This window comes from uncultured Bradyrhizobium sp. (assembly GCF_936928535.1).
Lineage (GTDB): Bacteria > Pseudomonadota > Alphaproteobacteria > Rhizobiales > Xanthobacteraceae > Bradyrhizobium.
On the sequence record NZ_CAKZHY010000098.1, the window covers coordinates 56712 to 166274 of the forward strand.

At 63.5% G+C, this 109563-nt stretch carries 115 protein-coding genes and 1 pseudogene (2 of these 116 running past the window's edge); 60 read left to right on the plus strand and 56 right to left on the minus strand.

All coding sequences use genetic code 11. The annotated features are described in order from the left end of the window. Positions 1 to 1658 carry the 3' portion of an aspartate--tRNA ligase gene (gene aspS, locus Q0687_RS20405; protein WP_298880403.1) on the plus strand. It extends 112 nt beyond the left edge of the window, so 1658 of the gene's 1770 nt are visible here — the last part of the coding sequence; the start codon falls outside the window, past its left edge; it ends in the stop codon at positions 1656 to 1658. Between the two features lie 91 nt (positions 1659 to 1749). On the opposite strand, the gene Q0687_RS20410 is transcribed toward aspS, so the two are convergent. Next, positions 1750 to 3714, minus strand: coding sequence for a hypothetical protein (locus tag Q0687_RS20410; protein ID WP_298880405.1), 1965 nt, complete (start codon positions 3712 to 3714; stop codon positions 1750 to 1752). A 245-nt stretch (positions 3715 to 3959) separates the two neighbouring features. Here Q0687_RS20410 and Q0687_RS20415 point away from each other — a divergent pair, with 245 nt between their 5' ends. Then, a complete protein-coding gene (locus Q0687_RS20415; RefSeq protein ID WP_298880408.1) occupies positions 3960 to 6272 on the plus strand; it encodes an NADP-dependent malic enzyme in 2313 nt (770 codons plus the stop codon). Positions 6273 to 6537: 265 nt separating this feature from the next. Then, on the plus strand, positions 6538 to 6990 hold the full coding sequence (locus tag Q0687_RS20420) for a DoxX family membrane protein (RefSeq protein WP_298880411.1): 453 nt from the start codon (positions 6538 to 6540) through the stop codon (positions 6988 to 6990). 3 nt (positions 6991 to 6993) lie between these two features. Here the strand turns inward: Q0687_RS20420 and Q0687_RS20425 are convergent, their stop codons facing one another. From Q0687_RS20425 to Q0687_RS20440, 4 genes are all read right to left on the minus strand, one after another. Continuing rightward, complete coding sequence (locus tag Q0687_RS20425; RefSeq protein WP_298880725.1) at positions 6994 to 7503, minus strand: dihydrofolate reductase; 510 nt, start codon at positions 7501 to 7503, stop codon at positions 6994 to 6996. Between the two features lie 52 nt (positions 7504 to 7555). Beyond that, positions 7556 to 8575, minus strand: a complete 1020-nt coding sequence (locus Q0687_RS20430) for a polysaccharide deacetylase family protein (protein ID WP_298880413.1) — start codon at positions 8573 to 8575, stop codon at positions 7556 to 7558. A 175-nt stretch (positions 8576 to 8750) separates the two neighbouring features. After that, positions 8751 to 9311 (minus strand): glutathione peroxidase, encoded by a 561-nt coding sequence (locus tag Q0687_RS20435; protein ID WP_298880416.1) that lies wholly within the window; start codon positions 9309 to 9311, stop codon positions 8751 to 8753. A 92-nt stretch (positions 9312 to 9403) separates the two neighbouring features. After that, positions 9404 to 11056: a L,D-transpeptidase family protein gene (locus Q0687_RS20440; protein WP_298880417.1), complete on the minus strand. Its 1653-nt coding sequence runs from the start codon at positions 11054 to 11056 to the stop codon at positions 9404 to 9406. A gap of 208 nt (positions 11057 to 11264) precedes the next feature. On the opposite strand from Q0687_RS20440, the gene Q0687_RS20445 reads away from it, so the two are divergent. Continuing rightward, a complete protein-coding gene (locus Q0687_RS20445; protein ID WP_298880418.1) occupies positions 11265 to 11813 on the plus strand; it encodes a CreA family protein in 549 nt (182 codons plus the stop codon). A gap of 11 nt (positions 11814 to 11824) precedes the next feature. On the opposite strand, the gene Q0687_RS20450 is transcribed toward Q0687_RS20445, so the two are convergent. After that, complete coding sequence (locus Q0687_RS20450; RefSeq protein ID WP_298880421.1) at positions 11825 to 12025, minus strand: hypothetical protein; 201 nt, start codon at positions 12023 to 12025, stop codon at positions 11825 to 11827. Positions 12026 to 12259: 234 nt separating this feature from the next. On the opposite strand from Q0687_RS20450, the gene Q0687_RS20455 reads away from it, so the two are divergent. After that, on the plus strand, positions 12260 to 12598 hold the full coding sequence (locus tag Q0687_RS20455; RefSeq protein WP_298880422.1) for a hypothetical protein: 339 nt from the start codon (positions 12260 to 12262) through the stop codon (positions 12596 to 12598). Positions 12599 to 12626: 28 nt separating this feature from the next. Then, a complete protein-coding gene (locus tag Q0687_RS20460) occupies positions 12627 to 12992 on the plus strand; it encodes a hypothetical protein (RefSeq protein WP_298880424.1) in 366 nt (121 codons plus the stop codon). A gap of 48 nt (positions 12993 to 13040) precedes the next feature. Here the strand turns inward: Q0687_RS20460 and Q0687_RS20465 are convergent, their stop codons facing one another. Both Q0687_RS20465 and Q0687_RS20470 read right to left on the minus strand, forming a co-directional pair. Next, a complete protein-coding gene (locus Q0687_RS20465) occupies positions 13041 to 13298 on the minus strand; it encodes a DUF6719 family protein (RefSeq protein ID WP_298880426.1) in 258 nt (85 codons plus the stop codon). Between the two features lie 68 nt (positions 13299 to 13366). Then, positions 13367 to 14836 carry a PLP-dependent aminotransferase family protein gene (locus tag Q0687_RS20470; protein ID WP_298880428.1) on the minus strand — a complete coding sequence of 490 codons (1470 nt, stop codon included), beginning with the start codon at positions 14834 to 14836 and terminating at the stop codon, positions 13367 to 13369. Positions 14837 to 14910: 74 nt separating this feature from the next. Here Q0687_RS20470 and Q0687_RS20475 point away from each other — a divergent pair, with 74 nt between their 5' ends. The 7 genes from Q0687_RS20475 (at position 14911) to Q0687_RS20505 (ending at position 21553) form a co-directional block, all read left to right on the plus strand. Then, the gene (locus Q0687_RS20475; protein ID WP_298880430.1) at positions 14911 to 15636 is read left to right on the plus strand and encodes a pyridoxamine 5'-phosphate oxidase family protein; all 726 of its coding nucleotides are present in this window, start codon (positions 14911 to 14913) and stop codon (positions 15634 to 15636) included. 53 nt (positions 15637 to 15689) lie between these two features. Beyond that, positions 15690 to 16967 carry an ArgE/DapE family deacylase gene (locus Q0687_RS20480; protein WP_298880433.1) on the plus strand — a complete coding sequence of 426 codons (1278 nt, stop codon included), beginning with the start codon at positions 15690 to 15692 and terminating at the stop codon, positions 16965 to 16967. A gap of 250 nt (positions 16968 to 17217) precedes the next feature. Further along, positions 17218 to 18027: an alpha/beta hydrolase gene (locus tag Q0687_RS20485; protein ID WP_298880436.1), complete on the plus strand. Its 810-nt coding sequence runs from the start codon at positions 17218 to 17220 to the stop codon at positions 18025 to 18027. 32 nt (positions 18028 to 18059) lie between these two features. Continuing rightward, entirely contained in the window at positions 18060 to 18899 is an 840-nt protein-coding gene (gene kynA / locus Q0687_RS20490; protein ID WP_298880438.1) for a tryptophan 2,3-dioxygenase, read from the plus strand. An 8-nt stretch (positions 18900 to 18907) separates the two neighbouring features. Then, positions 18908 to 20110, plus strand: a complete 1203-nt coding sequence (kynU, locus tag Q0687_RS20495; protein ID WP_298880441.1) for a kynureninase — start codon at positions 18908 to 18910, stop codon at positions 20108 to 20110. A 281-nt stretch (positions 20111 to 20391) separates the two neighbouring features. Further along, entirely contained in the window at positions 20392 to 20790 is a 399-nt protein-coding gene (locus tag Q0687_RS20500) for a PaaI family thioesterase (RefSeq protein WP_298880444.1), read from the plus strand. 151 nt (positions 20791 to 20941) lie between these two features. Next, on the plus strand, positions 20942 to 21553 hold the full coding sequence (locus Q0687_RS20505) for a GNAT family N-acetyltransferase (RefSeq protein ID WP_298880446.1): 612 nt from the start codon (positions 20942 to 20944) through the stop codon (positions 21551 to 21553). A gap of 73 nt (positions 21554 to 21626) precedes the next feature. Here the strand turns inward: Q0687_RS20505 and Q0687_RS20510 are convergent, their stop codons facing one another. Both Q0687_RS20510 and Q0687_RS20515 read right to left on the minus strand, forming a co-directional pair. Then, positions 21627 to 21932 (minus strand): hypothetical protein, encoded by a 306-nt coding sequence (locus tag Q0687_RS20510; protein WP_298880448.1) that lies wholly within the window; start codon positions 21930 to 21932, stop codon positions 21627 to 21629. 95 nt (positions 21933 to 22027) lie between these two features. After that, entirely contained in the window at positions 22028 to 22708 is a 681-nt protein-coding gene (locus Q0687_RS20515) for a DUF2161 family putative PD-(D/E)XK-type phosphodiesterase (protein ID WP_298880451.1), read from the minus strand. A 129-nt stretch (positions 22709 to 22837) separates the two neighbouring features. Between Q0687_RS20515 and Q0687_RS20520 the strand changes: the two genes are divergently transcribed. Next, entirely contained in the window at positions 22838 to 23185 is a 348-nt protein-coding gene (locus tag Q0687_RS20520) for a GrlR family regulatory protein (RefSeq protein ID WP_298880452.1), read from the plus strand. Here Q0687_RS20520 and Q0687_RS20525 read toward each other — a convergent pair whose 3' ends face one another. Beyond that, on the minus strand, positions 23186 to 23866 hold the full coding sequence (locus Q0687_RS20525; protein WP_298880455.1) for an SDR family oxidoreductase: 681 nt from the start codon (positions 23864 to 23866) through the stop codon (positions 23186 to 23188). A 120-nt stretch (positions 23867 to 23986) separates the two neighbouring features. On the opposite strand from Q0687_RS20525, the gene Q0687_RS20530 reads away from it, so the two are divergent. Beyond that, positions 23987 to 24706 carry an SGNH/GDSL hydrolase family protein gene (locus Q0687_RS20530; RefSeq protein WP_298880457.1) on the plus strand — a complete coding sequence of 240 codons (720 nt, stop codon included), beginning with the start codon at positions 23987 to 23989 and terminating at the stop codon, positions 24704 to 24706. A 16-nt stretch (positions 24707 to 24722) separates the two neighbouring features. Here Q0687_RS20530 and Q0687_RS20535 read toward each other — a convergent pair whose 3' ends face one another. Then, entirely contained in the window at positions 24723 to 25481 is a 759-nt protein-coding gene (locus tag Q0687_RS20535; RefSeq protein WP_298880460.1) for a tyrosine-protein phosphatase, read from the minus strand. Positions 25482 to 25552: 71 nt separating this feature from the next. Here Q0687_RS20535 and Q0687_RS20540 point away from each other — a divergent pair, with 71 nt between their 5' ends. Continuing rightward, entirely contained in the window at positions 25553 to 25864 is a 312-nt protein-coding gene (locus tag Q0687_RS20540) for an MliC family protein (protein WP_298880462.1), read from the plus strand. 110 nt (positions 25865 to 25974) lie between these two features. Here Q0687_RS20540 and Q0687_RS20545 read toward each other — a convergent pair whose 3' ends face one another. Further along, positions 25975 to 26178: a DUF2735 domain-containing protein gene (locus Q0687_RS20545; RefSeq protein WP_298880464.1), complete on the minus strand. Its 204-nt coding sequence runs from the start codon at positions 26176 to 26178 to the stop codon at positions 25975 to 25977. A 534-nt stretch (positions 26179 to 26712) separates the two neighbouring features. On the opposite strand from Q0687_RS20545, the gene Q0687_RS20550 reads away from it, so the two are divergent. The 6 genes from Q0687_RS20550 to Q0687_RS20575 all read left to right on the plus strand — a co-directional run bounded on the left by Q0687_RS20550 (position 26713) and on the right by Q0687_RS20575 (position 30962). Beyond that, positions 26713 to 27747: a glutamine synthetase beta-grasp domain-containing protein gene (locus tag Q0687_RS20550; protein ID WP_298880466.1), complete on the plus strand. Its 1035-nt coding sequence runs from the start codon at positions 26713 to 26715 to the stop codon at positions 27745 to 27747. Positions 27748 to 27946: 199 nt separating this feature from the next. Then, a complete protein-coding gene (locus tag Q0687_RS20555) occupies positions 27947 to 28648 on the plus strand; it encodes a GrlR family regulatory protein (RefSeq protein ID WP_298880469.1) in 702 nt (233 codons plus the stop codon). Positions 28649 to 28666: 18 nt separating this feature from the next. Then, positions 28667 to 29350, plus strand: a complete 684-nt coding sequence (locus Q0687_RS20560; protein ID WP_298880472.1) for a substrate-binding domain-containing protein — start codon at positions 28667 to 28669, stop codon at positions 29348 to 29350. Between the two features lie 32 nt (positions 29351 to 29382). Then, entirely contained in the window at positions 29383 to 30204 is an 822-nt protein-coding gene (locus Q0687_RS20565; RefSeq protein WP_298880475.1) for a tetratricopeptide repeat protein, read from the plus strand. Between the two features lie 82 nt (positions 30205 to 30286). Further along, a complete protein-coding gene (locus Q0687_RS20570) occupies positions 30287 to 30754 on the plus strand; it encodes a hypothetical protein (RefSeq protein ID WP_298880478.1) in 468 nt (155 codons plus the stop codon). A gap of 58 nt (positions 30755 to 30812) precedes the next feature. Then, entirely contained in the window at positions 30813 to 30962 is a 150-nt protein-coding gene (locus Q0687_RS20575) for a hypothetical protein (protein ID WP_084292415.1), read from the plus strand. 221 nt (positions 30963 to 31183) lie between these two features. On the opposite strand, the gene Q0687_RS20580 is transcribed toward Q0687_RS20575, so the two are convergent. Beyond that, a complete protein-coding gene (locus tag Q0687_RS20580; RefSeq protein WP_298880494.1) occupies positions 31184 to 33595 on the minus strand; it encodes a tetratricopeptide repeat protein in 2412 nt (803 codons plus the stop codon). Positions 33596 to 33895: 300 nt separating this feature from the next. After that, positions 33896 to 36364 carry an arylsulfatase gene (locus Q0687_RS20585; protein WP_298880726.1) on the minus strand — a complete coding sequence of 823 codons (2469 nt, stop codon included), beginning with the start codon at positions 36362 to 36364 and terminating at the stop codon, positions 33896 to 33898. 881 nt (positions 36365 to 37245) lie between these two features. Between Q0687_RS20585 and Q0687_RS20590 the strand changes: the two genes are divergently transcribed. Together Q0687_RS20590 and Q0687_RS20595 are read left to right on the plus strand one after the other, a co-directional pair. Continuing rightward, entirely contained in the window at positions 37246 to 37956 is a 711-nt protein-coding gene (locus Q0687_RS20590) for an outer membrane beta-barrel protein (RefSeq protein WP_298880496.1), read from the plus strand. Positions 37957 to 38164: 208 nt separating this feature from the next. Then, positions 38165 to 38536, plus strand: coding sequence for a hypothetical protein (locus Q0687_RS20595; RefSeq protein WP_298880499.1), 372 nt, complete (start codon positions 38165 to 38167; stop codon positions 38534 to 38536). 301 nt (positions 38537 to 38837) lie between these two features. On the opposite strand, the gene Q0687_RS20600 is transcribed toward Q0687_RS20595, so the two are convergent. Then, a complete protein-coding gene (locus Q0687_RS20600) occupies positions 38838 to 39812 on the minus strand; it encodes a hypothetical protein (protein ID WP_298880501.1) in 975 nt (324 codons plus the stop codon). 272 nt (positions 39813 to 40084) lie between these two features. Here Q0687_RS20600 and Q0687_RS20605 point away from each other — a divergent pair, with 272 nt between their 5' ends. Beyond that, the gene (locus Q0687_RS20605) at positions 40085 to 40843 is read left to right on the plus strand and encodes a hypothetical protein (protein ID WP_298880504.1); all 759 of its coding nucleotides are present in this window, start codon (positions 40085 to 40087) and stop codon (positions 40841 to 40843) included. 402 nt (positions 40844 to 41245) lie between these two features. Further along, positions 41246 to 42868, plus strand: coding sequence for an ABC-F family ATP-binding cassette domain-containing protein (locus Q0687_RS20610; RefSeq protein ID WP_298880507.1), 1623 nt, complete (start codon positions 41246 to 41248; stop codon positions 42866 to 42868). An 89-nt stretch (positions 42869 to 42957) separates the two neighbouring features. Here Q0687_RS20610 and Q0687_RS20615 read toward each other — a convergent pair whose 3' ends face one another. Next, on the minus strand, positions 42958 to 43914 hold the full coding sequence (locus Q0687_RS20615; protein ID WP_298880510.1) for a hypothetical protein: 957 nt from the start codon (positions 43912 to 43914) through the stop codon (positions 42958 to 42960). Positions 43915 to 44066: 152 nt separating this feature from the next. On the opposite strand from Q0687_RS20615, the gene Q0687_RS20620 reads away from it, so the two are divergent. Then, entirely contained in the window at positions 44067 to 44942 is an 876-nt protein-coding gene (locus tag Q0687_RS20620) for an MBL fold metallo-hydrolase (protein WP_298880512.1), read from the plus strand. An 11-nt stretch (positions 44943 to 44953) separates the two neighbouring features. On the opposite strand, the gene Q0687_RS20625 is transcribed toward Q0687_RS20620, so the two are convergent. From Q0687_RS20625 to Q0687_RS20635, 3 genes are all read right to left on the minus strand, one after another. Continuing rightward, positions 44954 to 46045 carry a type II asparaginase gene (locus Q0687_RS20625; protein WP_298880515.1) on the minus strand — a complete coding sequence of 364 codons (1092 nt, stop codon included), beginning with the start codon at positions 46043 to 46045 and terminating at the stop codon, positions 44954 to 44956. Positions 46046 to 46294: 249 nt separating this feature from the next. Then, positions 46295 to 46543, minus strand: a complete 249-nt coding sequence (locus tag Q0687_RS20630; protein WP_298880517.1) for a hypothetical protein — start codon at positions 46541 to 46543, stop codon at positions 46295 to 46297. A 92-nt stretch (positions 46544 to 46635) separates the two neighbouring features. After that, positions 46636 to 47523, minus strand: coding sequence for a dienelactone hydrolase family protein (locus tag Q0687_RS20635; RefSeq protein WP_298880520.1), 888 nt, complete (start codon positions 47521 to 47523; stop codon positions 46636 to 46638). Between the two features lie 160 nt (positions 47524 to 47683). On the opposite strand from Q0687_RS20635, the gene Q0687_RS20640 reads away from it, so the two are divergent. Together Q0687_RS20640 and Q0687_RS20645 are read left to right on the plus strand one after the other, a co-directional pair. Next, on the plus strand, positions 47684 to 47848 hold the full coding sequence (locus tag Q0687_RS20640) for a hypothetical protein (RefSeq protein ID WP_298880523.1): 165 nt from the start codon (positions 47684 to 47686) through the stop codon (positions 47846 to 47848). Positions 47849 to 47982: 134 nt separating this feature from the next. Continuing rightward, positions 47983 to 48186, plus strand: a complete 204-nt coding sequence (locus Q0687_RS20645) for a hypothetical protein (protein WP_298880526.1) — start codon at positions 47983 to 47985, stop codon at positions 48184 to 48186. Positions 48187 to 48233: 47 nt separating this feature from the next. Here Q0687_RS20645 and Q0687_RS20650 read toward each other — a convergent pair whose 3' ends face one another. Genes Q0687_RS20650 through Q0687_RS20660 form a run of 3 tightly spaced genes read right to left on the minus strand, consistent with a single transcriptional unit; the run spans position 48234 to position 50834 of the window. Next, positions 48234 to 49352, minus strand: coding sequence for an HD domain-containing phosphohydrolase (locus Q0687_RS20650; protein WP_298880529.1), 1119 nt, complete (start codon positions 49350 to 49352; stop codon positions 48234 to 48236). Between the two features lie 58 nt (positions 49353 to 49410). Next, positions 49411 to 49731 carry a PilZ domain-containing protein gene (locus Q0687_RS20655; protein ID WP_298880530.1) on the minus strand — a complete coding sequence of 107 codons (321 nt, stop codon included), beginning with the start codon at positions 49729 to 49731 and terminating at the stop codon, positions 49411 to 49413. Beyond that, entirely contained in the window at positions 49728 to 50834 is a 1107-nt protein-coding gene (locus Q0687_RS20660; protein ID WP_298880532.1) for a DUF2336 domain-containing protein, read from the minus strand. Before Q0687_RS20660 ends, Q0687_RS20655 begins: the two co-directional genes overlap by 4 nt. Positions 50835 to 51133: 299 nt before the next feature. Between Q0687_RS20660 and Q0687_RS20665 the strand changes: the two genes are divergently transcribed. Together Q0687_RS20665 and Q0687_RS20670 are read left to right on the plus strand one after the other, a co-directional pair. Then, positions 51134 to 52081, plus strand: a complete 948-nt coding sequence (locus Q0687_RS20665) for an AraC family transcriptional regulator (RefSeq protein WP_298880534.1) — start codon at positions 51134 to 51136, stop codon at positions 52079 to 52081. Between the two features lie 51 nt (positions 52082 to 52132). Further along, positions 52133 to 52723 (plus strand): NAD(P)H-dependent oxidoreductase, encoded by a 591-nt coding sequence (locus tag Q0687_RS20670; RefSeq protein ID WP_298880536.1) that lies wholly within the window; start codon positions 52133 to 52135, stop codon positions 52721 to 52723. 6 nt (positions 52724 to 52729) lie between these two features. On the opposite strand, the gene Q0687_RS20675 is transcribed toward Q0687_RS20670, so the two are convergent. After that, positions 52730 to 54811, minus strand: a complete 2082-nt coding sequence (locus Q0687_RS20675) for a HAMP domain-containing methyl-accepting chemotaxis protein (protein ID WP_298880539.1) — start codon at positions 54809 to 54811, stop codon at positions 52730 to 52732. Positions 54812 to 54904: 93 nt separating this feature from the next. Beyond that, positions 54905 to 55342 carry a DUF1810 domain-containing protein gene (locus Q0687_RS20680; RefSeq protein ID WP_298880542.1) on the minus strand — a complete coding sequence of 146 codons (438 nt, stop codon included), beginning with the start codon at positions 55340 to 55342 and terminating at the stop codon, positions 54905 to 54907. A 204-nt stretch (positions 55343 to 55546) separates the two neighbouring features. Between Q0687_RS20680 and Q0687_RS20685 the strand changes: the two genes are divergently transcribed. From Q0687_RS20685 to Q0687_RS20695, 3 genes are all read left to right on the plus strand, one after another. Next, on the plus strand, positions 55547 to 56509 hold the full coding sequence (locus Q0687_RS20685) for a DUF2778 domain-containing protein (RefSeq protein WP_298880728.1): 963 nt from the start codon (positions 55547 to 55549) through the stop codon (positions 56507 to 56509). Positions 56510 to 56575: 66 nt separating this feature from the next. Beyond that, positions 56576 to 56833, plus strand: coding sequence for a hypothetical protein (locus tag Q0687_RS20690; protein WP_071914482.1), 258 nt, complete (start codon positions 56576 to 56578; stop codon positions 56831 to 56833). Between the two features lie 69 nt (positions 56834 to 56902). Then, a complete protein-coding gene (locus tag Q0687_RS20695) occupies positions 56903 to 57400 on the plus strand; it encodes an SMI1/KNR4 family protein (RefSeq protein WP_298880549.1) in 498 nt (165 codons plus the stop codon). A gap of 86 nt (positions 57401 to 57486) precedes the next feature. Here Q0687_RS20695 and Q0687_RS20700 read toward each other — a convergent pair whose 3' ends face one another. Beyond that, positions 57487 to 59346, minus strand: coding sequence for a tannase/feruloyl esterase family alpha/beta hydrolase (locus Q0687_RS20700; RefSeq protein ID WP_298880552.1), 1860 nt, complete (start codon positions 59344 to 59346; stop codon positions 57487 to 57489). 510 nt (positions 59347 to 59856) lie between these two features. Between Q0687_RS20700 and Q0687_RS20705 the strand changes: the two genes are divergently transcribed. Beyond that, on the plus strand, positions 59857 to 60348 hold the full coding sequence (locus Q0687_RS20705; protein WP_298880555.1) for a MarR family transcriptional regulator: 492 nt from the start codon (positions 59857 to 59859) through the stop codon (positions 60346 to 60348). A gap of 77 nt (positions 60349 to 60425) precedes the next feature. On the opposite strand, the gene Q0687_RS20710 is transcribed toward Q0687_RS20705, so the two are convergent. From Q0687_RS20710 to Q0687_RS20735, 6 genes are all read right to left on the minus strand, one after another. Then, the gene (locus tag Q0687_RS20710; RefSeq protein WP_298880557.1) at positions 60426 to 61208 is read right to left on the minus strand and encodes an ABC transporter ATP-binding protein; all 783 of its coding nucleotides are present in this window, start codon (positions 61206 to 61208) and stop codon (positions 60426 to 60428) included. Further along, positions 61196 to 62251, minus strand: coding sequence for a dihydrodipicolinate synthase family protein (locus tag Q0687_RS20715; RefSeq protein ID WP_298880559.1), 1056 nt, complete (start codon positions 62249 to 62251; stop codon positions 61196 to 61198). Before Q0687_RS20715 ends, Q0687_RS20710 begins: the two co-directional genes overlap by 13 nt. Positions 62252 to 62257: 6 nt before the next feature. Next, positions 62258 to 63079: a GNAT family N-acetyltransferase gene (locus Q0687_RS20720; RefSeq protein ID WP_298880563.1), complete on the minus strand. Its 822-nt coding sequence runs from the start codon at positions 63077 to 63079 to the stop codon at positions 62258 to 62260. Next, positions 63066 to 64103, minus strand: coding sequence for an NAD(P)-dependent oxidoreductase (locus Q0687_RS20725; RefSeq protein ID WP_298880565.1), 1038 nt, complete (start codon positions 64101 to 64103; stop codon positions 63066 to 63068). The genes Q0687_RS20720 and Q0687_RS20725 overlap by 14 nt, the downstream gene beginning before the upstream one ends. Beyond that, positions 64063 to 64878 (minus strand): ABC transporter permease, encoded by an 816-nt coding sequence (locus tag Q0687_RS20730; RefSeq protein ID WP_298880566.1) that lies wholly within the window; start codon positions 64876 to 64878, stop codon positions 64063 to 64065. The genes Q0687_RS20725 and Q0687_RS20730 overlap by 41 nt, the downstream gene beginning before the upstream one ends. Before the next feature lie 81 nt (positions 64879 to 64959). After that, positions 64960 to 65607, minus strand: a complete 648-nt coding sequence (locus tag Q0687_RS20735) for a TetR/AcrR family transcriptional regulator (protein WP_298880569.1) — start codon at positions 65605 to 65607, stop codon at positions 64960 to 64962. Between the two features lie 99 nt (positions 65608 to 65706). Between Q0687_RS20735 and Q0687_RS20740 the strand changes: the two genes are divergently transcribed. The 5 genes from Q0687_RS20740 to Q0687_RS20760 all read left to right on the plus strand — a co-directional run bounded on the left by Q0687_RS20740 (position 65707) and on the right by Q0687_RS20760 (position 69209). Further along, positions 65707 to 66711 (plus strand): ABC transporter substrate-binding protein, encoded by a 1005-nt coding sequence (locus Q0687_RS20740; RefSeq protein ID WP_298880573.1) that lies wholly within the window; start codon positions 65707 to 65709, stop codon positions 66709 to 66711. A 320-nt stretch (positions 66712 to 67031) separates the two neighbouring features. Continuing rightward, positions 67032 to 67730 carry a septum site-determining protein MinC gene (gene minC / locus Q0687_RS20745; protein ID WP_298880576.1) on the plus strand — a complete coding sequence of 233 codons (699 nt, stop codon included), beginning with the start codon at positions 67032 to 67034 and terminating at the stop codon, positions 67728 to 67730. 19 nt (positions 67731 to 67749) lie between these two features. Then, positions 67750 to 68565, plus strand: a complete 816-nt coding sequence (gene minD, locus Q0687_RS20750; protein ID WP_298880579.1) for a septum site-determining protein MinD — start codon at positions 67750 to 67752, stop codon at positions 68563 to 68565. Further along, complete coding sequence (gene minE, locus Q0687_RS20755) at positions 68562 to 68843, plus strand: cell division topological specificity factor MinE (protein ID WP_128952114.1); 282 nt, start codon at positions 68562 to 68564, stop codon at positions 68841 to 68843. Before minD ends, minE begins: the two co-directional genes overlap by 4 nt. Before the next feature lie 180 nt (positions 68844 to 69023). Beyond that, complete coding sequence (locus tag Q0687_RS20760) at positions 69024 to 69209, plus strand: hypothetical protein (protein ID WP_298880584.1); 186 nt, start codon at positions 69024 to 69026, stop codon at positions 69207 to 69209. A 6-nt stretch (positions 69210 to 69215) separates the two neighbouring features. On the opposite strand, the gene Q0687_RS20765 is transcribed toward Q0687_RS20760, so the two are convergent. From Q0687_RS20765 to Q0687_RS20785, 5 genes are all read right to left on the minus strand, one after another. Then, entirely contained in the window at positions 69216 to 71327 is a 2112-nt protein-coding gene (locus Q0687_RS20765; protein WP_298880586.1) for a PAS domain-containing protein, read from the minus strand. Positions 71328 to 71458: 131 nt separating this feature from the next. Further along, the gene (locus tag Q0687_RS20770) at positions 71459 to 71704 is read right to left on the minus strand and encodes a hypothetical protein (protein ID WP_298880588.1); all 246 of its coding nucleotides are present in this window, start codon (positions 71702 to 71704) and stop codon (positions 71459 to 71461) included. A gap of 102 nt (positions 71705 to 71806) precedes the next feature. Then, positions 71807 to 72199: a hypothetical protein gene (locus Q0687_RS20775; protein WP_128952110.1), complete on the minus strand. Its 393-nt coding sequence runs from the start codon at positions 72197 to 72199 to the stop codon at positions 71807 to 71809. Between the two features lie 99 nt (positions 72200 to 72298). Beyond that, complete coding sequence (locus tag Q0687_RS20780; RefSeq protein WP_298880593.1) at positions 72299 to 72529, minus strand: hypothetical protein; 231 nt, start codon at positions 72527 to 72529, stop codon at positions 72299 to 72301. A 367-nt stretch (positions 72530 to 72896) separates the two neighbouring features. Next, on the minus strand, positions 72897 to 73937 hold the full coding sequence (locus tag Q0687_RS20785; RefSeq protein WP_298880595.1) for a hypothetical protein: 1041 nt from the start codon (positions 73935 to 73937) through the stop codon (positions 72897 to 72899). Positions 73938 to 74202: 265 nt separating this feature from the next. Between Q0687_RS20785 and Q0687_RS20790 the strand changes: the two genes are divergently transcribed. Together Q0687_RS20790 and Q0687_RS20795 are read left to right on the plus strand one after the other, a co-directional pair. Next, positions 74203 to 74856: a L,D-transpeptidase gene (locus Q0687_RS20790; protein WP_298880596.1), complete on the plus strand. Its 654-nt coding sequence runs from the start codon at positions 74203 to 74205 to the stop codon at positions 74854 to 74856. A gap of 146 nt (positions 74857 to 75002) precedes the next feature. Then, on the plus strand, positions 75003 to 75224 hold the full coding sequence (locus Q0687_RS20795; protein WP_298880599.1) for a hypothetical protein: 222 nt from the start codon (positions 75003 to 75005) through the stop codon (positions 75222 to 75224). Here Q0687_RS20795 and Q0687_RS20800 read toward each other — a convergent pair. Both Q0687_RS20800 and Q0687_RS20805 read right to left on the minus strand, forming a co-directional pair. After that, positions 75221 to 75652 (minus strand): hypothetical protein, encoded by a 432-nt coding sequence (locus Q0687_RS20800; RefSeq protein ID WP_298880600.1) that lies wholly within the window; start codon positions 75650 to 75652, stop codon positions 75221 to 75223. The genes Q0687_RS20795 and Q0687_RS20800 overlap by 4 nt on opposite strands. A gap of 120 nt (positions 75653 to 75772) precedes the next feature. Beyond that, complete coding sequence (locus tag Q0687_RS20805) at positions 75773 to 76237, minus strand: MarR family transcriptional regulator (RefSeq protein ID WP_298880602.1); 465 nt, start codon at positions 76235 to 76237, stop codon at positions 75773 to 75775. A 103-nt stretch (positions 76238 to 76340) separates the two neighbouring features. Between Q0687_RS20805 and Q0687_RS20810 the strand changes: the two genes are divergently transcribed. The 5 genes from Q0687_RS20810 (at position 76341) to Q0687_RS20830 (ending at position 80724) form a co-directional block, all read left to right on the plus strand. Beyond that, on the plus strand, positions 76341 to 78263 hold the full coding sequence (locus tag Q0687_RS20810) for an FAD-binding monooxygenase (RefSeq protein WP_298880605.1): 1923 nt from the start codon (positions 76341 to 76343) through the stop codon (positions 78261 to 78263). Positions 78264 to 78403: 140 nt separating this feature from the next. Then, positions 78404 to 79408 (plus strand): SH3 domain-containing protein, encoded by a 1005-nt coding sequence (locus tag Q0687_RS20815; RefSeq protein WP_298880608.1) that lies wholly within the window; start codon positions 78404 to 78406, stop codon positions 79406 to 79408. A 220-nt stretch (positions 79409 to 79628) separates the two neighbouring features. Further along, the gene (locus Q0687_RS20820; RefSeq protein WP_298880610.1) at positions 79629 to 79856 is read left to right on the plus strand and encodes a hypothetical protein; all 228 of its coding nucleotides are present in this window, start codon (positions 79629 to 79631) and stop codon (positions 79854 to 79856) included. Positions 79857 to 80111: 255 nt separating this feature from the next. Next, a complete protein-coding gene (locus tag Q0687_RS20825) occupies positions 80112 to 80318 on the plus strand; it encodes a hypothetical protein (protein ID WP_298880613.1) in 207 nt (68 codons plus the stop codon). A 25-nt stretch (positions 80319 to 80343) separates the two neighbouring features. Continuing rightward, the gene (locus tag Q0687_RS20830) at positions 80344 to 80724 is read left to right on the plus strand and encodes a hypothetical protein (protein ID WP_298880616.1); all 381 of its coding nucleotides are present in this window, start codon (positions 80344 to 80346) and stop codon (positions 80722 to 80724) included. Between the two features lie 8 nt (positions 80725 to 80732). On the opposite strand, the gene Q0687_RS20835 is transcribed toward Q0687_RS20830, so the two are convergent. From Q0687_RS20835 to Q0687_RS20845, 3 genes and pseudogenes are all read right to left on the minus strand, one after another. Then, the gene (locus tag Q0687_RS20835; protein WP_298880619.1) at positions 80733 to 81302 is read right to left on the minus strand and encodes a TetR/AcrR family transcriptional regulator; all 570 of its coding nucleotides are present in this window, start codon (positions 81300 to 81302) and stop codon (positions 80733 to 80735) included. Then, positions 81302 to 81646, minus strand: coding sequence for a multidrug efflux SMR transporter (locus Q0687_RS20840; RefSeq protein ID WP_298880622.1), 345 nt, complete (start codon positions 81644 to 81646; stop codon positions 81302 to 81304). The genes Q0687_RS20835 and Q0687_RS20840 overlap by 1 nt, the downstream gene beginning before the upstream one ends. 207 nt (positions 81647 to 81853) lie before the next feature. After that, a pseudogene (locus Q0687_RS20845) lies at positions 81854 to 82518 on the minus strand (class I SAM-dependent methyltransferase). 98 nt (positions 82519 to 82616) lie between these two features. Between Q0687_RS20845 and Q0687_RS20850 the strand changes: the two are divergent. The 3 genes from Q0687_RS20850 (at position 82617) to pdxY (ending at position 84862) form a co-directional block, all read left to right on the plus strand. Further along, positions 82617 to 83261: a TetR family transcriptional regulator gene (locus Q0687_RS20850; RefSeq protein WP_298880625.1), complete on the plus strand. Its 645-nt coding sequence runs from the start codon at positions 82617 to 82619 to the stop codon at positions 83259 to 83261. Between the two features lie 86 nt (positions 83262 to 83347). Continuing rightward, on the plus strand, positions 83348 to 83989 hold the full coding sequence (locus Q0687_RS20855) for an FMN-binding negative transcriptional regulator (protein WP_298880628.1): 642 nt from the start codon (positions 83348 to 83350) through the stop codon (positions 83987 to 83989). 48 nt (positions 83990 to 84037) lie between these two features. Further along, the gene (pdxY, locus tag Q0687_RS20860; protein WP_298880630.1) at positions 84038 to 84862 is read left to right on the plus strand and encodes a pyridoxal kinase; all 825 of its coding nucleotides are present in this window, start codon (positions 84038 to 84040) and stop codon (positions 84860 to 84862) included. Here the strand turns inward: pdxY and Q0687_RS20865 are convergent. Further along, positions 84859 to 86196, minus strand: coding sequence for a hypothetical protein (locus tag Q0687_RS20865; RefSeq protein ID WP_298880632.1), 1338 nt, complete (start codon positions 86194 to 86196; stop codon positions 84859 to 84861). The two genes, pdxY and Q0687_RS20865, sit on opposite strands and share 4 nt — an antisense overlap. Positions 86197 to 86549: 353 nt before the next feature. On the opposite strand from Q0687_RS20865, the gene Q0687_RS20870 reads away from it, so the two are divergent. Continuing rightward, entirely contained in the window at positions 86550 to 86804 is a 255-nt protein-coding gene (locus tag Q0687_RS20870) for a hypothetical protein (protein ID WP_298880634.1), read from the plus strand. Positions 86805 to 87117: 313 nt separating this feature from the next. Then, a complete protein-coding gene (locus Q0687_RS20875) occupies positions 87118 to 87264 on the plus strand; it encodes a hypothetical protein (protein ID WP_298880636.1) in 147 nt (48 codons plus the stop codon). A gap of 4 nt (positions 87265 to 87268) precedes the next feature. Here Q0687_RS20875 and Q0687_RS20880 read toward each other — a convergent pair whose 3' ends face one another. Then, a complete protein-coding gene (locus Q0687_RS20880; protein WP_298880638.1) occupies positions 87269 to 87832 on the minus strand; it encodes an Ada metal-binding domain-containing protein in 564 nt (187 codons plus the stop codon). Positions 87833 to 87963: 131 nt separating this feature from the next. Here Q0687_RS20880 and Q0687_RS20885 point away from each other — a divergent pair, with 131 nt between their 5' ends. Together Q0687_RS20885 and Q0687_RS20890 are read left to right on the plus strand one after the other, a co-directional pair. After that, complete coding sequence (locus Q0687_RS20885) at positions 87964 to 88380, plus strand: nuclear transport factor 2 family protein (RefSeq protein ID WP_298880640.1); 417 nt, start codon at positions 87964 to 87966, stop codon at positions 88378 to 88380. Positions 88381 to 88464: 84 nt separating this feature from the next. Further along, the gene (locus Q0687_RS20890; RefSeq protein ID WP_298880643.1) at positions 88465 to 89385 is read left to right on the plus strand and encodes a DMT family transporter; all 921 of its coding nucleotides are present in this window, start codon (positions 88465 to 88467) and stop codon (positions 89383 to 89385) included. Between the two features lie 11 nt (positions 89386 to 89396). Here Q0687_RS20890 and Q0687_RS20895 read toward each other — a convergent pair whose 3' ends face one another. The 3 genes from Q0687_RS20895 to Q0687_RS20905 all read right to left on the minus strand — a co-directional run bounded on the left by Q0687_RS20895 (position 89397) and on the right by Q0687_RS20905 (position 90481). Further along, positions 89397 to 89681 carry a hypothetical protein gene (locus tag Q0687_RS20895; RefSeq protein ID WP_298880646.1) on the minus strand — a complete coding sequence of 95 codons (285 nt, stop codon included), beginning with the start codon at positions 89679 to 89681 and terminating at the stop codon, positions 89397 to 89399. 99 nt (positions 89682 to 89780) lie between these two features. After that, positions 89781 to 90050 carry a hypothetical protein gene (locus Q0687_RS20900; protein ID WP_298880649.1) on the minus strand — a complete coding sequence of 90 codons (270 nt, stop codon included), beginning with the start codon at positions 90048 to 90050 and terminating at the stop codon, positions 89781 to 89783. 80 nt (positions 90051 to 90130) lie between these two features. Continuing rightward, the gene (locus Q0687_RS20905; RefSeq protein WP_298880652.1) at positions 90131 to 90481 is read right to left on the minus strand and encodes a zinc ribbon domain-containing protein YjdM; all 351 of its coding nucleotides are present in this window, start codon (positions 90479 to 90481) and stop codon (positions 90131 to 90133) included. Between the two features lie 250 nt (positions 90482 to 90731). Between Q0687_RS20905 and Q0687_RS20910 the strand changes: the two genes are divergently transcribed. Beyond that, positions 90732 to 91091, plus strand: a complete 360-nt coding sequence (locus Q0687_RS20910; RefSeq protein WP_298880655.1) for a cytochrome c — start codon at positions 90732 to 90734, stop codon at positions 91089 to 91091. 27 nt (positions 91092 to 91118) lie between these two features. Here Q0687_RS20910 and Q0687_RS20915 read toward each other — a convergent pair whose 3' ends face one another. Continuing rightward, positions 91119 to 91952 carry a PhzF family phenazine biosynthesis protein gene (locus Q0687_RS20915; RefSeq protein WP_298880658.1) on the minus strand — a complete coding sequence of 278 codons (834 nt, stop codon included), beginning with the start codon at positions 91950 to 91952 and terminating at the stop codon, positions 91119 to 91121. A gap of 207 nt (positions 91953 to 92159) precedes the next feature. Here Q0687_RS20915 and Q0687_RS20920 point away from each other — a divergent pair, with 207 nt between their 5' ends. Further along, positions 92160 to 92972, plus strand: a complete 813-nt coding sequence (locus Q0687_RS20920) for an FkbM family methyltransferase (protein ID WP_298880661.1) — start codon at positions 92160 to 92162, stop codon at positions 92970 to 92972. A 130-nt stretch (positions 92973 to 93102) separates the two neighbouring features. On the opposite strand, the gene Q0687_RS20925 is transcribed toward Q0687_RS20920, so the two are convergent. Next, complete coding sequence (locus Q0687_RS20925) at positions 93103 to 93315, minus strand: hypothetical protein (protein WP_298880664.1); 213 nt, start codon at positions 93313 to 93315, stop codon at positions 93103 to 93105. Between the two features lie 115 nt (positions 93316 to 93430). Here Q0687_RS20925 and Q0687_RS20930 point away from each other — a divergent pair, with 115 nt between their 5' ends. Together Q0687_RS20930 and Q0687_RS20935 are read left to right on the plus strand one after the other, a co-directional pair. Next, complete coding sequence (locus tag Q0687_RS20930; RefSeq protein ID WP_298880668.1) at positions 93431 to 93706, plus strand: hypothetical protein; 276 nt, start codon at positions 93431 to 93433, stop codon at positions 93704 to 93706. 245 nt (positions 93707 to 93951) lie between these two features. After that, on the plus strand, positions 93952 to 94911 hold the full coding sequence (locus Q0687_RS20935; RefSeq protein ID WP_298880670.1) for an acyl-CoA desaturase: 960 nt from the start codon (positions 93952 to 93954) through the stop codon (positions 94909 to 94911). A 278-nt stretch (positions 94912 to 95189) separates the two neighbouring features. Here the strand turns inward: Q0687_RS20935 and Q0687_RS20940 are convergent, their stop codons facing one another. The 3 genes from Q0687_RS20940 to Q0687_RS20950 form a co-directional block, all read right to left on the minus strand. After that, a complete protein-coding gene (locus Q0687_RS20940; RefSeq protein WP_298880672.1) occupies positions 95190 to 96389 on the minus strand; it encodes a hypothetical protein in 1200 nt (399 codons plus the stop codon). Positions 96390 to 96672: 283 nt separating this feature from the next. Then, a complete protein-coding gene (locus Q0687_RS20945) occupies positions 96673 to 97188 on the minus strand; it encodes a ParB N-terminal domain-containing protein (protein WP_298880674.1) in 516 nt (171 codons plus the stop codon). A gap of 168 nt (positions 97189 to 97356) precedes the next feature. Then, the gene (locus Q0687_RS20950) at positions 97357 to 99588 is read right to left on the minus strand and encodes a hybrid sensor histidine kinase/response regulator (RefSeq protein ID WP_298880675.1); all 2232 of its coding nucleotides are present in this window, start codon (positions 99586 to 99588) and stop codon (positions 97357 to 97359) included. Between the two features lie 305 nt (positions 99589 to 99893). Here Q0687_RS20950 and Q0687_RS20955 point away from each other — a divergent pair, with 305 nt between their 5' ends. Continuing rightward, positions 99894 to 100415, plus strand: a complete 522-nt coding sequence (locus Q0687_RS20955; RefSeq protein WP_298880677.1) for a hypothetical protein — start codon at positions 99894 to 99896, stop codon at positions 100413 to 100415. A gap of 554 nt (positions 100416 to 100969) precedes the next feature. On the opposite strand, the gene Q0687_RS20960 is transcribed toward Q0687_RS20955, so the two are convergent. Further along, a complete protein-coding gene (locus Q0687_RS20960; protein WP_298880678.1) occupies positions 100970 to 104734 on the minus strand; it encodes a vitamin B12-dependent ribonucleotide reductase in 3765 nt (1254 codons plus the stop codon). A gap of 770 nt (positions 104735 to 105504) precedes the next feature. Here Q0687_RS20960 and Q0687_RS20965 point away from each other — a divergent pair. Next, on the plus strand, positions 105505 to 106401 hold the full coding sequence (locus Q0687_RS20965) for a DMT family transporter (protein ID WP_298880680.1): 897 nt from the start codon (positions 105505 to 105507) through the stop codon (positions 106399 to 106401). Here the strand turns inward: Q0687_RS20965 and Q0687_RS20970 are convergent. The 3 genes from Q0687_RS20970 to Q0687_RS20980 form a co-directional block, all read right to left on the minus strand. Then, positions 106367 to 108643 carry a CHASE3 domain-containing protein gene (locus Q0687_RS20970; RefSeq protein WP_298880681.1) on the minus strand — a complete coding sequence of 759 codons (2277 nt, stop codon included), beginning with the start codon at positions 108641 to 108643 and terminating at the stop codon, positions 106367 to 106369. The two genes, Q0687_RS20965 and Q0687_RS20970, sit on opposite strands and share 35 nt — an antisense overlap. Beyond that, positions 108640 to 109053 carry a response regulator gene (locus Q0687_RS20975; protein WP_298880682.1) on the minus strand — a complete coding sequence of 138 codons (414 nt, stop codon included), beginning with the start codon at positions 109051 to 109053 and terminating at the stop codon, positions 108640 to 108642. Before Q0687_RS20975 ends, Q0687_RS20970 begins: the two co-directional genes overlap by 4 nt. A gap of 333 nt (positions 109054 to 109386) precedes the next feature. Further along, on the minus strand, positions 109387 to 109563 hold the final stretch of the coding sequence (locus Q0687_RS20980) for a BA14K family protein (RefSeq protein WP_298880683.1). 408 nt of this gene lie beyond the right edge of the window; only the last 177 of its 585 coding nucleotides appear in the window; the start codon falls outside the window, past its right edge; its stop codon occupies positions 109387 to 109389.

Sequence of the window (109563 nt, forward strand, 5' to 3'; positions counted from 1 at the left end):
TCATCGATTTGCGTGACCATTACGGCCTGACCCAGTGCGTGGTCGATCCGGACTCGCCGGCGTTCGCGCAGGCCGAAAAGCTGCGTTCGGAATTCGTGGTCAAGATGGACGGCAAGGTCCGCCGCCGCCCCGAAGGCACCGACAATGACGAACTGCCGACCGGCAAGGTCGAAGTTTACGTCAGCGAGATCGAGGTGCTGGGCCCGGCCGGCGACCTGCCGCTGCCCGTGTTCGGCGACCAGGAATACCCCGAGGACATCCGGCTCAAGTACCGCTTCCTCGATCTGCGCCGTGAGAAGCTGCACCAGAACATCATGACGCGCGGCGCGGTGGTCGATTCTCTGCGCAAGAGAATGAAGGAGCAGGGCTTCTTCGAATTCCAGACCCCGATCCTGACGGCCTCCTCGCCGGAAGGCGCGCGTGACTTCGTCGTGCCGTCGCGCATCCATCCCGGCAAGTTCTATGCGCTGCCGCAGGCGCCGCAGCAGTACAAGCAGTTGCTGATGATGTCGGGCTTCGATCGCTACTTCCAGATCGCGCCGTGCTTTCGCGACGAGGACCCGCGCGCTGACCGTCTGCCGGAGTTCTACCAACTCGACGTCGAGATGAGCTTCGTCACGCAGGACGACGTGTTTGCCGCGATGGAGCCGGTCATCACCGGCGTGTTCGAGGAGTTCGCCAACGGCAAACGTGTCACGAGAAACTGGCCTCGGATTCCGTTTGCCGAGGCGCTGCGCAAATACGGCACCGACAAGCCGGACCTGCGCAACCCGATCGAGATGCAGGACGTCTCCGAGCACTTCCGCGGCTCCGGCTTCAAGGTGTTCGCGCGCATGCTCGAGGACCCGAAGAACCAGGTCTGGGCAATCCCGGGCAAGGGCGGCGGTAGCCGTGCCTTCTGCGACCGCATGAACTCGTGGGCGCAGGGCGAAGGTCAGCCCGGCCTCGGCTACATCATGTGGCGCGAGGGCGGCGAGGGTGCCGGTCCCCTCGCCAACAATATTGGCCCGGACCGCACGGCCGCGATCCGCGAACAGCTCCATCTCAAGGAGGGCGATGCCGCGTTCTTCGTGGCCGGAGATCCGGAAAAATTCTGGAAGTTCGCTGGCATGGCGCGCACAAAGGTCGGCGAGGAATTGAACCTGATCGACAAGGATCAATTCGCGTTCGCCTGGATCGTCGACTTCCCGATGTATGAGTATGACGAGGAGAACAAGAAGGTCGACTTCTCGCACAACCCGTTCTCGATGCCGCAGGGCGGCCTCGACGCGCTTAAGTCGCAGGATCCGCTGACCATTAAGGCGTTCCAGTACGACATCGCTTGCAACGGTTACGAGATGGCGTCGGGCGGCATCCGCAACCATGTGCCCGAGGCGATGGTGAAGGCATTCGAGATCGCCGGCTATGGCGAGCAGGAAGTGGTCGACCGCTTCGGCGGCATGTATCGCGCGTTCCAGTACGGCGCGCCGCCGCATGGCGGCATGGCCGCCGGCCTCGAGCGCATTGTCATGTTGCTGTGCGGCACCAACAATTTGCGCGAGATATCGCTGTTCCCGATGAACCAGCAATACGCCGACCTCCTGATGGGCGCGCCGTCGGAAGCCACCACCAAGCAGCTCCGCGAGCTGCATGTGCGGGTGAACCTGCCGCAGAAGTGAGGGTCTTTGCCTCTCTCCGCATTCGCTAAAGGCGGATGCGGAGGAGGCTACCTCCACATCGCAATGACGGGGAGAGAGTTGTGTTTCCCTCCTACAGCCCCGTCGATGCCTCGATCCTGAACTGCGCCAGCGCGCTTCCCGGATCGGTTTGCAACAGCTGCATCATCTGCATCAGCGGCACCTTGGCGCGGGGCGTGAGCTTGATGACGAGCGTCTGGCCCGGCGTCTCGACAAAGCTCGCGATGGCATCCACGGCCGCGCCCGCCTCTGGATTGGCCGCGGCGATTTCCTCCCGGTGCGCCCTGACGCTGTCGGCAAACGCCTGGCGAGCGGCGTCGCGGCTGACATTTTGGGAGCGTGCGTATTGCGTTGCTGCGGCCTCGACGCCGCCATTGTCGCGCAGAGAGAATTCGAGCGCGCCGGCCTCAACCCGGGCCGCGTGGCCCATGAACTGCGCGGGATCCGATGAGAACACCTCGCGCGGCACGTTGCCGAGCGCGACGTGCAATTGCGCTCTTGCGATGCCTCCGATGTCGAGGGTCGCCGGCGTCAGAGCAAAGCTGCTGGCCTGTTCGGTCCAGGCCGCGCCGAGATCGAGGTCGATCGCCAGTCTGTCGATGCCGGCGGCGAGCAACGGAAGCTGCTTCGGATCGGATGGATCGGTGGGCGTGACAAGTTTCGCGACCACGTGCGCCTTGCTCGGGATCGAGCCGATCAGTTGCCCCCAGTCCAGGCTCACGGTGTCGACGATGACCTGCTTCTTGGTATTCTTGAAGGGTGCAACCACGCCCTTGATCTCCGCGCCGGCGAGTACGCCGAACAGGCCGAGCATCTGATCCGGCGAGGGGGCTCGCCCTGACGTGGTGAGGCTGGCGGCCCAGCGCATCAGGTTCGGCACGCTGAAGGACTTCAGCGCGAACCGCTCCATCTTGAACTGGCCCTGCGGGGTCGGGGCATCGAGACCTTCGACCGCGAACTCGCCTTCAGAATATCTGATGGCGTTGAACTTGCCGGTCCCCTGCGGCGTTTCCATCGACAAATCGGCGAGTGTCACCTTGCCGACCCGCGCGCCCTCATAGAGGTTTGCGACCTTCTCCATCAATTCGCGCATCTGGGCCGGGTTTTGGGCTGCAGACGGATCCTTCGACAGAACAGCCAGCAGTTCTCCAGGACGAAACTTCGACGGCTGGTAGGCGATGTCCTCGACCAGGATGCGGCCGATTTTCGCTCCGATGCCTGATGTCGAAGTCATCGCATACGCAGTTGATATCTGCCTGTAGACCCGATGATAGCTATCGTCGTTTGGCTTGTTCGGACTGAGCGCGGCGATCACGACGTTCGCGTCGAAATCTTCGATCGTCGCGTCGGAGAACCCCGAGGTGATTTTATCCGGGCGCGGCTGTTGCACATTGATGGCAACGTCGGCGCGATCCACCCTTATTGTATCGATCTTGCCGCTGGTGATGTTGCGGAACGTCAGCCCCGAATAGGTAATCTCACCCGATCCTCCTCCGGTGATCCCACTCATTGCGGCGCTGATCGTTGGGACGTTGAGCGAACTGGCTGTCATTCTCGCAAATTGCTCGAGCCCGAAACGATAGGCGTCGAGCAGGGAATCCGAGGCCGGCGCGCCTTGCATGTTTGCGGGCCCGGAATAGTTGGCCAAGGTGATCTGGGGGATCTTGTAGGTCAGCTTCATGCTCGCCGGACCTGCGGCGCCGTCGAGCGCCAACTCAGCGCCTGATATCTCGACATTGTCAGCCGCAATGCGGGTCTCGTTGACTTGGCGCAGGCCGACAGCCTTGAAGCTCGCAGCCTTGATGGCAGCCAGGGGAGCCCGTCCCGGCTCGACGTCGATATTCTCGATCGTCAGCGTCCGGCTCGACAGCTCGAAGGCGACCTTGCCGTGGCTCGCCTTGCCGCCTTGGCTGCGGATATGCTCGAACGCCGCCTCGACCTCGGCCATCACGCGGTGCTGGGCATAGAGGTTGAAGCCGAACCATCCGCCCGCGGCGAGCACGGCTGCCGCGATCAGGCCGATCAGGATGCGCTTCATTCCCAGCTCCGGTTGCTCGTTGTGCGCTGCGCAAGCGGCATATTCGGGAAATGTCGCTAGGTCCAGGGAAAGCTAGCGCTTTCAAATATTTGACGGAGGGCCCTGTTGATGGGGGCGCAATCGGATGTTGCCACCGGGCCTGTGGCCGTGCTTCATCCCGTTTCCACGACCCGGAAATAGCGTCCGCTTGGATGGCAGCTCCGGATGATGCATTTTGAGGCCGGTAACGCGAGGCGAGAGACCGCATGTCGTCCTATTCTGATGATCTCCACCAGGCGGCTCTGGCCTATCACCGTCTGCCGCGCCCCGGAAAGCTCGAGATCCAGGCAAGCAAGCCGCTTGCGAACCAGCGCGACCTCGCGCTTGCCTATTCTCCGGGCGTTGCCGCCGCCTGCACCGAGATCGCCAAGAACCCGGCGGAAGCCGCGACCCTGACCACCCGCGCCAATCTGGTCGCCGTGGTCTCGAACGGCACCGCGGTGCTCGGCCTCGGCAATATCGGTCCGCTGGCGTCCAAGCCGGTGATGGAAGGCAAGGCGGTCCTGTTCAAGAAGTTCGCCGGCATCGACGTGTTCGACATCGAGATCGCCGCCGACACCATCGACCGCGTGGTCGAGACGGTGGCCGCGCTCGAGCCGACCTTCGGCGGCATCAACCTGGAAGACATCCGTGGTCCGGAATGCTTCGAGATCGAGGCGCGACTGAAGGAGCGCATGAAGATCCCGGTCTTCCATGACGATCAGCACGGCACCGCGATCATCGTTGCCGCCGCGATCACCAATGGACTGAGGCTGAACGGCAAGAAGCTGTCGGACGTCAAGATCGTCGCGTCGGGGGCGGGGGCCGCTGCGATCGCCACGCTCAACCTGCTGGTGTCGATGGGCGCGCAGCGCAAGAACATCTGGGTCTGCGACATCGACGGCCTCGTGCATGAGGGCCGCAACACCTCGATGGACCGCTGGAAGGCGGTCTACGCGCAGAAGACCGACAAGCGCACGCTGGGTGACGTCATCGGCGGCGCCGACATCTTCATCGGGCTTTCGGCCCCTGGCGTGCTCAAGCCCGAGATGGCCAAGGCAATGGGCGACAAGCCCCTGATCATGGCGCTGGCCAACCCGACGCCTGAGATCATGCCGGAAGAAGCGCGTAAAGTGCGTCCGGACGCCATGATCTGCACCGGGCGCTCGGACTATCCGAACCAAGTCAACAACGTCCTCTGCTTCCCCTTCATCTTCCGCGGCGCGCTCGATGTCGGCGCCAGCGCGATCAACGAGGAGATGAAGCACGCCGCCGTCGAGGCCATCGCGCAGCTCGCGCGCGAGGCGCCGTCGGACGCGGTCTCCCAGGGCAGCCTCGACACCGGTGAAGCGGGTGGCTTCGGGCCGGGCTCGCTGATCCCGAGTCCGTTTGATCCCAGGCTCATTCTGCGCATCGCGCCGGCTGTGGCCAAGGCGGCGATGGAATCGGGCGTCGCGACGCGCCCCATCACCAATTTCGACGAATACACCGCGCTGCTCGAGCGCTTCGCCTTCCGTTCCGGCCTCGTCATGAAGCCGATGTTCGCCAAGGCCAAGACCCAGCCGGTGCGCGTGATCTACGCCGAAGGCGAGGACGAGCGCGTGCTCCGCGCCACGCAGGTGGTGCTGGAGGAGAAGCTGGCGACGCCGATCCTGGTCGGCCGCCCCTCAGTGGTCGAGGCGCGCATCGAGCGGTTCGGCCTGTCGATCAAGGCGGGCAGGGATTTCGATCTCGTCAATCCCGAGGACGATCCGCGCTACCGCTCCTACGTGCAGTCCTATGTCGAGGTCGCCGGTCGCCGCGGCGTGACGCCGGATGCGGCACGCACAGTGGTACGCACCAACAACACCGTCATCGCCGCGCTCGCGGTGACGCGCGGGGAGGCGGATGCGATGCTCTGCGGCGTCGAAGGCCGCTATATGAGCCATCTGCGTCATGTCCGCGAGATCGTCGGCTTCTCGCCCGGCATCAGCGACTATGCGGCGCTGGCGCTGCTGATCACCAGCAAGGGCGCGTTCTTCATTGCCGACACGCAAGTCAGGCCCAATCCGAGCGCGGAAGAACTTGCCGAGATCGCCTCGCTCGCCGCGGTCCACGTCCAACGCTTCAACATCAAGCCCAAGATCGCTTTCGTCTCGCACTCGGATTTCGGCAGCTACGATACCGATTCCTCGCGCAAGATGCGCCGGGCGACCCAGCTCTTGAAGGACAAGCATCCCGAGATCGAGGCCGACGGCGAGATGCAGGGCGACACCGCGCTTTCCGCCGCCGCCCGAAAAATGGTGCTGCCGCACTCCAAGCTGGAGGGCGAGGCCAACATCATGATCATGCCGAACCTGGATACTGCCAACGTCGCCTATCAGATGATCAAGTCGCTGGCCGATGCGCTGCCTGTCGGCCCGATCCTGATCGGCCCGGCGCGGACCGCGCATATCCTCACCCCCTCGGTGACCGCGCGCGGCATCCTGAACATGACCGCGGTCGCCGTGGTCGAAGCACAGGAGCGTGCGGCCCGGCAGCAGCCGACGTTGTTTACCTAAGGCGGTCTTCGCCTCTCCCCGCGTGCGGGAGAGGCCGGAATTTGCGAGAGCAAATTCGGGGTGAGGGGGAATCTCCGCGAGTACAACTCGCAACGCAATTGCTGAGGCAGCCCCTCACCCCGACCCTCTCCCCGTAAGAACGGGGAGAGGGAGCAGCTGCCCACCGCTTTTGAATAACTTCCACTTTTCCATTTCCCCGTTTGAAAACCGCAGGCGGACTCTTCATAATCCTCCGGCGCGTTTGCGTTTTGCCAAGAGGCCGACCATGCCAGCGTTCGTGACTTTCGGGCGAATCCTGTTCGCCGTGCTGTTCATCTACACGGGCGCGACCAAGCTCATCGCCATCCAGGCGACGGCCGATTTCATCGCCGGCAAGATCGTGGTGCCCGAAATGGTCGCGCCCTACGCCAAGCAGGTCGAGACGGCGACCGCGATGACCACGCCGCAGCTGCTGGCGATCGCGATCGGCGGGCTCGAGGTCATCGCGGGCCTGATGATCGCCCTGAATTTCGGGGCGCGCTTCTTCGCGATGCTGATGGTGATCTACATCGCGATCTCGACCGTGCTGTTCTCCGATTTCTGGAACCAGGCGGCGCCCGAGAACGCGGCGGTAGTGGTCGATGCGCTGAAGAATCTGTCGATCATCGGCGCGCTGTTCATGATCATGGGCTATGGCCGCGCCACGCGCTCGGCCGAGACCGCCTACGGGGATGTGTAAGCGCTAATCCGACCGTCGCCACGGCGTAACCGTGACGTCGTAGGCTGCGTCGAGCATGTAAGGCGTGCCCGGCGCCATTCCGTGTGAGGCCAGCACCTCGTGCGGCGTCCGCCGGGGCACATCGACGAAGCAGCCTTCGCCGCCGGGCAGCCGCACATGAGGGGCCTCCGACAGCCAGAACGTGTCGTAGCGGTCCATGAACATGTCGAACACATCAGGGCCGCCGATGATTGCGACCCGCCCCGAGGCGACATCGGCAAACGCGCAGGCCTCCTCGAAGCTCGCATGCTCCGGATTCCACAGCGTCGCGTTCGGCATCTCGGGATCGACGGTGAGGGCCTTGATCTTGCGGGTCAGGATCAGGCGCTTGCGCTTTGGCGAGTTCGGCTGGCCCTCGTGGGAGTTGCGGCCGTGCACGATCAGCGCGGTGCCGTCGAGCGCCTGCTCGAAGAACAGCTTGTCGCCCTTAAACTTCAGGCTGTCAGGCATCACATGGCTGGCGTCGGCAAGCATGCCGTCCGCCGAGACGATGACGTAGCCTTCGAAATGCAACGGCAAGTGACGACTATTCGGAGACGGTCGTCACCACGGAATTGACCGGGCGCGTGCTGACCGTCGGCAGCTTCACGTCCTTCATCAGCTCCTGGTCGTATTCGGGGAGCGAAGCGACCGGCGCCTTGGCGCGCATCGCCACGATCTTGTAGCCGCCAGCCTTGAGGCGGTTCAGCAGCTCGGGCAGCGCTTCCGCCGTGTGCTTCTGGAAGTCGTGCATCAGGATGATGCCTTTGCCCTTGCTTTCGAGCTTCTTCATCACGGTCTCGATCACCTTCTCGGGCTTGGAGGCCTTGAAGTCGAAGGAGTCGATGTCGCAGGAGAAGATCGCAACGTTGCGGTTGCCGAGATAGGTGACCATTTCCGGCGGATGCTGCAACGCCGGGAAGCGGAAGAACGCGGCCGGCGAGATGCCGCCGAGCGCCCACTTCACGGCGCTGATGCCCTTCTCGATCTCGTCCTTGCGCTGCGCTTCGCTCAGCTTCTTGTCGTTGAGGTTGGCGTGCGACCAGGTGTGGGTGCCGATGGTGTGACCGGCTGCGTAGACCTGCTTCAGGAGCTCCGGCTCGTAGGTGGCGTGCTTGCCGATCGAGAAGAAGATGCCGGTGGTGCACTGGTCGGCGAGCGCCTTCAGCACGGCTGGCGTGTTGTGCGGCCACGGACCGTCGTCGAAGGTCAGCACGACCTCCTTGTCGCGGAGGAAGTCGAGCTCCTTGAAATGCTCGAAGCCGAAACCGGGACCGCCTGTCGTGTCGATCTCCACGGTGCGGGCGACGCCCAGCGCGTTCGGGTTGTTGCAAGCGGCGCGCGCCGGCTGCGGGGCCTGTTGCGGCGGGGGCGGGAAGGCTGCGCTCGGTTGCGCGGCTGCTGCTGCCGGCGCTGCGGCTGCTGGCGCTGCGGCTGCCGCCGGCGCTGCCGCGGGAGCGGCCTGGGTGGCGGCTACGGGCTTTGCGGCCGGGGTTTGCGACCATGCCGCGCCTGTCAGCGCAACAGACATCGCGCTTGCCAAAATCAGTTTTGCCGCCACACGCATGGTGTTGTCCTCGAGATTGATCCCGTTGTTCCGCCGTGGCTTTTCGCCTCCGGCAAAAACCTTCCTGCCCAAAATATCTTAGCACTCATCCTAGCCTAGATGGTGCTCCATCGCCATTGCAACGGCTGTTTGGCTGTTCGCCTCAATTGTGCCCAAGCGCGTTGCCGCTGAGACCTCAACTATCCGCCAATGCCCGGGCTATCGCGGTTTTGACGCGCGTATCGGCCGGCTCCACGGCTGAAGGAAAGACCTCGGCGATATAGCCGTCGCGGCCAACAAGGTATTTGTGGAAGTTCCACTTCGGAACCTCCCTTGGCCGCGCCTCGGCCGCCCATTTGTAGAAGGGATGGGCCTTCGCCCCCGTCACGACCGCCTTGGCCGCCATCGGGAAGGTAACGTCGTATTGGTGGTGCGCGGTCTCCGAGATCTCGCTGGTGCCTCCGGGCTCCTGGCTGCCGAAATCGTTGGAGGGCACGCCGATCACGGTGAGGCCGCGCTCGCGAAACTCGCTCCAGATCTCCTGCAGCCCTGCATATTGCGGGGTGTAACCGCACAGCGAGGCGGTGTTGACCACCAGCAGCGGCTTACCGGTGAAGGCAGCGAGGCGGATATCCTCGCCTGACAGCGCGGGAAAAGAGAAGGCGTAAGCCGAGATCCGGCTCATGCCGTTATCTGCCCTCGCGCGCGTGGCTGCGGCGAGGAGTGCGCCGGTGAGTACGGTTCTGCGGTTCAACATAGCGGTGTCCCCCGGATGTGATCCGGGACGCAGCTTACTCCGACGATGCGGCCGGCCTGCTCAACACCGCGTTATCTGACGCGGCGGCGCCCTCAGTAGAGGCGGACGATGAAGTCGGTGCCTTCGCCTGTTTCGCCCTGGTTGATGCCCTGGTCGGACACGATGACCGAGCCTCCGGTGGTGAACATCTCGTTGATCTTGGCCATGGCGTCGGCAGGGATCGTGATGCGATCCAGCGCCTCGGCCGGGCTGTCAGGCGTCACCACGGGCTTCGCTGCGACGGGGATCACGGCGGCGCCACGCTGGCGGCGCGACACATGACCATCGTCTTCGCGCGCCGCGGCGCGGACCGTGACGGGCAGCGACACTACCGACCAATGCAACGCATTGGAGTCTGACTTGTCGACCTCGGCCGTGAAGACATGCGTGCCGAGCGGCCGGTCGCTTGCAGCGATCGTGACGGGCACATCGAATAGCGGCGCAAAGTTCTGCCGCACATAGAGCTTGGAGTCCTTGCGGCTGATGAACACCGCGATCTGGCCGGTCCGCTTCGGCACGTCAGGCTTCACTGAGGGCGCGGGATCGGCGAGGCGGGTCTGGTCCTTGGTCGCATCCGGCGAAGCAGCCTGCGCGGGCGCGATTGCGGTCACCGGCGCGTCGGGCTTCGTCTCGGTCGCCGCCGTGTCAGCCTTTGCCGGCTCGGACTGTTCGGGCTTCGCAGCCTCGGATTTGGCGGCCTCAACCTTGTCGGCTGGTTTCTCGTCCGACGTCGCCTTGGGAGCGTCCGCTGCCTCGGTGGGCTTGGCTTCGGTGCTCGCCGCATCATCGGGCTTGGCAGCTTCGTCAGGCTTGGTGTCGGTCGTCGCGGCTTCGTCGTGAACCGGCGCATTGCCGGTGGTCACATCCGACATCACGGTGTGGCCAACCGTGGAGCGCAGCTCGAGCACGCCGTCGGCGCTGGCGGTCTTCGTCTCAAGCGATTTTGTCTCGACGGGTTTCGCGTCGGTGACCTTGGTGTCAGGGGCGCCCTTGTCCGCCTTGTCGCCGACGCTCGTCGTCGGCTCGAGGCTTGCTGCGGGCTGCGGCGGGACGCGCAGCGAGGCGAGCATCGGATGCGAGAAGTTTTGCGGCGCCATCTGGCCGGGCGTGACGATCACGCGCGCGCCCATCTTGGTCCAGTTCCACATCTTCACCGCGAATGCCATCGGCATGCGGATGCAGCCGTGCGAGGCCGGATAGCCCGGCAACACGCCGGCATGCATGGCGACACCGGACCAGGTGATCCGCTGCATGTACGGCATCGGCGCGCCGCTATAGATGTTGGAGTGGTGGAATTTATGCTTCTGGATGACGCTGAACACGCCCATCGGCGTCGAGTGGCCCTTCATGCCTGTCGACACCGGCGATTCCGCGAAGACGCCGTTGGAGTCGTAGATCGTCACCTTCTGCCGCTCGATCGAGACGACGATGACGAGCGGGCCTTGCGGCTTCGCGCCGGTCTCTTTCTCGACGACGGTCTCTTTCTTGTTCTTTGCGGCTGCCGAGCTTCGCTTCTGCGGCCTCAGCCGCGGCTCCTCGATGTAGCGCTGCTGGCGTGTGTAGGATCCGTCCGAGTAATCCGAATAATAGTAGAACGCGGCTTCCGCCTGGCTCGCCGTTCCGATCGCACCCGCCGCCGCCAAAATCGCGACCTGCCACAGCCGAGCCGGCGTGGCCGAAAAAGGGGACCCGTTCACGCTATTCATTCCTCGAATCCACAATCCAAATCAGACGTTAGTGTCGCAGAGGGGATACGCGTTCACCAGCACGGCGGTTCTGCCGTCCGCTACTTTTGTTCAAGACGTAACAAAAAAGCCTCACGGAGCGGTAAACGGCGGTCGCGCCGGCCTGCCGTCACCTTCCTGACGGGGCCCTCCATGCCTACATAGCTGGGACTTTTTACCGGAGAACTTCATGTCATCTCGTTTCCCCGGTCTTTCCAGCATCCGCTTGAAAGGCCTCGCTTTATTCCTTCTGGCTACGGCCGTGCCCGCGACCTGCGCGCAAGCCGCGGACGAGCCGGATCTCATCTTCCGCCGCTCCACCGTGTTCAAATGGATGAGCCCGAATGACAAGCTCGCGACCTACGGCCTCGACGACCCCGAGGTCGAGGGTGTGGCCTGTCATTTCACGGTGCCGGAAAGGGGCGGCTTCAAGGGCTGGCTGGGACTCGCCGAGGAGGTCTCGGACGTCTCGCTCGCCTGCCGCCAGATCGGGCCGATCAAGTTCAAGGACAAGATGGAGCAGGGCGATGACATGTTCCGCAAGCGCCGCTCGCTCTTCTTCAAGAAGATGCAGATCGTGCGCGGCTGCGACGCCAAGCGTAATGTGCTGGTCTACATGGTCTATTCGGACAAGCTGATCGAGGGGTCGCCGAAGAACTCGACCTCGACGGTGCCGATCATGCCTTGGGGACCGACGGACGCGAACGTTCAGAAATGCGGCGACTTCTTCACTCAGTGACGCCCCTGCGTTCACTCAGTGATGCGGCTGACGCGCGGCTTCACGAGGTGCGAGCCGGTCAGCCGCACGAACGCTTGTGGCGCGGCCTCGTAGCCGCGTCCAGACTGCAGCGCCATTGCGCCGGGCGAGCCGGTGCGGTTGCTGATATCCATCTCGGCGCGGTCCGTAGGCTGCGCCGGTTCGCGCACCGTTGCGCGATCTTGCGCCCTCATGATGGCCATCCCTCAACTATGTGCCCGTTGGCGGGCCTCTCGGCTTCGAAGGTTTCGGTCGCGCCCGACCAGTCCTGGGTTCACGGTCGGGACCGAGCCTCGTTGGCCGATCTCTTCAGCAGAAAACCGTAAAATGCATGTGAAGCGCTGACGTCGCTGACATGACCGCCTCGCCTCATCTGGCGTGGACGCTGGCTCCCATGCCGGTTCAAACCATCAAGCGCCCCATCTGAAATGATTGATGTTTTCGAGGATTTGTTTCGTCGCGCCACCAGCGACGAAACAATTCTCGCCAGGAATGAAACCATTTTGGGCTTTGGGCGCATCACGGGAGAAACCGCTGATGGTTATCACGGTGACAACGACGACGGCGGCACCGCCGCACGCAACTCAGGGACAGAATCCATGCGCGCGCTCAGCTTCATCCTTGCTTTCGGTTTCGTGCTCGCCGGTTCCTCGCTCGCCGGCGCGCCGGACGGCAATCTGCCCGGCATCGGGACCTTCCAGTACAGCGGCTCGCCGATCACCACCACGGCGCCGCAGCCGATCGTTTTGGCGGCTGCGCACTTCTGATCCCCCACAAGAAAATCAGCCCGCCATCATGTACCTTCGTTTCTGCGCCGCGGCGTTCCTGTTCCTACTGACCATCGGCTCCGTCCAGGCGCAGGTGCGCTCGCCGAGCCGGTTGCCGGATCCGCGCACGGAGTTCGTGAGGCAATGTGCGCCGCGCATGCTGGGGCGCTGGGAACATCCGGAAGAAGTGTGCGGCTGCCTGCATGATCATGCGGCTGCCGTCGTCGAGGATCGCGACCTGCGAGAGGCGCTGCTGCGCGGCATCAGTGAGACCGGTGTTCCCACGATCGAGACCGATTGGGTGCCGGCGGCAAAGCAAGGCGAGATCGGCGCGACCTTTACCAAGATCGCCAAGCCGACATTGCAGTGCATGTTCGACCCGGCGAAGTCTTAGGGGTCCATTGCTTGAGCATGATCTGGTCGGAAAACCGGATCGTGCTCGCTACCTCGACTTCGGACCGAACCGCGGCACGCAGGATGAAGTTCGCGCCACGCCCTTGTCCGTCATCTTCGAGCCGCGAACTTCCTTGACCTGTCCGGCCGGGCAGGTTCCGTCATCCACCTGCACGCGCTGGCCGAGCTTGAGATCGACGATATCCTGCTCACGCCCAACCGTGGTCGCGTAGGCCGCGGAGGCAAGCGCGGAGGAGATCAAGAGCGCGAGGCAGGCCGCGCGGCCGAATGAGGCGACAGATGACATGATGAGAGATCCCGGAATCGATTCCGTGATGGTAAGCAGCAGCTTCCGATTTTGATAGTGAACCTTTGTCAGGTCCTCCGGGCCTGATGGCCCCTGGTGTGCGATCTGGCACGCGCTTCCTTCGCGAGCCGTTCAGCGGCGATGACGAGCTGGGGAACCGCATGCCCCGAAAATCCCAGGACGAAACCGGGCAGGGGCCGCGCCCGCGCATAGGTCTCGGCGAGCAGCCAGCCTTCCGCAGCGGCCGCCTGCTTCGCCTCGGCTGCGACCGCGGGGGCAACCGATGGATCGAACCGGGCCACGAGGTGCAGGCCCTGTGACGGCACCGGGACCGACAGCGCGCCATCCGAGGCGGCTTCGAGCGTTTCGGCGAGCGCATCGCGCGCTTCGCGATAGAGTTTGCGCACGCGCTTCAGATTCGCCGCGAACGCACCGGAATTGAGCATGTCCGCGACCGCGCCTTCCATCAGCGTAGCAGGAAAGCGGTCGAGCGCGGCGCGCGCGGCTGTGACGTCGCCGATCAGGCGCTCAGGCAGGGCGCAATAGCCGATGCGCAGCCCCGGAAATAGCGTCTTGGCGAAGGTGCCCATGTAGATGACGCGCTGGAGCTGATCGATGCCGGCAAGCGACATCAGCGGCGCGCCGTCGTAGCGGAACTCGCTGTCGTAATCGTCCTCGAACACAAAGGCGCCGGCCTGCTTGGCCCAATCCAGCAGCTCAAGCCGCCGCGGCATCGACATCTGCACACCCAGCGGAAACTGATGCGACGGCGTCACATAGGCCGCGCGTGCGCCTGGCGCGGCGCTGCGGCCCTTTGCGACTTGCACGCCGTGCGCGTCAACGGGAACGGCGACGATGCGGTAGCCGCATTGCGCTATGGTCTTGCGTGCAGTCGGATAGCCGGGATCTTCGCACCAGACTTGATCGTTCGGCTTCAAGAGAGCGCCCAGCACGATCCGCAGCGTATGCAACGTGCCCGACGTGAGCATGATCTGGTCGGGGTCGCAACGCAGCCCGCGCGCCGACAGCAGATGATCGGCGATCGCAATGCGCAGCTCACGGCTGCCGCGCGGGTCGCCGTAATGCAGATGCTCGCTGCCAAAGGCACGCATCCGTCGGCCGACGAAGGCGCGAAAACGTTGCACCGCGCGCTCGTCGATATGGGTGCAGCCCAGCGAAAGTGCGCCTTGCTTCGGCGCCTCGACGATCACCTTCGACTTCTTGGTCGCGGCCGCGCGGGCCGGGACGCGCGCGGCCACGAACGTGCCGGAGCCGACGGTCGCTTGCGCAAATCCGTCGGCGATCAGCCGCTCGTAAGCCGTGACCACCGCATTGCGCCGGAAGCCGGTCTGCTTCGCCAGCGTGCGCGATGGTGGCAACGGTTCGCCTGACTTGACCAGGCCAGAGACGATCATCTCGCACAGCGCCTGGTACAACCGGTGCGACGAGGAGGCACTGGCGGTGATGTGCGGGCCGGTGAGGTCGAGCGGCAATTCGGCCTTGGCCGACGAGAGTGAATTGGTCGGAGTTTTTTGCATGGAATTGGAACTATCGCAGACCAAATGCGCCGCTACAACTGGCCTGGATTGTTCCAGACACGACAGGAGTGGCCGTGAGCCAGACCGAGAGTCCAAATTCCTACCCGACTTCAGCGCGCAACCGGGTGAAGCGCCGACACGACCGCGGCTTCTATGATCACGCCACCGTTCACCGCATCCTGGATTCCTCGATGTTGTGCCACGTCTCCTACGCGATCGACGGCCAGCCCTATTGCACGCCGACCTTCTTCTGGCGCGAGGGGACCAAGCTCTACTGGCACGGCTCGAGCGCCAGCCGCATGCTGCGCAACCAGACCAGGGGCGAGCGGGTCTGCCTGACGGTCGCCCATCTCGACAGCCTGGTGCTGGCGCGCTGCGGCTTCAATCACTCCGCCGACTACCGCGCGGTGATGGCGTTCGGCACCGCCTATCTCGTCACCGATCCCGCGGAGAAGGAGCGGGCGGTGGTCGCGATGGTCGACCGCTTCTTCCCCGATCGCACCGCAAGCCTGCGGGCCAGCAGCGTCCAGGAGATCAAGGCGACGTCGTTCATTGCGATGGAGATCGAGGAGGCCTCCGCAAAGGTCCGCGCCAAGGGTGTCGCCGACGACGATGAGGACTACGAGTTGCCTGTTTATGCCGAGCGCATTCCGGTCCGTACTGTGCTCGGCGCGCCGGAGCCGTGCCCGCGGCTGCTCGCCGGCGTGACACGGCCCACGACGCTGAATGGCTATTCCGAAGGCCGACTGCTCGAAGATGCATTGCGGGATGCGTATTTTGTGGAGTACCCGAGCGGCTGAAATCGGTTAGCTTGCGCGCACCTTTGACCAACTGGATGTGCGGAGCTTGCCCGATGGATGCCGAAACGCAGCAGAGGATTCTTGACGCCGTCGATGCCGGCTTCGAAACCCAGCTTGCGACCACACGCGATTTCGTCGCGATCCCTTCGACCCGCGGGGCGGAGGGGCCGTGCCAGGACATGATCGGTGACCTCCTGCGCGCGCGCGGCTATGAGGTCGACGACTGGCACATCAATGTCGACGATCTCAAGGGGCTGCGCGGCTTCGGGCCGATCGAGCACGATTTCTCCAGGGCACGCACGGTGGTCGGCACGTATCGCCCCGCCACCGAAGCGGGCAAATCGCTGATTCTCCAGGGTCACTGCGACGTGGTGCCCGCGGGCCCGCTGGAATTGTGGGACACGCCGCCGTTCTCGCCTGTCATCAAGGACGGCAAGATGTTCGGCCGCGGCGCCTGCGACATGAAGTCGGGCACCATCGGCGCACTGTATGCGCTGGATGCGCTCAAGGCAGCAGACCTGAAGCCGACGGCGCGGATCCATTTCCAGTCTGTGATCGAAGAGGAAAGCACCGGCGTCGGCGCGCTCTCGACGCTGCAACGGGGCTATCGGGCCGACGCCTGCTTCATTCCCGAGCCGACGGGCGGCAAGATGGTGCGTTCCCAGGTTGGCGTGATCTGGTTTCGCCTCCGCGTGAAGGGCCATCCCGTCCACGTCGCGCATGCGGGCTCGGGTGCCAACGCGATCATGGCGGCCTATCACCTGATCCAGGCGGTGCAGAAGCTCGAGATCGAATGGAACGAGCGTGCCAAGGCCGACCGTCACTTCAAGACGCTCAACCATCCCATCAATTTCAACCCCGGCATCATCAAGGGCGGCGACTGGGCTTCCAGCGTTCCGGCCTGGTGCGACGTCGATTGCCGCATCGCGGTCCTGCCGGGCTGGTCGATCGCCGACCATCAGAAGGAAATTCTGGCGTGCATCGCTGCGGCCTCGCGCAATCACCGCTTCCTCGCCAACAATCCGCCGGAGGTCGAATGGTCCGGCTTCCTCTCGGAGGGCTATGAGCTGACCGATTCAGCCGCGCCGGAAGCCGCCTTCGGCAAGGCCTTCAACAAGGTCTATGGCGGTGAAGTCGAGGATCTCGTCTTCACCGCGCTGACGGACACCCGCTTCTACGGCCTCAACCATGGCATCCCGAGCCTGTGTTTCGGCGCCAGAGGCGGCGAGATGCACGGCTTCAACGAGTTTGTCGATCTGGAGTCGCTGAAGAAGGCGACCAAGGCGATGGCGCTGTTCATCGCGGAATGGTGCGGCGTGGAGAAGGCGTAACTGCCATCTCAATCACAGCTCTCGTAGGGTGGGCAAAGGCGCACCTGCGCCGTGCCCACGAGTTTTCTCCGACATGACGAAGATCGTGGGCACGCTACGCTTTGCCCACCCTACGGCGGCTCCGCTGGAGCGACCACTGCCCGAAACACCGGCTCTCCCAAATCCTTTAAGCTTAAAATAAAGACTAGGATGCGGCCGCGCCTGATGGCAGACTGGCGGGGTTCGCTCAACGAGTCCCCTGGAGTCACGGATGCGCGATTGGGATGATGCTTACGCCAATTCGGCCCATATCCCGGGCTCGGACAAGATGCCGGCGCAATGGGCGGAGCGGGCGGCGGCTTACCGGGCTGCTTTGAAGGGCTTTCGTCCCGATATCGCCTACGGCGCCAGCGAGCGTCAGCGTTTCGACCTGATCCTGCCCGATGGTGACAGCAAGGGCCTCGTCGTGTTTGTGCACGGCGGCTATTGGATGCGCTTCGACAAATCGGCCTGGACGGATCTCGCCGAAGGCGCGCGGCATCATGGCTGGACGGTTTGCTTGCCGAGCTACACGCTGGCGCCGGCCGCGCGCATTTCCGACATGACCGCGGAGATATCAGCCGCGATTGCGAAAGCGGCCTCGATCGTCGCGGGACCGATCCGACTCTCCGGCCATTCGGCGGGCGGTCATCTCGTGACGCGCTTGCTCTGCGATGACAGCCGGCTCGAACCGTCGGTCTTCAACCGCATCGCCGGTACGCTGTCGATCAGCGGGCTGCACGATCTGCGCCCGCTTCTGAAGACGAAGATGAACGAGACGCTGCGCATGACCCCGGAGGAGGCGACGCTCGAAAGCGCAGCTTTGCACGTGCCGCGCGGCCATTCAGCTGTGACCGCCTGGGTCGGTGGCAGCGAGCGGCCTGAATTCATCCGCCAATCCGATCTGCTGGCCAACGTCTGGACCGGCTTTGACGTGCCGACGCGCCTCGTCGTCGATCCCGGGCTCAACCATTTCACCGTGATCGACGCGCTCAAGGATCCGTCCTCGCAGATCACCGCGCGCCTGATCGGGCTCGACTAGCGGGCAGGGAGGATCGACCGAAAGGACCTGTCATGACGTCCAGCGATTACGATCCCTCAAGCGAAGGCGCCGAGACCGACTTCACCCGGCGCATGTCCTATGGCGACTATCTGTCGCTGGAGGCCATTCTCGGCGCGCAGCACCCACTCTCGGAGGCGCATGACGAGATGCTGTTCATCATCCAGCATCAGACCACCGAGCTATGGATGCGGCTCGCCATCCACGAACTCAGTGCCGCGCGCCGTGCGATCGCCAAGGACGAGGTGCAGCCCGCCATGAAGATGCTGGCGCGAATGTCGCGCATCTTCGAGCAGCTCAACAACGCCTGGGACGTGCTGCGCACGATGACGCCGAGCGAATATACCCGCTTCCGCTCCCAGCTCGGCCAGTCCTCAGGCTTCCAGTCGCGGCAGTATCGGCTGATCGAATATCTGCTCGGCAACCGCAACCACGCCATGCTGAAGCCGCACGCGCACGATGTGGAAACGACAAATCTGCTCGAGGCCGAGCTCGCCACGCCAAGCCTCTATGATGAGGTGCTGCGGCTTGCCGACCGCCACGGACTGAAGATGCCGGCCGCCGTGCTGGCGCGCGACGTTCGGGAGACCCACAGCTTCAGCGAGGGTGTGCTGGATGCCTGGCGCGAAGTCTATCAGGCGCCGGAGACGCACTGGATGCTCTATGAGCTTGCCGAGAAGCTGGTCGATTTCGAGGATTATTTCCGGCGCTGGCGCTTCAACCATGTCACCACCGTCGAACGCGTGATCGGCTTCAAGCGCGGCACCGGTGGCACCGGTGGCGTCAGCTATCTCAAGCGGATGCTGGAGGTCGAGCTGTTTCCCGAACTCTGGCGCGTGCGCACGATTTTGTAGAGATCGATATGACCAGGCTTCGCGTCTATGACGATACCAAAGCGCTGTTCCATCTGCCCGAAGGCGTAATCTATCTCGATGGCAATTCGCTCGGCGCATTGCCCCTTGGCGTTGCCGAGCGCGTCAACCATGTCATCACCACCGAGTGGGGCAACGAGCTGATCCGCGCCTGGAACACCGCAGGCTGGTACGCCCAGCCGCGCCATGTCGGCGACCGCATCGCGCGGCTGATCGGTGCGGAGGCAGGTTCGGTGATGGTTGGCGATACCTTGTCGCTGAAGGTCTACCAGGCGCTTGCCGCTGCGCTCGACATGAACGCATCACGCAAAACCGTCCTGTCAGACACCGGCAATTTTCCGACCGACCTCTATATGGCCGAAGGCCTGATCGCGACGCTCGGCCGGGGTCATCAACTGCGGCTGGTTGCGCCGGAGGCGATCGAGGCTTCGCTGTCGGAAGAGATCGCCGTCCTCTACATCACCGAGGTCGACTACCGCACCGGTCGTCGTCACGACATGGCGAAGCTGACTGCAAAGGCGCATGCGCTCGGCATCGTCACGGTTTGGGATCTCGCCCATTCGGCCGGCGCGCTGCCGGTCGATCTCGCCGGCTGCGGCGCCGATTTCGCCGCGGGGTGCACCTACAAATACATCAATGCCGGCCCGGGCGCGCCGGCGTTTCTGTACGTCGCGCCGCGCCATGCCGACGGCGCGCGTGCCGCTCTCTCCGGATGGATGGGGCACGCAAAGCCATTTGCGTTCGAGCTTGGCTATGCTGCCGCCGGCGGCGTCGAGCGCATGCGCGTCGGCACACCCCCGGTGCTGGCGATGGCAGCGCTGGAGGCCTCGCTCGACATCTGGGACCGGGTCGACCTCGAGGAGGTCCGTGCGCGCTCGCTGGCGCTCGGCGACCTCCTGATTGCGGAGGTCGAACGCCGCTGTCCGTCTCTGAAGCTCGTGACCCCACGATCGCATGAGCGTCGCGGCTCGCAAGTCTCCTTCGCCTTCGAGGGCGGTTATGCCGCCATGCAGGCCCTGATCGCTCGCGGCCTGATCGGCGATTTCCGCGCGCCCGACATCATGCGGTTCGGGATCACGCCGCTGTATATTGGCGAGAGCGAGATCATGCGGGCCGCCGAGATCATCGAGGAGGTGATCGCGGGCGAGGTGTGGCGGCGGCCGGAGTACCAGGTCGTGAACGCGGTGACGTGAGGTTGCCAGCCCCGGACGCAGCGCAGCGCTTCTTCAGCGGTGCGGTGCAGAGCCGAGGCCTATGTCGCAGACCGGGTACGTTGCGAGATGGGTCCCGGCCCAGCGCAGCAACGCGAGAGCGTTGCAGCGAGTCCGGGACCGAGAGCTGCGGCCGAGCATCATACTCACTCCGCAACCTCGCCGCGGTGGCTCCAGATGCACGCGGCCATGACCTTCGACGTCATTGCTTTGCCGCCTAAACCAATTCACCTTGAGGCAACAAGGAATTGGGAGGAAATCTGATGACGCCGCTCGAGAAACTTAAAGCGATGAAGATGCCGTTCGCCGAGCTCAAGGGCGTCGAATTCGTCGAAGCGGGGAAGGATCGCGTGGTGGCGCGGATGACGGTCAGGCCCGATCTCTGCACGCTCAACAATACCATCCACGGCGGCGCCGTGATGGCGCTGGCCGATTCCGTCGGGGCGGCGGCGACCGTGATCAATCTGCCGGAGGATGCCAAGGGCACGACGACGCTGGAGAGCAAGACCAACTTCATCGGCGGCGCCAAGGAGGGGGCCACCGTGATCGCGACCGCGACCCCGGTTCACCGGGGGCGCCGGACCCAGGTCTGGACCACCCGGCTGGAGACCGAGGACGGCAAGCTGGTGGCCGTCGTGACCCAGACGCAGCTGGTCCTGTAGGACTACGGGACCTTGATTTTGTTAACGAATTAGTCGTTCCACCGCCTCAAAGTTGAGCAGGTTCCCGTCTTGAAAATTTTGTTGCGACGCACAATATTGGAGGCCTAGGGATTCGAACGCCTCCTCGAGGGACACCAAGAGGAGTTTTGACGTGACACTTGATGAGACCGTTCGCGCGAGGTCCGTTCCGGGCTATGTGCGGACCCTGAGCCAGCAGGAAGAGTTGCCGCTGTTGCGCGATCACTTGCTCAGGCTCGATGCCGAAAGCCGGCACGACCGTTTCAACGGTTTTCTCGACGACAGTTTTATTGAGCGCTATGCGGCTCGCTGCGCCGACGATGGCACCGTGATCGTTGCCTACATCGTCGACGGCGTGGTCCGTGGTGCGGCTGAGCTGCATCCGCCGGAGGGCGATTCGCTGCCCGAAGTCGCCTTCAGCGTGGAAGCTTCAGCCCGCCGCCAGAATGTCGGCACCGTGCTGTTCAGCCGCCTGATCGCGGAAGCCCGCTGGAAGGGCTACAAGAGCCTGCGCATCACCACGGGTGCGGAAAATCACGCCATGCGCGCGCTCGCCAAGAAATTTGGCGCGCATCTGCAATTCCGCCACGGCGAATCCACAGGCACGATCGATCTGACGAAGACACCCGAGGACGAGCTTGCGGATCTCGCTGCGGCACCGTTCAAGGCCGGCCGTGCGCTGCTCAACTTCAACTCGACCTGCTGGAAGCTGATCTCCAGCATGTACGGCAATCGCGCCGCCTGAACCGCTGTACTCCAAACAAAAAACGGACCGGCAAGGCCGGTCCGCTTTTTGATTGAAACCAGGATGTCAGCGCTCAGGTGCCGGTGCGCTTGTCGTTGCCGAAGCGACGAACGACGCGGCGTTCAACCACGACCGAGCGCTGTGCGCCCTGTTCGCCGGCGATCACGCGCGTAGCGGTGATGCGGCTGTTGGTGCGGGCCTGCTTCTTGACCTCGGCCTGAACGATGTCGAGCGGCATGCCCATCAGCGCTGCGGCGATCTCGGCCTGCTGCTCCTGGTCGTCGGTAATGCCGACGGCGGCGAAGATCGCCTCGTCCAGGGTGGGCGGATCGTGGCGGACACGCCGCGTGCCATATTTGGTATTCCAATCTGCGCTCATAACGGCCTCGTTTTGATGCCGGGATACCTAGTGCCGTAGATGTTGCATTGCAATATGAAATCGGTGTGGCATCTCAGCTATGCACCGGTCGGGTGTCATGATGGTGACGAGACACCGATCTCGGTCCGTCGTTGCGGCCAGCGTTTCAACGCCGCATGTCCTGCCTGCGTCAGTCCGTAGATTCCCCGGTCCGCACGCTCGAACCAGCCATACACATTGTTAAGCAAGATCTTGCCCGCATCGGGACAGCGTTCGCGCAAATCGCGCACACGTCGTGGGCCGGCGACAAGTTCGGATGCGCAGGCCAATGCCTGCTGGCGATAGGCCGTCATGATCGGCGCGCGGGTGCTGCCGCCGAGCACGGGATCGCCCTGGCGGCGCTGATGTTCGGCGACGAGCCGTGAGCGCGTCTTCGGCTCGCGGCGCGGGGCTGCCGTCGGCGGCTTCACCAGCACCTCGACCTGGCCTTTGTCGGTTACCCCGAGCATACCGAAGCCGAGGCGACGACACAGATTGCGATAGCGCGCATCGCTCTCGCGGCCCTTGCCGCGCGCCGATATTTTGGCCGCGATCCAGATCTCGTCGCCCGCCGGCGCGCGATCGACCGCCTGCAGGATCAGTTCGAGATTGAAGGCGAGCTTGAGCTCGCCGATCACCACCACCGGCGGATCGCCGGCGCTCAGGCCCACGAGATCGCAGCCGCGGATCTCGCCCTTCACGTCGAAGCCGAGGCCTTCGAGGAATCGTTTGACGGGGAGGTAGAGCGCGGTTTCCAAAGCGAGCTTCCGATCGGAGAATCAGTCGGGGCCAGTCTAGCCCGGATCGGACTCTGGGCTGATCGGCATTTGCCCGGACGCGGCCAAGCCAGCTATATCCTCGCGCGGGGAACAGGGCGCTTTTCGAATATGACGATCAGGAACGGGCTTTATCACATCCGGATCGAGTTCCTGGACAGCGTCCAGGGCGGCAACCAGGGTGTCATGGTGCTGCGCGACGGCACCATGCGCGGCGGCGACTCGTTCTTCTTCGCCTATGGCAGCTACACCTGCGCCGACGGCAAATGGAAGGGCGAGCTGACCAACGAAGAGCATTCGCCGTCATTCGACGAGCGCCCGGTGTGGGGCCGCAAGATCGTAACCATCGGCTTCAGCGGAACCTATACCGACGAGACCGCCTATGGCGAGGGCATGGCGCTCGCCGGCAAGCAGAGCATCCGCTTCAAGGGCAATCTGCGGCTGCTGGTGCCGGATTGATCACACCCGTCCGCTTACCGGAATGAGCGCGCCCGTGACGCCGCTCGCGGCGTCGCTGACGAGGAACAGGATCACCTCGGCAAGCTCTTGCGGTGTCACCCACTTGGCGAAGTCCGCGTTCGGCATGTCGGCGCGGTTGGCCTTGGTGTCGATGATCGACGGCAGCACCGCGTTCACGGTGACCTTGCCCTTCCATTCGTTGGCCAGAGCCTCGGTCAGGCGGTGCACGCCCGCCTTCGATGCCGCGTAGGGGCCCATGCCGGAGTCGGCCTGGAGCGCGCCCATGGCGCCGATATTGACGATGCGGCCGGCCTTCGAGGCGGCCAGGTGCGGCAACGCCGCGTGCGAGGTGTTGAGGGCGGTCAGCAGGTTCAGCGCGTGCATGCGATGCCAGGTCTTGATGTCGCCGTCGCCGACCGTCTCGAAGGCAAAGCCGCCGGCGATGTTGATCAAGGCATCCAGTCTGCCGAAATGCTTTGCGGCGGTCTCGACGGCAGTCTTCGCCTGCGCTGCGTCCGACAGGTCAACGCCGCCGATCTCGATGCGCTCAGTCGTCGCCGGGACCTGCGAGGGCGCATGATCGATGCCCGCGATATACGCGCCGCGTGACTGCGCGGTGTCGGCGACCACCTTGCCAAGCGCGCCGAGCGCGCCTGTTACGACGATGACTTTTCCCTGCACGATACCCTCCGTCGTCTCAATTCACGCTGACTATTGCGCGAGGCCGGATGGAGTTGCAATGGCGCCCGCATCAAGGCTGGGCTATAGATGCAACCTTAGATCGTTCGAGGAGATTGTTTCATGCCGGATCATTTTCCCTCCATCGAATTTCCCTCTGCAATCGTCGATCTGAAATATCCCCTGATGCGGCTCCGGCAAGCCTTCGATGGCAAGGGCGTGGTGCGGATCGTGGCGATGGGCTCGTCGTCAACGGCCGGACGGGGCGATGTCGTGCCTTATCCCTACCGGCTCGAGATGTATCTGCGGCGATACGCTAGGGATGCTCTCCAACGGACGGATCTCCGCATTGACGTGTTGAACCGGGGTATCGGCGGGCAAGAGGCAACCGAAGAGCTAGGGCGGTTCGAGACCGACATTTTCCCAGATGACCCGGCCTTGGTGATCTGGCAGGTGGGAACGAACGCAGTTTTTCACAACGACCAGTACGACGTGGACGTCGTTGCCGGGAACATCAGGAAGGGGCTGGCGCAATTGCGCGCCCGCGGCTTCGAGGTTGTGGTGATGGATCCGCAATATACGACGAAGATGCTGTGGGACGATCGGGCCGACCTGTCGGACAGAATGGTCCGGCTGATCCGCGAGGCTGCCAATGAGGCCGGGGTCAATCTGTTTCAGCGCTGGGCCCTGATGCGGCATTGGCATGTGCAGAACAACGTGCCATTCGAGCAATTGGTCGATGTGACCGATCCCGACCAGCTGCACCAGAGCGATTGGAGCACCATGCAGGTCTCGATCGCTTTCAACGACGTCATCATCAAAGCTGCGGGGCTGACGGCGTGAGACGGCCGTTGCCGGATCACGCTTGCAGGTAACGCTGCTTCAATGCGGTCCGCTCGGCCGCGCCAAGCTTGAGGCCGTCGCGCAAATAGGTTTCGACATCGCCATAGTCGCGGCTAACGGCATCGAAAGCGGCAGCGAGATAGGAGGCGTTGACCGAGCCGATCGCGTCGAGGACGTCGACAGGCAGATCGGAGACACTCGAGGCCTCGCGCTTGTAGTGGCGGTTGGTCAGCAGGTAATCCTCGGCAATGACCTCATCGGGCACGCCGAGGGCGTGCAGGATCAGGGCGCTGGCAAAGCCGGTACGGTCCTTGCCGGCGGTGCAGTGGATCACGAGCGGGGCGCGGTCTTCCAGGAGATGGCCGAACAGCGTGCGGAAGCTGTGCGTGTTGTGGCGGACATAATTGCGATAGGACTCGCGCATGAGCTCGAGCGCAACCGGCGCAGTGAGCGCGCCCCTGGCGAGCTCGGCCCGCAGCGAAGCCACCACTGTCGGCTCGATCGGCAGCGAATACACGGTGATCTCGTTCACGACGCAGACGCCGGCGGTGCGCTCCTCCAGCCCACGGAAGTCGAAGGCGCTCTTGACGCCGAGGGAACGGACGATCTCGATATCTTCGGCGGTGAGCTGGCCGAGATGATTGGAGCGGAAGATATGGCGCCAGCGGGTGGTGCGGCCGTCCGTCGTGGCATAGCCGCCGAGGTCACGAAAATTGCTGGCGCCTTGCAAAGCGAGGTGACGGGCAGGCGAGTCCTTTTGGGAAGAGTCTTGCATGGGCTCAGCTTGGGTTATGGTTCCACTGGACGCACCGAGGGCGTCCTTGGGGTCTATTACAGGGGGCGATCATGGGCCGGCACAAGGCTATTCTTTTGGGGATCACCATGCTGGCGGCGGGGATGACGGGTCCACGGCAGGCCGACGCGCAGACGTTCCGGACCTATCGCTGCGTCGATGGTACGCAGTTCATCGTAGCGTTTTATGACGAGGACAAGCGCGCGTTTCTCCAGATCGACGGCGAGCCGGTGACGCTGGCCAAGCGCCTGGCGGTTTCGGGCGCGCGGTATTCGGGGGCGGGGATCACATTGCGCATCGACAAGACCGGGACGACCACGGTCCAGCATCTGAAGCGGCCGGTCACGGCCTGCGCGGTGATCTGACGCCGTTAGGCTCGGAATCGAAAAGGGTCGAAACTTCGTTGTTTCGACCCTTTTTCAAACTTCCGTCGGGCACTCGAAAGAGCGCGGCGGTCTTGAACCCGAAACTGGCATTAGCGGTCCCATTTGGGCTTCGCTTCGTCGACTGCGTCCTGGTGGTACCAGCTATCGCTACAGATCGATGTGTTCGCGGGAAGCGACGCGTGATCAGAGGGAAGGCGGGTCTCGCCATAGCGGCGCCCGGCGAGAGCCGCGCGGCCGCCGACAGGGAATTGATAGATCTCTGCAGATCCGTGACTTAGACCATTGTTCATCATTGCGATTGCTCCTTGGTCGAAGCGCCTTGGCCTCCATGGTGCGCCCGACTCGTTCTGATGTGGTTACTGGAATCCCCATATCGGCCCGGCGTCCCGAAAAGCAAAGTGATGAAAAGGAGATCAGTTTCCGCCCAATTCTTGAGCAGGCGGCTATCTGCACCCGCCAAGGCACGATGTCGATGACTAACGCCTAGGCCATTCCAAAGGTTGCTAGGCAGGGGTGGCGCGCTTTGCGAAAGTTGCCGGACGTTGATGCGCGTTTGATCGGCAACCTCTGGCAGGCGGCTGCCTGCTCCAGAATCAGGCGTTTTCCGCGGGATTTTTGCAGTGCAGCTTCACGCAAAGGTGCGCGGCTATGACGCACGCTGCCGGGACATTTTTCCGCCGGCTCGCCGGTTCCGTCCGCGGTGGATAACCTCCCGCACTGCGGCCTTTTGGCACGCAAAATGCTTATGAAGTGTCGGCCGATGATGGCCGGGTACAAACGTGCGGGGCTCTCAACCCCACCTTTCGCATCATCTACAGAGAGGCTCAATGACCAAGTATAAGCTCGAGTACATCTGGCTCGACGGATATACGCCGACTCCGAACTTGCGCGGCAAAACCCAGATCAAGGAATTTTCGTCGTTCCCGACGCTCGAGCAGCTTCCGCTGTGGGGCTTCGACGGCTCCTCGACCCAGCAGGCCGAAGGCCACAGCTCCGATTGCGTGCTGAAGCCGGTCGCGGTCTTCCCGGACGGTGCGCGCACCAACGGCGTGCTCGTGATGTGCGAAGTCATGATGCCCGATGGCAAGACCCCGCACGCCTCCAACAAGCGCGCCACCATCCTCGACGACGCCGGCGCCTGGTTCGGCTTCGAGCAGGAATACTTCTTCTACAAGAACGGCCGTCCGCTCGGCTTCCCCGAGGCCGGCTATCCGGCGCCGCAGGGCCCGTACTACACCGGCGTCGGCTATTCGAACGTCGGCGACGTCGCCCGCAAGATCGTCGAAGAGCATCTCGACCTCTGCCTGGCTGCCGGCATCAACCATGAAGGCATCAACGCGGAAGTCGCGAAGGGCCAGTGGGAATTCCAGATCTTCGGCAAGGGCTCCAAGAAGGCCGCTGACGAAATGTGGATGGCCCGCTACCTGATGCTGCGCCTCACCGAGAAGTACGGCATCGACATCGAGTTCCACTGCAAGCCGCTCGGCGACACCGACTGGAACGGCTCGGGCATGCACGCCAACTTCTCCACCGAGTATATGCGTACGGTCGGCGGCAAGGAGTATTTCGAGGCGCTGATGGCTGCCTTCGACAAGAACCTGATGGACCACATCGCCGTCTACGGCCCTGATAACGACAAGCGTCTGACCGGCAAGCACGAGACCGCGCCGTGGAACAAGTTCAGCTACGGCGTGGCTGATCGTGGTGCGTCGATCCGCGTTCCGCACTCCTTCGTCAACAACGGCTATAAGGGCTATCTGGAAGACCGCCGCCCGAACTCGCAGGGCGACCCATACCAGATCGCTTCGCAGATCCTGAAGACGATCGCGTCCGTGCCCGCTGACAAGAAGGCCGCGGCCTAACATCCTCCCGGCCCGGGGGCTGGGGAGCTGGCCCGGGTCGTGTTTCGATCCGCCGGAGCTGGAAGGCTCCGGCGGATTTTTGCGTTCTGCTGACAGTGCTTGTTGTGGGTCTGGCGGCTATGCCGGGGTGAAGCCTGTCCATGTCGGCCGAAACCGGGATAGATTGGTCGCAGGATGTGCGCAGGGCCGGGGACGGCTGGTGTTTGAAGGCTTCTACAAGGTGCGGTTTCAGCTCGGCGACGCCGTCGGCCGAAGCGTGATGCATGCCGGCAATGGCAAGATGCTCGGCGGCAATTCGGCGTTCGCCCATATCGGCACCTACGAGAAGACCGAAGACGGCGTCGACACCATCATCAAGACCGTCCGGCACAACCCCGATCCGAACTACCGCGCCATGGCGGGCACCGACGATGCGACGCTGATCGCGAAAGGATTTGCCGATGGCGATCTCTACCGCTTCAAGGGCGAGCTGAAAGAGCTGCCCGGCGTGCCCTTCCAGTCGCTGATGACACCGATCACGGAGGAGGAGGTGCCGATCGCCGGCGGAGTCGGCGAGTCCGGCATAACCGATGGCCTCTACTCGATTCACCTGCGCATGCTCGATGGCGTCGATGGCGGGCTGACCGGCGTGATGCTGCTCAACCGGGGCCGCATCCTCGGTGGTGATGCTTCGTTCTATTATCTCGGCAGCTACACCGCCGCGAACGGCCGCTGGAAGGGGCAGATCCTCAATCAGGAGCACACGACCGCCAAGGACGACCCGATCTTTGGCGGCCACGAGGTCGGGATCGGCTTTGCCGGTACCTACGATGGCGATCAGGCGATGCTGGAGGCGACTGCACTGGCCGGCAAGCGCAGCCTGCGCCTCACCGCCACGCTCAAGCTGATGCATCGCGCCTGATCGTTACAGGGAAATCACATGGAATATGTTCGCATGCTCTCGACGCTCGGCCTGATGGGCGCAATGCGCAGCCTGTCCGCCGCGTTCGAGACGGCAACGGGCATCCACGTCGATGCCGACTTCGCGCCGACCCTGGCGCTGCTCAAGCGCCTGCGCGCCGGCGAGGCGGCCGATCTCGTCATCCTCACGCGCGAAGGGCTCGACGAGATGATCGGCGAGGACAGGGTGATTGCGGACAGCGCGGCCGACCTCGCGCGCTCCTATGTCGGCCTCGCCGTGCGGGCAGGGCAGCCACATCCCGATATCTCGAGCGAAGCCGTGCTGCGCAAGTCGTTGCTCGCGGCGCGGTCCGTGGCTTATTCGCGGCTCGGTGCGAGCGGCGTGTACTTCGCCGCGCTGATCGTGCGGATGGGCATTGCGGCCGAGATCAATGCCAAGGCCACGATCGTCGAGCAGGGGTTTACGGCGGAGCGGCTCGTCAGCGGCGAGGCGGACCTGGCCGTGCAGCAGATCAGCGAGCTGAAGCAGGTTGGCGGCATCGAGGTGATCGGCCCGGTCCCGCACGACTTGCAGAGTCCGGCCGTGTTCTCCGCAGGCCGCATGACGAATGCGAGGCAGGCCGAAGCGGCCGACCGGCTGCTGCGCTATCTGGCATCGCCCGAGGTCGTGCCCGTGCTGCGCCAGTCCGGACTCGAGCCTTGAATTCGCCGGCAGGCGGACGCAACGTGATGATCATGCGGACTTGTCTCCTGGCCATTCTCGTCACTCTTGCCGCGCCGATCGCCGCGCACGCGCAATCGGCCGATCTGGTCCTGTGCGACCGTGTTGCCGCCGATCCGAGCGACCCGGACAAGCCTGTTGACGTGAAGGGCGTGCCTGAGATCGCTGCCGCCGATGTCGCGACCGCCATCAAATTCTGCAAGCAGGCGGCAGTGTCTTCGCGCCGCGCGATGTTTGCGTTGGGCCGCGCCTATGCCGCCAACCGCCAGACGGCGGACGCGCTCGCCGCCTGGCGCAAGGCGGCCGACAAGGGCTCCAGTGCTGCGATGGTCGAGCTCGGTGTCGCCTATGGCACCGGCTCGGGAGTTGCCAAGGACGAGGCGCAGGCGCGAAAGCTGTTCGAGAAGGCGGCGCAGTCAGGCAATCCCCGTGGCGTCTCCAACCTCGCAGCGCTCGGCGGCGCCGGCGGCGGAGCGCCGGCCGATCCTGCGCAGGCGCGCACGCAGCTCGCCAAGGCGGCCGAGACCAATGCGGAGGCGCAATACCAGCTCGGGCTGATGCTCTCCAATGGCAATGGTGGCGAGAAGGACGACGTCGCTGCGCGCGCACTGTTCGAGAAGGCGGCGGCGCAAAACCATCCCGGTGCGCTGGAGCGGATGGGCGCGTTCGCGCAGGAGGGCCGCGGCGGTCCCAAGGACAAGGACGCCGCGAAGGCCTATTACGAGCGCGCGGCTGCGCTCGGCGACGAGGACGCCAAGAAGGCGTTGGAGCGATTGCGTTGTCCCTACGCGATCAAGGACAAGCAGGGCAAGCTCGTCACCACCTTGTGCTTCTAGCTCGCAATGCTTGATCGAGCGCAAGGCCTGTCGGGACCAGCCCGTCGTAGACTTAGGTCTTCAGATCGACGGGAGACTTGCGATGATGCCTCGAGGATGGATGCTGGCGCTGGCGATAATGGGAGCGGCGACGACCGTAGCGGCGCAGGATCTCAGATCTCCGTCGGCCGACCAGTACGTGCCGCGGCTCGGCGACATCATGAGCGCCGCGCAGACGCGCCATCAGAAGCTCTGGCTGGCCGCCAAGGCGCAGAACTGGGACCTTGCGGCTTTCGAGCTGAGCCAGCTCAAGGCGAGCCTGGTCGAGGCCGCCTTGCTCTATTCCGGCATCCCCGTCAGCAATGTCACGACACTGGAGCCGTCGCTGCAGGCGACGTCCGACGCGATTGCGGCAAAGGACGGCCGCAAATTCGCAAAGGCTCTGGGTGATCTCACCGAGGGCTGCAACGCCTGTCACCGGTCGATGGGACGCAGCTTCGTCGTCATGAAGGTTCCCTCCGATCCGCAGCCGTTCGCCAATCAACTGTTTCCGCCACAGGCAAGGCCCTGACGGAACGGACCGCGCGCAAAGCGGGTTGACGGGCAAGGCCACGACAGGAGGCGCAACCATGATCCGCAAGCTCGCATCCGGCGAATACAGGCTCTATTCGCGCAAGGTGAATCCCAAGACCGGCAAGCGGCGTAATCTCGGCACGTTCAAGAGCCGTGCGGCGGCCGAAAAGCACGAGCGCGACGTGCAGTACTTCAAGCGGCACTGACGGTGCGAGGGGCCGGCAAGACCGAACGTCGAAAACAACCCCATGCACAGTAGCCAGGGCTTTGAAATGACTGGCGCGAGGTGAGACGTGTCGCCGAATGCGGATTTAGCGAAATCTTCTTGACCCGTCGGGCAGAACAGGTGCATGATGGCATCATGGCACGGTCGGCTCGGTGATGTCCCTGCGCGGATAAGCCGGGTTACAAGTCCATTGAATCGTCCTTACTGCCGGAGCTGCTTGATCAGCACATCGATTTCGCGATCGCCGGGCATCAAGCGCGAAAGTCGCTCGGCATAGCTCAACGCGCCTGCGGCATCACCCTTTTCCCGACTCAGGATGATTGCTGCAGAAAGCGCGTCCCGATCATTCGGATGCATTTTCAAGCTGTTCCTCAGGACCGCAAGCGCGTCGTCGCGTCGGCCTGCCGAATGCAGAGCGATGGCATATACGTACGCGTAGCGCGCCTGACCGGGATCGAGGGAAGCCGCTTGACTTAGTTCTTCGAGCGCCGCCTCATTGCGCTTCTCGCGAACGAGCGTCAAACCAAGCGCGTGATGCAGGGAAGCGTCCTTCGCTGCCCCCGCGAGAGTCTCCCGCAGGACGCGCTCGCCATCGATGTCGCGTCCAAGCTGGCGAAATACGTCGGACAAATTGATGGCGGCCGCTGCAAACGAGGGATCAAGCCGGAGCGCAGCCCTATATTCGGTCTCCGCCGCGGTCGTATTGGCCTGTCGCGCAAAGAAACTGCCGAGCGCAGTATGCGCGTCCGGCCGATCGGCGTTCAGCTTCTGCGCCGCCACGAATTCGGCTGCGGCTTGCTCAAACCGGTCGCGATCGACGGCAGGCCGTTGAGAGGCAGGTACAGTCACAAGAAGCTCGGCCGCGCGGATGCGTACGCCGCGAACCGGATCGCTCAATTGCTCGGAGGCGAGCGGCCAGAGTTGACCAGTCGGTGCCCCTTCCGACCCATCGAGCGCTCCCAGCCTGACGAGCGGATCGGGATCTGAAAGTCCGCGGCGGATCAGATTGAGATCAGGGGAGGGCAGTTCAGCGAGCGCACTGGCGCGGGCAATGCCGGCGGCATCGCCTGACGCGGCGACGGCGGTCAGAAGGGTCTGCGCATCGACCGCCTCGTTCCAGGCGGCATGAAAAGCACGGGCATAGGTCTGATAGCCATGCCGCTCCGGCCCGAACCAGGTTTGGATCTGTTGGGCCGCCCAAGCCGCGGGCTTGTCGCGATGGCAGTCGTTGCATGCATTAGGCACGCCTGTTTCGACGGAGAGATCGGGACGCGGAATGCGGAAACCATGGTCGTGGCGGCGGTCGACGACCATGTAGCGGCGCTCGGGCATGTGGCAGGAGGCACAAGCCAGCTGCGGGGAGATGCCCGCGTGATGGCGATGCGCATCGGATTCATACTTGCCCGGCGTATGACACTGCGCGCAGACGCCGTCGCCGGGCGCCTTCAGAGCCGCGCTATGCGGATCGTGGCAGTCGCTGCAGGTCACTCCCTGGGCGTACATCTTGCTCTGCTTGAACGGCGCGTAATTGTAGGTCTCCTCGTCGTCCCGCATCTGGCCGTCGGCATGGAAGCGCTGCTGATCGAGCAGCGACACCCGGTGGGTTTCGGAGAGCGGCCGTCCTGGGATCCAATCCTCGGACAACTGACCGCGGCGGGCATGACATCGGCCGCAGGTCTCGACCTCCTTGCGCAGGCTTGCGGCGGGCGCGCTGCGCTTTGGGCGCAACGTGTCCGACTCGGTGGACCAGATGATCCCCGTTCGCTCATCGAATTTGACGAGCAGCCCGTTGTCCATACCGCGCGCGGCGGGCTTCTGGTGCGCCCACGCAACGTGGCGCGAACCTTCTCCATGACAGCCCTCGCAGCCGACGCTGATCTCGGCAAAGCTCGTCGCGAAGCGGTTGTTCGCGGCATCGTAGTTCTTGTGCACGCCGGTCGAATGACACTCGGAGCACATGAAATTCCAGTTCTGGTTCAGCTTCGTCCAGTGCAGCGGGTCGCTGCTGGCAATGGCTGCATCCGGGTAGAGGTGAAACCAACGCTGGCCGCCGAGGTCCTTTGCTCGTGTGTCCCAGGCGATCGACAGCGCTTGAACACGACCGTCCGGGAATTCGATGAGATATTGCTGCAGCGGCTCGACACCGAAGGTGTACTTGATCTCGAAAATGGCAAGCTTTCCGTCTGGACCGTCGGTCTCGACGAGAAATTTCTTTCCGTCGCGAAAAAAGCGCGAGCGCGTGCCGGCATATTCGAAGGACACGTCGTTGAAATTGCCGCGCACGGACTGTTCGGTTGCATGCTCCATGGCGTGCCGGTGTTGCGAGGTCTGCCAGAGCTTTGCTTCGTTCTGATGGCATCCGCTGCAGGCTTGGCTACCGACGAACCTGAATTCGGCCGCCTTAGAGGGCTCGATCGGGGTATCCGAGCCCTTAAACCAGAACAACGCCCCTGAGATCATGAGAAGCAGAACCAGGCCAGTGCCGATTGCCAGGGCAGGTATGTTCTTACGGCCGACAGTCTGGGTTTGCGGGGGCGCACCGGAAGTAGGAGGATGGTGCGCATCGGCGCGTGGTTTCTGACGTCTGCGATTCTTTCCGGAGCCCTTTGCCACGTCGTTTACCGACCCGAGACTTCACGACCCCTTTGGATTACACGCGCAAATCGTGTTCGTGAAGCGCGATTCTTGTTTCGCGGGCGAGATCGATCAGGGAAACGCAGACCATCAGGAGAGCCGCCATGAACAGCACTGAAAAGCCATGCTCATGGGCCTGGCGGACTTCATGAGCGCTCTCTCTCCATTCCTTGCAGTGGTGGATCAACCACGGTGCTAAGGCGACAGGGAGGTCGGCACCCCAGGCGTTTGAGCTCGATAGAGTAGGGGCGCGTGATTTGATCGCGCCCCAGTCTTGGTTCACTCGCGGGCTGCGGCAGCCTTCTGCTTGGCCTGCTCGAGCTTCTTGATGTCGTCCGGGGTCAGCTTCGGCCGATCGATCGTCAGCGTGATTTTTCTGATCTTGGCGGTCAGATTGAACGGCGGCTGATAGTCAGCGTCGTTCACGCCGGTCAGCGTATCGGAACCGATGTCGAGGCTTTCGTCGAACTGCAGGATGAACGGGAGCGTGTGCTCCATGGTCTGCGTCGCCACGTTCTTCCCGTCCACCATCAGTACACCGGTGCCGCCTTGGCCGAGGCCAGCGTAGCTTCCGAAAGCCATCGTCGCCGCACCCATCCCTTCGTACTTGAAGACGAACTCCAGCGTATGCTTGCCCGCCGCCAGCACATCGGGGCTTTCCCATTGGACATGCTTCAGGCCGACCAGGTTCCAGACGAACTTCGGCTTTCCCTTGAGTAGATAGAAGCCGTAGCCGCCAAATCGCCCGCCCTGCGTGATCAGCATGCCTTCGCCGCCGTCTTGCGGGACATCGATTTCTGCCTTGAAGCTATACGACGAGTTTAGAATAGATGGTGCATCGCCGTTGGGGATGCCGGCGAGCGGCCCCGTCCAGGTGAATACGTCGCGACCCGCCGTGATGCTGGGCTTTGGCACGATTGCGCGCGCGACGAGGGAGTTGTCGAGCGGAAGAACCTGATACTTCTTCGCCTCCTGCTCGAAGACTGCCGTTAGCTCCTTCAATTTCGCGGGGTTCTTCGCCGCGAGATCGTCCGCCTGCGTCCAGTCGTTGCGAAGGTCGTAGAGCTCCCACTGCGTGGTCGCGAGGTTCAGAGGCGGCGCTGTATTTTCCCACGGCTTGCGCCCGACCTTGTTGGCAGCAAACCAACCCTCGTGGTAGATGCCACGGTCGCCCATCATCTCGAAGTACTGAGTCTTGTGCGCCGACGGTGCGTTCGCGCTTTTCGCGTCGAAGGAGTACATCATGCTGACGCCCTCGATCGGGCTCTGCTTGATGCCGTCGACCATGGTCGGCTGCTTGATCTTCGCCGCCTCGAGAATCGTCGGCGTGATGTCGATCATGTGGTGGAACTGATTACGGATGCCACCCTTGTCCTTGATGACCGCCGGCCAGGAGATCGCCATGCCCTGGCGGATCCCGCCGAAGTGGGACGCGATCTGCTTGGTCCACGAGAATGGCGTGTCGAACGCCCAGGCCCACGGCAAGGCCATGTGGTTATAGGTCTTGTCGGTGCCCCAGACATCGTAGAAGTACTTTAGCTGCTCCTCGACGTTGGGGTTGACGCCGTTGAACATTGCGATCTCGTTCGGCGTGCCGATCATGGTACCCTCGGCACTCGTTCCGTTGTCGCCTTCGATATAGATAATCAGCGTGTTGTCGAGCTTGCCCATGTCCTCGACGGCCTGGATCACGCGGCCGATCTCGTGGTCGGTGTAGGCGACGTAGGCGCCGAACACGTCGGCCTGCTTCGTGAACAGCTTCTTCTCATCTGCTGAAAGAGTGTCCCATTCCTTGAGCATGTCGCTGGGCCAGGGAGTGAGCTTGGCATTTTGAGGAATGACGCCGAGCTTCTTTTGGTTTGCGAAGATCTGCTCGCGCAGTTTGTTCCAGCCCTGGTCGAACAGGTGCATGCCACCGATCTTGTCGATCCACTCTTTCGTGGGATGGTGCGGCGCGTGCGTCCCGCCAGGGACATAGTAGACGAAGAACGGTTGCTCCGGCGTGAGCGCGCTCATGCGCTTCATATAGTCGATTGCGTCGTCCGCCATCGCCGTGGTCAGATTCCACGTTCCCGGAGGTTGGCCCTGGAACGGGTAGATCTGCGTCGTGTTACGGAAGAGATTGGGCTGCCACTGGTTGGTATCGCCGCCCACAAAACCGTAGAAGTATTCGAATCCCATGCCGACGGGCCACTGATCGAACGGACCTGCCTGGCTCGCCTGGAATTCCGGCGTATTATGATTTTTGCCGAACCATGATGTGTGATAGCCGTTGTCCCGCAGGATCCGGCCTACCGTCGCTTTGTCACGACTGATGATGCTATTGTAGCCGGGAAAGCCGGTCGCCTGCTCGGACACTACGCCAAACCCCGCCGAGTGGTGGTTGCGGCCAGTGATAAGCGCTGCCCGCGTCGGCGAGCAGAGTGCGGTGGAATTGAAGTTGGTATAGCGCAGGCCATTCTGCGCAATGCGGTCGAGTGCGGGTGTGGGGATCACACCTCCGAACGTGCTCGGCACGCCGAAGCCGGCATCGTCAGTCATGATGAGGAGGACGTTGGGCGCGCCCTTCGGCGGCACAACACGCGCCGGCCAATATGGCTTCGATTGGGGTGCAAGCTCTTCGATCTTGCCGCCGAATTTTTGTGGCGGCGGGGGGAGCTGATCGCCTGGGATCGTGATGGTCGCGGCTGGTGACCCCAGAGGGGGCGCAGTGGGTTGCGCTTGCTGTGCAAGCACGGGAGCAGACATTGCTGCGCTCAAGAACAACACGGAAATAATTGCGCGTGAATTCATTGCAGACCTCCCAAGAGGTGCGCGCAAAAGCGCTAATGTTATCATTTGCAGCCATTCGGTAGCGCGCCGCGTTGATGCAAATCAACGAAGCGATCCCGGCGCGTGATTGCCACCGCAGCCGGTATTCGATTGCCTCGCTCGAATTCGCTGGGAAGATTTTGCGAAATCAGAGCCGAAAAGAGTCTTGATCCGGATCAACGGAAGAAGCTGGTGAGGCGGCAATATAAAAAAGCGGTGTTGGATGATGCGCGCTAGCTCATGTTCGTTCACAAGCTGAATCAACCCATTGCGGGTACCACGCTAGTCATCAGCGTTCTCGTCGTGCTGTCGCTCGTCATTTGGCGACAGCATTCCACAGAGGAAGGCATTGCCGTCAAGAGCGATCGTCTGGAGCAACGCCCAATCGGAATCGAGTCTCGTGATGTAGGTTGCACGCATACTGCTTGGCCCCTTGGATGCGGTTGGCAGCTGCCGGTCGACAATGGGCTGACGAGAAGGCATTCGCCGACAAAAACGCAGCGGCGGCCCTGGTTCTGGCGGCTCCTGTCTTGACGGGCTGCGCTGTTGAGCGCCGCGCTGCAAAGCCATATTCGAGCGATCGTATCGCAAAAGCATTGTGCTGGCCGCGGCGGCACACATGCGTACCTTTGTCGGCAGGTCAGGCAAGCCGTCGGCGTCCTCACTCACGGAACATTTGATTTGCGTCAACGCGCGGTTGCAAGCCGCGTGGCTGGCTACACTCATTCGCCTGTACTGAATGCAGACGCCGGTGCTTGGGGGAGTGTCCGCGTGCACCCGGTCGAGAAAGTCATGGACACGACATTCAGGGGTATAAAATGAAACAGATTCTGAAGTCGCTCGCGATCGGCTTGACGTTGCTCGCTCCATTTGGAGTGAAAGCCGCAGATCTCACGGTGAAGGCGCATCCAGTAGCGCCCGTTGCCGCTGTGTACAATTGGACAGGCTTCTACATCGGTGTGAACGGTGGCTATGGTTGGGGGCAGCAAGATCCGCTCAACCTGATCTCAAGCCGGTTTGACCGTACCAATTTCGACCTCAACGGAGGCTTCATCGGAGGCACGGCCGGCGCGCAAATCCAGCAGGGCAACGTGGTGCTCGGTGTCGAAAGCGATATCGACTGGGCAAACATCAAAGGCTCCGGTGTGGTTATTCCCGCAGTCGCGGGCGTTCCTGCCGGCATCACGCTGAATCTGACGACCAAGACCGACGCCATCATCACCGCACGTGCACGGTTCGGTATGGCCCTGAACAACTTCCTGCTCTACGGGACAGGCGGCGCCGCGTTCCTGCGCGAAACTGCAAATGGCACCAGTATCGCGGGCGTGCCTTGCGGAACGGCCGGCGTCCTGGTCGGCTGCACCGAGTCACATTGGCGCCCCGGGCTCGCCGCTGGCCTTGGAGCGGAATATGCCTTCACGCCGAATTGGACCGTGAAGGGGGAATATCTTTACATCTCCGCCGCCGGCACTGGCGCGAGCAAAGATCAGCTCAACCTGGTTCGCTTCGGTGCGAACTACAAGTTCTGAAACCCGGTAATCAGTCGGAGCTGCTGTCTCACGGCCGCAGCTCCGATAACCAGCTCGCGCAATCCATATTCGCGGTCTGCCGTTGTTCAGGCCAAGCAAAACGTCCTCGTCAGACAACATCTTTTCGATCACGGCAATACCAGCAATTTCAGGTCCGATTGGCCAGCCCCGCCGGCTCAACCGGGACAGTTTTAGAAGGGAGAGACAGATGAAAGCGATATTGTTTTCACTCGCGATGCTCGGAAGCCATTCATTGGTGCCGGTTTCCGATCGCGTTCCCGAATTGAAGGTCGAGGCCCTCTGCACGGCGACGTCCGAAACCGACAAGGCGATGGGGCTCGCGTTGGCTCAGAGCTTCTCGGACTGCATGCGTGACGAGGTCTCGGCACAACAGCAACTAGCCACAGTCTGGTCGTCGACGAAGCCCGCCGTCCGCGACGGTTGCGAGGGTGAGGCGACCTCAGGCGGAATCCAAAGCTACGTCGATCTGCTCACCTGCATCCAGATGACCGATACCGCGAGTACGCTGGCTTCGGCTTCGCCGCTGAGAGGCGCCAGCAAGAACAGAAACAGGAAATAAGAGATTGTTTCCGGGAGCAAGATCATGATCATCAACCGTCTTTCGCTCGTTGCTGCCTTGGCAGCCGCAATCATCGGCTCGGGCGCCTCGGCCCAGACGATCAACCTCACGGGCGTCTACAAATGTATTCAGATGTGCCGGGGGGACCTTCCGGCCTACGTCACCCAGAATGGGACTGAATTGAACCTGTTGACCGAAGCCGGCGTACCATCCCGGGCTTGGCCCGATTGGTATTCGCCGGCTAACCGGATTTGGGTCGATGCGTTCAATCTAAGCGCAGTCTATTCACCGGATGGAATGCTTATCCAGTTTGACAATGGGACGATTTGGCAGCGGGATTTGCCTCCGGCGCCGCCTGTCCGCGGTCGACCTTAGGGGCGGGCGGGGCTCTATCTGACCATTCACGCATCGTGACCAGATTGACCGCATCGGTCAGGTACATCCCGACCGCGAGCCCGCGGTCATAGCTTGCCCAGAAGCGCGGAAGAATCTCGATGTTGCGCCCGCCGCGTCCGACGATCCTGACGAGCCCGGCGGCCTCGGCGGAGATCATCAGGTTGCGGACGTGGGTTCGCGAAACGCCGAAGCGGTCGGTGGCCTCGATATAGGGCACGGCGGCGCTCGGGTCGCCCAAATCCATCGCAGCCTTCAACACTGCATTCTGGATCAAGGGTCCGGCGGCATGTCCAAAGAACAGCAACGTGTCCGGCAGCGTCATCATCAGGCGGGCCGCGGCAGGATTGAAGGGCACCGATCGGCTGCAGTGAAGGAGGTAGAAGTCCCGGTCGCGCGCAAATATCGGGCCGTAATCATGATCCGGATACAGCGTCGCAAGGGGCACGAAATGCGCAACCAGCCATTCGATGTGATGCGCGCGCAGCTTCTCAGTAGTCGCCAGCAATCGGACGCGGCCGTCACTGGGGGCTCTGCGCAAGTCGAGAAACCCGACCTCCCGCAATCGCGCGATCAGATGATCCGCCTGCCGGTCGCTCGCGTAGCCGAACAGGGCAAGCTGCTGCTTGAGGGCGCCGACGGTGAACCAGGTCTCACGTCGGGAAGGGTCCTGGGCGGCCTCGAGGACGGCCGCGCAATGGAAGACGAAAAACCGGCCCGCCTCCAGCAAAAGCCGAACCAGGAATGGTTCGCCCTCATACACGTTCAGGAAGCTTGCCAGATATTCGCGCCGCGCCTCGGACAGGCGAGGGTGCTGCACGATCTCATCGAGTGTTAGCCGCAGCCGGTCTCCAACGAGACGCTCCAGTTCGTCCTGCTCCAAATCCGCCCCCATCCTGACGCGCGGAGACTATACGAGACGCGAGACGATACACGCAATCTTTTCCACTCAATCTTGAGTAGAAGCGACTAGATTGTTCGCGATTGCTCGGCGCTGGCGCGGCTTAGGATGGTTTCATCGAAGCAGCGACCAGCTCCGTGCGGCAGCGCAGGATTTTGCGTGAAGCCGGCAGCGATCTTCTTGAACTGACGAACCTGAATATTTCGATAACCGCGATTACTACTTAAAATAGTATTTCAACGATCATTCCTGTCATGGAGTTCATCAAGATGCTTGATACAACCACGAATTATCCTGTTGTCCCCGAACTCGCAAACGTCAACAGCCAGCCGCCCGATCGATCCGACTATGTCGAGCTCGAAAGCGTGGAGCGGCACCTGGTCATGTGGGCCAATTCCGACAACTCGGGCAAGGAAGCCTATGTCTGCGACAAGCCCAACACGACGCTGCCAAACACCACCGCGATCATCGAGAATTACTGGGACGGCGGCGGCGCGCCGGACTATCAGTTGGTCTTGCGGCAGTTCTGGCGCCCCGTCGGAAAGTCGTACCATCGGATTCCGGTGGGCAATACCCTGACGATCAGTGTCTCGAAAACCCAGGGCGTATCTTCGACCGTTTCACAGTCGATCACGGCATCGCTGGGCATCTCGTATGGCGCGCTGAGCGCCGAGATCTCTGCGACGTTCTCGACCTCAGTGACGACCAGCGAGGAAAGTACCTACACGGAGACGGTCCAGATCGAGCCGCCGGCGAATGGAATGGTCCGAGTCTGGATGCTGTGGCAACTGGTGCACGAGATCGTTGCGATCCGCAGTGACGGCACGGTGCTTCCGAAGGGAGACCGTCAGCACGCAAATCGCAAGGCCGATGTTGCGTGGAACGGGCCCGGTCACTACAGCAGCGGGGCGTGGGTCAGCTACGATGAAACATCCTGGTTGTTCCCATCCGAAACATTCGTGGCCTACCAGAAGGACTTCCCCGCACGCGCGGCTCACGGCAGGTTGCGCTAGGCTCCAGCAAGCGCAGCGCGGATCAGCGGTGCATCCGTGACGGGATTTTCCCGCCACGGCATGCGCCGCGACGTCCTGATGAGGCTTGTCAGAGGATAGGATCGATCAGCGCCGCGTGACGATTACGCGTATCTCTCAACCAAGGAGATCATCCACTTCCGCGAAACAGAATGCCGGCTCGGCCAACAGCCAGGAGAGCGGATCGCGGCAGTAGCGGTTGCGAGCCCGTAAGAGGGGAACCGTCAAGACAGGGGGCGGTGGGGCCGTCTTGATGCGGCCCGCGGCGCCGAGCGGCGATTCCAGGCGAACCAACGGGGCCAAAATCCGTACGCCGCCGGGCTTCCCTTGGGCGAGGGCATGGCCTATTACGCTGCAACGCAAAAATTCCCCCAAAAAGACCCCATGATCCGCCTCGACAACGTCAGCAAGCAAGCCGGCCACCAGATCCTGTTCATCGAAGCCTCCGCCGCCCTCAACAAGGGCGAGAAGATCGGGCTCGTCGGCCCGAACGGCGCGGGCAAGACCACCCTGTTCCGGATGATCGCGGGTGAGGAACTGCCCGACGAGGGCCAGGTCTCGACCGATCGCGGCATCACCATCGGCTATTTCAACCAGGATGTCGGCGAGATGTCTGGCCACAGCGCCGTCGCCGAGGTGATGAATGGCGCCGGTCCCGTCAGCGAGGTCGCGGCTGAGTTGCGCGAGCTCGAAGCCGCCATGGCCGACCCTGACAAGGCCGACCAGATGGACGAGATCATCGCTAGATATGGAGAGGTGCAGCACGCTTTCGAGGAGCTCGACGGCTACGCGCTCGACGGTCGCGCGCGCGAAGCGCTGTCCGGCCTCGGCTTCAGCCAGGAGATGATGGACGGCGACGTCGGCAAGCTCTCGGGCGGCTGGAAGATGCGCGTGGCGCTGGCCCGCATTCTGCTGATGCGCCCCGATGTGATGCTGCTCGACGAGCCGAGCAACCATCTCGATCTCGAGAGCCTGATCTGGCTGGAGAAGTTTTTGCACGATTACGAAGGCACGCTCTTGATGACCTCGCATGACCGCGAGTTCATCAACCGCGTCATCTCCAAGGTGATCGAGATCGATTCCGGCTCGCTCACAACCTACACCGGCGACTACGAGTTCTACGAGCAGCAGCGGGCGATGGCCGAGAAGCAGCAGCAGGCGCAGTTCGAGCGCCAGCAGGCGATGCTCGCCAAGGAGATCAAGTTCATCGAGCGTTTCAAGGCGCGCGCCTCGCATGCCGCGCAGGTGCAGAGCCGGGTCAAGAAGCTCGACAAGATCGAGCGGGTCGAGCCGCCGCGCCGGCGCCAGACGGTGGCGTTCGACTTCCCGCCGGCGCCGCGCTCGGGCGAGGACGTCGTCGCCTTGAAGAACGTCTACAAGGGCTACGGCAACAAGCGCATCTATGACGGCCTGGATTTCATGATCCGCCGCCGGGAGCGCTGGTGCGTGATGGGCGTCAATGGCGCGGGTAAGTCGACCTTGCTCAAACTCATTGCCGGGGCAAGCGAGCCTGACGAGGGCACGGTGGCGCTCGGCGGCAGCGTCAAGATGGGCTATTTCGCCCAGCATGCGATGGACCTGCTCGATGGCGAGCGCACTGTGTTCCAGTCGCTGGAAGACCAATTTCCGACCGCGGGGCAGGGAAGCTTGCGCGCGCTTGCCGGCTGCTTCGGCTTCTCCGGCGACGATGTCGAGAAGCGCTGCCGGGTGCTCTCAGGCGGCGAGAAGGCGCGCCTCGTGATGGCCAAGATGCTGTTCGATCCGCCGAACTTCCTGGTGCTGGACGAGCCGACCAACCATCTCGACCTCGCCACCAAGGAAATGCTGATCAATGCGCTGGCGGATTTCGAAGGAACGATGCTGTTCGTCTCGCATGACCGCCACTTCCTCAGCGTCCTGTCGAACCGCGTGCTCGAGCTGACGCCCGAAGGCATCCACCAATATGGCGGCGGCTACACGGAATACGTCGCGCGCACCGGACAGGAGGCGCCGGGGCTGCGGAGCTAGGGCGGCTCTTTGGATTAGCCTTCGCTTCATCCGGCCAACAGCGAGCAATAAACTCGCTAGCCCAAATGTATTCATCGCGTCTTTTCAATTTATTCCGTCAGCGCGCGAGCTTGATCCTGCTTCCCTAGAATCTCCAAGCACCTCGCCCAATCGTCGTGATATTGCGTCAGTTTATGTGATCGATCTGCTTGAGCAAGTTGCTCGTCCGCCTTTGCACAGTTCTGTGTTGCTTCTGCCGTAGCGCCGGGTACTCTCGGATTCATCCCACGCATTGCGAGTGATAGATACATAATTCCCAGATTTGCGTGGGCTGGCCAATTTAAGGGCTCCATCGCAATTGCTTTTTCGCATTCCGTTTTTGCGTCATCGGTCTTGTTGAGCCGCGCGTAGATGGCGCATTTTAAGTTATGCGCATAATATTGATCTCTCCCATTCCTTATCATGTAGTCTAGGACTTCTAAAGTTCGTGCGAACGTCGTGGACGCGAGATCGTTCTCATCGTTGAACAGGCTGGCAGCGAGCACGTACGGATAGGCCAATTGCATCGCTAGTTCTGAACTTGCCGCCACAATTGCGTCGGCATCAGCGCTATCCCCGGTCGACTTGATCTTCGCAGTTAGATGCTTGCCGCCGGCAACCCTGAACGAAATGTGGAATTCCTTGTCAGTTCTGGTCACGCTCCCCGCAAGCTGATTGCTTGGTAGGGCGAAAACGTCTGAAATGAATTGGGCCGCCGATCTGGTCGTAAAGTCCGAGCCGGGTACCTTGGCCTCAATAGCTTCAACACCGATCGACTTTCGTGGGTAAGCCACATCGAAGCCACGATTTGCGTTCTCAGCGATGTCTTGGGTTCTATCCGATACTTTCTGGGCAAAGGTTTCTGATGTGTAACCCCACTGCTGCACAGAACTTGGGATGGAAATTTGCTCGATCGTTGGTCTGGGCCATATTACATTTTTCGTGATGACCGAAATTAACGTCAGCGCAAACAAGAATGATGCTTTGGCCGCGATGTTCTTTATCGCTCCGGCGACTCCCTCCAACATCAGGCTCTCCCAATGCAACTAAAAAATGATATTGTAGCAGTTTTCATTTGAAAGGGAGAATTGAATTCCTGATTGTGTGAGCTGAAATCTTGCCCGCTTGATCGTCTCGGGCGCCCCCGTTACGCTCTCTCAAAAAAGGGGAGCGAACAACCATGAGACAAGTTCGGATCGGCGACATCACCATCGATGCGGTGATCGAGCGGGAAGGGCCGTGGCGGCGGCCGCAGGATTTTTTCCCCGGATATGACGAGGCTGTGTTCGAGCGGCATCTGCCGACGATGGAGCCCGAGGTGTTCGACGCCGCGCGCGGCATGATGGTCATCACCTACCAGACCTTCGTGGTGCGGACGCCGCGCTATACCATCCTGGTCGACACCTGCACCGGCGAAGACAAGGGGCATCCGCCGCCGTTCGACTTTCCCGGCAAGGAGCGCTGGCGCAACGAATTGTTCGCGCTCGGGATCGGCTTCGAGCAGATCGACTATGTCTTCTGCACGCATCTGCACATCGATCACACCGGCTGGAATACGACGTTACGCGACGGCCGCTGGGTGCCGACGTTCCCGAACGCGAAATACGTCTTCCACAAGGGCGAGTACGCGGCCTGGGAGGCCGAGAACGCCAAAGGCAACAACCCGCCCGGCACCGTCTTCCGTGACAACTGCCTGCCCGTTGTCGAGGCGGGGCAGGCGCTGCTGGTCGACGACGACTATGCGCTCGATGACACCGTCACCTTGACGCCGACGCCGGGGCATTCGCCCTGCCATTGCTGCGTGAACATTTTCTCGAGGGGACAGCGCGCGGTGGTCGCCGGCGATCTCATGCATCACCAGATCCAGTGCCGCGAACCTGAATGGTCGTCGAAGCCGGATTGGGATGCCAAGCAGTCGGCAGTGTCGCGGCGGAAGTTCTTCGCTTCCGTCGCGGACACCGACACGCTGATCCTGCCGATCCATTTTCCGGCGCCGACGGTTGGATTGATCAAGCCGTTCGGCGCCGCGTTCGACTACCGCTTCAGGCGGGAATAGGTTCGGCTGCTCTAATACGTGTAGAACATCCGCTGGATTTCCTTGGTGTCCGATGTCTTGGTCAATGCCAGCATCAGCAGGATGCGCGCCTTCTGCGGATTGAGCGTATCGGAGACGACGAAATCGTGCTCGTCGTCCTTGGCTTCGCCGTTGCGCGCGACGATGCCGTTGCCGACGCGGCTGCTCCTGACGATCACGACACCCTTCTTGCGGGCCTCGTCGAGCGCCGGTTCGACCGCGGGCCTGGCCAGGCTGCCGTCACCGACGCCGGCATGCACGATCCCCTTGGCCCCGGCGGCGACGAAGGCGTCGACCGCAACCCGGTTCATGTTGGCATAGCCGTAGACGATGTCGACCTGTGGCAGGACATCGAGGTTGGACACGTCGAATTCGGAGTCCGCCGTATTCCGGCGCGTCGATTGACGATAGAAATACGGCTTGCTGCCCTGCATGTAGCCGAGAAAACCGAGCTCCGGCGTGCGGAAGGTGTCTGCCGTATAAGTGTTGGACTTGGTGACCTCGCGCGCGGCATTGATCTGATCGTTGAGAGCAACCAGCACGCCCTTGCCGACGGCTTCCTCGCTGCCGGCCAGGCTTACGGCGTTGTAGAGGTTGATCGGCCCGTCCGCGCTGATCGCCGTCGAGGGCCGCATCGCGCCGACCACGACGACAGGCTTCTTGCTCTTGACCACGAGGTCCAGGAAATAGCTGGTTTCCTCGATCGTGTCGGTGCCGTGCGTGATCACGATGCCGTCGACGTCGTCCTGTGCGAGCAGCGTGTTGACGCGCTTGGCGAGCTTCAGCCAGTAGTCATTGTTCATGTTCTCGCTGGCGATCTGGAAAACCTGCTCGCCCTTGACGTTGGCGACCGTCTTCAGCTCGGGAACGGCGTTCAGCAGGGTCTCGATGCCGACGGTGGCTGCGGTGTAGCCGACGACGGTGGTGCTGCTCGCTCCGCTGCCGGCGATCGTGCCGCCCGTGGCCAGAACCACGACATTGGGCAGGCCGGGGCCTCTCGCACTCGCAAGGTCAGGATTGACGAGCAGCGCAAAGACCACGCCCGTCGCCGCCAACATGTAATGACGCACTCGAAACTGCAACATCTCGACCACCCTTTGCTAGAAGTCTCGTGATGTGCCCCGCTTCGCTCAGCGATGCATGATCCGTCAGCCGAGGCATTCTGTCTAGGGTGGCGATGACATCGTCTTGCGCGCTCGGCGCGTGCTGCAGACTCTTCCGTAACGACCGGGCAAAGACAAGCAAATGGCCGAGACATCGAGCGCGAACACGCGCTTCCGCCCGGCCATCTCGTTGGTTTGCTGCTTGCCGAAAAGCTGCGAGCAGAGGGCGCCCTACGCGCCCATCTCGCACTTCTTCATGAAGCTGTTCTTGGCAGCGCCGGCGAGCGGCTTGCCGTCGGAGCCGACGGCCTTCGGCGTGCAGGCATCTTCCTTGCACTTCTTCATGAACGAGGTCTTGGCTGCGCCGGCGAGCGCCTTGCCGTCCTTGCCGACCGCCTTGCTTTCGCAGGTGTCGTCCGCAAGGGCCGAACCCGCCGCAAAGGTGGCGATGAGCGCAGCCAGGAAAATCCGTTTCTTCATTGCGTGTCTCCCTAAACCAAAAATGGCCTACGGATTGGAGCCCGGAATCATGGCGCAATCAAGCAGGATCGCGGCGCGTTATTGGCTCTCGCTCATTTTTTCCAGCCGTTGACGATAGCAATGGCCTTGACCAGAGCGTCGTCCATTGCCGCCTGATTCCCGGGAGCCGACTGCCGCCGCGCCGAGGGATCGTCGAAATCGTGGGTCGCGCCGGGGTAGACGGTGACGTCGATCGGGATGCCGTCGTGCCGGGACCGCTCGGCGACATGCTGGCAGATGATCGGCGAAACCTCCTCGTCGTCGGACCCGAGAAACATGGCGATCGGCACGCCGGCGAACAGAGTTGGCGCGAGCAGGGCGCTCTCTCCGCAGCCCGGATAGAACACGAGCGCGCCACGATAGCCCGCTTGGTGGCCTTGGCGGATCATCACGTTCAGCGCGGTGCTGCCGCCATTGGACCAGCCCTGAAGGTAGATCTGGCCGGCGACGACATCGCTACGAGCGCGCAGGTAAGCCAGCGCGCCTTCGGCATCGAGCGGACGCACGCTGAGCTCGTTGACATCGGCGCGATCGGGATCGTCATGGGTAAAGCGTCCGAAGCCGTGCGCCTTGCCGCGCGGACCGAAGCTGTCGGGCAAAAGGGCGAGAAAGCCGCGCGCCGACCAATATTCGCCCCACATCATGTGGCGTTTCGACAGCGTTCCGGCGTTGCAGGCCGAGACGATGGTGAGGCCGACATGAGTGCAGTCGGCATTGTCGTTGCTCGAATACGGCCCGCCGCGGCCGTGCAGCATCACGATTGCGGGCCAGGGACCGGGTCCGGCGGGTTGAAACAAATAGCCGACGAGCACCGTTCGGCCGTCGGCACTGGGGAAATAAACGGTCTGCGGTGCTGCGGAGGCAACGGCGACCGGCAGTAGCGTCGCGAGAAAGCTGATGAGCACAGCGATGAGGTAACGCAGCAAATTGCTCCGGTTCATTTGCAACGCGATCACATCCTGCGCCCCGGCAAGTTCGCCGAATAATTCCGTGACGAGGTTGAATCTGTTGCGCGTGGCAGAAGGCGTCCTCACAGGCTTCTTGGTCTTGCTTGGGGGTAGCATAGATTTCGCGCGCCGCATCGGCAACCGGTGGTGTTGCATGCGCTCCGACATCGTGCGCGAGGTCGCAAGGATACCGGAGAACGAAGTGATCATGACCTGCGTCGCGATGGGGTATCCCGATGACGTCTTTGCCGCGAATGCCGTGCGTTCGGATCGCGAGGGCAACGACGAGTTTGTGCGCTACGTCGGATTCGCCGACTGAGTAGCAGTGGTCACAGCAGATGATTCCCCGATGAAATTTTTCGTGCGGACTCGTAACGGCCTCTTGCAATCTCGATCGTGCAGGAGGAACAATACGCGGACTGTAGGGTTTGTTGCTGGCGCGAGGGAACTGACATGCGGCGGCTGGCTAGCCTGGTTCGATGGTTCTTCGGTCCGCGGATGCGGCATCCGATCGATGATGATCCCAGTCTTCCTTTTACCCCTGAAGAGTTCAGCAAGCTGATCCGCAGCGGCAAACGCGAGGACATGAAGCTGCTCGCCGAGGGACTGGCCTGTCGCTCGATCCCGCGCCGCATCAAATTCCGGGCAACGCACTAGAACGCGTTAACCTGCGACGTCATTCCGCCCCACGGATCGCGGGCGCGTTATCTTGAGAGTGCGACATCCCTGAAGGAGGTGACCAGCGCCTTCTCCAGTTTTCCCGTCATCCCGCAGAGAATATTATAGGCGTCGGCGCGCGGCATCGTCTGCTTGTAATGGCGGTGCTCGATCAGCGCGGCGAAGATGTCCGAGATCGTGAGAATGCGCACGATATCGTTGATGCTGCCGCCGGCCAGCGCATCGGGATACCCGCTGCCGTCGAGATATTCGTGATGGTGCCGGACCGCATCGAGAATCTCCGGCGAGATCTTCTCGTGGCCCTTGAGAAAGTCGTAACCCGCTACCGGATGCGTCTCGATCATGGTGCGCTCGTCGGCGTCGAGGCGCCCAGGCTTGTCCAGGATCGCGAGCGGGATCTGGGCCTTGCCGATGTCATGGAACATGGCCGCCGAATACAGCCGCTCAAGGTCGGCGCGTCCGACGCCGAGACTGAGGCCAAAGTCGATGGCGACGCCGGTCACCAGCAGGCAGTGCTGGTAGGTTCCCTCATGGTGGCGGCGCACGGTCGTGAGCCATTCGGACAGGCCATGCTCGGTGATCCGTTCGGCAATCTTGCGGCCGGCGTCCCTGGTGCCGTCGACGTCGAGCGGCTCGCCCATGGTGACGGCCGTGAACATCGACGCGATGGCGGTCGCCGCGGCCTCCACGGCGTTATCAGGCTGTGTCGAGCCGTCGGCTGAATTCGCTGCCGGCTCAGCCTCGGCCAGCGCGGCCAGCAGCCTGATCTTGTTGAGCGGGCCGGGCAGGACGAGGGTCGCCCCGAGCGCGTAGGCTTGCGAAACGCAGACATGCGAGGGGTGCTCGACCAGGAAGATGCGCTTGGTGGCCTTTGCCAGCCTGGTGGATCGCTTCTTGATCGCCGCGATGTTGTCGACGTCACGCAACTCCGCCCGGATCACGATGGCAAACGGCACCTGCGAAAGCTTGGCTTCCGCGTCAAGCCGCTCGCCCGCAACGGTGAACTGCTGCTCGAGTGCTGAGCAGATGCCGGACAATTTGTCGGAGGAATCGGCCAGCACATGCACGAAAGGGCGCACAGATTGCGCGGCTCGAATGCTGCCATCACGTTTGACGGGGCTGTTTATAGTTCGCGCGTTCTGCACGAAGGGCCTGGGCTATGCTGGAGTTGAACGAAGCTGATCATGTCTTGAACCCTTTTGACTACTGGCTCTGCGCGGCGGCAGCCTTCGCGTTCGCCGGTTTCTTCCTGCCATCGGCAGTGACGAAGTGAACACCGGCGGTGGTGCCGTCGATCCAGACCAGCTCGCAGCGCCGATAGGCCAGCCCCGTCGACGACAGCACCAGGAAGAATTCCTTGGCCTGCAGGACGTCGAGCGTACCCTCCACCTCGAGCTTGGCACCTGTTTGCGACACGTCGAGCAGCATACAGCTGCGCCGCCAGGTGCCGTCCGAACCCATCAGATTGACGGGTTGCCGGTGGTCCATTTTCACGCGAGCGTCCTTGCGGCCATCGAATTTCATCGGCTATTCCCCATTTTCGTGGCGCGATGTCCCGGATCGCGTGTGTTTGCGCCGGCTGCGATTTCCCCCCAGCGCACCGTCCACTGGCTGGTCGACAAGAGAAGCGTGTCAAAGATCAGTTGCGCCCGTTCGCGCTGGGCGAAGGAAAGCCGTGCGCCGCCGCGGTTGCTCAGGATCGCGAGCGTGGTCGCCCAGTTCAGGCGCGAGGCCCGACAAGCCATCACCAGGCCCTCGCAATCCTCGTCCATCAAGACATGCTCAACGATCTCGATCGGCGCGCCTGACAGCACCGACAAAGCGGTGAGCAGACTGGCGGTCTCGCCGCGGATGGCAAAGCGATTCACCGTGGAATCGTTCAGCTTGCCGACACGGTTGAGGGCGACGATCTCGGGTCTTGCGCTCGCGTAGTCGTCGGCGGACGGCAGCTTCTGGGGATTTGGCACTGCCTCCTGCGCAGGCGGAACGGAGGATGCGTTGGGCTTGGCCGGCGCTGTCTTGCGAGATGGGGCCGCGAGCAACTTCCGCACGACCTGGTCGGGGATGCCGGGCCGAAGCACCAGCGCTTTCGCGATCTCGCCATCCTGGTCGGCCCCGGCGATCAGCCGGGCATAGGCAGAATCGGAGAATTGTGTTCCAGGATTCTTGATCAGTGCGAGGCAGATCTGGTCGCCCCGTGCCATCAGCGCCTCGGTCACATCAGGCTCGATACAGTCGCGCGCCACGATCGCGCGCAGGTGCCGCTCTCCGCAGGAGGCCGCAATCGCTGCGAGGTCGGCCGTGGCGAGGGCCTGCGATTTGAGCAGGACGGGACATGCCACGTCCGGGTCATTGTGCGACGCAAGACGTCGCAATGTCTCGGGCGGTGCCACTTTGAGCTCTGCAAGTGCGGTGCTGAGTTGGATCAGCGCGCCGGTCTCGACCCGCTCCGTCAGGCGAAGCAGCACGCCGTCAACGACATTCGCGAGCAATTCCGCAGACCGATCACGACTGCCGGAGAGCAGCTGCATGATGCCTTCGAGGATGCGGGCGCAGCGATCCAGCGGACATGCTGCGACCGCGTCTTCCAGTTCAACCAGAATATCGGCAGGCGAATTTGCCATCATGGCAGGGGCCTGAACTCAAATTATCTCGACCATTAATGGTCTTCATTGCGCGCCATAGGCGGTTAATTTGAATTTTAGATGTTCGCGTCCCCGGGTATCCTTGCACCTTCTGCGTGCGGGAAACGATATCGAAATTTGGCAGGACACGAACCGTTCGCTTGTCCTTAGGATCGAACCCCCGCCAACTGATCGGCGGGCGAGCACGATTCTTTCGGTCTTGCGGGGGTATTCGAAAGGGGAAATCAAGCCGGCGTTGCGCCGGATGCGCGTTGCTTGGCGACGCTGCTTTTCATTTTGTCATGACCAGTATTGATGATGCGCCCAGCTTGGCGCCAAAGATATTTCGCTTTTCAGACGTCGATGAGTTCCGCAGTTCAATCCGCGGCCTGAATATCGAGTTCACGCCGTTCGTGAGAAGGATTTCTGCCGAGCAGCTCATCGTGCGGCTACCCGGCTGCGACGTGAACGTCACGCGCGCCTTCCCGCGCGTGGTCGATGCACAGCTCGTTGACGATTGCACCGCGATCGGATTCGCGATGGACAATCTCGACGTGCCCATTCGCTTCAACGGCGCAAAGCAGGATCACTCCGTCATCGTCATCGGAGACGGCGGCGCCGCCTACAACACCATCGAGGAAGTGCAACGGCAGATCGCCTCGATCGTGTTCAGGCCGCGCGTGAAGGATCGCGGATGGCCGGAAGCGCCATCGAGCTTCAAATTGTTCGAGACCAGCGCTGCGGCCCTGTATCGATTGCGGCGAACCGTCATGGAGGTGGTGGCGGCCGCGTCCGAGCCGATCGCTGCCGCCGAACTGTTGCTGAAGGCGACGGCGATGCGGGAATCCCTGATCGTCGCGGTCGATGCGGCGATTGCCGACATCGTTCCGGCGCGCTGGACGTCGTTGCCCAATCACGAGCGGAATTTCAGGATTTTCCAGCAGATCCGCGCGCTTCTGTCGGACGACCTCGGCCAGCCCATCTACAGCGAGGAGGTGGCGCGCAAGCTCGGCCTGTCGGTTCGCACCATGCATGACGTGGTGCGGCGCTATCGCGGCATGAGCCTGCACCGTTACTTGCGGCTGCGCCGCTTGTGGCTGGTGCGCCAGCGGTTGCTCGCCGGCGCCGAGAGCGTGAAGGCCGTGGCACTGGCGTTCGGCTTTTGGCATCTGTCCGATTTCTCGCGAAGCTACCGCGACCAGTTCGGCGAGACGCCGTCGCAGACGTTGGAATTCGGGCGAAAACGATAGCGCGCCAAATCGATGGAGGTGCCTCCTGCCGTTTCGTGCTAGCATGCGCGCATGAGCAACCGCATCCTCGTCCTCTACGGGTCCTACCGTTCCGACCGCATGGGCATCCGCCTTGCGAATTTTGTCATCGATCGGCTGCGCAATCGTGGCGAGCAGGTCGAGTTCATCGACGCCAAGGCGATCGGCCTGCCGATGCTCGATCGCATGTACAAGGAATATCCCAAGGGCACGGCACCTGAGGCCCTGGAGAAGCTCGCGGACCAGATCCGCGGCGCCGACGGCTTTGTCTTTGTCACCGGCGAATATAATTGGGGTATCCAGCCTGGCCTCAAGAACCTCACCGACCACTTCCTGGAGGAGTGGTTCTGGCGCCCGGCCGCGATCGTGAGCTACTCAGCCGGGCGGCTGTCGGGCGCGCGCGCCTCGACCGCGTGGCACGGTACGCTGTCGGAGATGGGCATGGTGGTGATCTCGAGCACCATCGGCGTCGGTCCGATCGCGCAGACGCTGTCGGCCGAAAGCGAGCCGATCGGCGAGGGCGGCAAGGCCCTGGAACGCTCGTTCCCGCGCTTTGCAGATGATCTCTTATGGTGGATCGAAGCGGCGAAAGCGCAGCGCATGCGCAAGGCGCCACCGTACTAGGCTCGCTTAAGCCGCCCTGACCTCACCGAGGAAGCGGTCGAACTGGCCGGCGAGGTCGCGGGACTGCGTCGAGAGCTGTTCGGCGGCGCCGAGCACCTCCCGGGCGGCCGCGCCGGTGTCGTCGGCGGCGCGCTGCACGCCCGATATGTTGGAATTGACCTCCTGGGTGCCGCGCGCGGCCTCCTGGACGCTGCGGGCGATCTCCTTGGTCGCCGAGCCCTGTTCCTCGATCGCGGCCGCAATCGCGGTGCCGATCTGGTCGATCTCGCCGATGACGTCGGCGACGTTGCGGATCGCGCTGACAGTCTCGTCGCTGGCGGTCTGGATCGCCGTGATCTGCTCTGAGATCTCCGTGGTGGCCTTGGCGGTCTGGCCGGCCAGCGATTTCACTTCGGATGCCACGACCGCAAAGCCGCGGCCGGCGTCGCCGGCACGGGCAGCCTCGATCGTCGCGTTGAGCGCCAGCAAATTGGTCTGCTCGGCGATGCTCTGGATCAACGTGACGACGTCGCCGATCTTCTGCGCGCCCTCGGCAAGTGCACGCGCGGTGTCGCCGGTGCGGCGGGCATTGTCGACGGCGCGGGCAGCGATCTCGGTCGATTGTGCGACCTGGCGGCCGATCTCCGCAATCGAGGAGGTCAGCTCTTCGGTCGCGCTTGCGACCGTCTGCACGTTTGTCGAGGTCTGCTCGGAGGCGGCGGCGACGACCGCGGCCTGGCTGTTGGTCTGGGCCGCCGTCGAGGTCATCGACTGTGCGGTGCTCTCCATGGTGGAGGACGCCTGCGACAAGCCGCCGACGAGCTCGGTGATCTTGGCTTCGAAGGTCCGGGTCAATTCGTCGAGGGCCTGTGCGCGGCGCATCTTGCCGTCGTTCTCGGCCTGCTTCTCGGCGGAGAGTCGATCGGCCCGGATCATGTTGTCCTTGAAGACCTGGACGGCGGCCGCCATCGCGCCGATTTCGTCGGAGCGCTCGGCACCAGGGATCGCCTCGGCCACATTGCCGTCAGCGAGCTGCGACATCCGCTTCGTCAGGTTGACGATCGGGGCACAGACACGGCGGCGGACCATCGCGATGAGGCCGGCGCTGGCGATCAGCACGGCGAAGAGACCGACAAGTGCGATCGTGAAGCTGGTGCGGGCCGCGGCAGAGGCGCCGGCGAGGATCTGCTCGGCATTGTCGTAGAAGGCGTCGCGGACGCTGATGATGGTGCCGAGGCCGCGTTGCGAGGCTGCGTAATAGGTTTCGACGTCGTGCTCGTATTTGCCGCTTGCGGCGCCGTCTTTGACCATCTTGAGCTCGCGGCCGAATTCCTCGACATAGCCCGAATTCAATGCCTCGAGCGCAGCGCCGACGTTGGCGGGGGTCGCGGGATTGCCGCGCAATTCCATCAACGACATCACGAGCTGGTCGTTGCGGCCCTGCATGCGGGCGATATCGGCCTTCTCGGCATCCGTCGCGACCTTCTTGCTGCCGACGAGGTTCTTGTGCACGCTGGCATTGAGGCCGCCGATGTCGCGCAGCGTCATGGCGATATTGGCGTAGTTGGACTGGCGGTAGGCGTCACCGTTGAGAATCGCCATGCGGCGCACCTGCTCGTTGAGCAGCGCGGTCACGCCGGCGTTGAGCACGGCATTGTCGGCGACGATTTTCTTGGCGGCGTCCTTGCGCGCATCGGCAGGTCCCGCGATCGCCTTGTCGACGGCCCCGCGCAAGCTCGTGAATTTTGAATTGATGGCGTCGATATTGTTGCCGATGGCGTTGCCGTCGTCGAAGGAGCCCGGCAGTTCCTTGCGCAGCGCGTTCATCTTGTCTCGCGCGCCGTCGGTCTGCTTGCGCAGCTTGTCATGCTCGGAAAGCTGGGCCGGGTCGACGGTCGCAGGCCCGTAAAGGATGTTGGTGGCAAAGCCGCGTTCGGGGTTCAGATAACGCGGGATATCGCTGACGGCGCGAACGATGGCCAGCCGGCCCTGCGCCTCGGTGATCCGTTCGATCGTCTGGTATTTCGTCACGGCGACATAGACGGCGAGGCCGCCGCCGACGGTCGAAAGCGAGACGATGGCGGTGGTCAGCAGCGTACCGATTTTCATGATCTGTCCGGCAATTGGCGCGGGTGGAGAATGATTTTCTCCGAGAAAAATAGGGGGAGCCTGTTAACCCCGGGTTTACGCTGCTCGCGCCGGCTAGGTCTTTCGATCGAGCGCTGCCAGGATCACCTGCGTCGCGCTGTCGCGCTCGCCGGCGAAATATTTGGCGAGTGCCTCGTCGAAAACGGGATCATTGGACACAGCGCCGAACAGCGTCATCGACGAGCGGAATTTGGCATCGTCAGGCGCGCCGAGGATCGCGTTGATGGTTCGTCCCTGCACGGCGAGGACGAGGCGGGTGCATTCGATCAGGCGTGGGCCGAGGATGGGGTGGGCGAGATAGGCTTTGGCCTCCGCCCGCGAACCGATCGCGTAGCGCTGCGACATGGCGCTGAAGCCGAGGCCGGCGATTTGCGGGAAAACGAACCACATCCAGTGGCTTTGCTTCCGGCCCTGACCCAGCTCCGCCAAAACGGCGCGAAAAACCGGCTCCTGGGCGCTCAGGAAGCGCTCTAGATCGAAAGGATCGGTCACTGGATACCTCTGATGGGTTTGCCGGCCGCGATTATGCCTAACTTTTGGCTCCCAATATGGTAGCTGGTATTAGAAGAGTCTCCGGGTGGGGGTTGGGTCCCCCGGGGGTGTCGATTTGGGGATCTAATGGTTTCCGACCGCGTACGCGCCGACAGGCTGTTGTCGCGCCGCCGTATTGGGCGAGCCGAGACAATATTGCTGTCTATGGCTGCGATCGCGCTGGCGCTGGGTGCCGCCGCGTGGGTCGCGGATATTGGCGTTCCGAATTCGGGCGGTTCGAGCTCGCTGGTGACGGCCGCGCTGCCGCCGGCCAATTCTCCCTCGTTCAACGATCGTTTCGCCTCGCTGTCCGGCAACACCACGCCGGCGCGCGAGCTTGGCCTGCGGACGATGGAGCGCTCCGCCCTGAATGCGGTCCAGCTCAAGCTGCGCGATGCCAGGGCGATGCTTGCCCAAAAGCTCCAGGGCGACGATTGGCGTTCGACCTTGATCGATAACGATCAGTCCGCGACCGAAGAGAACGCAAAGTCCTCGCAGCACGCCGACGCCGTGCCGATGCCGCGCTCGCGGCCAGTGCAGGCGGACTTCAGCGCGCAGATCGCCTCGAGCCAGGCCTTTGCCGACGCCAATCCCCGCATCGACAATCGCAACTTCTTCGAGAAGTTCACCGACAAGATCAGGCTGGCCTCGCTGACGCCCGGCGATGGTCTGCTCGGCAGGGCACCCGATCTCGCCGCGCTTGGCTACGATTCCAAGACGGCGGTCTATGACATCAAGGCCAAGGCGCTCTATCTGCCGAGCGGCGTCGCGATCGAGGCGCATTCGGGCATGGGTGCGCTGATGGACGATCCTGACCATGTGGACCAGCGCATGGTCGGCGCGACCCCGCCTGCGACCTACGACCTCAAGCCGCGCGAGAAACTGTTCCACGGCGTGCGGGCGCTGCGCATGACGCCGACCGACGGCACCAGCGCGCTCGGCCGCGTTGGTCTTTTGACCCACACCTATATGCTCGGCCCGCGCGGCGATTCCAACGGCTGCGTCTCGATCAAGGACTATGATCGCTTCCTCAAGGCCTACGACAACGGCGAGTTCAACCGCCTGGTCGTGGTGCCGAGCCTGAGCGGCGCGACGACCGCCTCGCAGCGCGCCAGCACCGACTCCTGATATTTACCAGGCGCGACGGGGCTGCCGTTTCCCCTTCGTTAAACCGTTGTCGTCCAGAAGCAGCCCATGAGTGATCCACAGAGCTCCGAGACCCCGCTGCGCACGACGTTCAAGATCAAGCTGAACGGTGACACGCTGGCGATCGCGACCGTCGGCCAGGCCTATCAATTCCTCACCAATTTCAAATCGGTCGAGTGGATGGAATTCCGCTCGCTGCATGAGGAGGCCGTCGCGGCGCTGGAAGGTGCTGCCGGCAACGCCATGCTTGCGGTCCAGGCGACGAACGCCGTTCGCGCGTTGTTCGTGAGCGCGAAGCTGCTCTAAAGGCTCGAACCCGTTCTTGCTCGATTGCGACCAAAGCCTGGCGCCGATCGCGCCGAGGAACAGGATCGCATGGACATCGCACAATTCATTGCAGGCGTTGATCGCGCCGGCGCGGAGCATCCGACGCTCGCCGCGCTGGAGACGTTTGAAAAATCCATCGGCTGCCGCCTGCCAGATGATTATCGTCAATTCCTGCTGGGCTGCGCCGGCGGCTATTTCCAGGGCTCGGCCGAGTTCAACTGGCCGCAAGGACATTGGGCGGGCGCGATCCAGGAGGTGCTGGGATTACGCAGCGACGAATGCTCGCTGGTGCAGACGCGACTGACGCCGCAATGGCCTGTTGTCGACGAGCTCCTTTGGATCATGAGCGATCACGGCGGCAATCCGATCTGCATGACGATCGATAAGGCGCATTTCGGCCAGATCTGGTTCATCGATCACGAGGTCGCTGAATACGACAAGCCGTGGACGCTTGCCGAGGCGATGTCCGACAAATGGGGCTACGTGCTGTCGCTGGCGCCGACGTTCAGCGAGTTTATCTCGGGCCTGTACGAGGAAGCTGCGTAGGCCGGGCTCGCGCCCACACGAGGATAGAGCGTCGGTTCAAACAACCATGCCCCGGATGCTTTGTATCCGGGGCATGAAATCGGCGTTCAATGCCTGCTGTCGCCGTGCCCGTCGTCATCGTCATGGAAGTCATGGTCGCCGCCGCGCCCGAAGCCCGGATCGACGCAGGCGAAGTTGGCGGCGTCGCTGGTCAGGCCGCTGCCCTTGTATGATGCGATCTTCGGGTAGACGCAGAGGGGCCGCGTGCCACCGGTCGGGAAGTTCTGGGCAACGCGCGGATCGAACACGCCGCCGGCCGGGTAGGGCGAGGTGGTGTTGGTATTGGCCGCGACGATGCGCTCGGGTGCGATGCCGTTCTCGACCCAGTCGGTGATCGCCTTGAGCTCGTTGGTGGCGAAGTTGCTGGTGGCCGCGCCGCCGCCGCAATGGGCCATGTTGGGCACCATGAACAATCGCGCGAAGTCGGTCGCGTGATTGTCCATGCGCTGGTTCATCTTGCGGTACCAGCGGGCGATCGAGGCGCCGGAGAAGATGCCGTCATTGACCGAGGAGGAGACGATCAGCTTGCCGCCGCGCGCCCGGAACGGACGCAGATCTGTTGCGACCGCCGCCATGAAGTCCATCGAGCTCTGCGGATAGGCCGCGGTCTCCGTGAAGATCTTTGGCGCATCGGTGTCGAAGTTGAATTTGAACACGAAGGCTTCCTGGCCGTTTGGCCCGTTGACCGGCGTGACCACGGGCGGCGTCTGGAAGATCATCGGGATCGCGCCGGCGCCGAGCGTCAGGTTGAATGCGGTGTTGACACCGGGCACCGGCGCAGTGACGACGTTCCAGGCCTGCCAACCCAGCACGAATCCAGCAGTCGGCGGCGTCCAGATGCCGGCGTCCCAGAACCAGTTCGAATAGAGCCGCTCGCCCCTGGAGTTGACCGGGCCGGCGTAGATCTTCTTCAGCGCATCGACCTGGCCGCTGGTGAGGCAGGTGCCGCCATGCGGCGTGCTGCCGTGCGAGCCGGTGCCGCAAGTGTAGCTCGCAAGCGCCGGATAGACCTTCTTGGCCGTGCAGGCGTGGTAATTGTCGATGATGCCGTCGACGAGGCCATCGAGCGCATCGCAGGCGCTCAGGATCGCGGCCGATGCCACCTGAAGGTCCTGCTGCGGGAAGGTGTCAGGGATAAAGGGCTGGCCGTTGACGTCCTTGCTGGTGGACAGCGTGCCGAGCACCTGCTCGTTCCAGGCTTCGGCAAGGGCCGCCTGCGGCAGGTTGAAGCCGGGGTTTTGCGATATCACGCCATCGAACAGCCAGGGCGAGCGCTGTGACGCCACCATCGCATCGCGGCCACCGTTCGAGCAGCCCATGATGTAGGAATAGACGGTGTCGAGGCCGTAGAAATAGGAAATGATCTGCTTGGCTGTCGTCGCCGTCTTCTCGATGCCATTGTAGCCGTAGTCTCGGCGCGCTTGCGCGTCGATGGCGAAATGCGCGGAGCCGCCGGCGTTGGCGTCGTCGTCCTGATAGCCGCCGACCGCATTGGCTGCATTGTCCTCATGGCCGCCGTCATCGGCTGCGACAGCCCAGCCCTGGCCGACCTCGACGCCGGCCGCGCCCGGCGGATCAGCATAGAGGCTGCCGTCGGTGCCGCCGCCGCCCATCATCTCGAAGCGTCCGTGCCAGGTGTTGGGCAAATTGAGCGCGAAACCGATGCCGTAGGTGAAATGATCAGGGTCTTGCGTGGAGACGCGCTTGTTGATGATGCCGACCACGTTGCAATAGCCCGACTTCTGCGTCGCGCTCAGGATCTGGGTGTTCGGCAGCGTGAGGCCGGTGAGGGCGGTGCAGGACGCGCGCGGAGCGACGCCACCAGGCGGCAGCCCATGTGCGCCCGCCTGCGGACCAAGCGACGCCCAGGTGGCGATGATCGTCGATGCCAGGAAAAGTCGTTTCATGTCATGTCCTCCCAGTTTCATTTTTGCTTCGTCAACGAAAGCGCCCGGCGCGCCGCCAGCCGGCAAGGCGGTGCGGCGTGATATGCAGATTGCTGTTGGGAGAAAGAGCTCTTGCGCCCGTGGTTGGCGCCTGCGCAGCATCGGCCGAGCGCAAAGCCATTCCGCCGCGATGCACGATGGCATGCGGATCGGCGTCCACCCGCTGATGACGGCACCGACGTTCGCTCCCCTTGAACCCGCTCGTCTGACGGCAGGCTTTCACGATCCTTAGGCGAGCGATGTTGCCGTGTCAACATGACGCATCGCGCGATATTGCTGTGCAACCTGTCGTAGAAGCTGCAGACGCGCGGACGGAACCCGCTCGGCTTCTCGATCCGGCCGGGTTGCGTTAGACTCGCTGTCCGAATCCGCCGGATGCGCCTGCACCGGCTCAGCGAAAGATGCGCGTCGATGCGGCCAGGCAAGGCACGGGTGAGGAAACGGACCGCGCGACCGCAGCGGGCAGCACGCGTGACCAAGCCGTCGCGATCGGCGCCCCGCATTGTGTCCGGCACCAAGCCGGCCAAGGCGAAGCCGCTCGCGCTCGGGGACCTCACGCGATTGCTGGGCTACAGCATCCGCAGGGCGCAGCTCTGGATCTTCAAGGAGTTCAGCCGGCAATTGGCGGCGTTCGAGATCAGTCCCGCGCAGTTTTCCGTGCTCTGCGTGATCGACGCCAATCCGGGCGTCAACCAGCTCGCGGTCGCGCAGCTGCTGTCGATCGAGCGGGCGGGGCTCGGCAGGCTGGTCGATCATCTCGAAGGCCGCGGCTTGGTGCGGCGCACGGCGTCGGCGCTCAACCGCCGCTATTACGTGCTGTATCTGACCGACGCTGGTAACGCGCTCCTGGCACGGCTCAGGCCTGCAGCCGCCGCAAGCGACAGGGCGCTCGCGGCCAAGATCGGACCGCGCGCCTACAAGGAATTGCGCCGGGCGCTGTCGATCTTTGTCGAGGACGCCTGAGCGGCTATCTCTCTCGGTCGCAACAAGTGCGTAGGCACGCTGCGCTTTGCCCACCCTGCGGAGACTGAGAATGCGGCCTATGCGGCATCTAACCCCAGTTTGGCATAAATCCGCCGCGCATATGCCCCAAACGCATCCGTGGTCTTCAGCGGCAGGTCGCGCGGGAAGGGCAGGTCGATCGGGAAGTAATCGGCCATCTTCGCCGGGCCCGCGGTCAGCACCGCGCAGTGCGACGACAGGAACACGGCTTCCTGGATCGAATGCGTCACGAAGATGATGGTCTTGCCGCTCTCGCGCCAGATCCGCAGCATCTCCAGGTTCATCTGCTCGCGCGTCAATGCGTCCAGCGCGCCGAACGGCTCGTCCATCAGGATCAGCTTCGGATCGTGGATGAAGGCGCGGGCAATGGCCGTGCGCTGCTGCATGCCGCCGGAGAGCTCTCGCGGATATTTCTCTTCATAGCCGGCAAGGCCAACCAGCTTGAGCAGGTCGCGTGCCCGCTCGCGCGCGGCCTTGATCGGCAGACCGACGATCTCGGCGGGGAGCAGCACGTTGTCCAGGATGGTGCGCCATTTCAGGAGCAGGGCCTGCTGGAACACCATGCCGATGTCGCGGCTCGGATCGAACGGGCTGTCGGAATTGCCGATCGTGACCGTGCCGCCATCGGCGCTGTGCAGGCCGGCCAGAATCTTCATCACCGTGGTCTTGCCGCAGCCGGAGGGGCCGACCAGCGAGACGAGCTCGCCTTCCTGCACATCCATCGTGACGTCGGACACCGCCAGAAACTCGGCGCCGCCGGTGCGATAAACCTTTCGGACGCCTTGCAGGCTGATGAAGGGCTTTGAGCTCATACCAGCCATTTGTTCAAGTTGGCCGCGACGAAGGAATCGTCGCTGAGGTCGGCATGCTCGCGCGTGACGCGGTCGATCTCGTCCTTCTGGCCGGGGCTGAGGCCCTCGTTCGGATCAAGGCACCACAGGCCCTGCATCAGGCCCTGGCGCCGCAGCACCTCGTGGCAGCCGGCGATGCAACCGTGGAAATTGTTGGCGACATCGAAGAAGGCGCTGTTGCAATCGGTGACGCGGGCATCGAGCGCGAGCAGATCGGCCGGGACGCTGTCCTTGTGCCGCGCCTGTTTGCAGCGCTCGAATTGTTTTATCGCGCTCGCGGTCCAGACCGACCAGTGACCGAGCAGGCCGCCCTTGAAGTAGGTGCGCGTGGTGACGCCCTTGTCGCGCAGATCGAACGGCAGCATCAGGTCGAGCAGGATGTGATCGTCATTGCCGGTGTAGAGCGCAACACGGTCGAGCGCGCCTGCGGCGGCGACGCCGCGCAGCACGTCGAGCGTGCGATAGCGGTTGAACGGCGCGATCTTGATCGCGATGACATTGTCGATCGACGCAAACCGCTGCCAGAATTGGCTCGACAGGACGACGCCGCCGACGGCGGGCTGGAGGTAGAAGCCGACAAGCGGAATTTCGGCGGCCACCTCGGTGCAGTGCGCGATGATCTCGTCCTCGGAGGCGCTCTTCATCGCGGCGAGACTCAATAGACCCGCGTGATAGCCGATGTCGCGCGCGGTGCGTGCCTCAGTGACGGCTTGCCGGGTGGGCCCGGCAAGGCCCGCGACCAGCGCCAGCGGACGCTTGGTCCAGTTCGCTGCGGTCTCGGCGGCAAGCTCGAGCACAGGCCGGTAGAGGCCGACATCGCGGATCGCGAATTGCGTGGTGTGCACGCCGACGGCAAGTCCGCCGGAGCCGGCGTCGATGTAATAACGCGTCAGCGCGCGCTGATGCTTTATGTCGAGCTGACGTTCGGCGGTGAGGGCGAGCGGATGCGCCGGCAGCACCGTGCCTTCGGCAATCAGCCTGCGGATTTCGCTGTTGATCTGGCTGTGGTGCATGATGTCCTATCCGAATTCGGGGCCGGCGACGGCGAATGGCATTTCATCGCCCGCCGATGTGGCGGGGCCGAACCGCATGCGCTGGAACGGGCGTTCGACGGTCCAGCCCGAGGCCGTCAATCCTTCAAGGAATGCGGTCTGCGGGGCGACCGCGTCGATCAGCAGCGGCGCGGTCTCGGATCGCGCGATCGCATGAACCAGCGCCAGCGAGTCGCCGGCATTGTCCGCGAACAGAGGGCCGATATGGCGCGCGGTCCTGCCGTCCCTGACCAGCGCGATCGCGCCGGGCGAGGCGGCGATGCGTGAGCCGGAGCGCTGGGCAAAGGCGGTCAGGAGGGCGGCGCGGTCGAAACCGGTTGCGCGCCGGTCCCGTGCGCGAAGCGTATCAAGCGATGCGGCCGGCGGCGGTGGCGCGGGCAGGCGCACCGGCATGATTAATTTCAGCCGCCGCAATTGCAGCGTCGGCGTGAAGCCGAGCCGCCCGTAAACGGCGGCGCCGTCGGGCGTCGCATCGAGCCAGCTGGTCAGTCCGTTCTTGCGCGCGGTTTCAAGGCAGGCGTCGACGAGGCGGCTCGCATAGCCGCGGCGACGATGGCTCGATGTCACCAGCACCATGCTGATCCAGGCGTTGTTGCCGGAGTAGGGCAGCAGCGCGGCTGTGGCGACGAGCAGTGGGCCGTTGCGGATGCCGAACACGACGCCCTCGCGCAGGAAGACGCGCCAATCCTCTTCGGTCTGGTTCCACTTCGCTTCCGTCGACAGCACGAGCCCGGCGATCGCATCCTCGACGCCAAGCTTGATGAGGGGCGGCCCGTCAGTAGCGGCCATCGCGCACCTCGTATTTGGTCGGCTTGCCGAGGCTCGGCATGGCGCGGGAGACCCAGTCGGCGGTCCAGACAATCAGCTGTTCGGTGTCGACGACAGGCAGGCCGAACAGCTGGACTGATTTCGACGTGTCGGTCAGCCAGGCCGTCGGCTCCTCCTTGCCAGTGAGCACCGGCGCGCGGCCGAACCTTGCACCGAACCTGGTGGCGAGATCGCGCACCGCCAGGATCTCGTGCCCGCTGACATTGATCGGCGAGGTCGGCGCGGTGCAATGGGCAAGACACCGCAGCGCCTGCGCCGAGGCGTCGCCCTGCCAGATGAAATTGACATGGCCCAGGCTGACATCGATCGGCGTGCCCGTGAGCACCTTCGTTGCGATGTCGTGCAGCACGCCGTAGCGCATGTCGATGGCGTAGTTGAGCCGGAACAGCCGTCCGGGCGTGCCGAATCTGTGCGAGAAATACTCGAACATGCGCTCGCGTCCGACGCAGGATTGAGCGTACTCGCCGGGCGGGTTCGGCGCCATCTCCTCGGTCGAGCCTTTGCCGTCGACCGGCACGAACGGATAGACGCAACCGGTCGAAAACGCCACGATCCGCGACGACGGGAAAGCCTGTGCGACCAGCGCCGGGACATGCGCATTCATCGCCCAGGTCAGCGACAAATCGCCCTCGGCGCCGAACTTGCGGCCGGCCATGAAGACGATGTTCGGCGCCTTCGGCAGCGCCTTGATCGCGTCTTCGTCGAGCAAGTCGCAATTGATGGTCTCGACGCCGCGCGCGTGCAGCCAGTCCTTGACGCCAGCGTCGCTGAAGCGAGCGACGCCGATGATGCGGCGCTCGGGCGCGGCGGCCTTCGCCAGCCCCGCCAGCGTCGGGCCCATCTTGCCGGCGACGCCGAGGATCATGATGTCACCCCTGACCTTTTCGAGGTCGTCGATCAGGGCCTGCGTCGGCCGGCACAGCAGATCGTCGAGGGCGGCGATATCAGGAATGGTCTTCGGCAGCGTCTGGCGGGTGAGGAGCATGAGATGGTCCCTTAGGTTTGGCCGGCATCACGAACAAGCGTTCGAGGGCGAGCACCAGGCCGTAGAGGGCGACGCCGAGCAGCGTGAGCAGCACGACGGCCATCACCATCGCCGGCGTGTCGAGCGAGGACTGCACCTGGATCATGAGGTAGCCGAGCCCGCGCTCGGAGGCGATGAACTCGCCGACGATGGCGCCGGCGACCGCGAGGATGGCGCCGACCTTCATGCCGGAGAACACGTAAGGCAGCGATCCCGGCAGCTGGATCTTGCGGAACAGCGTCCAGCGCGAGCCGCGCAGCGACTTGACGAGGTCGAGCAGGTCAGGCTCGACCTCGCGCAATCCCCGCGCGGTGGTGAGCAGGATCGGGAAGAAGCAGATGCTGAAGGCGATCAGGATATTCGGCAGGATGCCGTAGGAGAACCAGACGATGAAGAGCGGGCCGAGCGCGACCTTCGGGATCATGTTCAGCGTGACGAACAGCGGCAGCAGCACGAGGCTCACCAGCGGCGCCCAGCTGAAGATCACGGCGAGCGCGACGCCGACGAAGGCGCCAAGCGCGAAGCCGCCGAGGATCTCGATGGCCGTCACCAGCGTGTTGGCGCCCCAGGCGTAACTTGCGGTGCCCAGGGTCTGCACGGTCGCCAGGGGCGAGGGCAGGATGAATTTCGGCACGTGGAAGGCGTCGACCGCGACCTGCCAGAGCACGAGCACGGCAAGGTGCACGATCAGGACGATCGCAAAGCTGCGCGCCGGCCTTGCTCCGTCACCTGCCACCGTCCGCTCCCTGTTGCTTCGGCCTCGCTGCCGCAAGCCGAGCCTAACCGTGCCGGGCGCAAGTTTCAACCAGTTGGTTGATTATGGCCGGAGCGACTGCAGCACCAGATCGGCGACATGCCGGCGGCGGGCGCGGCGGGCGGTGCGGCTCGACAGGTCCTTGCCGAAGATCGCCGACAGCGTCGGCGTGTTGGAGAAGAAGAAATAGGAAAGTCCCGCGATGGAGATGTAGAGCTGGATCGGGTCGATCCCCTTGCGGAACATCCCGGCGCGTACACCCTCATGGAGGATGTGCGAGACGCTCTTCACCAGCGGCGAATGCATCGCCTCCAGCCGCGTCGAACCGCGGACGTGGCGGGCGCCGCCGCGGTTCTCATCGTTCAGGAGCACGATGAAATCAGGGTTTGCGGCCAGATGATCGAACGAGGCCTCGATCAGCCGGCGGATCGCCTTGTCCGGCGGCAGGCCTTCGAGATTGAGCCGGCGCTCCTGTTCGCGGATGTCCTCATAGACCCATTCGAGCACGGCGAGGTAGAGCGCGTCCTTGTCGCCGAAATAGTGATAGACCAGCTGCTTGTTGACGCCGGCGCGCTCGGCGATCTCGTCGACGCGGGCGCCCGCAAAACCGTGCCGGGCGAACTCCTGGCGTGCCGCGGTGAGCAGTTTCTTGCGGGTGGCGGCCGGGTCGCGGCGCTGCGGCACGGTGTCGCCTGAACGTTTTGCGGGCATTTCCAACCAAACAGTTGACAAGTTGCGAACGGGCTTGTTGCATTGGTAGCCTCACATGGGGAGAGCGACAAGCCGGGTCGCGGGAATGAGGAGAGTGCGATGAAGCGTTTGCAGGCTGCGATCGTAACCCTGATGCTCGGATTGCCGGTGTCACCGGCAGTTGCGGGCGAGGCGGTCAATCTGATCCTGAACTGGACGCCGACGGCCGATCATTCGCCGTTCTACTATGCCAAGGCGCAAGGCTGGTACGAGAAAGCAGGCATCGACCTCACCATCGAGGTCGGCAAAGGCTCCGGCGTTTCGGCCGCCAAGGTCGGCTCCGGCGGCTCGCCGTTCGGCGTCGCCGATCTCGCCACCATGCTGGTCGCCAAGAGCAAGGGCGCCGATGACGTCGCGCTGATGAGCATCTACGCGAATACGGGCCAGACCTTCTATTGGCTGAAGAGCTACGGCGTGAACGGTGCGAAGGACTTTGCAGGCCACAAGATCGGCAACCCGCCCGGCGATGCCTCGCGGGTGATGTGGCCGGCGTTCGCGAAGGCGGCTGGCCTCGCGCCCGACTCCGTCAGCTTCGTCAATATCGGGCCGACCGCGAAGATCGCGGCGTTGAAGAGCCACACGGTCGACATCATCAGCGACTTCTACAACGAGCACGATCTGAAGGTGATCGAGTTCGGGCAGGACCTCGGCTACGTCAATTGGAAGGACATCGGCCTCAACCCTTACGGCAACTCGCTGATCGTCAACGGCGCGTACCTGCAGAAGAATCCCAAGCTCGTCGAGGATTTCGTACGCATCTCGCAAAAGGCCTTTGCCGCCTGCGTCGCCGACGTCGCGCCGTGCCTAAAGGCGCTGCTCGACCAGGTCTCCGGCCTCGACAAGGAAAACCAGGAACGCCAGTGGGAGCGCATCAAGTATCTGATGACGGACGAGTTCACCACGAGCAAGGGTCTGGGCTGGATCGACGGCGAGCGGATGAAGAAGGACTACGACCTGGTCCAGACCTATCTCGGCATGGAGAAGCCGTTCGACGTGACGACCGCGTTCACGACCAAGATGCTGGATCCCAGCATCAAGATGGATGCGAGCAAGGTGAAGAAGTAGGGGCTCGCTTTCGCCTCGTCATTGCGAGCGGAGCGCTACTCTTACTCCCGTCACCCTGAGGTGGCCGCTTCTTCAGCGGCCCTCGAAGGGCGACGGCCCGGCTGTTTCCGCGCGGCTGCATCGGGGCCGTTCATCCTTCGAGGCTGCCCATGGGACGCGTTGCGTCCCATGCCTCGCACCTCAGGATGACGGGGCGGCCAATGCCGCAGCTCCAGGGCGCTGCCCCGCCCTACCCACGTAACTCCCCGGAGAATTAACCAGCCGTTAACCATATCGGCCGCATCGTTAACCATTCAATAACAGGGAACGAGTCGGCCGCCATGGAGGCTGCAGCAAAAGTCCAACGCCAAATGGTGCGCCTGCGCGGGCGCTCCTACGTGGCCTTCGTCTTCGTGCCGACGGTTCCGATCCAGGACTGGCTCCAGGAGATCGACACCACCATCGCGCGCTCGCCGGGCTTTTTCGCCGGCCGGCCCGTCGTCATCGATCTGTCCTCGGTCGATCTTAGCCAGTCGGGCATCGGCCATCTGCTCACCAGCCTGCAGGACCGCAACATCCGCGTGCTCGGCATCGAGGGCGTGGAGGAGGCAAGGCTGAGCCCGTCGATGCCGCCGCTGCTCTCGGGCGGGCGCAGCTGCGTGATCGAGCCGACCGCGCCGAAGAAGCCGGAGGCCAAGGCCGAAACCAAGCCGACCTCGCTGCTGCTCGAGAGCCCGGTGCGCTCCGGCCAGACCGTGATCTTCCCCGAAGGCGACGTCACCATTCTGGGCTCGGTCGGCTCCGGCGCGGAGGTCGTCGCCGGCGGCTCCATCCACATCTACGGCGCGCTGCGCGGCCGTGCCATGGCGGGCGTGAACGGACACACGAGCGCGCGGATCTATTGCCAGAAGATCGAGGCCGAACTGCTTGCAATCGATGGATTTTATCAGACTGCCGACGACATCGACAGCGCCTTGCGCGGCCGGCCGGCCCAGGCCTTCCTGCAAGGCAACACCATGCGAATTACCGCGCTGAACTGACCAGAAGGAGATATTTCAAATGGCCAAGGTACTGGTCGTGACATCAGGCAAGGGCGGCGTCGGCAAGACGACCACGACCGCTGCATTGGGGGCTGCGCTGGCGCAACGCGGCGACAAGGTCGTCGTCGTCGATTTCGACGTCGGCTTGCGCAACCTCGACCTCGTGATGGGCGCCGAACGCCGCGTGGTGTTCGACCTCATCAACGTGGTGCAGGGCGTCGCAAAGCTGCCGCAGGCGCTGATCAAGGACAAGCGGCTGGAGAACCTCTGGCTTCTGCCGGCCTCGCAGACCCGCGACAAGGACGCTCTGACCGAGGAGGGGGTCGGCAAGGTCATTTCCGATTTGCGCAGCCGGTTCGACTGGGTGATCTGCGACAGCCCGGCCGGCATCGAGCGCGGCGCCTCCATGGCGATGCGCTTTGCTGACGAGGCCGTGATCGTCACCAACCCGGAAGTGTCATCGGTGCGCGATTCCGACCGCATCATCGGCATGCTCGATTCCAAGACGGTGCGGGCCGAGAAGGGCGAGCGCGTCGAGAAGCACATTCTCATCACCCGCTACGACGCCTCGCGCGCCGCGCGCGGCGAGATGCTGACCATCGACGACATCCTGGAAATCCTCGCAACGCCCTTGCTCGGCATCATTCCCGAGAGCCAGGATGTACTGAAGGCCTCCAATGTCGGCACGCCGGTGACGCTGTCGAACGCCGAAGGCGCGCCGGCGCGGGCCTATATCGACGCGGCACGCAGGCTGTGCGGCGAGACCATCGCCATGCAGGTGCCGACCGAGCGCAAGGGCTTCATGGATCGACTGTTGCGACGGAGGGCTGCATGAGCATGGGTCTGCTCCGGCTTCTCCGCGGCAACAAGGCGTCCGCACCCGTCGCTCGCGAACGGTTGCAGATCCTGTTGGCCCACGAACGCGGAATGCGCGGCCAGCCCGATCTGCTCGGTGTGCTGCGTGAGGAAATTTTGGCTGTCGTCTCCAAGCACGTGATGCTCGATCCGACCAAGGTGATCGTGCGGCTCGAGCGCGGCGACGAGGTCTCGACGTTGGAGGTCGATATCGAGGTGCCCAACGATTTCGAGCGCAAGAAAGTGGCGGTCGGGTAGGGGTGCCCGACCGACGCCGCTCCCGAATTTGGGGTGGGTGAAAAGGCGGTCCGCTGGGCACAGCGGGCCGCCTTTGTCGTTTGCAGACGAGCGGAACGAGATGCGCCATCAGATCGTTGTCAGCGAGCCGCGGAGCGCCGAGCCGGGCGCCGCGGTGTCCTTCATAATTGGAGAGCGCCCATGATGTCCGAGGTCCAGGTTCACACCGTCGCCCGGCAGATGCTGGAACAGCATGGTTTCGAGGCGATCGCGAAGGCTGCCGAACAGGCGCGGGCCTGCGAAGGGCGCGGGGAGGCTGACGAGGCCAAGGAATGGCGTCACATCGCCGATGCCATGAAAATCATGCGCGGCCCGGCGCACAGCTGAGCATCGTCAGCTCTTTTCGGTTCCATCCTTGATCATGTCGAGGGCGCGGCTCGCCAGCGTCTCGACGACGAACGGTTTTGTCAGCACCTGCATGCCGGGTGCAAGCTGTCCATTGCCGATGATGGCGTTCTCCGCATAGCCGGTGATGAACAGAACCTTCAGATCCGGACGCGTGAGACGCGCCGCATCTACGAGCTGGCGGCCGTTCATGCCGCCGGGGAGGCCGACATCGGTGATGAGCAGGTCGATCGTCGCATTCGATTGCAGGGTCCTCAGACCGGTCGGGCCGTCATGGGCCTCGATCACGCTGAAACCGATCTCTTCGAGCGCGTCCGTCAGCAGCATCCGGATCGACGGCTCGTCGTCGACGACCAGAATGGTATGGCTCGTCCGCGGGCGCTCTGCGCCCTTGCTGGCTAACGCAGAGGGTTTGTCGGCATCCTTGCCGTAATGCCGCGGCAGATAGAGGCACATGGTCGTGCCCTGGCCGACCTCGGAATAGATCCGCACCTGCCCGCCGGACTGGCGCACGAAGCCGTAGACCATAGAGAGGCCGAGGCCGGTGCCCTGGCCGATCGGCTTGGTGGTGAAGAACGGATCGAAGGCGCGCTCGATCACGTCGGGGGTCATGCCGATGCCGGTGTCGGTGACGCAGAGCGAGATATATTGTCCGGGCTCGAGATCGCGCTCGCCCGCGCCATGTTCGTCGAGCCAGCGATTGGCGGTCTCGATGGTAATGCGGCCACCGCCCGGCATGGCATCACGGGCATTGATGCACAGGTTCAGCAGTGCGTTCTCGAGCTGCGAGGAATCGATCAGCGTCGACCACAAGCCGCCGGCGGCGACGACCTCCAGCGCGATCTCGGGCCCGACAGTGCGGCGGATCAATTCCTCCATGCCCATCACCAGCCGATTCAAATCGGTTGGCCTCGGATCGAGCGTCTGCCGTCGCGAGAAGGCGAGCAGGCGATGCGTCAGGGCCGCCGCGCGCTTGGCGGCGCCTTGCGCTGCCCCGACGTAGCGATCGATCTCCTTGACGCGGCCCTGGCTGAGCCGTGTCTGCAGCAATTCCAGCGAGCCGATGATACCGGTGAGCAGATTGTTGAAATCATGGGCGATGCCGCCGGTGAGCTGGCCGACCGCCTCCATCTTCTGCGACTGGCGGAGCGCCTCCTCGGCCTGGCGCAGGCGTTCCTGCTCCCTCAGCCGTTCGGTGACGTCGTAGACGAACTGGTAGGCGCCGATCAGCCGGCCGTCGCCGTCGCGCAGCGCATTGAAGCGCATCTCGTAGGATCGGCGGACGCGGCGTTGATCGCCAAATTCGCCGATCTCGACGAATTCCTCGCCTGCCAGGGCTCTGGACCAGACGGCCTGGATCGCATCGCGGTGTTCCGGCTGGTCCTTAAGAAGCTCAAGCATATTGTCACCAACCTTCGGCATGATGCCGTAGATGCGGTGAAATTCCTTGGCCGAAGCGCCATTGATGGCGAGCCAGCGGAAATCGGGATCGACGACCTGCACGAAGGCATTGGTGCCCTCGACGATATCGGCCAACAGCTTGCGTTCGGCGACGGCCGCGACCACGCGAGCTTCCAGCGTTTCGTTCAGGCGCTGCAGCTCTTCTTCGGCCCGCTTGCGCTTGGTGATGTCCTGGAACAGCACGGCAACCTGCTTGCGGTTGGCCGGCTCGACTCGGAAGGCGGCGAGCTCGAGGTGACGGCGGGTCGCCACCAGCTCGCGCTCGAAGCGGATGGGGACACCGGTGCGCAGAACACCGCCGTACAGCTCGACCCAGCCGTCGGCCTCCTCAGGGACCATTTCGCGGACCTTCTGGCCAACCACGTTCGGAATGCCCGCATGCTGGGTGTAGGCGGGGTTGGCTTCCACATGGACGTAGTCGCTGAGCGGGCCGTGCGGGCCGTCGAAGAATTCGATGATGCAGAAGCCTTCATCGATCGAGTTGAATAACGTCCGGTAGCGTTCCTCGCTCTCCGCGAGCGCCGACTCGGCCTTCCGCCGCTCGCTCACGACCGCGATACCCTGCGCCTTGAGGCGCGCGTTTTCCTCCTCAAGCGCCTTCAGCCGGCGTTGCAGGTCCTCAAACTCGATCGAATCCACAAGCGCTCGCGGGGTTGGCGTTTCCAGGGCAGCTCACCGGCCCATCCACGCACTCCAGTGGGCGGAGGCGCCGCGGCGAGCCACCCATCTTAACCCGACTGGAACCGGCGGGTTCCCGCAGGGTCCGGAGCTCAGCGGTCTTGCTCGGCTCCTTGCGGCACCGGTTTGTGCTGGGTCTGCGGCTGCGCCCGCTCGCCGGTCTCCTTGCAGGGAAGCTGCTCCCAGGATCCATCCGCCGCCTGCTGATAGGCGCTGCAGGATGAAGACGCTGCCTTGTCCTCGCCCTTCTGGGCGTCGGCATTCCTCGCCAGCGCTGGCGTTGCCAGCACGGCGCTCACCGCGAGCGCACCGGCGAAGACAAGATGAAGTATCCGCATGGGGTTCTCCGGGTTGAAGACCCCGGCATGCTGGCCAAGAATGTGACGATTGTTGGCCGGAGGATCGGTTCGGTCGCGGCGTGCTTAACGGCGAGGCGATGCCTAGCCGCCCTTGCTGCGGATCAGCCCGGCGAGGCTGGTCTTCTGCTTTTCGCACCAATTGCTCATGCCGAGCCGGCGCTGGTCGAGGTCGGTCATCTGGGTTGCGACCGCGACCTCCGCCATGATGTCGTCGGCCTGCTTCTCGCCCATCTTGCCGCCGGTGTGCATCCAGGCAATCGCCTTGCGCACCTGCTCGGTGGTGCCATCGGGCAGCTGCATCTGCTGGGCCTTTTGCACCAGATCCTGATAGACGACGTCGGTCCCGGGACACTCGACCTTGGCGGCGAAGGCCTGCAGGACCATCGTCACATAATTCGAGCGTGTATGGTCGTCAGCTGCCTGGGCTGGAGCTGCGATAAGCAACAGGCCTGCCATCAGCAAAGGGGCGCGCATCCTTGGGTCCTCCTCGTTTTCAGAGGAGGCTAGCGTCCTGTGCACCGTTCCGCAACGGTGGCGAGGCGGGATTGTTGCCTGCTCGTGCGGTGCAGGCGCTTAGCGCCGCCAGGCCGGCACGGGATCGAGCGGGGTGCGATAGACCTCATTGTGATCGCGATCGGTGACGCGCACCGAGCAACCCTTCCGCTGCAGCTCAGGCTTCACCTGCGACAGTTCGCTTGCGAGTTGAACGGCACGATCAGAGGCGACCTCGATGTCTTCGAGGATGATTTCGCCCTGGTTCTTGAACTCTTCACCGTCAACGAGATCGAAGGAGTAATACGGCATCCGAATTCCCCGGTGTGACGACCCAAATCTTCACAAGAAGGCTTCAACGGAAGTCTTCGAAACATGCGAGATGGTAGCACTGAGTCGATCTCTAACCGATGAACGGAGCGCGCAATCTCTGTGCGTATGGCGCAGAAATGATGTGCAACGTTCGAGCGCTTTAAGATTTTATTAAATATGTCAGCCTGATCATAAGGCATGGAATTGCAGCAGAACCGGGCTCCGGGAACCGGCAGCTGCAAGAGAAGGCCGGCGGCATAGATCCCGACGGCCTTTTCTCTTTGGGTCGAGCCGTGCATCCCCGTAGTCACACGGACTCACATCGTCACATCGAACAGGACAGCTTGTGTCGTCGATTGATGCGGCTCTAGCGCAGCGGCATCGGCGGACGCACGACAGGTCCGTCATCATCGGCAACAGCTTGCGTCGTCGTAACAGGCGGTGCCACCGGTGGCGGCGGAATCGCGGCTGCCTGTGACGGCGGCGGCGGAGGTGCGAGCGGCGCCGGCGAATAAGCCGGCGCGTAGGTGTGCGACACCATGGGCTTCGGTTTGCGAACAGGCGGCGCCGGAGCGCGCGGCGGCAACGCCGACACGCGCGCGGGCGGGCTGACCGGTGGCTTCGCCTCGGCGATCGGCTTAGGCGCTTGTGGCTTCGCCATCTCGCGCACCATCTGCTCCTGACCTGCCTTCAACTCGGCGATGTTGGCCTTCAGCTGCTCGATCTGCTGCGCCATCGCGGCGATGTCGCGCGTCATCGATTCCACCGAAGATGCGGCATCGGTTTGTGTTGCTGCGGGTGTGGCAGCAGCCGTGGCAACTGGCGCGGCGGGTGGTGTCGCGGCTTGATCGGCGGATTGATCCTGCACTGCTGACGCGGTCTGATCCTGCGCGGCTGATGGTGCCGCCTGTGCGGCTGCGACCGGTGCAGTCTGCGACGTCGAAGGCAGCAGCGAGGCCAGGGCCGGTGTCCATTCGGCGAGCATCTGCCTTGCGGTGTCGCCGTGCTTCTCCCAGGCGATGGTCGCGGCGGCGCTGCCGCCCGCAAACAGGAACGTCACGAACGCGCCGCGCAGCCATTTTCCGGCCGTCGATCGCTTTGGTCTGATGTGATCATCGGGGGCCGTGACGCGGACCGCGGTGTCGACCGAAGGCGCAGGTTGGGGCGCGGCTGCCTGCGGCACCGATACCGGGCCGAACTTCGGCTCGATCGTCAGTTTCTGCTCTGGCGCAAATTTTGGCTCGGGGCGAGCCGTGAATTCCGGTGCGAGCGTAGGCGCCTCGCTGCTCGCGCGCGACGCCCTGATCATGTCAGGCGAAATCTGTACCGCATCATGCGGATCGTTGTCCTTGACCGTGTCCTTCACGATCTCATCGACGATCTGGCGGCTGTTCAACGTCGCGAGCATCGCAGCTCCTTTGACCCCTTGGTCGTCCGCATTGGCGCGGAGCCGATCTGTTGCGTGAGCCCATCCCGAGCCTGTACCCCACGAGTCCAGCCGGGTTTGACCAAAGCAAGGCGAGGCGATGGAGACATCGCGACTTCTGCCGCATGTGGTGATGGAACCGGACTTTCCGAACACGGGCAAGTGTTCCGCATGCCTTGTTTTAAGCACGATTTGGGCAGCATCTACCAATGCTGGGGGTGCTGCTATCCGCTATCGGGGGCCGGCGGTGCCAAGATCTCTCCTCGTTTTGTTCGTGGCTGCGCTGCTGCCGCTCGGCGGCTGCATGCAGACGACGCTCTCGCCATCGACGGATGCGAGCATGACCGCGCGCGACCGTCAGTTGCTTGCGCACACACCTTACGCCCAGGCAAACGTGCCCGAGCAATATCTCCGTCACATCGTCGACTATCCGCGCAAGGAACTGCCGGGCACCATCCTGGTCGATACGGACGCGCGCTACCTCTACTACGTGCTGCCCGACGGCAAGGCGATCCGATACGGCGTCGCGGTCGGCGAGGAGGCGATGGCCTTCTCGGGCGTGGCGCGCGTTGGCAAGCTGGCGGAATGGCCGGACTGGGTGCCGACGCCTGAGATCCAGGCGCGATTGGGGCCCTATCCGGCGCGCGTGCCCGGCGGTCCCGCCAATCCGCTGGGGGCACGTGGCATCTACCTCTATGTCGGCAACAAGGACACGCTCTACCGCATCCACGGCACCAACCAACCGGAATATATCGGGCAGGCGATCTCGTCGGGCTGTATCCGGATGCGCAACGAGGACGTGATCGATCTGTTCGACCGGGTGAAGCTCGACGCAACCGTCGTGGTCCTGCCGCCGGGACAAAGCGCGCAGATCGAGTCGGGGCTGAGCTGGCGCGGATGAGGCAACCGATCTGACCTGTCACGCCAGTTGCATCACCGAAGCTTGATGACGGCAGCGGCGATGTGCCCGCCGCAAGGTGAATTGGTTCACAAGCACCTCGTGCGGGTTGCGCTATGCCTCCATGGCTCGTTGCCATTGGAGGCATCATGCAAAATTTCATTGAACAGTTTGATGAGAACGATCGGCGCATCGTGCGCAAGTGGCGTTTGGCTACGCTCGGTTTCTACGGATCGATCCTGGTCGGACTGGTCGTCTACGCGGTGGTGCACTGGAATCCGGAGGTGAATTACGCCTCGGCCGATTCCGCGGCCCACGCCAAGCTCACGGGTTCGCCGAGCGGAGCAGAGCGGCTGCCATTCGCGCCTTAATTGTCAGGCCGCGCGATGCGCCATTGCAGTGTCGTGGCGTTGCCGTTGGCATCGCCCGGCGCCTTGTCGGCCGGCGACGTGTAGAGCGGGCGATAGCGGTACGCCCACATCTTGCTGCCGTCCTCACGGTTGATCACGGTGAAATCGCCGATGGCCTTGGCTTCGGCGGCTGCGGCGAGCGGCACCCAGGTTTCGGTGCACTTGCCGTTGCAGTTCGACGTTTTGCCGGTGGTGTCGCGCTCGTATGTGTAGAGGGTCATCCCCTTGAGATCGACGAGCTTGGGGCCCTGCTTGGTCAGGACCACCTTCGCGGGGGCGGCGGTCGCCTCGGGCTTGGGCGGAGGAGGGGCTTCGCCGCCGTGCCCGTTCGCGAGCGCATGGCCGGCGGACAGCGCGATGACTGTGGTCGCAATGACGAACCTGAACATCCGAAACTCCAAACCGGCAAAGTTAATCGCGCGTTAAATATCGAGATGCCAGCGAGGTTAGCAGCCGAAGGTTAGTTCCTGGTTTCGCAGGTCTGCGACATCTACGTATCCGCGAACCGTTCATGCCTTGATATCGCGCAACGGGGCGCGGCTGAGTTCGTTGCCGGCGGCGATGGCCTTGCGCAGCAGCCGCATCAGCTCCTCGCCTTCCTTCGCGCTGAGGCCGCGGAGCATGATCGCCTGGGCGGATTCAACCGCTGGCGTGATCTTGCGCAGCGTGCGCCGGCCTTCGTCGGTGATCTCGAGCTCGCGGGCGCGGCGGTCGCGAGGGCTGGCGCGGCGCTCGACAAGGCCCTTCTGCACGAGCCGATCGACCACGCCGGTGATGGTGGTGCGGTCATAGGCGATCAAGCCGGCGAGCGTGATCTGGTCGAGCCCCGGATTGGCCTTGATGGTCGCGAGAGCCGCATATTGCACCGGCGTGAGGTCGAAGCCGGCTTCGCCGACCTCGGCCAAGAAGACCGCCACCGCGATCTGTTGGAATCGCCGCGCCAGATGGCCGGGCATATCGTTGTTGTCTTTCATCGAGATCTCCTCGAGGCGGGGGCGGCGGGCGCCTCATTGACAAGTATACTGATAGTCAGTATACTGATTAATATTGAAGGGAACGTCAACGGGAGAGGTGCTCATGCAATTCCATCTCAATGGATTCCAGCCGGGCGACCCTGAAATCGCCGATCCCGCCGAGCGTGTGCAAGCCGCAGGGGCGACGGGCGCCGTGCCTGGCGAGGTCGATGTCCTCATCGTCGGATGTGGCCCTGCGGGCCTGACACTCGCGGCACAGCTCGCGCAATTCCCCGACATCAAGACCTGCATCGTCGAGCAGAAGTCGGGCCGGCTCGCAGTCGGCCAGGCCGACGGCATCGCCTGCCGCACCATGGAGATGTTCCACGCCTTTGGCTTCAGCGAGCGCGTGCTCAAGGAAGCCTATTGGGTCAACGAGACGACGTTCTGGAAGCCGAACGAGCGGGCACCAGAGAATATCCTCCGCAGCGGACGTGTACAGGACGTCGAGGACGGGCTGTCGGAATTCCCGCACGTCATCCTCAACCAGGCGCGCATTCATGACGGCTTTCTCGACGTCATGCGCAAATCGCCGGCCAAGCTCGAACCCTATTACGGCAGGCGCCTGCTCGACCTCGAGGTCGATCCGGCCGCAGGTCCGGCCGATCATGCGGTGACCGTGCGCCTCGAGCGCCTCGATGGCGCTGATGAGGGCAAGGTCGAGACCATCAAGGCGCGCTACGTGGTCGGCTGCGACGGCGCGCGCAGTACGGTCCGCAAATCGATTGGCCGCGAGCTGCATGGTGATTCCGCCAACCACGCCTGGGGCGTGATGGACGTGCTGGCGGTAACCGATTTCCCCGATATCCGCTTCAAGTCCCTGATTCAGTCGGCGAAGGACGGCAGCCTTCTCATCATTCCGCGCGAGGGCGGCTACATGGTTCGCCTCTATGTCGAACTGGCAAAACTCGATGTCGGCGAGCGCGTCGCGAGCCGCAACATCACGGCTGAGGACGTGATTGCGAAGGCGCAGCGAATCCTGAAGCCGCATACGCTCGAGGTGAAGGAGATCGCCTGGTGGTCGGTCTACGAGATCGGCCAGCGCCTGACCGACAAGTTCGACGACGTGCCGGACGCCCAGGTCGCGACGCGGCAGCCGCGCATCTTCATTGCCGGCGATGCCTGCCACACCCATAGCCCGAAGGCCGGGCAGGGCATGAACGTTTCGATGCAGGACGCCTTCAATCTCGGCTGGAAGCTTGCTGCGGTGCTGCGGAACCAGAGCGCACCAACTCTGCTGCATTCCTATTCGGCCGAGCGGCAAGCGGTGGCGAAGGAGCTGATCGATTTTGATCGTGAATGGTCCGGGATCTTGGCCTCGGCGGCCAAGGCCGGCGGCGCCGATGCGGCGAAGACGCAGGATTATTTCGTCAGGCACGGCCGTTACACCGCGGGCACGGCGACGCATTATGCGCCGTCGATCCTTACCGGCGCGGCCTCGCATCAGCATCTCGCGAAAGGCTTCGTTATCGGCAAGCGCTTCCACTCGGCGCCAGTGATACGGCTCGGAGATGCGAAGCCCGTTCATCTCGGCCACGCGGCGCAGGCCGATGGCCGCTTTCGAATCTACGCGTTCTCGGGCGCGGAAGATCCTGGGGCGGCCGACTCCGCCATTCGCAGGCTGTGCAATTTTCTTGCTGAAGCCAGGCAATCGCCGCTGGAGCGATATACGCCCGCCGGTTCCGACATCGATGCCGTGATCGATCTCCGGGTGGTGTTTCAACAGGACCATCGCGAGCTTGCGATCCAGGCGATGCCCGCGCTGTTGCTGCCACGCAAGGGGCGCTACGGTTTGCTCGACTACGAAAAGATGTTCTGTCCCGACCCGAGGAGCGGCCAGGATATTTTCGCGATGCGCGGCATCGACCGGGAGGCCGGCTGCATGATCGTGGTGCGCCCGGATCAGTACGTTTCGCAGGTGCTGCCGCTCGATGATTTTGCTGCGCTTGCAGCATATTTCGACGGCTTCATGTTGCAGAAGACCTGACGCATGCCCCGCCGATGAATGGCGGATGAATATCGAACTCGGTGCAAGCCGCGCATCTCACTCTTTTGGCTGATGCGACGCTCGCGGGCGGAACGCTTTATTCCGCTCGCGCGTTCCGCCTCCCAAAGGAGGATTTCGCCATGAGACTGAGAACCGCTTTAGTTGCCGCATTGCTGCTTGCGCCGACCGCCGCATTGGCCGCGCCTGGCATCGTCACCGTGTCGACCGGTCTGCGCGCCGGTCCGGGTCCGGGCTTTCCGCTGGTTGACCGCGTCCCCGAAGGCGCCCGCGTCAACATCCATGGTTGCCTGCGCGGCAATGCGTGGTGTGACGTGAGCCTCGCGGACGACCGTGGCTGGGTGTCGTCGCAATATCTCGAATATCTCTACCGCAATCACTACGTCTATCTGCCCGACTATGTCGACGAGGTCGACGTGCCGGTCGTTCCCTTCGTGCTGAGCTCGTACTGGTCGAGCTATTACGAGGGACGTCCCTGGTATCGCCGCCACGCTTATTGGAATAATTACTGGACCTCGCACGAGCGCCTTGCGACGCGGATGACGATTGATCCGCGTGCCGCTCGCATCGGCCGCGCGGCGACGCACGACTCCGCGGTCGCGCTGGAACGCGAAGGCGTCCATGGCAAGGGCAATGTCCACGGCGCCGCGATGTCCGGGCGGGATGCTGCAACGGCACGGCGTGACGCTGCGATCGTGCGGCGCGATGCTGCCATCACCAAGCCTGGCGCTGCGGTGACGGCCGACCGGGCCGGCGCGGCGCGAAGCGAGCGCATGGCCCATGAGCGGACTGCCGTGCAAGGGCGCAATCCCCGTGATGCGCAGGCGCGCATGATGCACGAGCCGGCAGCGGCCCGGGCTGCGGCGGCACGCCCGCAGCCGATGGCGCGTGGACATGAAGCGCCGCGCGTGTCGGCTGCGCCTGCGGCCCGACCGGCAATGCCGCATATGGCTCAGCCCAATGTCAGCCACGGTGCGCCCATGAATGCCCACGCGCAGATGCCGGCGCCGCGTCCGGCTGCACCCGCGCCGGCAGCGGCCATGCCGCATCCGGGCGGTGGTGGCGCTCCGCACGTCAACGCCGCTCCGCATGGTGGTGGGCCCGCCGGCGGTCACGAGAAGCACTAGCATTCGCCTACGAAAGCCCGGCGCTCGCGCCGGGCTTTTTGTTTGGTTGGCGTGAGTTCCGTGCGCGTACAATTTAAAACGGTTCTTCGCGGGCAGATTTCATCGATCGTAAGATGTGTACTCAAAGATGTAAGCATCCACTCGGGGCAGCGGGGCACGGGAGGATGATATGAGACAGAGTCAGGCGGAGTCGCGCCGCCAAAGTGTCGCGAAGCGGTCGATGACGAGAGAGGCCAAGCAACTGGCCGGACTGATTGCCGGCTTGCGCAAATCCCTTGATGGCATCCACAAGGAGCGGGCGAGCGCAAAACTCTCCGGCGCCGAGATGGGCATGCTCGACGAGCGTCGCAACAATCTGTTGCTCACCATTGCGGCCCTGGATGACCGTCTGTCGGCCGTGCAGGGTCTGATAGATCTGGGCCGGCCACATGTGATCCGCGTCCACTGAGCGGATCGGGCACCATCGGTTCTGTCGCGGCGGCGATAGGCCGGAGCCCTGCTGGCAGCTTTAGGCACCTGCGCATCCGCAGGCGGGCCCTCGAACCAGCCCCCGGCAAGCAGAATCACATTCAAGATGCAGCACGTGACGAGGCGCCATCGTTCCGAAGGAGCCGGTGCCTGCTCACAATGCTGCCGCGGACGGCACCAAATTGCCACGCTCCCGGCGAATTGCCGCCAAAGGCCGCTGCCACGACGACATCGGGTGCAGGGCAACGCAAAGGGATGCGCATTGGCCTATAAAATGATCGCAGAACGCGACAATGAGAAGTACAGTTTTGCCCGCGAGAGCCGATTGCTCATCGTGGCGAAGGCGAAGGTGTGGGCAAGCGAAGGGTGGCGGGTTGTCATCACCGATCAGGACGGCAAGGCCTACGCGCCGCCGGAGTTCGATCAGTTGCTGGCGGCTTGACCGCAGGACGGGCCGGGGAACGACATTGAGATCGCTCATTCGACCGGGGCGCGAGGTCATCGCGCCTCTGCTGGTTTTCGGCACCATTGCTGCGGCCGCCGCGGTGCTGACGACGCCTTTTGTCTCCGCGCAAAATCTCGACGCCGGCAAATCGCCCGAAAAGCTGTTCGCCGACGACTGCGCGACTTGCCATCGCAGCCCGCGCGGTCTTGCCAAGGGGCGCTACACCCTGACGCTGTCCTGGTTCCTCCAGGATCATTATTCGGCCGGCTCGGATACTGCGAAGGCGCTCGCGGCCTATCTCGTATCCGTTGACACGCCGCCTGCGGGCCCGGCGCCGAAGCCCGGACCCAAACAAGCGAAATCCAAACCGCGTCCGCCCAAGCCTGCTGTGCAGGGCCAATAGCAGCCTGATTACTGGCGCCGATAGGTCTGTGCGAGCAGGCGGTCGTGCACGGCGCGCAGATCGGCGTTCATGCGGGTCTGTCCCGTCGTGACGAAGGACAGCCAGGCGCCATCGGCGGCCAGACGGACGATCTGGAGCTCCGGCGCCGCGTCCGTGGCGCGATGCCGCTTCAGGCGCGCCTTCATCCAGTCGTTCCAGAGCCGGCGCAAGGACGGATCTGTGACGGCCACCATGCTCAATGTTGCCCAGGGCGTCGTGAAGCCGAACGCCTTTCCGGTGAATACGGCATTCACATAGGCGCGCGTAAAACTGCCGCGCGGTTTGGGGTCCGCTTGAACAGCGGCGTCGATCTCGGCGTCGACACGAACGAGCAGATCGGCGAACAGGCCCTCGATCAGCGCCTGCTTGCTTCCAAAATGGTGAAACAAACCGCCCTTGGTGACGCCGGCGGCCGCCGCCACCGCCTGGATCGTGATGCCAGAGACACCGTGGTCCATCGCGATCGTTGCCGCGCAGTTGAGCAGGGCGCGCCGCACCTGCTCGGGCTGCTTGGCGCGGGTATAGGCGCTCGCCGGCATCAATGCGCCGTCGTCTGCGAGAACAGGTTGATGACCACGACGCCCGAGACGATCAGGCCGATGCCGACGAAGGCCGCGGCGTCCAGCATCTGGCGGAACAGCACGAAGGAGACGGTGGCGGTCAGGATGATGCCGACCCCGCCCCAGATCGCATAGGCGACGCTCAAAGGGATCACCCGGATCGCGACCGACAGCGCGTAGAACGACGCGACATAGAACAGCACCATCGCCAGCGTCGGCCAGGGTCGCGTGAACTGCGCGGACCGCTGCAAAAAGGCGGACGCCGTCACTTCGAACACGATGGCGAGGGCAAGCGCTGCATAGGAGGTGAAGGCGGACGTCATGGCGATCTCGAGGGTGCGCGAGAAAGATACCGCGCGGTAGGTATGTTTAGCACACGCGACATGGCTTTTGTCGGGAGCAGGTATCACGTGTGAGTGACGAGCCTGCGACAAGGCGAAACGTGAGGATTTTCGGCGGCCGACAGCGCAAAGCCGCCGCACGACGAATCGTGCGGCGGCTCCGGGACGAGCGATATGTTCGATGCGGCTCTAACCGATCCGCACGGAGAGCTCGACATCCTCCGCGAAGGGTGTGGACATGTAGCCGCTGCCGGGCGCGCGCACGCGCGCCAGATAGTCGGGGCTGTCGTCGGCATTGTCGGCCACGACGATCGCGCCCGGCCTCAAGCGGTCTTCGACCAGATCGAGGATCTCGGGATAGAGCGCCTTGGCACCGTCGAGCAGCACGAGGTCGATCTGATCAGGCAGATCGACGCTCAGCGTCTTCAGCGCATCGCCTTCGCGGATTTCGACGAGGTCGATCAGCCCGCCGTCCCTGAGGTGCTCGCGGGCCCGGGCTGCCTTGGATGGTTCGAATTCGCTGGTGATGAGGAGCCCGCCTCCATTGTCGCGCAAGGCTGCGGCCAAATGCAGGGCTGAGATGCCGAACGAGGTGCCGAACTCGACGATTGCCCTGGCGCGCGAGCTTCGCGCCAGCATGTACAGCAGACTGCCTGTCTCGCGCGAGACGGCGAGCGGCGCGTCCTTCAGGCGTGCGTGAGGTCGCGGTAACTGGTCTTGCTTTGCATCATGCTGACGCGATCGGCGTCGTTGACATCGGCGAAGGCGGCTTGCAGGACGCCGCGAGCTGCTTCGTCCTGGTCGAACAGACGATCCAGCAGCGGTGCAAGCGATGTAATCGTTGGGGTGGTCATGAGGTGTCTCCAGGGAGCACGGCGGAGGGCGTGCTTGCGTGCGAATCGAAATACGACTAATTCGTCGCGTTTCCTATTCGCATTCCCCCGGGAGCGTCATGGCCGATCGTCGAAGTCGTTCAGTTTCCTCACGAAAACAGCCGCAACAGGCTCGCTCTAGCGAGCTCGTTGCGGCCATTCTCGACGCTGCGGTTCAGGTTCTGGCGAAGGAAGGCGCGCAACGCTTCACCACCGCACGGGTGGCGGAGCGAGCCGGGGTGAGCGTCGGCTCGCTCTATCAATATTTTCCGAACAAGGCGGCGATCCTGTTCCGCCTGCAAAGCGACGAATGGCGCAGCACGAGCGAGCTTCTTCGCGGCATTTTGGCGGACCGGACGCAGCCGCCGCCGGCGCGGCTGCGCGCACTCGTCCACGCCTTCATCCGCTCGGAATGCGAGGAGGCCGCGATCCGCGGCGCGCTCAGCGATGCCGCGCCGCTCTACCGCGATGCGCCCGAGGCGCAGGAGGCACGCGCGGCCGGCGAGGGCATCGTTGCGGCCTTCATGCGCGAAGCACTCCCGAAGGCCTCGGAGGCAACCCGCGAGCTCGCCGGGGAGCTGATCAAGACGACGATGGCTGAGGTTGGCAAGCGCTTCTCGGAGACACCGCGCAGTGAGGCTGAAATCACCCGTCACGCTGACGGTCTGGCGGACATGTTCTGCGCCTATCTCAGCGAGTTGGCGCACCGCGGACGTCATTCCTGACATCTGCGTTTGCGGCCCAATATCATTCGGATTCGGTCCGATCATGGGTTAGCCTCGCATCGTCCTGTCAGATCGAGTGCCGCGCCATGCATGTCCTTCGGCCCCAGTTTCGCATCGAAGAACAGCACGCGCTCGAGTTTGCGCGCCGGCGCGGTTTCGGCGTGATCGTCGCGGCCGATGGGAATGGCCCGCGCGCCTCGCACGTGCCGTTCGTGCTGGACCAGCGCGATGGGCGCGCCATCGTGCAAGTCCATTTCACGGCCAGGAACCCGCTGGTTGAGCTCGCCGACGGCGTCAGGCGCTTCCTGCTGATCGTCGCCGGGGATGACGCCTACATCTCCAACGACTGGTACGCCTCGCCTGACAATGTCTCGACCTGGCTCTACGAGGCTGTTCATTTGTCGGGCGTGGCCCATTTGTGCGGGCATGACGAGAACCGCGGTCACGGGGATACGCTGCTGGCCACCGCCGAGGCGCGGCTGCCGAAACAGCCTTGGGGTCTCGCGCGGATGGAGCCCGAAAAGCGCGAGACCATGCTGGCTGCGATCCGCGTCATCGACATCGTGGTCGATCAAATCGAAGGGCAGGCCAAGCTCAACCAGCACAAGAGCGATGCCGACCACGTCGCGGTCGCCGGTCAATTGGCGCGGTCGGAGGAAAGCGGGCATCGGCGGCTGGCGCGGAAGCTGCGGGCGCTGCGGCCGGGACTCGCGTACGATTTTTCGTGAACCCGACTGCGCTTGCCGCACCCGGGTTTTGATCCTACGGACCTTTGCATGCTCGTCATCTCGATTCAAAGCCAGGTGGTCCACGGCCATGTCGGCAACAGCGCGGCCGTTCATGCCATGCAGGCGGAAGGCGTCAACGTCGCCGCCGTGCCGACGACGTTGCTCTCGAACCATCCGCGCTATCCCACCTTGCGCGGGCGGGTTCTCGACGCCGAGCTGGTCGCCGATTTGCTGAGAGGCGTCGAGGAGCGAGACCTGGTCGATGAGGCCGCTGTGCTCGTCACCGGCTATCTCGGCTCACCCGACAACGCCGTCGTCATCGCCGATTTTGTGGAACGGGCGCTGTCGCGCAATGCCAGGCTCCGCTATCTCTGCGATCCCGTGATCGGCGACGATGGTCGCGTCTACGTCGCTGAGGGCATTCTGGATGTAGTTCGGCGCCGCCTTTTGCCTGCGGCACACTTGATCACGCCAAACCAGTTCGAGCTCGAGCTGCTCGCCGGCGTCAAGATTACCGATACCGAGGGCCTGCGCGCCGCAGCGGCGGCGCTTGCGGGGAAACACCGGATCGATGTCGTCGCAACCGGCTGTACGCTGGTGGACACGCCCTCGGGGCAGGTGGAGACGATCCTGTGTGCTGACGGGCGATTGTCGCGCTTTGCGACGCCGCGCCTGCCGATCCGCCCCTATGGCACCGGCGATCTGCTGACCGGCCTGATCGCGGCGCATCTTGCCAAGGGCACGGCGATCGAGACCGCGGTGCGGCTTGCGGTCGAAACTGTTTTTGCCGTGCTCGTTCGTACCCAAGCAGCAGGGTCGGCCGAAATGTGTCTCGTGCCGCTGCCTGCGTCAGGCACTCAAGGTCCGGATTAGGTCGTCCGTTTCGCGGCCGATTGCGCCGCCTTTTGCGGTTTTGCGGAGCTCTTCTCGCGTGCAGCCTGCGTCTTCGATGACTTGGCGCTGGCCACAATGCGCGCCTTTTTCGATTTGGTGTTGGCGGCTTCCTTGCGGTCAGTCGCGATGCCGCGCTTCGAGATATATTCCAGGCCATCGATCGGGCCGACATGGGGTGGATCGTGGTCGAGATAGGGCCGACCGATGCCGAGCGCCTTGCCGTTGCTGTCGACCCATTTCCACAGCACTTCCGTCGAGGCCCAGCGTTGCGCGCGGTTGCTGCCCTGAGTGCTCACGATGTCTGCCGCCATGCCGTGACCATAGCCGCCGCGAAGGCTGCCGCCATGATAGGAGCGGTTGGACGCCGCCTTCAGGCCGCTGGCAATCTCCTGCCGGTAGTCGTCACGAAACGCGCTGGTGATCCCGGGCGAGAGCCCGGCTGCTTCCGCCGCGAGCAGCATGCGGAACAGCTTCTGCTTGAAGCTCTTGTCCATGCCGCCGATGACGTAATCCATCAGCGGCATGTTGGCGTGCTCGGCCGCCTTCGGATCCTTCCAGGCGAAATCCTCGTCGACGAGCTTTGTGAAGCTGCGCATCACCGTGACCATCTTGCCCTTGCGCTTGATGGTGACGGCACGTCGGTCCTCGACCTTGATCGAGTCCTCCTTCGGCGTGCGCTGGTAAAGCGCCCAGAGATAGCGATCGATGCAGGCGTCCATAGAGAAACATTCGTCGAGCACGGCCACCGTGTCGGCGGGCGGCGATGCCTTGCTCTCGGCCACCGGCCCGGTCGCAATCGCGGCGGGCGACAATGCGTCCTGCGGCACGACATCGCCGGGATCCGCGGAGGCGAGCTTGATCGCGGATTTTGCGGCCGGCGCGGTCTCACGCGTGGCGGGTGTGGCTTCGTCGGTGACGGCGGCAGCTTCGTTCGCGGCGGGAGCCGGTTCGGGCGCAACCTGCGGCGCAGGCGATGCCGCGGGTAGCATCTCGGTCGGATCGGCCGAGGCGAGTTGGACAGCGGGGGCGGGTGCTTCGGGCGGTGGCGGTTCGATCATCGCCACGCGTGGCGTTGCAGCCGCGGCGGCAGCGATGTCGGCGGTCAGCGCGATACCATCGTCGATCGTCGCGGCACGCGGGATGTCAGCAAGCTCGAGGCGGCTGAGGTCTTTCGCATGGGTCACGGCGGCTGCATTGGCGCCGCTGTTCTCGATCAAGGCTGGCGCGTAGGCAGAAACGGAGAGCGCCAGCCAGCCGGCCATCACGGCCGAGGGGCACGTAACAGCGACAAGAAGAGACCGCCGATCATTCATGATCCCTGCCTCCAAGGTTCGCGAGCGAACCAGATTGCACAGCCAAGCACGCGGCGGGTCAATTGTTCGAGGGACGATGTGGCAGCGCAATGGCGCAAATCTCCCAAATTAGGCTTTTCGAGCCGGTGTTGCGCAAATGCAACTCAGGTTCCCGCTTGCGATGATCGAAGTGATTAATGCGCGCGACTCAACCTCGTTGCGAAAACCGCAATCACTGGCGATGCCGTTGAAATCGACCTGCCGCGTCAAACATAACGGTAAGCAAGCTGCGCGATATTGCGTTGCAGCAATGTATGTCGCAATGCAGCAGATATGGCTTACATTGGCTCCGACCTTCTCTTTGGAGCATCACCATGAACAAGAAAACCATATCGATCGCAGTTGCTGTCCTCACTCTTGCGGGCTCAACGGCCACCTTCGCTGCCGAGCTGCCGTCTTACGAGGCTAACGGCCTTCCAGCGTCCCCCGTGCAGGTCCGCGTGCTCGGTGCCAGCCATGTCGAGCAGCGGGTGACGGCGCCCGCAACCAGCATCACGGCGCTCCAGGCCAACGTGCTGACGCCGCGCAGGCAGAACACCGCGAACGTGACCACGGGCTCTGCCCGATGAGTCGACACTGCGCTGGGCTGTGAGCCCGGTGACGAGGGTTTCAAGACGTCAATGGCCGGGTTTGTCCCGGCCATTTTTTTGTGTCGTCTCTTTGTGTCGCCTCGGCGAGATTAATCACGCGCGATCCGTCTCATCTTGCGTGTCGATGCGCTCGCTGAGAATTCTCCGGCAAAAAAATGTCTCGCATGTCGCGACTTGTGTACCGCGGTTCAAAACGAGTGTGATCTGCTTAATAGTTGTTTTGCTGGTCGCGGCGCTTGATGTGGGCGCCGCATATTGGCGGCCAAGAATCGTTTTTCATAATGGAGCCGTCATGCCTGTTGCACAGAAAGCCGTTGTTACCGCCTCGTCGCCGCGTGAATTCATCGTGCGGCATCTTGCACTGTTCACCGCCGCCGCGTTGTTCGTGTTCGTGCTGAGCCTGACCTACGGGCTCGATCTCAGTCTCGGCTTCTTCTGAGCGATCAGGCCCTGCGCATCGCGCGCAGGCGCGACGGTGATCGGCCGTAGAGTTCGACGAAGGCGGCGTTGAAGCGGCGCAGGCTGCCGAAGCCCGACTCGAACGCAATGTCCGTCATGGTGTGATCGCTGGTGTCGAGCAGACGTTTGGCGCGCTGGACGCGAAGCGTCTTGGCAAGCTGCTGCGGCGTCGCCCCGACATGACGCTCGAACAGCCGCGCCAGATGGCGCGACGAGATGCCGAGCCGCGCGGCCAGCGTCACCACGCTATCCGCATAGAGCGCGCCCGCATTGATGAGCTTCACGGCGCGCGCAACGGTTGAGCGCGTGCCGTTCCATGCCGGGCAGAACGGTGCAGTTTCGGGGCGGCAACGCAGGCAAGGTCTGAAGCCGGCGGCTTCCGCCGCCGCTGCCGTCGGGTAGTAGGTGACGTTGCGGGTCAGCGGGTGCCTCGCCGGGCAGACCGGACGGCAATAGATCCCTGTCGTCTTCACCGCCGTGAAGAACCGTCCGTCATAGTTGGGATCGCGACGCAGCCGCGCGGCATTGCAGGTCTCGAAACTCAGCATGGGCGCATGATAGCGCGTGCCGGCGCAGACGAAAGCGTCGCGGGATGACCGAGTCCGATTGTGGCGAGCCGTACTGCGCATCACGGCCTAGAACGCACCCCTCACAGCAATGCAAGCCGAGGGAGCGCATCGTGACCAGCCCGAAGGACGTCGTACTCAACGCCTGGAAGACCTTTTCTTCACGCGAGGTGGATCGCATCGCGGCGCTGTTCACTGAGGATGCCGAGTGGATCGCGCCGAAAGGCAACGCCACGGTGGTCGCGCTCGACCACACCGACCACATGGTCGGAGCGAGACAGATCGCGCGCTTCGTCGCGCAGGAGATGCACAGGATATTTTCCGGGATCGATATCGCCTTTCGCGGCGTTTACGCCGACGGCAACACCGTGATCGTGGAAGAGCGGATGCGCGCGGCGCTCCCCGGCGGCAAGCCTTATGAGAACGACTATTGCTTCGTATTCACGGTGGCGGACGGCCGCATCCGTGAAGTGCGGGAATACATGGATACGCGCAAGGGATGGCGCATGGTGTTTGGCGATGGCGCGTGATGCGGGCCCTGCATTCCCCGCCGCGTGCCAGCTCTGCAACGGCGTGGGTTGAGGCGGTGCGCGCCCTGACATAAGGCTTAAGCCATGGATCAGCGGACGAGCGGCGCTGACGCTCTCACTCAAACGAACGACAAGGCGCAGGCGCTGCTCGGCGTCGTCTGCGGGCTATCGGCCGCGCTGTTCTGGGCGCTCGGCTTTGCCGGCACGCGGCATGGACTGAAGGTCGGCTTCACGCCGGTCGATCTTCTGGTGCATCGCTATGTCTGGTCGGGGATCGTCTTCCTGCCGCTGGTCTTGCGCGCCGGACTCTCGGATCTCTGCGGCATCGGCTGGGGCAGGGGTCTTGCGCTGATGGTGCTCGGCGGGCCCGTGATGTCGCTGATCTCCTACATCGGGTTCCAGTTCGTTCCGCTCGGCCATGGCAGCGTGATCCAGCCGTCCTGCGCGACCCTCGGCGGCCTGCTGCTGGCAGCACTTTTCCTGAAGGAGCGGATCTCCGTTTCGCGCCTCGTGGGTGCGATCGTCATCGTCGCCGGTCTCGGCGTGATCGGCGCGGAGTCGATCGGCCATATCGGCATCGACGGGGTGCAGGGCGACCTGATCTTCGTGCTCACCGGCCTGATGTTCGCAAGCTTCGGCGCGCTGCTGCGGCATTGGCGTGTCTCGGCGGTGTCGGCCGCGCTCGTCATCAGCGTGCTGTCGCTGCTGCTGCTGCCGATCTACCTTGCCAGCGGCGCGCTCGCGCGTGTCGTGGCGATCGGCGTCACCGAGAATGCGATCCAGGCGCTGGCGCAGGGCGTGCTCGCGGGCCCTGCCGCGCTTTATCTCTTTGCCGTCTCGGTGCAGCGCCTCGGCGTCGCCCGCGCGGCCGTGTTCCCGGCCTGCGTGCCGGCGCTAACGCTGCTGACCGGATGGTTGCTGCTCGGCGAGCCGCCGACGGCGCTGCAGGCCGCCGGTCTCGTCACGGTGCTGTGCGGATTCTACCTCGCGCAGCGGCAGCGGTAGGGCGCGAGCCGCTATCCGCCCTTCGTCGGCGTGCTGCACGTGACGGTGCAGGTGTCGCCATCGCAGATCAGCGCCTGCTTACGCGCCGGGCAGGACTTGAGGCTGCGGATCGGCTTCGGCGGGCCGGGTGTGAACATTTCGAGCACGTGGCAATTGCCATAGCGGGAGCAGACGCCGCTCGGGAAGACGATGTCGGTGCAGCTGCAGGTCTGCGCGGCGTTGGCCGGCGTGCTGGCGGTGAAAGCAATCGGTGCGATGACGAGCGACGCGGCCAGGACGAGCTGACGGAACTGCATGACGATCTCCCTATGATTGAAAAGTATGCGGCAAGTTACCACAGGGAAGGTCGGGCGCTTGTGAAGCGCCTCACATGGACGCTGGCGCGACGTCGCGCGTCAGAGCCAGTCCTTCACCCGCGGGGAGCAGGCCTGCTTGCGCCGGCTCCAGACGTAGTCCGGTCCGCCGCAGGGCGGGCGTGGGCGCGTCGTGACAGGACATTCATTCCAGACCCGCGCGCCGCTTTCCCAGCCATCGACGACGCAGGCGCCGAACATCGAGGAATGGCAACCGGGACCGCAGAGGCCGTCGGCGTTGGCTGTGGTGACGGCACCGAGCAGCAACATCGGTGTCGCGAACGTCAGCAGGATTCGTGGAAAGATCGTCATGATGCGCTCCTTCGCCAGCCAAGCGGCGAGCATAGCACCAAATTCGACGATCGAGAACGGCGCCCGCGCGGATGTCCGCCTCAAGCCTTGCGCACGAACTCCGACTTCAGGTTCATGGCGCCGATGCCGTCGATCTTGCAGGCGATGTTGTGGCCGTCGGTTGCGTCCTGCAGGCGGATGTTGCGGACCTTGGTGCCGCCCTTGACGACCGACGACGAGCCCTTAACCTTGAGGTCCTTCATCACGATGACGCTGTCGCCGTCGCTCAGCACGTTGCCGTGGGCATCGCGCACCCCAGCCTCGACGGGTGCGCCCGCAGTGCCGCCGGGAAACGTGCTCCATTCATGGCCGCACTCCGGGCAGATCCAGAGATCGCGATCCTGATAGGCGTGTTCGGAGCGGCAGGCGGGGCAGTGTGTCGGGGAGGTCATGGCGGGCTCTTGCAGGCGAATCGCGCTGCCCGTCTTGATGCAGATCAAACTTCGCGAAAACAACCCCATGCACAGTAGAATGCCTGCACTTTTTTCAGTTTCGTCGAAACCGAATATTGGTTGACCCGTCGGGCAAAACAGGCGCATGATGGCAGGCTCGCAGATCGCCGGCAGTTGAGGCAGATCAAGTCTCCAGCACGCCGGCCGCCTTACGCTTGTAATCACCGAAGCGAAGGCGAGGTCTCCAGCGATGTCGCGTAGCGTTCGAATTTACATCGGCCTTGCCGTCCTGATCGCGTTGTCGATCCTGTTTCTCGTCAGCGTCGTCCACACCGCCGCCGGCGCAACCCGGCCGTCCTTGCGCAGGGCGGCTGAGGGACATCGCCTCGCGCAGGCCTGGTGCCAGAGCTGCCACGCCGTCGACCCCGACATGTCCGGGTTCTTTGACCTCGCCCCGAGCTTCCAGGCCGTCGCCGACCGCAACGGCACCACCGCGCTCTCGCTCAAGGTGTTCTGGAGAACCAGCCATCAGGACATGCCGAATTTGGTGATCGCCCCCGATCAGGCCGACATGCTGTCCGAGTATATTTTGAGCCTGAAGCGCAATTGACGCGGCCGGTCGCGACGCGCTGTTTCATCAGCTCTCCATGAACCGCGCCGTGCCCGACACCTTGATAGAACCGCCTTTGGCCGCGCCGATCTCGGCGTGGATCAGCGAGCGTGCGCCCATGTCCTCGCCCTGCACGATGTCGATGGCGCCGCCATGCGGCCAGCCGATGTCGCGCAAACAGCCTGCGAACGCGGCGGCGGCCGCGCCGGTGGCGGGATCCTCGACGACGCCGCCGGCAGCAAAGGCGTTGCGCACGTGGAACAGGCGCGGTGTCTCCACATTCACCAGCGCGATGGTGATGAGACCTTCACGCGCCATCAGCGCGCGGCCGCGTTCGAAATGATAGGCCATGCGCGACAGCGCCGCGCGCGAACGCAAAGCCAGCAGGACGTGATCGGCCCCGCCGTGAATTTTCGCCGGCGGAAGTTGTGGGTCGAGATCGCCGGCCGCATAGCCGAACAGCTCCAGCAACTCACCGCGCAATGAGGCATCGAGCGGCGCGCTGCGCGTCGGCGGCGATTGCAGCGCGGCTGCGATGGTGCTGCCGTCGCGTTTGCCTGAGACGGAAATGACCGCATCGTTGAGGTGCAATTCGAAGCTGCGCTCGCCAAACCGATGCGCGAGCGCAGCGCCGAGCGCGATGGTGGCGTGGCCGCAGAACGGCACCTCCATGGCCGGCGAGAAATAGCGGACGCGCCAGGCCTCGCCTTCGGGCGCTGCAAAGGCGGTCTCGGAGAAGCCGACATCAGCCGCGATCGCCTGCATCCTGGCGGCCTCGGGCAGGACCTCGCCGATAAAGACGCCGGCGGGATTGCCGCCGATGTTGCCGTCGGAGAAGGCGGAGATGCGGAGGACCGTCATGGGGTGATTCCTGGATGGTGGCCGATAGCCGGTTTCGTAGGGCGGGCAAAGCGAAGCGTGCCCACGCATTTTTTGCAATCGAGGGAGGTCGTGGGCACGGCGCAAGTGCGCCTTTGCCCACCCTACGGCACCGCGTTTCAGGAGCAAGCTTCGCATAAGCCGACTCCGCGATAACGGAATCCACTTAAAGTACGGGGAGATTCCACAATGCCGATCGCGGGGCAAAAGCTGGCCTTTGTCATGGCCTCGTCCAACCATGGCACCATGATCGTCAATCGCTTCGACTATCGCATGGTCGGTCCTGATCGCGGCTATGGCGTCGGCTACCAGATCCTGGAAGCGGCCGCGTTCGATCCCGGCGAGGTCAAGATCGCGCTGGAACTCCTGGCCCTCAGGCGCAAGCACCATGGCGACGGCGTCATCGCCATCGATTGCGGTGCCAATATCGGCGTGCACACCGTCGAATGGGCGTCCGCCATGACCGGCTGGGGCTCGGTGATCGCGATCGAGGCGCAGGAGCGGATCTATTATGCACTGGCCGGCAACATCGCCATCAACAACTGTTTCAATGCGCTTGCCGTGCACGCGGCCGTGTCCTCGGAGGCAGGCACAATGCAGGTGCCGAACCCGAACTACTTCACCCCGTCGAGCTTCGGCAGCCTGGAGCTGCGGCCGCGCCCCAGCAACGAATTCATCGGTCAGCAGATCGACTACAACAAAAATACGGTTCTCGTGCGCAAGATGACGCTGGACGAGCTCAATCTGCCGCGCGTCGATTTCATCAAGATCGACATCGAGGGCATGGAGATGGAGGCGCTCAACGGCGCCAGCGAGACGATCAGGGCCCATCGCCCGATCCTGCTGATCGAGAAGATCAAGACTGATGTCAAGCAGCTCGAGCAATGGCTGGCGGAGAACCGCTACCGGCTGATGACGCTCGGCATCAACATTATCGCCATTCATGAAGCAGATGTGTGCCTGAAGGAGATCAACGCCGGCCCGCAAACGCGCGCAGCTTAGGTGCGAGCTGCCGTAGGGTGGGCAAAGCGATAGCGTGCCCACGCATTGTTCGCGACCGGGAGAGATCGTGGGCACGGCGCAAGGGCGCCTTTGCCCACCCTACGAGCTACGGCATCTTGTCCTGGGTAATCTATTTCTGAACGACGGTCTGTGCGCCCGACGACGCCGGCGCAGGCTCCCAGGGCGCGGGGAGAACGACGCGGATCGGGCGGGCCGCGCTGGTGGTGTCGGTGGTGCTCACAGCAGCCTTCGCAGGCTGTTCCGGCGCGGTTTCGGCCGCGGCCACGGCGATGGACGCCAGGATCAAACTCGTTGCGATCACCATGGCCCGCAGGTCAAACATGTCTTCGTCCTCCATTGGTACCGAGAACGATCGAGCGTGAAAAAAGTTCAGCGCGATGAATTGACTTGCCTTGGGTGGCCGCCTCCAGCACTCTTGCCGCGAAGGAGATCAACGCATGAAAATCATGACTGTCGCCTGTGCGCTCGGAGCGGCGCTGGTGTTGCTGGGGTCATCGGGTGCGGAGGCGAGGGCGCGGAAAGCCGTCGTCGTGCGCGCGCCCCAGGAGAGGCTGATCGTCACGGCGCCCGTGCTCCGGCCGACGCCGTGGGACTACAACGTCGTTCCGCGCTATCGCTATCGGCCCGAGGACGACCGCGTCGATCCCTACGGCCCGCCGTTCGTGCCGTCCTATATTCGCTACGAGGGATGGCGCTGGCCGTATTGGTGGTAGTGCCGGGCAGTTCGCAGCTCTCGTAGGGTGGGCAAAAAGCCACAGCGTGCCCACGCATTTTTCGTGACCGAGAGAGGTGGTGGGCACGGCGCAAGTGCGCCTTTGCCCACCCTACGGCACCGGCGATTGACGGGCCGTTTGGCGCCATTAACCTGGGTTTCGGCTCCGCGTTCCCCCGGCCTTGCCTGGGATTTCCCGCCTCTATAGCTTGCGTTGCGGGAAGTTCCGGGAATGGATCGGCTGAAATGACCGTGGTTGAGAGTGTGGTTGCCGAGGCGGGCGCTCAGCCGAAGATGCCGCCCGGCGTGCTGGTCGAAGGCCCCGTGGTCGACGCCAAATTTCGCGATTCCTACATCTCATTCTCGATGATGATCGCAGGCTCGATCGGGGCGCTGATCTGGGCCTTCACGCAAGGTCTTGGCCGCGTCGAGATCTCGGTGTTTGCAGGCATGTTCGCGCTGACCACAGTCGGGATCGGCTTCATGCATCGCTACTTCGTGCACCGCAGCTTTCGCGCCGGTCCTGTGATGCGGACCATCTTCGCGGCGATCGCGACGCTGGCGCTGCAGGGCTCGATCCTCAAATGGGTGAGCAACCACCGGCGGCACCATCTGCACTCCGACAAGCCCGGCGACGTCCACAGCCCTTACTATGACGGCTTCGGCCATCGCATCGAAGGCTTTGCCAAGGGTATGGGGCACGCGCAGGGCGGCTGGGTGTGGGACCAGGCCACGACCGATGCCGAATATTATGCGAGGGACATCCTGGCCGACCCGATCGCGATGTTCTTCACCCGGACGCGCTGGTACTGGTACGCGCTGTCGGCGCTGATCATTCCTGCTGCGATCGGTTACGCCTTCGGCGGCGTGCACACCATGATCGGCTGCGTGCTGTTCTCCGGCCTGTTCCGCAGCTACATGATGACGATGGCGACCTCGCTGGTGAACTCGGTCTGCCACAGCGACGGCCGCTGGGGCTATCGCCGCTACCGGCTCGACGACGGCACCACCAACGAGCTGGTCACCACCTTCATCACCTTCGGTGAAGGCCTGCACAACAACCATCACCGCTTCCCGCGCGATGCCTATCTCTCACACGCCTGGTACGAGATCGACATCAACGGCCTGATCATTTTGGGGCTGGGGAAGCTCGGGCTGGTGCATGATATCTTCATTCACCCGGAAAATGAGCGCGGGCGGGATTGAGGCGGCGCTAGGTCGACGCCGCCCGGCGGGGCGGGGCTGTCGCATGCGGATTTGGCGAAGATTGTCGGTGGCTTGCTCGGCCTCTCCCGCTTGCGGGAGAGGCCGACGCGCTGCGGGCGATGCGAAGCATTGTCCCGCGAGCGGCGGGTGAGGGTTCTTTCCTCTGGGGGAGTGTAAACGGCCGATGGGTTTCGCCATGCTCAACCCATCCCGCAGACCGTGCGGGATGGTCGAGCGAAGCGAAACCCATCAGTCCTTCCGGATAAGCGGGATCGCGCTCAGACGATGAAGTCGGTTTGATGCAGAGCCGCCGTGTGGACACCGTCCAGCGTGATGGAATCATTGGCCGAAAGATGAATCACGGCATTGCCGGCGGCATTGTCGCTGATCAGGTGCGACAGCGCGGTCCAGTCGGCAAAGCCGTAGTCGTGCACGTTGATCAAATCGTGCTCGGTCGCGGTGCTTCCCATCGCCTTGTTGCCCTGATTGAAGTCGTTGACCGTGTCGTTGCCGGATCCTTTGTTGAAGACGAAAGTGTCGTTGTTTCCTCCGCCCCACATCTGGTCGTCGCCGGCTCCACCGTTCAGCTTATCCATGCCGCCGGTGATCGAGTCGGGTGATGCGGGTTTGTAGGTCTGCGCATCGCCATACATGAAGTCCCGGCCGGTGCCGCCGTTGAGGATGTCGTTGCCGCCCTGGGAATGCCCCGACATGATCGGCGCATCGCCATACATCGTCGAGTTTGAATCCGTGTACTGGCCTTCGATCTTGGCGGTCAGGACGTCGTCGCCGCCTCGGGCGAAATCCATCAGGGACGTCGACGAATCTCCCGACATCGATGCACCGGATATCGGGCTGCCGCCCAGCGTCGCGGTCAGATTGTCGTTACCCCCTTGCGCGAGGCCGCGCAGGGCACCGATGGCGTCGCCGCTGAGGGTCGCCATGCCGTCGCTGGTGGTCGCGCCGACATTGATCGTGTCGTTGCCGCCATGCGCGGTATCGATCATGGAACCGCCGGCATCGCCTGCAAACAAATTGGGGCCATCGCGCCACCCGATCGAGCCTGTAATGATGTCGTTGCCGCCGTGCGAATTGCCCGACATGTCGCCCGCGACGTCGCCGAAGGCCGAGACAGGGGTGTAGAGCGTGCGATCGGCCTCCACGACGATGGTGTCGTTGCCGCCGGTGGCGTTGTCGATCATCGATTGGGCGTCGCCGACCACGACGGCGGCGTTCCAGCCGTAGTTGAAATTGACCGTAAGCGTGTCGTTGCCGCCGTGGGACAGGCCATGCAGCACCGTGGTGTCGTCACCGAAGATCGTGACCTTGGCTTCGGGCTGATCGAGGTTCGCCGTGACAGTGTCGTTGCCGCCCCAGGCGTCCGTGAGGGTCGGGAAATCAGGATCCCCGTTGATGGTCTCGACCTGGCCAAACTGGTCGAGGGTGACGTCGATGGTGTCGTTCGGCAGATGCTGCATGGCATAACTCCCATTTCCATTGTCGGAAGCGGGCCTTGCGTCTGCGTATTTTCTTGCAAGATGCGTTGTTGACCACGCTTCGCAGGTGGCAGCCTACCCCTGGTAGATGGCGGAGATTTGCAGGAATTCGGGAGAGAATTTGATTTGCGTGCGTGGAACTGCGGCGACGATCGTGGAGATCATCTCCGCAGGCCGTGTGTTCCGCGAATGATTGGGCGGGTTAGCCCCGCGCAGATGCGCTTCACGCATCTGCAGGACCCACCCTACGAGCTGGAGCCCGACATCAATAGCGGCCGCCGCTGCCCTTCTGTTGCGTGATCCAGGCCGACAATGATTTCGGCGCCGCTTTCGCAGTCCGGCCAGGAGATGCCTTCGGATTGTCGCGGACGCCTTTCGCCGGACGGGTGCGCGGCGCTTCCGTTGCGCTGGCGCGGTTCAAGGCCGCCGTCGATGCCTCTGCGGCTTCCTTCTCGAGGCGCAACTGTTTCAATCGCGCCATCTTGAGGCGCTCAGCCTCGACTTCGGGACGTTCGGCGAGCTGCGGCTTGTGTTGAGCAAGCTCGGCCGTAACAAGGACACCGAGAATGGTCGCCTCGCCGAGCGCCTTGCAGGCCTCTAACCGATGCAGCCCCTCGACCAGAACGAGGCGGTCTCCGTCGCGCCTGATGGAAATGGGCTCCTGTTGTCCGATGTCCAGCATACTTTCCGCGATCTCCCCGACGGTCTCGGGCCTGATGGCCTTCTTCTGCTTCGTGGGAACGAAGATCTTCTCGATCGGGAAGCTTTCCGGTTTGGGCATAAGTTTACTCCGCTTCTACCGGGGCCGTCGGAACCATCTCGGTGGGAGCGGGAGTTTAGGAGGGAAGGGCTCGACTGCAAAGGCAAATTCGAAAGGACGTACGGCGGGGCGCGCGTTCCGCGAGCACGGCGTCATATTCCCCGCAAATCGGGCGCCGCTTAATGGTTGCTACGGGCTCGGAAGCCGGGTGCGCAGCAGGTTCACCAATTCGACGATCTTGAATGGCTTGGTCAGGATGTGGTCGAATCCCATGCGCTTCATGTTGCTCATGTTGGCTGGCATGGCATCCGCAGTCAGCGCGACAACAGGAATGTGCGCGGTGGAAGGATCTTCGCGCAGGCTCTGCAGGACGTCGAATCCCTTGCCGTCGGACAGGTGAATGTCAGTGATGACGAGATCGGGCTTTACAGATCGCGCAATGGCGATCCCGTCCTTGACGGTCTGCGCATCGAGCAAGCGGATGCCTCCCGCAGTTTCGACGACGCCACGCATCAATTCGAGATTCGGGATCTTGTCCTCGATATAGAGAACCGTATTCCGCGCAAGTGGGGTCGTGGCGGGCAATGGCGTCGCAATTTTCGCTGACGTCGCCGCGGTCTCTTCGGCGGCCGGCAGGTCGACCCAGAATTCGGTGCCCACTCCTTCGGTGCTGGCGAAGTCGATGCGGCCGTTCATGGCCAGCACCAGCCGGCGGCTGAGGGCAAGACCGATGCCGGTCCCCTCGACCTGGGTGAGCTCGGCGCCGAGGCGATTGAACGGCTGGAATATCTGGTCGCGAAGCGCGTCAGGGATGCCCGGTCCGGTATCGCGGACGATGAAGCGGACCATGCTGCCGACCGGGATCGCCGAAAGCTGAACCCAGCCGCCCGGGACGTTGTACTTGATGGCGTTGCTTCCGAGATTGAGCAGGATCTGGATCAGACGGGTCCGATCGGCGGTGACGAGCGGAAGGTTTGCCGAGGTGTCCACCGTGAAGACAATGCCGCTCTTGCGGGCCTGGAGCTCCAGCGTGCGGCTCGCTTCGGTCATGATCTCCAGGCAATCGAGCGTCTCGAGGTCGAGCTTGACGTGTCCGCTCTCGAGGCGGGCCATGTCCAATACATCATTGATGACATGTTCGAGGTGCTCGCTCGCCGTCATGATGTTCTCCGTGTAACGAATCCGGCGATCGCGCCCGAGCGCGTCTCCCGCCCCGTGCAGCAATTGCGCGAAGCCGGAGATGGCGCCGAGCGGCGTTCGCAACTCGTGGCTCATCGACGCCAGAAAATCCGACTTCGCCCGATTGGCTTGTTCAGCCACCTGCTTTGCGACCAGCGCCTCGCGCGTCTCCGCTTCTCTCTGGACGCGCTCGCGCTCGCGCAGCGCAATCAGCTGCGAGGCCCTGACTAGCGCCTGGCCGACCTCGTCGATCTCGGTGATGTCGGTGACTGAAATAGAGGGCTGTCCCGGTGACCCCAGTGCGAGGGCCGGGCGGCTGAGCTTTCGGATCGAACGGCTGATGCGGGCACCGAACATCGCGGCCGCGAGGCAGCCCAGCGCTAGCAGCGTAACGGCCGTTGCTGCGTTGAACGCGATCGACTGCCGGGCGTTCGCGGTCAGATCGGCGAGCGGAATGCCCATGCCGACCGTCCAGCCGGAGCGGGGGGAGCGGCTGAAGCTGCTGAAAATCGGGATGCCTTCGACCGTCGTTGTTTCGATGCTGCCCTCAGTGACCTCCGAGAAGCGTCGGACAAACTCCGCCGCGCCCTTCTTGCCGACGAACTGATCCGGGGCATGCGTGCGCGCCACGATGGTGCCGGTGCCGTCGAAGATCGCGGCGACCCAGCTTGGCGGAATGTTCTGCCTGCGCAGAATCTCGCTCAGGCGATCGGGCGTGATGCCCATGGCCAGCGTGTAGATGATCTTGCCGTCGGCGAGCACCGGAACCTCGACCACGAACAGCCAACTATCGGCAACCGGACCGTGAAAGAGATCGGAAATGACGGGTTTGCCTGTTTCCAGAATCCGCCGCACCACGTCGGGCTGTCCATGCCGGGGCAGGGCAGCGCCGAACGGCCGCAGCGTATTGAGGACCTGCTGCGTCGCGGGATCGGTGAGGACGATGTTGCTGCCGGTCAGGACCGTCAGCGCCTCGCGCGCCTGCCCGTAGAAGCCCTCGAGATTGCCGGAGGAGAGGTGAGGCGATGTTGCGAGCGCCTGCAGCGCGGATTGCACGCCGTACAACTCGGCGTCGACGGCCTGGATCAGCGCGCGGGCGGTTGCGATCGTGCTCTGACCGACAAAGGCGGTATTCTGCCGGTAGGAATGCACGATCAGAAAACCCGCCGCCAGCGTCACCGGCAGAACGCAGGCGATGACCAGGCAGATCAGCCAGAAGCGTATGGTCCTGTGATGCCACATGACGCTCTCGCGCGGGCCCGCAACGATGCAAATTCGTCGCGCGCCGGTGGTCCCCTGTGGGCGCTTCGGCCGTCGCTGACGGCCGAGACAAAGGTGGTCATGACCGGGATTAGGTCAGGGGGACTTGATCCAGCGCAAGATAATTCTGGTCGGGGGGAAAGTGCTACTGGGGGCGCAAAAGGCCGAGCGCGGCAATCAATGGGAAGCGGTCGCGCGTCGTACAACTGGAGCTATAGAATCTGCCGCTACGGTCACAGTGCATTCAATCGACATGGTCATGAAGAAAAGTCGGTCGGCAATTGTGAATGACGCCACAGACGGCGGCCGTCCAGTCTGCTTATCTGCCGCCAACAGGCCTCTCATGCGCGCGTTTGGCATTGCGCATCGAGCGCCATCGCATTTCAAGATCTTTGGGTGATCACTATGGCCGTTTTTCATCGCACCGCCATGCTTTGCAGCTGGTTCATCGAGTCCACCATGAGCGGGTGTACCGAGAGATTTCGCGTGCGCTGAACAGGGCGCACAGAGAATTTCCGGAAGGCCCCGCCGGTGACGGGGCTTTTTCATGTTTGCAATCTGCCCATTCCCATCAGGCGGAGCCTTCGCGAGAAGGAGGCACGGTCATGTGGGATTATTTTGGACCCGATTTCGCTTTCGACGTGGTGAAAGGAGTGGTCGCCGGAGTGGCCTCTTTGGCATTCCAGGTCGTCGCGCCGCGGACGTATCGTGCCGCAAAGCAGTTTCGTGCGCGCTGGGTTGCGAAGCGGGCGGCGCGGCGGGCTGCACGACAAGCGCGTCGAAATGTGGTGACGAATGATGAGCAATGAAAAGCGAGTAGCCCGGATGGAGCGCGTAGAGTGGGTTAGCCGAAGGCGTAACCCACCAACTTTGATCCGCTCTGAAAGCGAAGAGGCGGGTTACGCTACGCTAACCCACCCTACGCGCTGAAATAAAGAAGCAGAAGTCCGCGCACGGACTTCTGCCCCTTATCTTTACATCAGAGCTTTGATGATCGCTGCGACTCCGAAGAGGCACAGCGCAACATTCACCCTGACTTCGATGATGATCTGAGGTTTTCGCATTTGAAGCCCTCGGATCACGCCGGCGCAATCCGTTAGGGTTGCGTCTCACGTCCCATCGAACGAATAAGCCGTCGTTCACAGGTGCATCGGCCCACCTCTGACGTTCTAGAACCGTCGTCGGTAGCCCCGAGCCGCCCCGAGGAGCGCCGCTGTATCTCTGGAAGCTTTGATCTACCAGACTTTAGCGACGGGTCGGGTCTCGGGATGCGACGTGTCCATTCGAATGGCTGCTTTGCGAAGGCAGTTTCGTTTGGGGTCGCAATTCTGTGCTCCTATCTCACTTACCTCGCATCTACCCCTCACGAACACCCCGTCGTGCTGCCGCACGTATCGCACTTCATGCACGTGCCGTTCCGCACCAGCGTGAAGTTGCCGCACTCGCTGCACATCTCGCCTTCGTAGCCCTTGGCCTTGGCTTCCGCGCGGCGCTCTGCCTTGGTGGGGACCGCAGTCGTTGCGGCGCTGCCGGCCTTGCTCCACTGGAGCGCCTCGAGCTTCTCCGTGGGGGAGAGGTCGTGCTGCGCTTCCTGCTTCAGGGCGACGGCGCCTTCGATGGCATCGCCGACGCGGGCAGATGTGCCGTGGGCGAGGGCCGTGACCTTGCTGCCGCCTGATGGCGCGCTGTCGTTGCCTTGCGCGATCGCGGCGCTGCCACCGCGCATCACGACGAGGTTGTCGGTCCGCGAGCGGGTGAGGCCGCGCGAGACCAGCTTGGTCGCGTGGTGGGTTTCGTCAGGCTCCTTGCCTTCCTCGACGCCCTTGCCGAGCGCGTCAAAGCCCGTCTCGTTGGGATCGACATGGGCGAGATCGAAGCGCGACATGTAGCTCACCGCGAGCTCGCGGAAGACGTAGTCGAGGATCGAGGTCGCGTACTTGATGCTGTCGTTGCCCTGCACGGGGCCCGCCGGCTCGAAGCGGGTGAAGGTGAAGGCGTCGACATATTCGTCGAGCGGCACGCCGTATTGCAGGCCGAGCGACACCGCGATGGCGAAGTTGTTGATGAAGGAGCGGAGCGCCGCGCCTTCCTTGTGCATGTCGATGAAGATCTCGCCGAGACGGCCGTCGTCGTATTCGCCGGTGCGCAAGTAAACCTTGTGGCCGCCGACGACCGCCTTCTGGGTGTAGCCCTTGCGACGATCCGGCATCTTCTCGCGCTCGCGCATCACGATGATGCGCTCGACCAGCTTCTCGACGATCTTCTCCGAGACCTGGGCGGCACGCGCCGCCATCGGCTTCTCGTAGAGCGTCTCGACCGCATCGTCCTCGTCCTCGTCATCGCTGATGAGCTGGGAGTTGAGCGGCTGGGAGAGCTTGGAGCCGTCGCGATAGAGCGCGTTGGCCTTCAGTGCCAGCTTCCACGACAGCATGTAGGCGGACTTGCAGTCCTCCACCGTGGCGTCGTTCGGCATGTTGATGGTCTTGGAGATCGCACCCGAGATGAAGGGCTGGGCGGCGGCCATCATGCGGATGTGGCTCTCGACCGACAGATAGCGCTTGCCGATCTTGCCGCAGGGATTGGCGCAGTCGAACACCGGGTAGTGTTCGGCCTTCAGGTGCGGAGCACCTTCCACCGTCATCGCGCCGCAGATGTGGACGTTGGCCGCCTCGATCTCGCGCTTGGTGAAGCCCACGGCCTGGAGCAGGTCGAAGCCGGGAGCCGCGATGGCTTCAGCACCGATGCCGAGCTGGTCGCGGATGAAGTCTTCGCCAAAGGTCCACTTGTTGAAGGCGAACTTGATGTCGAAGGCGGTCGGCAGGGCCTTCTCGACTTTTGCAATCGCCTCATCGGTGAAGCCCTTCGACTTCAAGGTCGAGGCGTTGATGCCGGGGGCGTTGGAGAGCGAGCCGTGGCCGACGGCGTAGGCCTCGATCTCCGCGATCTCGCTCTCGCGATAGCCGAGCGCGCGCAGCGCTGCGGGGACCGCACGGTTGATGATCTTGAAGTAGCCGCCGCCGGCGAGCTTCTTGAACTTCACCAGCGCGAAATCAGGCTCGATGCCGGTGGTGTCGCAATCCATGACGAGGCCGATCGTGCCGGTGGGCGCGATGACCGTGGTCTGGGCGTTGCGATAGCCGTGCTGTTCGCCGAGCGCGAGCGCCGCATCCCAGGCCGCCTTGGCATGGGCGACGATGTCCTGTTGCGGGCACGAGGCGTGGTCGAGCGGCACCGGGTTGACGGAGAGCGCCTCGTAACCGCCAGGCTCGCCATGCGCGGCGCGGCGGTGGTTGCGGATGACGCGCAGCATGTGCGCGGCGTTCTTCTTGTAGCCGGGGAAGGTGCCGAGCTCGGCCGCCATCTCGGCCGAGGTCTTGTAGGTGATGCCGGTCATCACAGCGGTCAGCGCGCCGCAGAGCGCACGGCCTTCCTTGCTGTCATAGGACAGGCCCATGGTCATCAGGAGGCCGCCGATATTGGCGTAGCCGAGGCCGAGCGTGCGGAACTCGTAGGAGAGCTCGGCGATCGCGCGCGAGGGGAACTGCGCCATCATGACGGAGATTTCGAGCACGATGGTCCAGAGCTGGCAGAGGTGCTCATAGCCGGTGACGTCGAACTGCTTGGTCTCGGTGTTGTAGAAGGTCAGCAGGTTCGCGGAGGCGAGGTTGCACGCGGTGTCGTCGAGGAACATGTATTCCGAGCACGGATTCGACGCGCGGATGTCGCCGGACGCCTTGCAGGTGTGCCAGTCGTTCATGGTGGTGTTGAAGTGCAGGCCAGGGTCGGCCGACGCCCAGGCGGCGTAGCCAATTTTTTCCCAGAGGTCGCGCGCCTTCAGCGTCTTCGTCACCTTCTTGGAGATGCGGGCGTTCAGATTCCAGTCGCCATCGGTCTCGACGGCGCGGAGGAAATCGTCCTTCAGCGAGACCGAGTTGTTGGAGTTCTGGCCGGAGACCGTGAGATAGGCTTCGCTATCCCAGTCGGTGTCGTAGGTGTCGAACTGGATGTCCTTGTAGCCTTGCTTGGCGAACTGGATGACCCGCTTGATGTAGTTGTCGGGCACCAGCGAGCGACGAGCCAGCTTGATTTCCCGACGGAGCGCCGGGTTCTTCTCGGGGTCGAAGCAATCATCGCCCGAGCCTTCGCAGTTCACGCAGGCCTTCAGAACCGCCTTGAGGTGCTTCTGGTTGATCTTGGAGCCGGTGACGAGGGCGGCGACCTTCTGCTCCTCCTTCACCTTCCAGTCGATATAGGTCTCGATGTCAGGATGATCGACGTCGACGACGACCATCTTGGCGGCGCGGCGCGTGGTGCCGCCCGACTTGATCGCACCCGCTGCGCGGTCGCCGATCTTGAGGAAGCTCATCAGGCCGGACGAGCGGCCCCCACCCGACAGCCTCTCGCCTTCGCCGCGCAGGCGCGAGAAGTTGGAGCCGGTGCCGGAGCCATACTTGAACAGGCGGGCTTCGCGGACCCAGAGGTCCATGATGCCGCCCTCGTTGACGAGATCGTCACCGACGCCCTGGATGAAGCAGGCGTGCGGCTGCGGATGCTCGTAGGAGGATTTCGAGCGGGTCAGCTTGCCGGTGAAGGGGTCGACGTAATAATGGCCCTGGCCGGGACCGTCGATGCCATAGGCCCAATGAAGACCGGTGTTGAACCATTGCGGCGAGTTCGGCGCGACCATCTGCATGGCGAGCATGTAGCGGAGCTCGTCATAGAACGCCTGGGCGTCCTCGTCGGACGAGAAGTACTTGCCCTTCCAGCCCCAATAGGTCCAGCAGCCGGCGAGGCGGTCGAACACCTGTTTTGCACTGAGCTCGCTGACGAAACGCTCTTTCTCGGGCAGAGCGGCGAGGGCTTCGGTATCCGGGACCGAGCGCCACAGGAAGGAGGGGACGGATTCCTCCTCGACCTTCTTCAGGCGCGCGGCAACGCCGGCTTTACGGAAATACTTCTGGGCGAGCACGTCGGAGGCGACCTGCGACCATTCGGCCGGGACCTCGACGCCGTCCATTTTGAACACGACCGAGCCGTCGGGATTCCTGATCTCCGACGTGGTCAGGCGGAATTCGATTCCCGCATAAGGTGACTGTCCTACCGTGGTGTGGCGCCGCTCAATCCGCATGGTCTTGCCCCGTCCTATTCTTTTGACCTGTCAGCCCCTCGTTGAGGGCGTCCGGGTCGACATTTCGTTTCGCGTTTCCTTCAGGGCCTCATCAGCCCCTGGCACCGCAGTTCAGCCGGTGGATCCGGCCCAGTTTCTCCCGACGTGATTCTTCGATGCGTGCATCGATCATCCCGCCGGCATGTCCAGACCCATCCGCCCCCCAAGGGGATGCGCCCGACATGCGTTCAAACGCCCCACGCCGTCACAACGTCTACTGTTGCCATCCGAGCCTGTTGCCGGCCCGTTCTGGCGCCGAAAAATCCGCCTATCGAGGGCAGACAAGCCCTCATCCCGCTGCCTTCGTCTGGCTTGGCGGAGTGCAGTTATGCGGACCCTTTGGGGGAGTGCCGGCGGGACGCAAACTCACTCGCGCCGAACGGTCCGAAAGCTAGGACTCTCCGCTGCGCCCGTCAAGAACTAGTGCGGGTTCCTGAATCAAATACTAAATATGGTGGATTATGGGGGATAACAGGGGGCGATGCCCGCTCCTGTGTTGAGCCAAGTATCAGTGAGTCCTCAGGGATTCCCAACCGAAAAAATTTGCATCCCGAGATGTTCCGGACGCTTCATCCCGCTGTTCACAGGGCAGCTATATTTTTGGCCGATGGGATTGCGTCAGCGGGACTCACGTAGTGGTACGGAAGATGAGGGCAGGCATGCCCGCCGGGGTGGTGGTGTGAGGTGCGAATCCGCGCCAAGCTGACCTCTGATTTTGCCGGACTGCCCTCATGCTTGATTCGACTCGCCGGGATACGCGACCGCGTATCGCCCCGGCCGGCCTGATGTTCCTCGCGATCACCTCGATCGGCTGGGGATTCAACTGGCCGGTGACCAAATTCCTGATTGGCGAGCTGCCGCCGCTGACGCTGCGCGGCGTCACCGGCGTGCTCGGCGCCGTGCTGCTGGCGCTGCTCGCGCTGGTGCGCGGCGACAGCCTGAAGGTCGCACGCGCGATCTGGCCGCGGCTGCTGACGGCCGCCATCCTCAACGTCACCGGCTGGATGGTGCTGATGGGGCTGGCGCTGCTCTGGCTGCCGGCGAGCGAGGCGGCGCTGATCGCCTACACCATGCCGGTCTGGGCCTCGCTGATCGCCTGGCCGGTGCTCGGGGAGCGGCCGACGGTGTTGCGCACGCTTGGGCTGGTAATGGCCTTCGCCGGCCTCGCCTCGATTATGGGCGGCAACGGCATCGCCGCCAGCGCCGAGAAGGCGCCCGGCATCATCATGGCGCTGTGCGGCGCGCTCGGCTTTGCCATCGGCACGGTATTCTCGAAGAAATACCCGATCCATTTGCCACCGATCGCGGCTGCGGCCTGGCAGATCGGCATCGGTTGCCTGCCGATCTCGATCGTCGGCCTTTTGGTCGAGACCTCGCATCTGGACAAGGTGACGCCGGTCGGCTGGTGGCTGCTGCTCTATTCGACCGTGGTGCAGTTCTGCATCGCCTATGTCAGCTGGTTTGCGGCGCTCGCCCGCCTGCCGGCCTCGGTCGCGGCGATCGGCACGATGGCGGTGCCCGTCATCGGCGTCGTCGCCTCCGCGATCGCGCTGCACGAGCCGCTGGGGCCGGGCCAGATCGCGTCGCTGATCTTCACGCTGGCGGCGGTGGTGCTGGCGACGCGCTAGCGCCGCCCCCCAGCGCCTTGCGGATCATCTCGGCGAGCTGGTTGCGGCGGTATGGTTTGGTCAGCAGCATCACGCCGTCATCGAGCTTGCCGTGGTGGACGATGGCGTTGTCGGTGTAGCCGGAGGTGTAGAGCACCTTCACACCCGGCCGGCGCCTGGCGATCTCGTCGGCGAGCTCGCGGCCGCTCATGCCGCCGGGGATGACGACGTCGGTGAAGAGCAGGTCGAATTCCTGGCCGGCCTCGATCATCTGCAGCGCGGCCTTGCTGTCGCCCGCGGCCACCGTCTTGTAGCCCAGGCTCTGGAGCTGCGCGGTTACGAAATTGCGCACCAGCGTATCGTCTTCGACAATGAAGATGGTCTCGGCGCCGCCTTCGGCCTGGGGCGTTGCGGTGGCCGTGGCGACGCCGGGGCCTTCGCCCGGCGGCAGATAGAGCTTGATCGTGGTGCCGTGGCCTTCCTCGCTGTAGATCTTGATGTGGCCGCCGGATTGCTTGACGAAGCCGTAAACCATGGAGAGGCCGAGACCTGAACCCTTGCCGACCTCCTTGGTGGTGAAGAACGGCTCGAACGCCTTTTCCTGGACGCTCTGCGCCATGCCGGTCCCGGTGTCGCTGACGGCGAGCATCACGTAAGGGCCGGGCCGTACGTCGGCATTGGATTGCGCATAGGCATCGTCCAGCACGACCCGGTGGGTTTCGAGCAGCAGCTTGCCGCCGTTCGGCATCGCGTCGCGGGCGTTGATCGCCATGTTGAGCACGGCATTGGCGAGGCGCGACGGGTCGATATGCGCCGTCATCGGTCCCTGTTCCAGAACCGTCTCGATCTGGATCTGCTCGCCGAGGGTGGGGCGCAACAGCTTTGCGATGTCGGCGATGGCCGCATTGATCTCGACGTCATGCGGCTGCAGCGGCTGTTTTCGCGCGAAGGCCAGCAGGTGCTGAATCAGTTCTGCACAGCGCTCGGCGGCGTCGTCGATCAGGCGCGCGGTGCGCTGCAGCTCGGGCTGCTCCTTCAGGCTCGCCACCAGCGTCTCGGTATTGCCTGATATGACGGTCAGCATGTTGTTGAAGTCGTGGGCGACGCCGCCGGTCAGTTTGCCGATCGCATCCAGCTTCTGCGACTGCTGCAGCTGCCGCTCGGTCTCGCGCGAGGCGGTTGCGTCGTGATAGACCAGCACGGCGCCGGAGATGTTGCCTTGCCCGTCGCGCATCGGCCGGCCGCTGACCATCAGATGGCGCGCATTGTTGCCACTGTGCGGGCGGACGATCATCTCGAGATCTTCGAACGCGTCGCCGCGCAGCACGCGCACCGAGGGCAGTTCATCGGACTTGAGCGGCGTGACACCGTCGCCGTGGAACACGTCGGACAGCGCGCGGAGATTGCCAAGGCTCATGCCGGCCCGATGCAGCAGCATGCGCTCGGCTGCCGGATTGGACAGCAGCACGGTGCTCTCGGCGTCGATCACCAGCACGGCCTCTGCCATGCTGCGGAACGTGCTTTGGAGCACGTTGACCGACAGCCGCAACTCGTCATGGGCGGTGACGAGGTGCTCGGTGCGTTCGGCAACGGCAGCTTCGAGCGCCTCCTTGGCGGCCTGGGTCTCGTGCAGCGAGCTCGTGAGCGCGACCTGGGTGCGCTGGCTCTCGCGCATCACCATGAGCACCAGCAGCAGGATCACCAGGGCGCCGGCGACGTCGATGCCGAGCAGCACGATGCCGGTGCGGCGCGAATCCTGCGACCGCGCGCTGAGCAATCGCTCTTCGCCGGCACTCAGCCGGTCGAGATTGCCCATCACCGTGTCCATCAGGCCGCGGCCTTCGGCCTTGCCGTTGAGCGCGGCAATGCCCGCCGCATCGTTTCCGGCGCGCAGGCGCATGGCCTCGGCGGCGACCTCGATCCGGCGCAACACCAGCGGCTCGGTGCTCTCCAGCAGCGCGATCTGATCGGGATTGTCGCGCAAGCCGCGCTTGAGCTCGGCGAGGGCGGGCGCGATCTGGCCGTGCGCCGTCTGGAATTCGTCGTTGAAGCTCGAACTCCGGTAGATCTCGTAGCCGCGCGCAGCGCTTTCGGCGTTGCGGATCAGGGCGCGCAGATCCGAGATCTTCTTCAGCACCCCAACGGTGTGACTGACCCAGGCGGTATCCGACCGCGACTTGACGTCGAGGCCGATCGAGGCGGCGGTGATGAGCAGGAGAACGGCAAGTCCAGCACCGAGAATGACGCGCTGCGAGGAGTTCAAGGGGCCTCTTTCTGGTCCTTCGGCGGCGCGCTCTGGCCGAGGCATTCCCGGATCGTAGTCAGCAGCGTTTCGGGCGTGAAGGGCTTGCGCAGGCAGCGCATCGCGCCGAGCTCGAGCGCCATGCGCAGGAAGTCCGGGGAGGGCGAGGCTGAAGAGGCGAAGGCGTAGCCTGACATGGCGATCAACGGAATCGCGGGAGCACGTTCGTGAAAGATGCGGATGGATTCAAAGCCGCGCATATGAGGCATGAAGATATCGACCAGCATCACGTCGAACGTCTGCGCCTCCAGCGCAGCAAGCCCCGTTTCGCCGCCGTCGGTCAACGTGACGTCGAAGCCCTGACGCAGGAGGAGGACCTCGATGGTCGCGCCAACCATCGGATCGTCATCGACCACGAGAATACGCGGCATGACCTTTCCCAGTAGATCGAAGTCCCCACAGCGATTGGTGATATAGGCGAATCGTGCGCCGGGTCAATTTTGGATTGGGCCGAAATGGATATGCACGGAGCAATGCATAGCGCCCCTGCGAGTTCCTGACGTCTGCAGGTGAATTCCATCGGATTTCAATGACAGGTTGAGGCAAATGCGCGCGATCGGCGAAAGCTGTTTCGTGAGATTCTATTCGCCTGAGGCCTGCATGAGGAGACTGCAAGATCTACGGTGGTCGTCCTTGTTGCCCAACAAGACGGAGGGCGGCACCGATCATCGGCGCCGCCCTTGAATGATTGATGTCAGGTCGCGTTACGGGCAGGGATGGCGCAGGCCGTCATAGCCGAGATAGGTGCCGGACGCCGGGTCGTAGGACCGATAGCGCTGGGCGCAATAGGCCGACGAATCGCCACCGGAGTCGGGCACCACGGCGACGGACCCACCGTCGTCATAATAGCCGTTGTCATAGTAGGAATCGTCGTAATACGG

Coding starts and splice junctions, on each gene's coding strand:
- Q0687_RS20700 (WP_298880552.1), bottom strand. CDS start 59,346: ATGAAACGACTTTTCCTGGCATCGACGATCATCGCCACCTGGGCGTCG.
- Q0687_RS20460 (WP_298880424.1), top strand. CDS start 12,627: ATGTACCTTCGTTTCTGCGCCGCGGCGTTCCTGTTCCTACTGACCATC.
- Q0687_RS20795 (WP_298880599.1), top strand. CDS start 75,003: ATGCAAAATTTCATTGAACAGTTTGATGAGAACGATCGGCGCATCGTG.
- Q0687_RS20595 (WP_298880499.1), top strand. CDS start 38,165: ATGAAAGCGATATTGTTTTCACTCGCGATGCTCGGAAGCCATTCATTG.
- Q0687_RS20740 (WP_298880573.1), top strand. CDS start 65,707: ATGAAGCGTTTGCAGGCTGCGATCGTAACCCTGATGCTCGGATTGCCG.
- Q0687_RS20430 (WP_298880413.1), bottom strand. CDS start 8,575: ATGCGTGTGGCGGCAAAACTGATTTTGGCAAGCGCGATGTCTGTTGCG.
- Q0687_RS20965 (WP_298880680.1), top strand. CDS start 105,505: ATGCTTGATTCGACTCGCCGGGATACGCGACCGCGTATCGCCCCGGCC.
- Q0687_RS20575 (WP_084292415.1), top strand. CDS start 30,813: ATGATCCGCAAGCTCGCATCCGGCGAATACAGGCTCTATTCGCGCAAG.
- minD (WP_298880579.1), top strand. CDS start 67,750: ATGGCCAAGGTACTGGTCGTGACATCAGGCAAGGGCGGCGTCGGCAAG.
- Q0687_RS20605 (WP_298880504.1), top strand. CDS start 40,085: ATGGAGTTCATCAAGATGCTTGATACAACCACGAATTATCCTGTTGTC.
- Q0687_RS20690 (WP_071914482.1), top strand. CDS start 56,576: ATGAGTGATCCACAGAGCTCCGAGACCCCGCTGCGCACGACGTTCAAG.
- Q0687_RS20485 (WP_298880436.1), top strand. CDS start 17,218: ATGCGCGATTGGGATGATGCTTACGCCAATTCGGCCCATATCCCGGGC.
- Q0687_RS20535 (WP_298880460.1), bottom strand. CDS start 25,481: ATGCAAGACTCTTCCCAAAAGGACTCGCCTGCCCGTCACCTCGCTTTG.
- Q0687_RS20960 (WP_298880678.1), bottom strand. CDS start 104,734: ATGCGGATTGAGCGGCGCCACACCACGGTAGGACAGTCACCTTATGCG.
- minC (WP_298880576.1), top strand. CDS start 67,032: ATGGAGGCTGCAGCAAAAGTCCAACGCCAAATGGTGCGCCTGCGCGGG.
- Q0687_RS20655 (WP_298880530.1), bottom strand. CDS start 49,731: ATGAAATTCGATGGCCGCAAGGACGCTCGCGTGAAAATGGACCACCGG.
- Q0687_RS20715 (WP_298880559.1), bottom strand. CDS start 62,251: ATGCACCACAGCCAGATCAACAGCGAAATCCGCAGGCTGATTGCCGAA.
- Q0687_RS20925 (WP_298880664.1), bottom strand. CDS start 93,315: ATGTTTGACCTGCGGGCCATGGTGATCGCAACGAGTTTGATCCTGGCG.
- Q0687_RS20510 (WP_298880448.1), bottom strand. CDS start 21,932: ATGAGCGCAGATTGGAATACCAAATATGGCACGCGGCGTGTCCGCCAC.
- Q0687_RS20955 (WP_298880677.1), top strand. CDS start 99,894: ATGACGCCACAGACGGCGGCCGTCCAGTCTGCTTATCTGCCGCCAACA.
- Q0687_RS20520 (WP_298880452.1), top strand. CDS start 22,838: ATGACGATCAGGAACGGGCTTTATCACATCCGGATCGAGTTCCTGGAC.
- kynU (WP_298880441.1), top strand. CDS start 18,908: ATGACCAGGCTTCGCGTCTATGACGATACCAAAGCGCTGTTCCATCTG.
- Q0687_RS20865 (WP_298880632.1), bottom strand. CDS start 86,196: ATGAATGATCGGCGGTCTCTTCTTGTCGCTGTTACGTGCCCCTCGGCC.
- pdxY (WP_298880630.1), top strand. CDS start 84,038: ATGCTCGTCATCTCGATTCAAAGCCAGGTGGTCCACGGCCATGTCGGC.
- Q0687_RS20570 (WP_298880478.1), top strand. CDS start 30,287: ATGATGCCTCGAGGATGGATGCTGGCGCTGGCGATAATGGGAGCGGCG.
- Q0687_RS20425 (WP_298880725.1), bottom strand. CDS start 7,503: ATGCTTGCCGACGCCAGCCATGTGATGCCTGACAGCCTGAAGTTTAAG.
- minE (WP_128952114.1), top strand. CDS start 68,562: ATGAGCATGGGTCTGCTCCGGCTTCTCCGCGGCAACAAGGCGTCCGCA.
- Q0687_RS20920 (WP_298880661.1), top strand. CDS start 92,160: ATGCCGATCGCGGGGCAAAAGCTGGCCTTTGTCATGGCCTCGTCCAAC.
- Q0687_RS20760 (WP_298880584.1), top strand. CDS start 69,024: ATGATGTCCGAGGTCCAGGTTCACACCGTCGCCCGGCAGATGCTGGAA.
- Q0687_RS20710 (WP_298880557.1), bottom strand. CDS start 61,208: ATGGCTGGTATGAGCTCAAAGCCCTTCATCAGCCTGCAAGGCGTCCGA.
- Q0687_RS20470 (WP_298880428.1), bottom strand. CDS start 14,836: ATGCAAAAAACTCCGACCAATTCACTCTCGTCGGCCAAGGCCGAATTG.
- Q0687_RS20415 (WP_298880408.1), top strand. CDS start 3,960: ATGTCGTCCTATTCTGATGATCTCCACCAGGCGGCTCTGGCCTATCAC.
- Q0687_RS20850 (WP_298880625.1), top strand. CDS start 82,617: ATGGCCGATCGTCGAAGTCGTTCAGTTTCCTCACGAAAACAGCCGCAA.
- Q0687_RS20435 (WP_298880416.1), bottom strand. CDS start 9,311: ATGTTGAACCGCAGAACCGTACTCACCGGCGCACTCCTCGCCGCAGCC.
- kynA (WP_298880438.1), top strand. CDS start 18,060: ATGACGTCCAGCGATTACGATCCCTCAAGCGAAGGCGCCGAGACCGAC.
- Q0687_RS20935 (WP_298880670.1), top strand. CDS start 93,952: ATGACCGTGGTTGAGAGTGTGGTTGCCGAGGCGGGCGCTCAGCCGAAG.
- Q0687_RS20530 (WP_298880457.1), top strand. CDS start 23,987: ATGCCGGATCATTTTCCCTCCATCGAATTTCCCTCTGCAATCGTCGAT.
- Q0687_RS20810 (WP_298880605.1), top strand. CDS start 76,341: ATGCAATTCCATCTCAATGGATTCCAGCCGGGCGACCCTGAAATCGCC.
- Q0687_RS20770 (WP_298880588.1), bottom strand. CDS start 71,704: ATGCGGATACTTCATCTTGTCTTCGCCGGTGCGCTCGCGGTGAGCGCC.
- Q0687_RS20675 (WP_298880539.1), bottom strand. CDS start 54,811: ATGAAAATCGGTACGCTGCTGACCACCGCCATCGTCTCGCTTTCGACC.
- Q0687_RS20500 (WP_298880444.1), top strand. CDS start 20,392: ATGACGCCGCTCGAGAAACTTAAAGCGATGAAGATGCCGTTCGCCGAG.
- Q0687_RS20945 (WP_298880674.1), bottom strand. CDS start 97,188: ATGCCCAAACCGGAAAGCTTCCCGATCGAGAAGATCTTCGTTCCCACG.
- Q0687_RS20950 (WP_298880675.1), bottom strand. CDS start 99,588: ATGTGGCATCACAGGACCATACGCTTCTGGCTGATCTGCCTGGTCATC.
- Q0687_RS20735 (WP_298880569.1), bottom strand. CDS start 65,607: ATGCCCGCAAAACGTTCAGGCGACACCGTGCCGCAGCGCCGCGACCCG.
- Q0687_RS20695 (WP_298880549.1), top strand. CDS start 56,903: ATGGACATCGCACAATTCATTGCAGGCGTTGATCGCGCCGGCGCGGAG.
- Q0687_RS20915 (WP_298880658.1), bottom strand. CDS start 91,952: ATGACGGTCCTCCGCATCTCCGCCTTCTCCGACGGCAACATCGGCGGC.
- Q0687_RS20540 (WP_298880462.1), top strand. CDS start 25,553: ATGGGCCGGCACAAGGCTATTCTTTTGGGGATCACCATGCTGGCGGCG.
- Q0687_RS20840 (WP_298880622.1), bottom strand. CDS start 81,646: ATGACGTCCGCCTTCACCTCCTATGCAGCGCTTGCCCTCGCCATCGTG.
- Q0687_RS20670 (WP_298880536.1), top strand. CDS start 52,133: ATGAGCAACCGCATCCTCGTCCTCTACGGGTCCTACCGTTCCGACCGC.
- Q0687_RS20880 (WP_298880638.1), bottom strand. CDS start 87,832: ATGCTGAGTTTCGAGACCTGCAATGCCGCGCGGCTGCGTCGCGATCCC.
- Q0687_RS20875 (WP_298880636.1), top strand. CDS start 87,118: ATGCCTGTTGCACAGAAAGCCGTTGTTACCGCCTCGTCGCCGCGTGAA.
- Q0687_RS20565 (WP_298880475.1), top strand. CDS start 29,383: ATGCGGACTTGTCTCCTGGCCATTCTCGTCACTCTTGCCGCGCCGATC.
- Q0687_RS20420 (WP_298880411.1), top strand. CDS start 6,538: ATGCCAGCGTTCGTGACTTTCGGGCGAATCCTGTTCGCCGTGCTGTTC.
- Q0687_RS20610 (WP_298880507.1), top strand. CDS start 41,246: ATGATCCGCCTCGACAACGTCAGCAAGCAAGCCGGCCACCAGATCCTG.
- Q0687_RS20910 (WP_298880655.1), top strand. CDS start 90,732: ATGTCGCGTAGCGTTCGAATTTACATCGGCCTTGCCGTCCTGATCGCG.
- Q0687_RS20805 (WP_298880602.1), bottom strand. CDS start 76,237: ATGAAAGACAACAACGATATGCCCGGCCATCTGGCGCGGCGATTCCAA.
- Q0687_RS20890 (WP_298880643.1), top strand. CDS start 88,465: ATGGATCAGCGGACGAGCGGCGCTGACGCTCTCACTCAAACGAACGAC.
- Q0687_RS20685 (WP_298880728.1), top strand. CDS start 55,547: ATGGCTGCGATCGCGCTGGCGCTGGGTGCCGCCGCGTGGGTCGCGGAT.
- Q0687_RS20625 (WP_298880515.1), bottom strand. CDS start 46,045: ATGTTGCAGTTTCGAGTGCGTCATTACATGTTGGCGGCGACGGGCGTG.
- Q0687_RS20615 (WP_298880510.1), bottom strand. CDS start 43,914: ATGTTGGAGGGAGTCGCCGGAGCGATAAAGAACATCGCGGCCAAAGCA.
- Q0687_RS20900 (WP_298880649.1), bottom strand. CDS start 90,050: ATGACGATCTTTCCACGAATCCTGCTGACGTTCGCGACACCGATGTTG.
- Q0687_RS20620 (WP_298880512.1), top strand. CDS start 44,067: ATGAGACAAGTTCGGATCGGCGACATCACCATCGATGCGGTGATCGAG.
- Q0687_RS20630 (WP_298880517.1), bottom strand. CDS start 46,543: ATGAAGAAACGGATTTTCCTGGCTGCGCTCATCGCCACCTTTGCGGCG.
- Q0687_RS20785 (WP_298880595.1), bottom strand. CDS start 73,937: ATGCTCGCGACGTTGAACAGCCGCCAGATCGTCGATGAGATCGTGAAG.
- Q0687_RS20585 (WP_298880726.1), bottom strand. CDS start 36,364: ATGTCTGCTCCCGTGCTTGCACAGCAAGCGCAACCCACTGCGCCCCCT.
- Q0687_RS20645 (WP_298880526.1), top strand. CDS start 47,983: ATGCGGCGGCTGGCTAGCCTGGTTCGATGGTTCTTCGGTCCGCGGATG.
- Q0687_RS20455 (WP_298880422.1), top strand. CDS start 12,260: ATGATTGATGTTTTCGAGGATTTGTTTCGTCGCGCCACCAGCGACGAA.
- Q0687_RS20720 (WP_298880563.1), bottom strand. CDS start 63,079: ATGGCCGCTACTGACGGGCCGCCCCTCATCAAGCTTGGCGTCGAGGAT.
- Q0687_RS20445 (WP_298880418.1), top strand. CDS start 11,265: ATGTCATCTCGTTTCCCCGGTCTTTCCAGCATCCGCTTGAAAGGCCTC.
- Q0687_RS20440 (WP_298880417.1), bottom strand. CDS start 11,056: ATGAATAGCGTGAACGGGTCCCCTTTTTCGGCCACGCCGGCTCGGCTG.
- Q0687_RS20930 (WP_298880668.1), top strand. CDS start 93,431: ATGAAAATCATGACTGTCGCCTGTGCGCTCGGAGCGGCGCTGGTGTTG.
- Q0687_RS20725 (WP_298880565.1), bottom strand. CDS start 64,103: ATGCTCCTCACCCGCCAGACGCTGCCGAAGACCATTCCTGATATCGCC.
- Q0687_RS20835 (WP_298880619.1), bottom strand. CDS start 81,302: ATGCCGGCGAGCGCCTATACCCGCGCCAAGCAGCCCGAGCAGGTGCGG.
- Q0687_RS20660 (WP_298880532.1), bottom strand. CDS start 50,834: ATGATGGCAAATTCGCCTGCCGATATTCTGGTTGAACTGGAAGACGCG.
- Q0687_RS20480 (WP_298880433.1), top strand. CDS start 15,690: ATGGATGCCGAAACGCAGCAGAGGATTCTTGACGCCGTCGATGCCGGC.
- Q0687_RS20450 (WP_298880421.1), bottom strand. CDS start 12,025: ATGAGGGCGCAAGATCGCGCAACGGTGCGCGAACCGGCGCAGCCTACG.
- Q0687_RS20410 (WP_298880405.1), bottom strand. CDS start 3,714: ATGAAGCGCATCCTGATCGGCCTGATCGCGGCAGCCGTGCTCGCCGCG.
- Q0687_RS20550 (WP_298880466.1), top strand. CDS start 26,713: ATGACCAAGTATAAGCTCGAGTACATCTGGCTCGACGGATATACGCCG.
- Q0687_RS20820 (WP_298880610.1), top strand. CDS start 79,629: ATGACGAGAGAGGCCAAGCAACTGGCCGGACTGATTGCCGGCTTGCGC.
- Q0687_RS20545 (WP_298880464.1), bottom strand. CDS start 26,178: ATGATGAACAATGGTCTAAGTCACGGATCTGCAGAGATCTATCAATTC.
- Q0687_RS20895 (WP_298880646.1), bottom strand. CDS start 89,681: ATGCAGTTCCGTCAGCTCGTCCTGGCCGCGTCGCTCGTCATCGCACCG.
- Q0687_RS20775 (WP_128952110.1), bottom strand. CDS start 72,199: ATGCGCGCCCCTTTGCTGATGGCAGGCCTGTTGCTTATCGCAGCTCCA.
- Q0687_RS20855 (WP_298880628.1), top strand. CDS start 83,348: ATGCATGTCCTTCGGCCCCAGTTTCGCATCGAAGAACAGCACGCGCTC.
- Q0687_RS20465 (WP_298880426.1), bottom strand. CDS start 13,298: ATGTCATCTGTCGCCTCATTCGGCCGCGCGGCCTGCCTCGCGCTCTTG.
- Q0687_RS20590 (WP_298880496.1), top strand. CDS start 37,246: ATGAAACAGATTCTGAAGTCGCTCGCGATCGGCTTGACGTTGCTCGCT.
- Q0687_RS20815 (WP_298880608.1), top strand. CDS start 78,404: ATGAGACTGAGAACCGCTTTAGTTGCCGCATTGCTGCTTGCGCCGACC.
- Q0687_RS20940 (WP_298880672.1), bottom strand. CDS start 96,389: ATGCAGCATCTGCCGAACGACACCATCGACGTCACCCTCGACCAGTTT.
- Q0687_RS20905 (WP_298880652.1), bottom strand. CDS start 90,481: ATGACCTCCCCGACACACTGCCCCGCCTGCCGCTCCGAACACGCCTAT.
- Q0687_RS20635 (WP_298880520.1), bottom strand. CDS start 47,523: ATGAACCGGAGCAATTTGCTGCGTTACCTCATCGCTGTGCTCATCAGC.
- Q0687_RS20780 (WP_298880593.1), bottom strand. CDS start 72,529: ATGCCGTATTACTCCTTCGATCTCGTTGACGGTGAAGAGTTCAAGAAC.
- Q0687_RS20870 (WP_298880634.1), top strand. CDS start 86,550: ATGAACAAGAAAACCATATCGATCGCAGTTGCTGTCCTCACTCTTGCG.
- Q0687_RS20560 (WP_298880472.1), top strand. CDS start 28,667: ATGGAATATGTTCGCATGCTCTCGACGCTCGGCCTGATGGGCGCAATG.
- Q0687_RS20975 (WP_298880682.1), bottom strand. CDS start 109,053: ATGCCGCGTATTCTCGTGGTCGATGACGATCCGATGGTTGGCGCGACC.
- Q0687_RS20665 (WP_298880534.1), top strand. CDS start 51,134: ATGACCAGTATTGATGATGCGCCCAGCTTGGCGCCAAAGATATTTCGC.
- Q0687_RS20800 (WP_298880600.1), bottom strand. CDS start 75,652: ATGTTCAGGTTCGTCATTGCGACCACAGTCATCGCGCTGTCCGCCGGC.
- Q0687_RS20640 (WP_298880523.1), top strand. CDS start 47,684: ATGCGCTCCGACATCGTGCGCGAGGTCGCAAGGATACCGGAGAACGAA.